The sequence below is a fragment of the Pseudomonas sp. R2-7-07 genome (assembly GCF_003852355.1).
Classification (GTDB): domain Bacteria; phylum Pseudomonadota; class Gammaproteobacteria; order Pseudomonadales; family Pseudomonadaceae; genus Aquipseudomonas.
This window is the reverse complement of the sequence record NZ_CP027759.1, coordinates 5711973-5799132: the sequence shown is the minus strand read 5'-3', so window position 1 is coordinate 5799132 and position 87160 is coordinate 5711973. Positions and strand designations below refer to the sequence as shown.

The 87160-nt window shown below is 60.5% G+C and carries 79 protein-coding genes and 1 pseudogene (1 of these 80 running past the window's edge); 47 read left to right on the top strand and 33 right to left on the bottom strand.

The annotated features are described in order from the left end of the window. Positions 1 to 582: 582 nt before the first annotated feature. From rpmH to mnmE, 5 genes are all read left to right on the top strand, one after another. The gene (gene rpmH / locus C4J86_RS26775) at positions 583 to 717 is read left to right on the top strand and encodes a 50S ribosomal protein L34 (RefSeq protein WP_003213577.1); all 135 of its coding nucleotides are present in this window, start codon (positions 583 to 585) and stop codon (positions 715 to 717) included. 13 nt (positions 718 to 730) lie between these two features. After that, positions 731 to 1138: a ribonuclease P protein component gene (rnpA, locus tag C4J86_RS26770; RefSeq protein WP_372238030.1), complete on the top strand. Its 408-nt coding sequence runs from the start codon at positions 731 to 733 to the stop codon at positions 1136 to 1138. Further along, positions 1131 to 1376 (top strand): membrane protein insertion efficiency factor YidD, encoded by a 246-nt coding sequence (yidD, locus tag C4J86_RS26765; protein WP_010207715.1) that lies wholly within the window; start codon positions 1131 to 1133, stop codon positions 1374 to 1376. Before rnpA ends, yidD begins: the two co-directional genes overlap by 8 nt. Positions 1377 to 1378: 2 nt before the next feature. Beyond that, complete coding sequence (gene yidC, locus C4J86_RS26760) at positions 1379 to 3061, top strand: membrane protein insertase YidC (RefSeq protein WP_124365081.1); 1683 nt, start codon at positions 1379 to 1381, stop codon at positions 3059 to 3061. A gap of 79 nt (positions 3062 to 3140) precedes the next feature. Continuing rightward, complete coding sequence (gene mnmE / locus C4J86_RS26755; protein WP_124372361.1) at positions 3141 to 4511, top strand: tRNA uridine-5-carboxymethylaminomethyl(34) synthesis GTPase MnmE; 1371 nt, start codon at positions 3141 to 3143, stop codon at positions 4509 to 4511. An 8-nt stretch (positions 4512 to 4519) separates the two neighbouring features. Here mnmE and C4J86_RS26750 read toward each other — a convergent pair whose 3' ends face one another. The 3 genes from C4J86_RS26750 to C4J86_RS26740 form a co-directional block, all read right to left on the bottom strand. Further along, positions 4520 to 6952, bottom strand: coding sequence for a TonB-dependent siderophore receptor (locus tag C4J86_RS26750; protein WP_124372360.1), 2433 nt, complete (start codon positions 6950 to 6952; stop codon positions 4520 to 4522). Positions 6953 to 7043: 91 nt separating this feature from the next. Further along, the gene (locus tag C4J86_RS26745; protein ID WP_124372359.1) at positions 7044 to 7988 is read right to left on the bottom strand and encodes a FecR domain-containing protein; all 945 of its coding nucleotides are present in this window, start codon (positions 7986 to 7988) and stop codon (positions 7044 to 7046) included. After that, entirely contained in the window at positions 7988 to 8494 is a 507-nt protein-coding gene (locus tag C4J86_RS26740) for a sigma-70 family RNA polymerase sigma factor (RefSeq protein WP_124365077.1), read from the bottom strand. The genes C4J86_RS26745 and C4J86_RS26740 overlap by 1 nt, the downstream gene beginning before the upstream one ends. Positions 8495 to 9013: 519 nt before the next feature. Here C4J86_RS26740 and mnmG point away from each other — a divergent pair. The 17 genes from mnmG to C4J86_RS26650 all read left to right on the top strand — a co-directional run bounded on the left by mnmG (position 9014) and on the right by C4J86_RS26650 (position 25277). After that, a complete protein-coding gene (gene mnmG / locus C4J86_RS26735; RefSeq protein WP_124372358.1) occupies positions 9014 to 10906 on the top strand; it encodes a tRNA uridine-5-carboxymethylaminomethyl(34) synthesis enzyme MnmG in 1893 nt (630 codons plus the stop codon). Then, positions 10903 to 11547, top strand: coding sequence for a 16S rRNA (guanine(527)-N(7))-methyltransferase RsmG (gene rsmG, locus C4J86_RS26730; protein WP_124372357.1), 645 nt, complete (start codon positions 10903 to 10905; stop codon positions 11545 to 11547). Before mnmG ends, rsmG begins: the two co-directional genes overlap by 4 nt. 18 nt (positions 11548 to 11565) lie before the next feature. Then, entirely contained in the window at positions 11566 to 12363 is a 798-nt protein-coding gene (locus C4J86_RS26725) for a ParA family protein (protein ID WP_057725767.1), read from the top strand. Positions 12364 to 12372: 9 nt separating this feature from the next. Then, on the top strand, positions 12373 to 13245 hold the full coding sequence (locus C4J86_RS26720) for a ParB/RepB/Spo0J family partition protein (protein ID WP_124365074.1): 873 nt from the start codon (positions 12373 to 12375) through the stop codon (positions 13243 to 13245). 160 nt (positions 13246 to 13405) lie between these two features. Further along, on the top strand, positions 13406 to 13813 hold the full coding sequence (locus tag C4J86_RS26715) for a F0F1 ATP synthase subunit I (RefSeq protein ID WP_043048220.1): 408 nt from the start codon (positions 13406 to 13408) through the stop codon (positions 13811 to 13813). A 16-nt stretch (positions 13814 to 13829) separates the two neighbouring features. Continuing rightward, positions 13830 to 14699, top strand: coding sequence for a F0F1 ATP synthase subunit A (gene atpB / locus C4J86_RS26710; protein ID WP_057725770.1), 870 nt, complete (start codon positions 13830 to 13832; stop codon positions 14697 to 14699). A gap of 133 nt (positions 14700 to 14832) precedes the next feature. Further along, on the top strand, positions 14833 to 15090 hold the full coding sequence (atpE, locus tag C4J86_RS26705) for a F0F1 ATP synthase subunit C (protein WP_002555987.1): 258 nt from the start codon (positions 14833 to 14835) through the stop codon (positions 15088 to 15090). A 56-nt stretch (positions 15091 to 15146) separates the two neighbouring features. Continuing rightward, positions 15147 to 15617 carry a F0F1 ATP synthase subunit B gene (locus tag C4J86_RS26700; RefSeq protein ID WP_010565867.1) on the top strand — a complete coding sequence of 157 codons (471 nt, stop codon included), beginning with the start codon at positions 15147 to 15149 and terminating at the stop codon, positions 15615 to 15617. Positions 15618 to 15629: 12 nt separating this feature from the next. Continuing rightward, positions 15630 to 16166 (top strand): F0F1 ATP synthase subunit delta, encoded by a 537-nt coding sequence (locus C4J86_RS26695; protein WP_015886646.1) that lies wholly within the window; start codon positions 15630 to 15632, stop codon positions 16164 to 16166. Between the two features lie 21 nt (positions 16167 to 16187). Continuing rightward, positions 16188 to 17732, top strand: coding sequence for a F0F1 ATP synthase subunit alpha (gene atpA / locus C4J86_RS26690; RefSeq protein ID WP_003177064.1), 1545 nt, complete (start codon positions 16188 to 16190; stop codon positions 17730 to 17732). Between the two features lie 50 nt (positions 17733 to 17782). Beyond that, a complete protein-coding gene (gene atpG, locus C4J86_RS26685) occupies positions 17783 to 18643 on the top strand; it encodes a F0F1 ATP synthase subunit gamma (protein WP_034139931.1) in 861 nt (286 codons plus the stop codon). Positions 18644 to 18670: 27 nt separating this feature from the next. Further along, positions 18671 to 20047 carry a F0F1 ATP synthase subunit beta gene (gene atpD / locus C4J86_RS26680; RefSeq protein WP_017135118.1) on the top strand — a complete coding sequence of 459 codons (1377 nt, stop codon included), beginning with the start codon at positions 18671 to 18673 and terminating at the stop codon, positions 20045 to 20047. Positions 20048 to 20091: 44 nt separating this feature from the next. Next, on the top strand, positions 20092 to 20508 hold the full coding sequence (locus C4J86_RS26675; RefSeq protein ID WP_015886644.1) for a F0F1 ATP synthase subunit epsilon: 417 nt from the start codon (positions 20092 to 20094) through the stop codon (positions 20506 to 20508). 123 nt (positions 20509 to 20631) lie between these two features. Further along, complete coding sequence (gene glmU / locus C4J86_RS26665) at positions 20632 to 21999, top strand: bifunctional UDP-N-acetylglucosamine diphosphorylase/glucosamine-1-phosphate N-acetyltransferase GlmU (RefSeq protein ID WP_124372355.1); 1368 nt, start codon at positions 20632 to 20634, stop codon at positions 21997 to 21999. Between the two features lie 227 nt (positions 22000 to 22226). After that, entirely contained in the window at positions 22227 to 22994 is a 768-nt protein-coding gene (locus C4J86_RS26660) for a DeoR/GlpR family DNA-binding transcription regulator (RefSeq protein ID WP_124368911.1), read from the top strand. Between the two features lie 10 nt (positions 22995 to 23004). Then, the gene (gene glmS, locus C4J86_RS26655; RefSeq protein ID WP_124372354.1) at positions 23005 to 24837 is read left to right on the top strand and encodes a glutamine--fructose-6-phosphate transaminase (isomerizing); all 1833 of its coding nucleotides are present in this window, start codon (positions 23005 to 23007) and stop codon (positions 24835 to 24837) included. An 80-nt stretch (positions 24838 to 24917) separates the two neighbouring features. After that, positions 24918 to 25277, top strand: a complete 360-nt coding sequence (locus tag C4J86_RS26650; RefSeq protein WP_124372353.1) for a hypothetical protein — start codon at positions 24918 to 24920, stop codon at positions 25275 to 25277. Between the two features lie 105 nt (positions 25278 to 25382). Here the strand turns inward: C4J86_RS26650 and C4J86_RS26645 are convergent, their stop codons facing one another. Next, on the bottom strand, positions 25383 to 26819 hold the full coding sequence (locus tag C4J86_RS26645) for an amidase (protein WP_124372352.1): 1437 nt from the start codon (positions 26817 to 26819) through the stop codon (positions 25383 to 25385). Between the two features lie 101 nt (positions 26820 to 26920). On the opposite strand from C4J86_RS26645, the gene C4J86_RS26640 reads away from it, so the two are divergent. Next, positions 26921 to 27493: a TetR/AcrR family transcriptional regulator gene (locus C4J86_RS26640; protein ID WP_124372351.1), complete on the top strand. Its 573-nt coding sequence runs from the start codon at positions 26921 to 26923 to the stop codon at positions 27491 to 27493. Here the strand turns inward: C4J86_RS26640 and C4J86_RS27200 are convergent. From C4J86_RS27200 to C4J86_RS26605, 7 genes and pseudogenes are all read right to left on the bottom strand, one after another. Beyond that, positions 27492 to 27608: pseudogene (locus C4J86_RS27200) on the bottom strand (alpha/beta hydrolase); the annotation flags it as partial. The gene C4J86_RS26640 and the pseudogene C4J86_RS27200 sit on opposite strands and share 2 nt — an antisense overlap. Positions 27609 to 27879: 271 nt before the next feature. Continuing rightward, positions 27880 to 28812, bottom strand: a complete 933-nt coding sequence (locus tag C4J86_RS26630) for a phosphatidate cytidylyltransferase (protein ID WP_124368904.1) — start codon at positions 28810 to 28812, stop codon at positions 27880 to 27882. Position 28813: 1 nt separating this feature from the next. Then, on the bottom strand, positions 28814 to 29434 hold the full coding sequence (locus tag C4J86_RS26625) for a 1-acyl-sn-glycerol-3-phosphate acyltransferase (protein WP_124365064.1): 621 nt from the start codon (positions 29432 to 29434) through the stop codon (positions 28814 to 28816). 9 nt (positions 29435 to 29443) lie between these two features. Beyond that, positions 29444 to 29887, bottom strand: coding sequence for a hypothetical protein (locus tag C4J86_RS26620; RefSeq protein WP_124372350.1), 444 nt, complete (start codon positions 29885 to 29887; stop codon positions 29444 to 29446). Then, entirely contained in the window at positions 29877 to 31175 is a 1299-nt protein-coding gene (locus C4J86_RS26615; protein ID WP_124372349.1) for a phosphatase PAP2/dual specificity phosphatase family protein, read from the bottom strand. The genes C4J86_RS26620 and C4J86_RS26615 overlap by 11 nt, the downstream gene beginning before the upstream one ends. Positions 31176 to 31177: 2 nt before the next feature. After that, entirely contained in the window at positions 31178 to 32926 is a 1749-nt protein-coding gene (locus C4J86_RS26610; RefSeq protein WP_124372348.1) for a bifunctional alpha/beta hydrolase/class I SAM-dependent methyltransferase, read from the bottom strand. A gap of 11 nt (positions 32927 to 32937) precedes the next feature. Further along, positions 32938 to 33561: a CDP-alcohol phosphatidyltransferase family protein gene (locus C4J86_RS26605; protein ID WP_124365060.1), complete on the bottom strand. Its 624-nt coding sequence runs from the start codon at positions 33559 to 33561 to the stop codon at positions 32938 to 32940. A 311-nt stretch (positions 33562 to 33872) separates the two neighbouring features. Between C4J86_RS26605 and hflK (C4J86_RS26600) the strand changes: the two genes are divergently transcribed. From hflK (C4J86_RS26600) to cfaB, 8 genes are all read left to right on the top strand, one after another. Continuing rightward, complete coding sequence (gene hflK, locus C4J86_RS26600; RefSeq protein WP_124372347.1) at positions 33873 to 35777, top strand: protease modulator HflK; 1905 nt, start codon at positions 33873 to 33875, stop codon at positions 35775 to 35777. Positions 35778 to 35786: 9 nt separating this feature from the next. Beyond that, positions 35787 to 36779 carry a protease modulator HflC gene (gene hflC, locus C4J86_RS26595; protein ID WP_164487808.1) on the top strand — a complete coding sequence of 331 codons (993 nt, stop codon included), beginning with the start codon at positions 35787 to 35789 and terminating at the stop codon, positions 36777 to 36779. Beyond that, complete coding sequence (gene hflK, locus C4J86_RS26590) at positions 36776 to 37810, top strand: protease modulator HflK (RefSeq protein ID WP_124372345.1); 1035 nt, start codon at positions 36776 to 36778, stop codon at positions 37808 to 37810. Before hflC ends, hflK (C4J86_RS26590) begins: the two co-directional genes overlap by 4 nt. After that, on the top strand, positions 37807 to 39693 hold the full coding sequence (locus C4J86_RS26585) for a cation-translocating P-type ATPase (protein WP_124372344.1): 1887 nt from the start codon (positions 37807 to 37809) through the stop codon (positions 39691 to 39693). Before hflK (C4J86_RS26590) ends, C4J86_RS26585 begins: the two co-directional genes overlap by 4 nt. A gap of 116 nt (positions 39694 to 39809) precedes the next feature. Then, positions 39810 to 40061 carry a hypothetical protein gene (locus C4J86_RS26580; RefSeq protein ID WP_124368894.1) on the top strand — a complete coding sequence of 84 codons (252 nt, stop codon included), beginning with the start codon at positions 39810 to 39812 and terminating at the stop codon, positions 40059 to 40061. Positions 40062 to 40124: 63 nt separating this feature from the next. After that, on the top strand, positions 40125 to 40970 hold the full coding sequence (locus C4J86_RS26575) for a DUF692 domain-containing protein (protein ID WP_124372343.1): 846 nt from the start codon (positions 40125 to 40127) through the stop codon (positions 40968 to 40970). Next, on the top strand, positions 40961 to 41746 hold the full coding sequence (locus C4J86_RS26570) for a DNA-binding domain-containing protein (RefSeq protein ID WP_124372342.1): 786 nt from the start codon (positions 40961 to 40963) through the stop codon (positions 41744 to 41746). Before C4J86_RS26575 ends, C4J86_RS26570 begins: the two co-directional genes overlap by 10 nt. Before the next feature lie 89 nt (positions 41747 to 41835). Continuing rightward, the gene (cfaB, locus tag C4J86_RS26565) at positions 41836 to 43020 is read left to right on the top strand and encodes a C17 cyclopropane fatty acid synthase CfaB (protein WP_124365052.1); all 1185 of its coding nucleotides are present in this window, start codon (positions 41836 to 41838) and stop codon (positions 43018 to 43020) included. Between the two features lie 137 nt (positions 43021 to 43157). Here the strand turns inward: cfaB and cls are convergent, their stop codons facing one another. After that, entirely contained in the window at positions 43158 to 44597 is a 1440-nt protein-coding gene (gene cls, locus C4J86_RS26560) for a cardiolipin synthase (RefSeq protein ID WP_124372341.1), read from the bottom strand. Between the two features lie 130 nt (positions 44598 to 44727). Between cls and C4J86_RS26555 the strand changes: the two genes are divergently transcribed. Then, entirely contained in the window at positions 44728 to 45249 is a 522-nt protein-coding gene (locus tag C4J86_RS26555; protein WP_065933659.1) for a DUF3617 domain-containing protein, read from the top strand. A gap of 24 nt (positions 45250 to 45273) precedes the next feature. Here C4J86_RS26555 and C4J86_RS26550 read toward each other — a convergent pair whose 3' ends face one another. The 4 genes from C4J86_RS26550 to folE2 are packed head-to-tail and all read right to left on the bottom strand — an operon-like array spanning position 45274 to position 48585. Then, complete coding sequence (locus C4J86_RS26550; protein WP_124372340.1) at positions 45274 to 46152, bottom strand: metal ABC transporter substrate-binding protein; 879 nt, start codon at positions 46150 to 46152, stop codon at positions 45274 to 45276. An 11-nt stretch (positions 46153 to 46163) separates the two neighbouring features. Beyond that, positions 46164 to 47030 carry a metal ABC transporter permease gene (locus C4J86_RS26545; protein WP_124365049.1) on the bottom strand — a complete coding sequence of 289 codons (867 nt, stop codon included), beginning with the start codon at positions 47028 to 47030 and terminating at the stop codon, positions 46164 to 46166. Next, positions 47030 to 47698 (bottom strand): metal ABC transporter ATP-binding protein, encoded by a 669-nt coding sequence (locus tag C4J86_RS26540; protein ID WP_124372339.1) that lies wholly within the window; start codon positions 47696 to 47698, stop codon positions 47030 to 47032. Before C4J86_RS26540 ends, C4J86_RS26545 begins: the two co-directional genes overlap by 1 nt. After that, a complete protein-coding gene (gene folE2, locus C4J86_RS26535; RefSeq protein WP_124372338.1) occupies positions 47695 to 48585 on the bottom strand; it encodes a GTP cyclohydrolase FolE2 in 891 nt (296 codons plus the stop codon). Before folE2 ends, C4J86_RS26540 begins: the two co-directional genes overlap by 4 nt. A 128-nt stretch (positions 48586 to 48713) precedes the next feature. Between folE2 and C4J86_RS26530 the strand changes: the two genes are divergently transcribed. After that, positions 48714 to 49925, top strand: coding sequence for an N-acetylmuramoyl-L-alanine amidase (locus C4J86_RS26530; RefSeq protein WP_124372337.1), 1212 nt, complete (start codon positions 48714 to 48716; stop codon positions 49923 to 49925). Here the strand turns inward: C4J86_RS26530 and C4J86_RS26525 are convergent. Then, complete coding sequence (locus C4J86_RS26525; RefSeq protein ID WP_124372336.1) at positions 49922 to 50311, bottom strand: glutamine synthetase; 390 nt, start codon at positions 50309 to 50311, stop codon at positions 49922 to 49924. The two genes, C4J86_RS26530 and C4J86_RS26525, sit on opposite strands and share 4 nt — an antisense overlap. A 62-nt stretch (positions 50312 to 50373) precedes the next feature. Between C4J86_RS26525 and zigA the strand changes: the two genes are divergently transcribed. The 3 genes from zigA to C4J86_RS26510 are packed head-to-tail and all read left to right on the top strand — an operon-like array spanning position 50374 to position 53234. Continuing rightward, positions 50374 to 51582 (top strand): zinc metallochaperone GTPase ZigA, encoded by a 1209-nt coding sequence (gene zigA, locus C4J86_RS26520; RefSeq protein WP_124372335.1) that lies wholly within the window; start codon positions 50374 to 50376, stop codon positions 51580 to 51582. After that, positions 51582 to 52226: a DUF1826 domain-containing protein gene (locus C4J86_RS26515; protein ID WP_124372334.1), complete on the top strand. Its 645-nt coding sequence runs from the start codon at positions 51582 to 51584 to the stop codon at positions 52224 to 52226. The genes zigA and C4J86_RS26515 overlap by 1 nt, the downstream gene beginning before the upstream one ends. A gap of 45 nt (positions 52227 to 52271) precedes the next feature. Further along, on the top strand, positions 52272 to 53234 hold the full coding sequence (locus C4J86_RS26510; protein WP_124372333.1) for a GTP-binding protein: 963 nt from the start codon (positions 52272 to 52274) through the stop codon (positions 53232 to 53234). Here the strand turns inward: C4J86_RS26510 and C4J86_RS26505 are convergent. Further along, positions 53228 to 53623, bottom strand: coding sequence for a DUF3301 domain-containing protein (locus tag C4J86_RS26505; RefSeq protein WP_124365041.1), 396 nt, complete (start codon positions 53621 to 53623; stop codon positions 53228 to 53230). The two genes, C4J86_RS26510 and C4J86_RS26505, sit on opposite strands and share 7 nt — an antisense overlap. Before the next feature lie 117 nt (positions 53624 to 53740). Here C4J86_RS26505 and pdxY point away from each other — a divergent pair, with 117 nt between their 5' ends. Next, on the top strand, positions 53741 to 54613 hold the full coding sequence (gene pdxY / locus C4J86_RS26500) for a pyridoxal kinase PdxY (protein WP_124372332.1): 873 nt from the start codon (positions 53741 to 53743) through the stop codon (positions 54611 to 54613). Positions 54614 to 54736: 123 nt separating this feature from the next. Here the strand turns inward: pdxY and C4J86_RS26495 are convergent, their stop codons facing one another. Further along, the gene (locus C4J86_RS26495) at positions 54737 to 55669 is read right to left on the bottom strand and encodes a transposase (protein ID WP_124369104.1); all 933 of its coding nucleotides are present in this window, start codon (positions 55667 to 55669) and stop codon (positions 54737 to 54739) included. A gap of 317 nt (positions 55670 to 55986) precedes the next feature. Then, positions 55987 to 56472, bottom strand: a complete 486-nt coding sequence (locus tag C4J86_RS26490; protein WP_034110411.1) for an acyl-CoA thioesterase — start codon at positions 56470 to 56472, stop codon at positions 55987 to 55989. Positions 56473 to 56750: 278 nt separating this feature from the next. On the opposite strand from C4J86_RS26490, the gene C4J86_RS26485 reads away from it, so the two are divergent. Next, the gene (locus tag C4J86_RS26485; RefSeq protein ID WP_124372331.1) at positions 56751 to 58514 is read left to right on the top strand and encodes a cation:proton antiporter; all 1764 of its coding nucleotides are present in this window, start codon (positions 56751 to 56753) and stop codon (positions 58512 to 58514) included. 13 nt (positions 58515 to 58527) lie between these two features. Here the strand turns inward: C4J86_RS26485 and C4J86_RS26480 are convergent, their stop codons facing one another. The 3 genes from C4J86_RS26480 to uvrD all read right to left on the bottom strand — a co-directional run bounded on the left by C4J86_RS26480 (position 58528) and on the right by uvrD (position 62432). Beyond that, on the bottom strand, positions 58528 to 58935 hold the full coding sequence (locus C4J86_RS26480; RefSeq protein ID WP_078735291.1) for an SMI1/KNR4 family protein: 408 nt from the start codon (positions 58933 to 58935) through the stop codon (positions 58528 to 58530). Positions 58936 to 59069: 134 nt separating this feature from the next. Then, a complete protein-coding gene (locus C4J86_RS26475; RefSeq protein WP_124365039.1) occupies positions 59070 to 59939 on the bottom strand; it encodes a Tim44 domain-containing protein in 870 nt (289 codons plus the stop codon). Positions 59940 to 60248: 309 nt separating this feature from the next. Continuing rightward, a complete protein-coding gene (uvrD, locus tag C4J86_RS26470) occupies positions 60249 to 62432 on the bottom strand; it encodes a DNA helicase II (RefSeq protein ID WP_124372330.1) in 2184 nt (727 codons plus the stop codon). A 267-nt stretch (positions 62433 to 62699) separates the two neighbouring features. On the opposite strand from uvrD, the gene C4J86_RS26465 reads away from it, so the two are divergent. The 3 genes from C4J86_RS26465 (at position 62700) to C4J86_RS26455 (ending at position 67081) form a co-directional block, all read left to right on the top strand. Next, positions 62700 to 65573, top strand: coding sequence for an EAL domain-containing protein (locus tag C4J86_RS26465; RefSeq protein WP_124372329.1), 2874 nt, complete (start codon positions 62700 to 62702; stop codon positions 65571 to 65573). A gap of 162 nt (positions 65574 to 65735) precedes the next feature. Next, positions 65736 to 66602, top strand: coding sequence for a transcriptional regulator HexR (hexR, locus tag C4J86_RS26460; RefSeq protein WP_003177007.1), 867 nt, complete (start codon positions 65736 to 65738; stop codon positions 66600 to 66602). 281 nt (positions 66603 to 66883) lie between these two features. Further along, positions 66884 to 67081, top strand: a complete 198-nt coding sequence (locus tag C4J86_RS26455) for a PA3496 family putative envelope integrity protein (RefSeq protein WP_124365036.1) — start codon at positions 66884 to 66886, stop codon at positions 67079 to 67081. Here C4J86_RS26455 and C4J86_RS26450 read toward each other — a convergent pair. Beyond that, entirely contained in the window at positions 67011 to 67985 is a 975-nt protein-coding gene (locus C4J86_RS26450; protein ID WP_124372328.1) for a LysR family transcriptional regulator, read from the bottom strand. The genes C4J86_RS26455 and C4J86_RS26450 overlap by 71 nt on opposite strands. Positions 67986 to 68180: 195 nt before the next feature. Between C4J86_RS26450 and C4J86_RS26445 the strand changes: the two genes are divergently transcribed. After that, positions 68181 to 69596 carry an acetyl-CoA carboxylase biotin carboxylase subunit gene (locus C4J86_RS26445; RefSeq protein WP_003195732.1) on the top strand — a complete coding sequence of 472 codons (1416 nt, stop codon included), beginning with the start codon at positions 68181 to 68183 and terminating at the stop codon, positions 69594 to 69596. 11 nt (positions 69597 to 69607) lie between these two features. After that, the gene (oadA, locus tag C4J86_RS26440) at positions 69608 to 71416 is read left to right on the top strand and encodes a sodium-extruding oxaloacetate decarboxylase subunit alpha (protein ID WP_124368874.1); all 1809 of its coding nucleotides are present in this window, start codon (positions 69608 to 69610) and stop codon (positions 71414 to 71416) included. 82 nt (positions 71417 to 71498) lie between these two features. Here the strand turns inward: oadA and C4J86_RS26435 are convergent, their stop codons facing one another. Beyond that, the gene (locus tag C4J86_RS26435) at positions 71499 to 72809 is read right to left on the bottom strand and encodes an autotransporter domain-containing protein (protein WP_124372327.1); all 1311 of its coding nucleotides are present in this window, start codon (positions 72807 to 72809) and stop codon (positions 71499 to 71501) included. Between the two features lie 301 nt (positions 72810 to 73110). Between C4J86_RS26435 and C4J86_RS26430 the strand changes: the two genes are divergently transcribed. Next, positions 73111 to 74385, top strand: a complete 1275-nt coding sequence (locus C4J86_RS26430) for a HipA domain-containing protein (protein ID WP_124372489.1) — start codon at positions 73111 to 73113, stop codon at positions 74383 to 74385. Beyond that, a complete protein-coding gene (locus tag C4J86_RS26425; RefSeq protein WP_124368872.1) occupies positions 74382 to 74660 on the top strand; it encodes a helix-turn-helix domain-containing protein in 279 nt (92 codons plus the stop codon). The genes C4J86_RS26430 and C4J86_RS26425 overlap by 4 nt, the downstream gene beginning before the upstream one ends. Positions 74661 to 74663: 3 nt before the next feature. Here C4J86_RS26425 and C4J86_RS26420 read toward each other — a convergent pair whose 3' ends face one another. Both C4J86_RS26420 and C4J86_RS26415 read right to left on the bottom strand, forming a co-directional pair. Then, positions 74664 to 75494: an amino acid ABC transporter permease gene (locus tag C4J86_RS26420; RefSeq protein ID WP_124372326.1), complete on the bottom strand. Its 831-nt coding sequence runs from the start codon at positions 75492 to 75494 to the stop codon at positions 74664 to 74666. Then, positions 75491 to 76312, bottom strand: coding sequence for an ABC transporter substrate-binding protein (locus C4J86_RS26415; RefSeq protein ID WP_124368870.1), 822 nt, complete (start codon positions 76310 to 76312; stop codon positions 75491 to 75493). Before C4J86_RS26415 ends, C4J86_RS26420 begins: the two co-directional genes overlap by 4 nt. Positions 76313 to 76424: 112 nt before the next feature. On the opposite strand from C4J86_RS26415, the gene C4J86_RS26410 reads away from it, so the two are divergent. Next, on the top strand, positions 76425 to 77333 hold the full coding sequence (locus C4J86_RS26410) for a homocysteine S-methyltransferase family protein (RefSeq protein ID WP_124372325.1): 909 nt from the start codon (positions 76425 to 76427) through the stop codon (positions 77331 to 77333). 124 nt (positions 77334 to 77457) lie between these two features. On the opposite strand, the gene C4J86_RS26405 is transcribed toward C4J86_RS26410, so the two are convergent. Genes C4J86_RS26405 through C4J86_RS26395 form a run of 3 tightly spaced genes read right to left on the bottom strand, consistent with a single transcriptional unit; the run spans position 77458 to position 79221 of the window. Beyond that, positions 77458 to 78129 (bottom strand): GNAT family N-acetyltransferase, encoded by a 672-nt coding sequence (locus C4J86_RS26405; RefSeq protein ID WP_124372324.1) that lies wholly within the window; start codon positions 78127 to 78129, stop codon positions 77458 to 77460. A gap of 10 nt (positions 78130 to 78139) precedes the next feature. Beyond that, a complete protein-coding gene (locus C4J86_RS26400) occupies positions 78140 to 78586 on the bottom strand; it encodes an N-acetyltransferase (RefSeq protein WP_124372323.1) in 447 nt (148 codons plus the stop codon). Beyond that, a complete protein-coding gene (locus C4J86_RS26395) occupies positions 78583 to 79221 on the bottom strand; it encodes an FMN-binding negative transcriptional regulator (protein ID WP_124372322.1) in 639 nt (212 codons plus the stop codon). Before C4J86_RS26395 ends, C4J86_RS26400 begins: the two co-directional genes overlap by 4 nt. A gap of 87 nt (positions 79222 to 79308) precedes the next feature. Between C4J86_RS26395 and C4J86_RS26390 the strand changes: the two genes are divergently transcribed. Further along, positions 79309 to 80850, top strand: coding sequence for a PLP-dependent aminotransferase family protein (locus tag C4J86_RS26390; RefSeq protein ID WP_124372321.1), 1542 nt, complete (start codon positions 79309 to 79311; stop codon positions 80848 to 80850). A 5-nt stretch (positions 80851 to 80855) separates the two neighbouring features. On the opposite strand, the gene C4J86_RS26385 is transcribed toward C4J86_RS26390, so the two are convergent. The 3 genes from C4J86_RS26385 to C4J86_RS26375 form a co-directional block, all read right to left on the bottom strand. Beyond that, positions 80856 to 85484: a dermonecrotic toxin domain-containing protein gene (locus tag C4J86_RS26385; RefSeq protein WP_124372320.1), complete on the bottom strand. Its 4629-nt coding sequence runs from the start codon at positions 85482 to 85484 to the stop codon at positions 80856 to 80858. Between the two features lie 114 nt (positions 85485 to 85598). Continuing rightward, complete coding sequence (locus C4J86_RS26380; protein ID WP_124372319.1) at positions 85599 to 86690, bottom strand: polyamine ABC transporter substrate-binding protein; 1092 nt, start codon at positions 86688 to 86690, stop codon at positions 85599 to 85601. Next, positions 86687 to 87160 carry the 3' end of a histone deacetylase family protein gene (locus tag C4J86_RS26375; protein ID WP_124372318.1) on the bottom strand. It continues 561 nt past the right edge of the window, so 474 of the gene's 1035 nt are visible here — the last part of the coding sequence; its start codon lies beyond the right edge, outside the window — the gene reads right to left on this strand; it ends in the stop codon at positions 86687 to 86689. The genes C4J86_RS26380 and C4J86_RS26375 overlap by 4 nt, the downstream gene beginning before the upstream one ends.

The following is an 87160-nucleotide window of genomic DNA, read 5'->3' as shown; positions in this document are numbered from 1 at the left end:
GGATATCCCCTAAGTTGAAAGCCGGTGAGGCAAAAACAACCGCCATTGTAGCGACCAGCCGCCCACTTATCCACATGAAGGTTGCGCACAGGCCATCCAAAATCAACGTCTTATCCTGGAAAAAGGCGACCGGCGGTCTGTGAATAAGCTCTGTGGATAACCGCCCTTGAGCTCGTTGCACAACTGGGGTCGAAAGTCTGTGGGTAACTGGCCTGTGGATAACAAGCCATTCCACACACAGCTTATCCGACAGCGCAGCACAGGCAGAGCACCGTTTCTCCCCCGTGTTGTCATTCTCTGTACATCAGGTGGAATAAGGCCTAAAGACAGTTATCCACAGCAGATCGCCCCCCTAGCTTTTATAAGCTTTACAGAAAAGCTTTAAATAACTTCCTTCTTTATTTTTATATCTATGCCGCTCATGGAAGAGAAGCGGACAGAAAGGCTGACGTGGCCGTCAGAGAACTAATTAAAGGAAAAGCTGGTTGGAAATTGACCTAGAGGCTTGCTTTCTCTAGAATCGCCGGTCTCTTAAAACGGGGGCCATTCCGGCCCGTTGTGGACGAACCAGGTAACAACGCCATGAAACGTACTTTCCAACCAAGCACCATCAAACGCGCCCGTACTCACGGCTTCCGTGCTCGCATGGCTACCAAGAACGGCCGTGCTGTCCTGTCGCGTCGCCGCGCCAAAGGTCGTGCGCGTCTGGCAGTTTGATAATCCGGTACTGGTGGTGAGTCAGGACTTCAGTCGGGAAAAGCGTCTGCTAACCCCCCGGCATTTCAAGGCAGTCTTTGACTCCCCCACCGGCAAGGTTCCGGGGAAAAATCTCCTGCTCCTTGCGCGTAACAACGATCTTGATCACCCCCGTCTCGGGTTGGTGATCGGCAAGAAGAGCGTAAAGCTCTCCGTTGAGCGCAATCGCCTCAAGCGTCTGATGCGCGAATCGTTTCGCCTCCACCAGGACACTCTGGTTGGTTGGGATATTGTTATCGTCGCGCGCAAAGGCTTGGGGGATGTAGAAAACCCCGAATTGATTCAGCATTTCGGCAAGCTCTGGAAACGTCTGGCGCGTACCCACAAACCAGCACCAGCAGTCAGCACCGAAACTGTAGGGGTAGACAGTACCGATGCGTAAACTGGCCCTCGTTCCGATCCAGTTTTATCGCTATGCCATTAGTCCTCTGATGGCCAGCCACTGTCGTTTCTACCCCAGTTGTTCCTGCTACGCGTTAGAGGCCATAGAAAATCATGGTCTTCTGCGCGGTGGCTGGCTGACCTTTCGTCGTTTAGGTCGCTGTCATCCGTGGAATCCCGGTGGTTATGACCCGGTTCCGCCTATCCCTACCTCCCGTTCCTCTTCGATGGCCGAGTAATCATGGATATTAAACGCACGATCCTGATCGTCGCCCTGGCAATCGTGTCCTACGTCATGGTCCTGAAATGGAACCAAGACTATGGCCAGGCTGCCCTGCCGACTCAGAATGTTGCTACCAATCAGGCTGCGCCGGCTATTCCGGACACCCCGCTGGGTAACAATGCGTCCGCGAGTGCCGATGTTCCCAGCGCGAATGGCGAGACAAGTGCCCCGTTAGAAACGCCAGTGGTCACCAACAAAGACCTCATCCACGTGAAAACGGATGTGCTCGACCTGGCTATCGACCCGCAGGGCGGTGATATCGCACAGCTGAAGCTGCCGCTTTATCCACGTCGCCAGGACCACCCGGATGTTCCGTTCCAGCTGTTCGATAACGGCGGTGAACGTACCTATCTGGCGCAAAGCGGCCTGACCGGCACCAATGGTCCGGATGCGCGTGCTACCGGTCGTCCGATTTATTCGACCGAGCAGAAAAGCTATCAACTGGCTGATGGCCAGAACCAGCTGAACGTCGACCTGAAATTCAGCCTCGACGGCGTCAATTACATCAAGCGTTTCAGCTTCACGCGTGGTTTGTACGATCTGAAGGTCACTTACCTGATCGACAACACCAGCGACAAAGCCTGGAGCGGCAACCTGTTTGCCCAGCTCAAGCGTGACGCCAGCTCCGATCCTTCCTCCAGCACCGCCACCGGCACTGCGACTTACCTAGGCGCTGCCCTGTGGACAAGTAACGAGCCGTACAAAAAAGTGTCGATGAAAGACATCGACAAGGGCGCGCTGAAGGAAACCGTTCAAGGTGGCTGGGTAGCCTGGCTGCAGCACTACTTCGTGACCGCATGGATCCCGAACAAGGGTGACGCGAACCTGGTTCAAACCCGCAAGGACAGCCAGGGCAACTACATCATTGGCTTTACTGGCCCGGCGTTGACCGTCGCACCCGGCGCCAAGGCTGAAACCAGTGCCACCCTGTACGCCGGCCCGAAAAGCCAGGCCGTGCTGAAAGAGTTGTCCCCAGGTCTGGAACTGACTGTGGATTACGGCTTCCTCTGGTTCATTGCCCAGCCGATTTTCTGGCTGCTGCAACATATCCACAGCATTGTGGGTAATTGGGGTTTCTCGATCATTTTCCTGACCATGCTGATCAAGGGGATCTTCTTCCCGCTGTCAGCCGCCAGCTACAAGTCGATGGCGCGCATGCGTGCCGTGGCGCCGAAGCTGGCTGCGCTGAAAGAGCAGCATGGTGACGACCGGCAGAAAATGTCGCAGGCCATGATGGAGCTGTACAAGAAAGAGAAGATCAACCCGTTGGGTGGTTGCTTGCCGATTCTGGTGCAGATGCCGGTATTCCTGTCGCTTTACTGGGTACTCCTGGAAAGCGTGGAAATGCGCCAGGCGCCGTTCATGTTGTGGATAACTGACCTGTCGATCAAAGACCCGTTCTTTATCCTGCCGATCATCATGGGCGCGACCATGTTTATCCAGCAGCGCCTGAACCCGACTCCGCCGGATCCGATGCAGGCCAAGGTGATGAAAATGATGCCAATCATCTTCACCTTCTTCTTCCTGTGGTTCCCGGCAGGTCTGGTGCTGTACTGGGTAGTCAACAACGTGTTGTCGATCTCCCAACAGTGGTACATCACACGTAAAATCGAAGCGGCTACCAAAAAAGCCGAGGCGTAATTTACTCTGTGGATAACCACTCAAGACGCCCCCTAGTGGGGCGTTTTGCTTTCTGCCACTTTAATTCTGGAACCTGCTGATGAGCGCTCCTCGTGAAACCATCGCTGCTGTCGCAACCGCTCAAGGTCGCGGCGGCGTCGGTATCGTTCGAATTTCCGGGCCGCTCGCAGGCGTGGCCGCCAAGGCGATCAGTGGGCGCGAGTTGAAGCCGCGGTATGCCCATTACGGCCCGTTTCTGGATGTGGACCAAAGCGTGCTGGATGAGGGCCTGGCGCTGTATTTCCCAGGACCCAACTCCTTCACCGGCGAAGATGTACTGGAACTGCAGGGACACGGTGGCCCGGTCGTATTGGATATGTTGCTGCAGCGCTGCCTGCAGTTGGGCTGCCGCCTGGCCCGTCCGGGGGAGTTCAGCGAGCGCGCGTTCCTTAACGACAAACTCGACCTGGCCCAGGCCGAAGCCATTGCTGACCTGATCGAGGCCAGTTCTGCACAGGCTGCGCGCAACGCATTGCGTTCGTTGCAGGGGGCTTTTTCGCTGCGTGTGCATAACTTGACTGAGCAGTTGATCAGCCTGCGCATCTATGTCGAAGCGGCCATTGATTTCCCTGAAGAGGAAATTGACTTCTTGGCCGATGGCCACGTCCTGTCGATGCTGGATAAAGTCCGCGAGGAGTTATCCACAGTGTTGCGCGAAGCCGGGCAGGGCGCATTGCTGCGTGACGGCATGACCGTGGTGATCGCGGGTCGTCCCAACGCCGGCAAATCCAGCCTGCTGAATGCTCTGGCGGGGCGCGAGGCGGCCATCGTCACCGAAATTGCCGGTACCACTCGGGATATCCTGCGCGAACATATCCACATAGATGGCATGCCGTTGCACGTGGTCGATACGGCCGGATTGCGCGATACCGACGACCAGGTGGAAAAAATCGGCGTAGAACGCGCGCTCAAAGCCATCGGCGAAGCAGATCGAGTTTTATTGGTGGTGGATGCGACGGCCCCCGAGGCCGTGGATCCTTTTGCATTGTGGCCGGAATTCCTCGAGCAACGGCCAGACCCGGCCAAAGTCACCTTGATCCGTAACAAGGCCGACTTGACCGGTGAGGCCATTGCGATGCAAACCAGCGACGATGGCCATGTGACTATCAGCCTCAGTGCCAAATCGGCAGGGGATGGCCTGGAGTTGCTCCGTGACCATCTCAAGGCGTGCATGGGCTATGAGCAGACCTCGGAGAGCAGCTTCAGTGCACGCCGCAGGCATCTGGAGGCGCTTCGCCATGCCAGCGCGGCGTTGGAGCACGGGCGAGCACAGCTGACCCTGGCGGGGGCAGGGGAGCTGCTGGCTGAGGATTTGCGTCAGGCGCAGCAGCTGTTGGGGGAGATTACCGGCGCGTTCAGTTCCGATGATTTGCTCGGGCGAATCTTTTCCAGCTTCTGTATCGGCAAATAGTCACGCGCTTACCAGTTGTAGGACACCGTACCCAGCAAGGTACGGCTGTCGCCCCAATAGCAGCGCCCCGCGTCGTTGCAACCGGCTACGTACTCCTTGTCGAACAGGTTCTTGGCGTTCACATCCACTGACCAGTGCGAATCGATCTGATACCCCACCGCTGCATCCACCAGCGTGACACTTCCAGCATCCAGCTTGCCGTACAGCGTAGGCGCCGTGTAGGAAAAGGTGCTGTCGAAATAACGCACGCCACCGCCCACAGACAGGCCTTTAAGGTGACCGTCGAGGAAGCGGTATTTGCTCCACACCGAAGCCTGGTTGCGCGGAACGCCGGTCATCTGATGCCCTTCTACCAAGGAAGCGGCGGAATCCTTGGTAATCCGTGCGTCAGTGTAGGTGTAGGCCGCAGTCACATTCAGGTTTGGCGTAAGGTCGCTGTTGATTTCAACTTCCACACCTTTGGCGCGGCTCTCACCTACCTGGCGATAGCTGTTGGTGGTGGCATCGAGGTAGGTGTCGTCCTGTTTGCGCAAGTCGTACACCGACAGGGTCATCGCCGTGTCCCAGCCGATCGGCTCGTACTTCACGCCCACTTCATATTGGCTGCTGGTGATCGGCTTCAACGGTGCGCCGGCGTTGGAGATCTGCTGCACTGGAACGAACGCGGTGGAATAGCTGACATACGGCGTCAGGCCGTTGTCGAACTGGTACATCACGCCACCCTGATAGGTGAACTTGCGGTCCTGGGTGCTGATGTTGCTGGCCTTGTTCACTTTGTCGCGGAAATCGCTGTCAACCCAGTCCTGCCGCCCACCGAGCAGGAACAGCCAGTGGTCGTACTTGCTCTGGATTTGTGCGTACACGCCTTTCATCTGCTGCTCGAGCAAGGTGTTCTGCACAGCGATCGGAGTGAGCGGGTCCCTCAGGTACACGGGGTTATACACATTGATAGTGCCGGCGAAACCGGCATCCCAATCCTGGTTGAACGAGGTGCGGTCGTAGCTGGCGCCGACCAACACAGTGTTTTCCAACCCGCCGACCTGGAATTTGCCTTCGAGCTGGTTATCCAGGGAATAGACCATGGATTTGTTGTAGCGGTCGTAGGCGGTCATGTTCAGTTGGGTGCCGAAGCCCCGGTTATTCAGCGCGCTCGGCCAGGTCTCATGGCGGTCGATACGTGACTGCATGTACCGCGAGTTCTGGCGGAACTGCCAATCGTCATTGAAGCTATGGCTGAACTCGTAGCCAGTGCTCCAGGCTTCACGCTCAAAGGTGTTCCAATCCGGGTCGCCAAGCATGGTGTGCTTGGACAGCTTACCGTTGGGATTAGTGAGTAAGGTGCCCGCAGCGGGTAGGCCAAGTTCCAGATTGGTGTGGTCTTTCTGGTAGTTGGCCAACAGGGTCAGGGTGTTGTAGTCATCAAAATTCAGGGTCAGGGACGGGGCGATGTAGATACGATCGTCCGGTACGTGGTCGGTCTGGGTATCGGATTTTCGGCCAAGCATCACCAGGCGACCGAGGACATTGTCACTGTCATTGAGCGGCCCGGAGATATCCACACCCACCTGACGCCGGTTGTTCGAGCCGTACCCCAATTGCACTTCGCCCTGGGGGTTGGCGGTCGGATGTTTGCTGACCAGGTTGACCAATCCGCCCGGCGCGTTTTCACCGTAGAGCAGCGAAGAAGGGCCGCGGAAAACCTCGACCCGCTCCAGGCCATAAGGCTCACTGGTTGTATCGTACCGATTGCCTTGCACACGTAGTCCATCCCTGAGCAGGCCGTAGCCGTAGTCCGTAGCGTTGAAGCCTCGAATGAAAAACAGGTCGCCCGCCAGCCCGTCGCCTGCGGCAAAAGGCGGCGCGAAGATACCGGGTACGTAACCGAGCACTTCGGTCAGTGTCTGTGATTTCTGATCCTTGATACGTTGCCCGGTCACCACCGATACCGAACGAGGCGTCTGCGACAGAGGCGTACTGGTCTTGGTGCCGATACGGCTGTTTTGCGCCTTGTAGCCGACATCCGGCGCAAGCCCCTGACCGAACCCATCCGTTTGATACGCGCTTACGGTCGTCGGTGCGAGGGTGAGCTGGCCGGTAGGTATTGCTTGCAAGCCATAGCTGCCAGGTGCCTGGGCGACGGCCTGCAACCCCGAGTTTTGCAACAGCAGCGCGAAACCTTGATCCACCGAATAATCGCCATCCAGACCGGAAGTGGTCAGACGCGAAGTCTGTTGAGGCGAGAACGACAGAATCACATTGGCCCTGGCGGCAAACTGACTCAGCGCACTGTCCAGTGGGCCGGCAGCGATGACGTAGTGTTGCGTCGCGCTGGCGGCCATGACCCCTGTGGATAACAACGTACCGCAGGAGGCGGCGAGCAGCAGGCCGTAGGTAAGGGCGCGGCAGGAAAGTCGCTGGCGTAGCGGGGTAGGAAGGCACATAAATGGGTAAGCCCTGAAGGTAGCGTCGTGATTACCTGAAGGGCCGCGCCAGATAAAAAAAAGATAACCCCCCTGTGGATTATTTTTTCAATCAACCGATTCGGTTGACTGACACCCAATAGCGCGTGAAGTACTTCACCTGAATCGGCAGGGTGGCCTGCAGGTTGGCCAGTACCGCGTCTGTCGAGTCCAGGCGGAACGCTCCGGAAACACGCAGGTCAGCGCAGACCTGGTCACACTGCATCAGGCCCGGCCGATAGCGCGCCAGTTCAGCAATGACATCGCCAAGTCTGGCGTCGAGCACGATCAATTGACCGTCGGTCCAAGCTGCTTGTGTGCGGCCATAGTGCTGGGTAGGCCTTATGGCATGTCGATCAAATTCCGCGCATTCACCCGCACCCAGCGTTCGGCTGCGGTCGGGCTGGTCGCCGGGGGACAGGTTGACCCGATCTTCCAGAACGCCCACCCGAGTGGAATCCGGGAACTGACGCACGGTAAATCGAGTGCCCAACGCCTGCACGCGACCGTGATGCGTCTCCACGTATAACGGCGGGTACCCGGCCCGCTTCCCGCTGTGGATAAGTACCTCACCCTCGCGCAGGCGGATCAAGCGTTGGCGCGCGTCGAACAGCACATCGATGGCCGTGTCGGTGTTGAGATCAACTTGAGTGCCATCGGCCAGTTCGATTCGCCGATGTTTACCCACAGGCGTTCGGTAGTCCGCCCATACGTTACCCAGGGATGTATGACGTTGAACATTCCAGCCCAGATACCCGGTACCGCCGAGTGCCAGCATCCACTTGAGCACTTGGCGGCGTTGTTGCGTGGTGGTCAAGGCGCGCCGCGTGAAGTCCTGGGGCAGGGCGCCGAGGCTGCGCTGCAACTGCTCCAGTTGGCTCCACGCCGCCTGATGGGAAGGGTCCCCGTTGAGCCATTGCTGCCAGGCTTGCCGTTCGGCGGGCGTCGGCGATTGCGCTTGAAACTGCACATACCAACTGGCTGCAGCCTCGAATGTCTTGCGATCAGGCGCGGGCATTACAGACTGGCCATGATCAGTGAACACTCGGTCAGCGCACGAATCATGTGTTTCTTCACCGTGGTCAATGACACCTGCAGATCATCGGCGATCTGTTGATAAGTCAGCCCTTCAATCTGCGACAGCATGAAGATTCGCCGTGCACGTTCCCCCAAACCGGCCAGCGCCTTGTCCACAGACACCAGGGTTTCAATGATGATTGCCTTGTCTTCTTCACTGATGGCGGTGGCTTCAGGGCGCTCGGCCAGGGTTTGTTTATATGCCTGCTCAATGGCGTGCCGGCGATAGCGATCAATCACCAGGCCTCTGGCGATGGTCGCCAGGTAATCCCGTGGTTCGAGGATCTGCACAGCGTCGCGCCCACCCAAGATACGCACGAACGTATCGTGGGCCACATCGGCCGCATCGCAGGCGTTATGCAGCTTGCCTTTGAGCCACCCATGCAACCACGAATGGTGTTGCTCGTAGATGTGCTGCACAGCTGTCGTGTGTGAAGGAGGAGACATAGGCGCGACAAGATAGGTTAATGATAATCGCTATTATTAACCGCCCTCGTGTTTTCCCACAATAGATGTCTTGAGGCCAAATCCTCGGTTGGAGCCAGCCGTTTCTGTGAGTTAAGCCCTGTGAATAACCGCCCTTGGGCCCAGTTGATAACCACGCCTGAAACCTGAGCAAAAACCCATCTGTGGATAACCATCACTTTAATCCACAGGCTTAAGTCACTTATCCAACCCCCTCATTGGCACATGACCACAACCTTTTGAAGCGCTGTACACAACGTAAATAAAGGTCTACAGAGATCTATCCACAGAAAGGGTGCTCAGTAGAAATAAACATAAAAACAAAGATTTAATATATTTCTCTCTTTTAATTTCTATTGTCCGTGCTTCATCCACAGCTGGTTAAATTTTGTGCAAAGGGTTCTTTAGGCAGGGCTAAGTCCCTATACTTGCCGCCAAAGCTCTAAAACTCTTTCAACAAACAATTCCTGATTACCTACATAAGCAGGCACGAGGTGCGTGGTGGATTTCCCTTCCCGTTTTGAAGTGATCGTCATCGGCGGCGGTCATGCCGGTACCGAGGCAGCACTGGCGTCAGCGCGCATGGGCGTAAAAACCCTGTTGCTGACGCATAACGTGGAAACCCTCGGCGCCATGAGTTGCAACCCTGCCATCGGTGGCATCGGCAAAAGCCATCTGGTCAAGGAAATCGATGCCCTTGGCGGCGTGATGGCGACGGCTACCGACAAAGGTGGTATTCAATTTCGCGTGCTGAACAGCCGCAAAGGCCCGGCCGTACGTGCTACCCGGGCACAAGCCGACCGCATTCTGTACAAGGCAGCGGTACGTGAAACCCTGGAAAACCAGCCGAACCTGTGGATATTTCAACAGGCAGCGGACGACCTGATCGTCGAGCAGGACCAGGTACGCGGCGTTGTCACCCAAATGGGCCTGCGTTTCTTCGCAGAATCCGTGGTGTTGACCACCGGTACCTTCCTCGGCGGGCTTATCCACATTGGCATGCAGAACTATTCCGGTGGGCGCGCCGGCGATCCGCCGTCGATTGCCCTGGCAAACCGTCTGCGTGAATTGCCGCTGCGTGTCGGCCGCTTGAAAACCGGGACCCCGCCGCGAATCGACGGGCGTTCTGTGGATTTTTCGGTGATGACCGAACAAGCCGGTGATACACCGATACCAGTCATGTCGTTCATGGGTTCCAAGGCACAGCATCCGAAACAAGTCAGTTGCTGGATCACCCACACCAATGCCCGTACCCACGAAATCATTGCCGCGAACCTCGACCGTTCGCCGATGTACTCCGGGGTGATCGAAGGGATCGGCCCGCGTTATTGCCCGTCGATCGAAGACAAGATCCACCGCTTTGCCGACAAGGAAAGCCACCAGGTCTTCATCGAGCCCGAAGGCTTGACCACCCACGAGCTGTACCCGAACGGGATTTCCACTTCCCTGCCGTTCGACGTACAAATCCAGATCGTGCAATCGATTCGCGGCATGGAAAACGCCCACATCGTTCGCCCTGGCTACGCCATCGAGTACGACTACTTCGATCCGCGTGACCTGAAATACAGCCTGGAAACCAAAGTGATCGGCGGTCTGTTCTTCGCCGGGCAAATCAACGGCACTACCGGTTACGAAGAAGCCGGCGCCCAGGGTTTGCTGGCCGGCACCAACGCTGCATTGCGTGCCCAGGGCAAAGACAGCTGGTGCCCGCGTCGCGATGAAGCGTACATCGGCGTATTGGTCGACGACCTGATCACCCTGGGAACCCAGGAACCGTACCGGATGTTCACGTCCAGGGCGGAATATCGCCTGATCCTGCGCGAAGACAATGCCGATCTGCGCCTGACCGAAAAAGGTCGCGAGCTGGGTTTGGTCGATGACGCACGCTGGGCGGCGTTTTGCAAAAAACGCGAGAGCATCACCCTCGAAGAGCAGCGCCTGAAAAGCACCTGGGTCCGCCCCGGCACTGAACAGGGCGATGCGATCGCCGAAAAATTCGGCACGCCGCTGACTCATGAATACAACTTGCTGAACCTGCTATCGCGTCCGGAGATAGATTACGCTGGCCTGGTCGAAGTGACCGGTGGCGGCGCAGACGATCCGCAGGTTGCAGAGCAGGTGGAAATCAAAACCAAGTATGCCGGTTACATTGACCGCCAGCAGGACGAGATCGCTCGTCTGCGCGCCAGTGAAAACACCAAGTTGCCTGTGGATATCGACTACACCGGGATTTCCGGGCTGTCGAAGGAAATTCAAAGCAAGCTGGGGATAACTCGGCCGGAGACGCTCGGCCAGGCTTCGCGCATACCTGGCGTGACGCCGGCGGCGATTTCACTGTTGATGATTCATTTGAAAAAACGCGGCGCGGGCCGCCAGTTGGAGCAAAGCGCTTGAGTTCGTTGGTCACCTCGCAACACGCCGAAGAGTTATCCACAGGTGCGCGCCAATTGGGCATAGACCTGAGCGAAGCCCAGCACGCGTTGCTGATGGGCTACCTGGCCCTGTTGATCAAATGGAACAAGGCCTACAACCTGACTGCGGTGCGTAATCCGGACGAGATGGTCTCGCGCCATTTGCTCGACAGCTTGAGCGTGATGCCGTTTATCGAAAACGGTCGCTGGTTGGACGTCGGTAGCGGCGGCGGCATGCCTGGCATTCCGCTGGCCATCCTGTTTCCGGAGTCACAGGTCACCTGCCTGGACAGCAACGGCAAGAAAACCCGCTTCCTGACCCAGGTCAAACTCGAACTCAAGCTGGACAACCTGCAGGTTATCCACAGTCGCGTCGAAGCCTTTACGCCTGAGCAGCCCTTCAACGGAATTGTTTCCCGGGCGTTCAGCAGCATGGAGAACTTCAGCAACTGGACTCGCCACCTGGGCGACCGCGACACCCGCTGGCTGGCAATGAAGGGCGTCCATCCAAGCGACGAGCTGTTAGCATTGCCGGCAGACTTCCACCTCGATAGCGAACACGCCTTGGCCGTACCCGGTTGCCAAGGCCAACGCCATCTGCTGATACTGCGCCGCACGGCATGATTGGGAACACAAGCAAGAATGGCTAAGGTATTCGCGATAGCGAACCAGAAAGGTGGCGTGGGCAAAACCACCACCTGCATCAACCTCGCAGCATCCCTGGTCGCGACCAAGCGCCGGGTGCTGTTGATCGATCTCGATCCACAGGGCAACGCCACCATGGGTAGCGGTGTGGATAAACACGGCCTGGAAAACTCGGTCTACGACTTGCTGATCGGCGAGTGCGACCTGGGCCAGGCCATGCACTATTCCGAGCATGGCGGTTATCAACTGCTGCCGGCCAACCGCGACCTGACTGCGGCGGAAGTGGTGCTGCTGGAAATGCAGATGAAGGAAAGCCGTCTGCGCAGCGCCCTGGCGCCGATCCGGGAGAACTACGACTACATCCTGATCGACTGCCCGCCGTCGCTGTCGATGCTCACGCTCAACGCCCTGGTGGCTGCGGATGGGGTGATTATCCCCATGCAATGCGAGTACTTCGCGCTCGAAGGCCTGAGCGACCTTGTGGATAACATCAAGCGTATCGCCGAATTGCTCAACCCGAACCTGAAAGTCGAAGGCCTGCTGCGGACCATGTACGACCCGCGCCTGAGCCTGATGAACGATGTGTCGGCGCAGCTCAAGGAACATTTCGGCGACCAGCTCTACGACACGGTGATTCCACGCAACATTCGCCTGGCCGAAGCGCCAAGCTACGGCATGCCGGCGCTGGCCTACGACAAATCATCCCGTGGCGCCATTGCCTACCTGGCGCTGGCCGGCGAGATGGTGCGTCGCCAACGTCGCAATTCACGCACCGCTGCAGCCCAGCCAACTTAAGGAATCCCCATGGCCGTCAAAAAACGAGGTCTCGGACGTGGACTGGATGCACTCCTGAGTGGTCCGACCGTCACTTCGCTGGAAGAGCAAGCGGTGCAGGCCGACGAACGTGAGCTGCAGCACTTGCCTCTGGACCTGATCCAGCGCGGCAAATATCAGCCGCGCCGGGACATGGACCCGCAGGCGCTGGAAGAGCTGGCCAACTCGATCAAGGCCCAGGGCGTGATGCAGCCGATCGTGGTGCGCCCCATTGGCAGTGGCCGCTTTGAAATCATCGCCGGCGAACGTCGCTGGCGCGCCAGCCAGCAGGCAGGCAAGGAAACCATCCCGGCGATGGTGCGCGACGTACCGGATGAAACGGCCATCGCCATGGCATTGATCGAAAACATCCAGCGTGAAGACCTCAACCCGATCGAGGAAGCCATCGCGTTGCAGCGTTTGCAGCACGAATTCCAGCTGACCCAGCAACAAGTGGCCGATGCGGTGGGTAAATCCCGCGTGACTGTGTCCAACCTGCTGCGTTTGATCGCGCTGCCGGAAGTCATCAAAACCATGTTGTCCCACGGCGACCTGGAAATGGGTCACGCCCGTGCTTTGCTCGGTTTGCCGGAAAATCAACAGGTTGAAGGGGCGCGTCACGTTGTCGCACGCGGGCTTACCGTTCGTCAGACCGAAGCGTTGGTTCGCCAATGGTTGAGCGGCAAACCTGCACCGGTCGAAACGGCCAAACCTGATCCGGATATCGCGCGCCTCGAGCAGCGCCTGGCCGAACGGCTAGGCTCTGCGGTGCAAATTCGCCACGGCAAGAAAGGTAAAGGGCAATTGGTTATCGGATATAACTCCCTCGACGAGCTTCAAGGTGTCCTTGCCCACATCCGTTGAAACATTCGCTGAAACAATTGCTCATGTAGCGCGTGATCGGAAATCACTACCCGGCAGTTGAATAGGGGCAGAACCGCCCCTATACTCTGCGCGCATTTTGTCGGCACAAAGTATGCCAAGTTATTGATTTCCGGCAGCCGACCATTGAGGAGCAAGAGTGATGGAAACCCGCACGCCAAACACGTTGCCGTTCCATCGCTTGGCCGTTTTTCCGGTTCTATTGGCTCAACTTGTCATTTTGCTGATCGCCGCATTGGCGCTTTGGTACTGGCATGGAGTCGTAGCCGGATATTCAGGACTCTGCGGAGGCCTGATAGCCTTGCTGCCCAATATGTATTTTGCTCACAGGGCCTTTCGGTTTTCCGGCGCCCGAGCAGCCCAGGCTATCGTCCGGTCTTTTTATGCCGGCGAGGCGGGGAAACTGATTTTGACGGCAGTGCTGTTTGCACTGACCTTTGCAGGTGTGAAGCCATTGGCGCCGCTGGCTGTATTTGGCGTCTTCGTGTTGACCCAATTGGTCAGCTGGTTCGCTCCCCTGCTAATGAAAACAAGACTTTCGAAACCTTAGGGCGTTTGAGGCAACCATGGCAGAAACAACCGCTTCGGGCTATATCCAGCACCACTTGCAGAACCTGACCTTCGGTCAGCTTCCCAACGGCGGCTGGGGCTTTGCTCACACCGCAGCAGAGGCCAAGGAAATGGGCTTCTGGGCTTTCCACCTGGATACTCTGGGCTGGTCGGTCGCATTGGGCCTGATCTTCGTCCTGATTTTCCGCATGGCGGCAAAAAAGGCGACTTCCGGTCAGCCAGGTGCTTTGCAGAACTTCGTTGAAGTATTGGTCGAATTCGTCGATGGCAGCGTGAAAGACAGCTTCCATGGCCGTAGCCCGGTGATTGCACCGTTGGCACTGACCATCTTCGTCTGGGTGTTCCTGATGAACGCCGTCGACCTGATCCCGGTGGACTGGATTCCTCAGTTGGCCATCCTGATCTCCGGCGACGCGCACATTCCATTCCGTGCCGTATCGACCACAGACCCGAACGCTACCCTGGGCATGGCCCTGTCGGTATTCGCGTTGATTATTTTCTACAGCATCAAGGTCAAGGGCATCGGCGGTTTCATCGGCGAGCTGACCCTGCACCCGTTCGGCAGCAAGAACATCTTCGTTCAAGCCCTGCTGATCCCGGTGAACTTCCTGCTGGAATTCGTGACCCTGGTCGCCAAGCCGATTTCCCTGGCCTTGCGACTGTTCGGCAACATGTATGCCGGCGAGCTGGTGTTCATTCTGATCGCTGTGATGTTCGGCAGCGGTCTGCTCTGGCTTAGCGGCCTGGGCATCGTTCTGCAGTGGGCGTGGGCTGTGTTCCACATCCTGATCATCACCCTGCAGGCCTTCATCTTCATGATGCTGACCATCGTCTACCTGTCGATGGCGCACGAAGAGAACCATTAAGGCCAGTCTCGACTAGTCTGATGTCCTTCCCGGTGAAACGGGAAGGTGGCCCTCCAGGGCTATGAAACGATTTGTTTTACCGCTTTAAAATCTAAAAAACCTAAACCATACGACGTAAAAGTCGGGAGGAAAGATGGAAACTGTAGTTGGTCTAACCGCTATCGCTGTTGCACTGTTGATCGGCCTGGGCGCCCTGGGTACTGCCATTGGTTTCGGCCTGCTGGGCGGCAAATTCCTGGAAGGCGCAGCGCGTCAGCCAGAAATGGTTCCAATGCTGCAAGTTAAAATGTTCATCGTTGCCGGCCTGCTCGACGCCGTAACCATGATCGGCGTTGGTATCGCCCTGTTCTTCACCTTCGCGAACCCCTTCGTTGGTCAACTCGCTGGCTAATCACTCGACGTTTCGAGTGATTAGGGTGATGGACAACGAATGAGCGAGGTGTTGGCGTGAACATTAATGCAACCCTGATTGGCCAATCCGTTGCGTTCTTCATTTTTGTAGTGTTTTGCATGAAGTTCGTGTGGCCTCCGGTCATCGCGGCTTTGCACGAACGTCAGAAGAAGATCGCGGATGGTTTGGACGCTGCCAGCCGTGCAGCTCGCGACCTGGAGTTGGCCCAAGAGAAAGTGGGTCTTCAACTGCGCGAAGCTAAAGCACAGGCAGCCGAGATCATTGAGCAAGCCAAGAAGCGCGGTAACCAGATCGTCGAAGAGGCTGTTGAAAAAGCCCGCGTCGAAGCTGACCGTGTCAAGGCTTCGGCTCATGCCGAGATCGAACAGGAACTGAACGGCGTCAAAGACGCGCTGCGTGCCCAACTGGGTGCTCTGGCGGTCGGCGGTGCCGAGAAGATCCTCGGTGCCACAATCGATCAAAACGCGCACGCGGAGCTGGTTAACAAACTGGCTGCTGAAATTTAAGCGAGGGCGATCATGGCAGAACTGACCACGTTGGCCCGACCTTACGCTAAGGCAGCCTTCGAGCACGCCCAGGCCCACCAGCAGCTGGCCTCTTGGTCAGCCATGCTCGGCCTGGCTGCAGCAGTGTCGCAAGACGACACCATGCAGCGCGTGCTCAAGGCCCCGCGCCTGACGAGCGCAGACAAGGCCGCCACTTTTATTGAAGTGTGCGGCGACAAGTTTGATGTGAAGGTGCAGAACTTCATCCACGTCGTTGCCGAAAACGACCGTCTCCCGCTATTGCCGGAGATCGCCGCTCTGTTCGACCTGTACAAGGCCGAAGCAGAGAAGTCGGTAGACGTTGAAGTGACCAGTGCTTTTGCATTGAACCAAGAACAGCAAGACAAACTCGCCAAGGTTCTCAGTGCACGACTCAATCGGGAAGTGCGCCTGCAAGCTTCGGAGGACGCATCCCTGATTGGTGGTGTCGTTATCCGTGCCGGCGACCTGGTTATCGATGGCTCGATTCGCGGCAAAATCGCGAAACTTGCCGAAGCATTGAAATCTTGAGTTTGAAGGGGCAGCAGAGCAATGCAGCAACTCAATCCTTCCGAAATAAGTGAAATTATCAAGGGCCGCATCGACAAGCTCGATGTGACCTCCCAAGCCCGTAACGAAGGCACTGTCGTCAGCGTATCTGACGGCATCGTGCGGATTCACGGTCTGGCCGACGTTATGTACGGCGAGATGATCGAGTTTCCGGGCGGCGTCTACGGTATGGCCCTCAACCTGGAGCAAGACTCCGTAGGTGCCGTTGTATTGGGCGCGTACACCAGTCTGGCCGAAGGCATGAGCGCCAAGTGCACAGGCCGCATCCTGGAAGTTCCGGTAGGTAAGGAACTGCTGGGCCGCGTCGTCGACGCACTGGGTAACCCTGTTGACGGTAAAGGTCCACTGGGCAACACCGAGACCGACGCGGTCGAGAAAGTTGCTCCAGGCGTGATCTGGCGTAAGTCGGTAGACCAGCCTGTACAGACTGGCTACAAGGCTGTCGATGCCATGATTCCGGTCGGCCGTGGCCAGCGTGAGCTGATCATCGGTGACCGTCAGATCGGTAAAACCGCTCTGGCGATCGACGCGATCATCAACCAGAAGAACAGCGGCATTTTCTGCGTCTACGTAGCGATCGGTCAGAAGCAATCGACCATCGCCAACGTGGTTCGCAAGCTGGAAGAAAACGGCGCCCTGGCCAACACGATCATCGTGGCTGCCAGTGCTTCGGAATCTCCTGCGCTGCAATTCCTGGCACCGTACTCCGGTTGCACCATGGGTGAATTCTTCCGCGACCGCGGTGAAGACGCACTGATCGTTTATGACGATCTGTCCAAGCAAGCAGTGGCTTACCGCCAGATTTCCCTGCTGCTGCGCCGTCCACCAGGCCGTGAAGCCTACCCAGGCGACGTGTTCTATCTCCACTCCCGTCTGCTGGAGCGCGCATCCCGCGTTTCCGAAGAGTACGTAGAGAAGTTCACCAACGGCGCAGTGACCGGCAAAACCGGTTCCCTGACCGCACTGCCGATCATCGAAACCCAGGCTGGCGACGTTTCCGCGTTCGTTCCGACCAACGTGATTTCCATCACCGACGGTCAGATCTTCCTGGAATCGGCCATGTTCAACTCAGGCATCCGTCCTGCAGTGAACGCCGGTGTTTCGGTATCCCGTGTGGGTGGTGCCGCTCAGACCAAGATCATCAAGAAGCTCTCCGGTGGTATCCGTACCGCTCTGGCTCAGTACCGTGAACTGGCGGCATTCGCCCAGTTCGCGTCTGACCTGGACGAAGCGACCCGTAAGCAACTTGAGCATGGTCAGCGCGTTACCGAGCTGATGAAGCAGAAGCAATACGCCCCGATGTCGATCGCTGACATGGCGTTGTCGCTGTATGCCGCTGAGCGTGGGTTCCTGACCGACGTTGAAATCGCCAAGGTCGGCAGCTTTGAACAAGCGCTGATTGCTTACTTCAACCGCGATCACGCCGAATTGATGGCGAAGATCAACGTGAAGGGTGACTTCAATGACGATATCGACGCTGGCATGAAAGCCGGTATCGAGAAGTTCAAGGCCACCCAAACCTGGTAAGCCGCAGCGGGAGCCGCAAGGCTCCCGCTTGCTAACCTGATAGGTGTTACATGGCAGGCGCAAAAGAGATTCGCAGTAAGATTGCGAGCATCAAAAGCACGCAAAAGATTACCAGCGCCATGGAAAAAGTGGCGGTCAGCAAAATGCGCAAGGCACAAATGCGCATGGCAGCCAGCCGTCCTTATGCGGAACGTATCCGCCAGGTAATTGGGCATCTGGCCAACGCCAACCCGGAATACCGCCACCCGTTCATGATCGAGCGCGAAGTCAAGCGCGTCGGTTATGTGGTAGTGAGCAGTGACCGTGGTCTGTGCGGTGGCCTGAATACCAACCTGTTCAAGGCCCTGGTCAAGGACATGGCGGTAAACCGCGAAAAAGGCGTCGAGATCGATCTGTGTGTTGTTGGTAGCAAGGGTGCGGCCTTTTTCCGCAACTTCGGCGGTAACGTCGTTGCAGCTATCAGCCACCTGGGTGAAGAGCCGTCGATCAATGACTTGATCGGCAGTGTGAAGGTGATGCTGGATGCGTACCTGGAAGGCCGGATTGACCGCCTGTCCGTGGTATCCAACAAGTTCATCAACACCATGACCCAGCAGCCAACCGTGGAGCAATTGATTCCACTGGTGGCGACTCCGGATCAGGAACTCAAGCACCACTGGGACTACCTCTACGAACCAGACGCCAAAGAGCTGCTTGACGGCTTGATGGTGCGCTACGTGGAGTCGCAGGTGTACCAGGCGGTGGTCGAGAACAACGCAGCTGAACAAGCGGCGCGGATGATCGCGATGAAAAACGCTACCGATAACGCCGGTGATCTGATCAGCGATTTGCAGCTGATCTACAACAAGGCGCGTCAGGCTGCGATCACCCAAGAGATCTCGGAAATCGTCGGCGGCGCTGCCGCGGTTTAACGGTTCAAATATTCAGAGGATCCAGCTATGAGTAGCGGACGTATCGTTCAAATCATCGGCGCCGTTATCGACGTGGAATTCCCACGCGACAGCGTACCGAGCATCTACAACGCGCTGAAAGTACAAGGCGCGGAAACTACTCTGGAAGTTCAGCAGCAGCTGGGCGACGGCGTAGTTCGTACCATTGCGATGGGTTCCACCGAAGGCTTGAAGCGCGGTCTGGACGTTGTCGACACTGGCGCAGCCATCTCCGTACCGGTCGGTAAAGCGACCCTGGGCCGGATCATGGACGTACTGGGCAACCCGATCGACGAAGCTGGCCCGATCGACACCGAAGAGCGCTGGGGCATTCACCGTCCAGCACCTTCGTTCGCCGAGCAAGCGGGCGGCAACGACCTGCTGGAAACCGGCATCAAGGTTATCGACCTGGTTTGCCCGTTCGCCAAGGGCGGTAAAGTCGGTCTGTTCGGTGGTGCCGGTGTAGGCAAGACCGTAAACATGATGGAACTGATCCGTAACATCGCCATCGAGCACAGCGGTTACTCCGTGTTCGCCGGTGTGGGTGAGCGTACCCGTGAGGGCAACGACTTCTACCACGAGATGAAGGACTCCAACGTTCTGGACAAAGTGGCACTGGTTTACGGTCAGATGAACGAGCCGCCGGGCAACCGTCTGCGCGTAGCCCTGACCGGCCTGACCATGGCCGAGAAGTTCCGTGACGAAGGTAACGACGTTCTATTGTTCGTCGACAACATCTATCGTTACACCCTGGCCGGTACTGAAGTATCCGCACTGCTCGGCCGTATGCCGTCGGCAGTAGGTTACCAGCCGACCCTGGCTGAAGAGATGGGCGTTCTGCAAGAACGTATCACTTCGACCAAGGAAGGTTCGATCACCTCGATCCAAGCGGTATACGTACCTGCGGATGACTTGACCGACCCGTCGCCAGCCACCACCTTCGCCCACTTGGACGCCACCGTCGTTCTGTCCCGTGACATCGCTTCCCTGGGTATCTACCCAGCGGTCGATCCACTCGACTCGACTTCGCGCCAGCTGGACCCGAACGTGATCGGCCAGGAGCACTACGACACCGCTCGCGGCGTTCAGTACGTGCTGCAGCGCTACAAAGAACTGAAGGACATCATTGCGATCCTGGGTATGGACGAGCTGTCGGAAGCCGACAAGCAGTTGGTAAACCGTGCTCGTAAGATCCAGCGTTTCTTGTCGCAGCCGTTCTTCGTGGCTGAAGTCTTCACCGGTGCCTCGGGTAAATACGTTTCCCTGAAAGACACCATTGCTGGCTTCAAAGGCATCCTCAACGGTGACTACGACCACCTGCCAGAACAAGCGTTCTACATGGTCGGCGGCATCGAAGAAGCGATCGAGAAAGCCAAGAAACTGTAATCCTGGCGCCCGGAAACGGGCGCTCATCAGGTTGAGGCAATCAGATGGCTATGACAGTCCATTGCGATATCGTCAGCGCGGAAGGGGAAATCTTCTCCGGTCTGGTAGAAATGGTGATTGCACACGGCGACCTGGGTGACCTGGGTATTGCCATGGGCCACGCGCCGTTGATCACCAGCTTGAAGCCAGGTCCGATCACTCTGACCAAGCAAGGCGGGGAAAAGGAGGTGTTCTACATCTCCGGCGGTTTCCTCGAGGTTCAGCCGAACATGGTCAAGGTACTTGCCGATACCGTGCAACGTGCTGGCGACTTGGATGAAGCCTCTGCTCAGGAAGCCGTAAAGGCTGCCGAGAAGGCGCTGAACGAAAAAGGCGCAGACTTCGACTACAGCGCAGCTGCAGTCCGTCTGGCCGAGGCCGCAGCCCAGCTGCGGACGCTCCAGCAGATCCGCAAGAAGTAAGCGGCGTTGCCGTTACGCTTCACGCGTGATTGATTAAAAAGGGTAGCCTCGGCTACCCTTTTTCTTTTTTTGCAAAACACTTCTTTGGTCTGAAGCCGGACCGCCCAGGATTGGTAGCCATTCATGTCTCTTGAAATCGTAATTCTCGCCGCTGGCCAGGGCACCCGCATGCGCTCGGCCCTGCCCAAGGTGCTGCACCCGGTCGCAGGCAATTCCATGCTTGGCCATGTTATCCACAGTGCCCGGCAGTTGGACCCGCAGCGCATTCATGTAGTCATCGGGCACGGTGCAGATGTTGTACGTGAGCGTCTGGCCGCAGACGACTTGAATTTCGTCTTGCAGGACAAGCAACTGGGCACCGGCCATGCCACCGCGCAAGCGGTGCCGTTCATTACCGCTGACACCGTGCTGATCCTGTACGGTGATGTGCCGCTGATCGAAGTGGAAACCCTGCAACGCCTGCTCAAGCATGTGGTGCCTGGCCAGATGGGCCTGCTCACCGTCGAGCTGGACGACCCCACCGGCTACGGGCGCATCGTGCGTGACGCCGAGGGCAAGGTCGCGGCTATCGTCGAGCACAAGGACGCCAGTGAAGCCCAGCGCGCCATCACCGAAGGCAACACTGGGATTCTCGCGGTGCCGGCCAATCGCCTCGCCGACTGGATGAGCCGCTTGTCCAACAACAACGCCCAAGGCGAGTACTACCTCACCGACGTCATCGAGATGGCAGTCAGTGACGGCCTGGTGGTCGCCACCGAACAGCCCCACGACCCGATGGAAGTGCAGGGCGCCAACGACCGTAAGCAACTGGCCGAGTTGGAGCGCCACTATCAGCTGCGTGAAGGGCGCCGCCTGATGGCCCAGGGCGTAACCCTGCGTGACCCGGCGCGTTTCGACGTTCGCGGTGAAGTGACGGTCGGCCGCGACGTGCTGATCGACATCAACGTGATCCTCGAGGGCCGTGTGATCATCGAAGACGGCGTGGTGATCGGCCCGAACTGCGTGATCAAGGACAGCACGCTGCGCAAAGGTGTCGTGGTCAAGGCCAACAGTCATATCGACGGCGCGGTAATGGGCGAGGGCAGCGATGCCGGTCCGTTTGCGCGTTTGCGTCCTGGCAGCGTGCTGGAAGCCAAGGCCCATGTGGGTAACTTTGTCGAACTGAAAAATGCTCACCTTGGCGAAGGCGCCAAGGTTGGGCATCTCACCTACCTGGGCGATGCGGTGATCGGTGCGCGCACCAACGTTGGCGCTGGCACGATCACCTGTAACTACGACGGCGCCAATAAGCACCAGACCACCATTGGCGAGGACGTGTTCATCGGCTCCAACAACTCGCTGGTTGCACCCGTCACTATCGATGATGGTTCCAACACCGCTGCGGGCTCAACCATCAACCAGGATGTGGATAAGTCCCAACTGGCAGTCGCCCGCGCCCGCCAGCGCAACATCGACGGCTGGAAGCGCCCGGTCAAAATCAATAAGACCTGAGTTATCCACAGCTCCAGCAGCAATGATATCCAAATGTGGGAGGGGGCTTGCCCCCGATAGCGGACTTTCAGTCGATGATTTTTCAGGCTGAACCACCGCCATCGGGAGCAAGCCCCCTCCCACATTTGCCCGTGTCGTCTGAAGAATCTGTTCCAAACGCTTGACGATGAGTTCCGAATAGGTTTTGATTGCCTTCGTTATCTTTCGAACCGAAACTTACCATCGCCATGTCGAAACGAAATACCCCCCAACGTCGCCACAATATCCTGACCTTGCTCAATGAACAGGGCGAAGTCAGCGTGGACGAACTGGCCAAGCGTTTCGAAACTTCGGAGGTGACCATCCGCAAGGACCTGGCCGCCCTCGAAAGCAATGGCCTGCTCCTGCGCCGCTACGGTGGCGCGATTACCATGCCTCAGGAATTGGTGGGCGACGCGGCTCAACCGGTCTCGGCCTACAAGCGCGCCATCGCCCGTGCGGCCGTGGCGCGGTTGCGTGAGCACGCGCGCATCATCATCGACAGCGGCAGCACCACCGCCGCGATGATCCCTGAACTGGGCCATCAACCCGGCCTGGTGGTCATGACCAATTCCCTGAACGTGGCCCGCGCCTTGAGCGAGCTGGAGCATGAACCGGTGCTGCTGATGACCGGCGGCACCTGGGACCCGCATTCGGATTCGTTCCAGGGCCAGGTCGCCGAGCAGGTGCTGCGCTCCTACGATTTCGATCAACTGTTCATCGGCGCCGACGGCATCGATCTGCAGCGCGGTACCACCACGTTCAACGAGTTATTGGGCCTGAGCCGCGTCATGGCTGAGGTCGCTCGCGAAGTGGTGGTGATGGTCGAATCCGACAAGATAGGCCGCAAGATTCCCAACCTGGAACTGCCCTGGAGCAGCGTCCATACCCTTATCACCGATGATCGCCTGCCGCTTGAGGCCCGCGACCAGATCCAAGCCCGCGGCATTACGCTGATATGCGCGGCAGTCATCTAGGAGAAATACCATGTGTGGAATTGTTGGCGCAGTCGCCGAACGTAACGTAACTGCCATCCTGCTCGAAGGCCTCAAGCGCCTGGAATACCGCGGCTATGACAGCGCCGGTGTGGCCGTCTTCACCAACGCCGGCAAGCTCGAACGTATGCGCCGTCCGGGCAAAGTCAGCGAGTTGGACCAGGCCCTGGCCGGCGAGCCGCTGGTTGGGCGCCTGGGTATCGCCCACACCCGTTGGGCCACCCACGGTGCGCCGTGCGAGCGTAACGCTCACCCACACTTCTCGGGTGACCTGGCGGTGGTGCACAACGGCATCATCGAAAACCACGAAGCACTGCGCGACCAACTCAAGGGCCTGGGCTATGTGTTCACTTCGGACACCGACACCGAAGTCATCGCCCACCTGCTCAACCACAAGCTCAAGGACCACAGCGACCTGACCACCGCCCTCAAGGCCACGGTCAAGGAACTGCACGGCGCCTACGGCCTGGCCGTGATCAGCGCCAGCCAGCCTGACCGCCTGGTTGCCGCACGCAGCGGCAGCCCATTGGTGATCGGCCTGGGCCTGGGGGAAAACTTCCTGGCCTCCGACCAACTCGCCTTGCGCCAGGTCACCGACCGCTTCATGTACCTGGAAGAAGGCGACATCGCCGATATCCGCCGTGAAAGCGTGCAGATCTGGGACGTGAACGGTCAGTCCGTCGAGCGCGAAGCCGTGCAATACCGCGACGGTGCCGAAGCCGCCGACAAGGGCGAGTTCCGCCACTTCATGCTCAAGGAAATCCACGAGCAGCCGTCTGTGGTGCAGCGCACCCTGGAAGGTCGCCTGAGCCAGAACCAAGTATTGGTCAACGCCTTCGGCCCACAAGCCGCCGAGCTGTTCGCCAAAGTGCGCAACGTGCAGATCGTCGCCTGCGGCACCAGCTACCACGCCGGCATGGTTGCGCGTTACTGGCTGGAAGAACTGGCCGGCATCCCGTGCCAGGTCGAAGTCGCCAGCGAATTCCGCTACCGCAAGGTGGTGGTGCAGCCAGACACCCTGTTCGTGACCATCTCCCAGTCCGGCGAAACCGCCGACACCCTGGCCGCCCTGCGCAATGCCAAAGAGCTTGGCTTCCTCGCCAGCCTGGCAATCTGCAACGTCAGCATCAGTTCCCTGGTGCGTGAATCCGATCTGACCCTGCTGACCCAGGCCGGTCGCGAAATCGGCGTAGCGTCGACCAAAGCCTTCACCACCCAGCTGGTCGGCCTGTTGCTGCTGACCTTGTCCCTCGGCCAAGTGCGCGGCACCCTGGCCGAAGGCATTGAAGCCACCCTGGTGGAAGAACTGCGCCGCCTGCCGACCCGCCTGGGTGAAGCCCTGGCCATGGACAGCACCGTGGAAAAGGTCGCCGAGCTGTTTGCCGACAAAAACCACACCCTGTTCCTCGGCCGTGGCGCGCAGTACCCAGTGGCGATGGAAGGTTCGCTCAAGCTCAAGGAAATCTCGTACATCCACGCCGAAGCCTATCCAGCCGGCGAGCTGAAACACGGCCCGTTGGCCTTGGTGGATGACGATATGCCGGTGGTCACCGTGGCGCCGAACAATGAGCTGCTGGAAAAGCTCAAGTCCAATCTGCAGGAAGTGCGCGCCCGTGGCGGCCAACTGATCGTGTTTGCCGACGAAAAGGCCGGGATGACCAACGGTGAAGGCACTCACGTCATCAACATGCCGCACATTCACGACACCCTGTCGCCGATCCTCTACACCATCCCGCTGCAGTTGCTGTCGTACTACGTTGCCGTGCTTAAAGGCACTGACGTTGATCAGCCGCGCAACCTGGCGAAGTCGGTGACGGTGGAGTAAACCTGACTGGCGTACCGAAAGGGGCTGTTTCGACAGCCCCTTTTTACGTTCTGGATTCGCTCAATCAAGGAGGCTGACTGATGCAAAATTCCACTGTCTACGCACGTCTGCATAATCGCCGGTTTGTAGTCGCCGACAACGCTCAGGGACTGTCCGGCACCGGCACCGTATTTCATTACCAAGTCGAAGATGACGCGATTTCGAGCACTTACCAGGGGGGCCGGATTCGCCTGGGTACTCAAGTCGGACGGGTGACCGGTCCAGATACCATTGAGCTGCTGTATCAGTGCCTGACCCTGGAAGGGGAACTGCTTGCCGGGTGGTCACGTGGCACGGTAGGCGTGGATCACGCCGGGCACACGACGCTGAGTTTTGTTTGGGGCTGGCTATCGGGTGCGACAGGAGGCGGAGAGTCTAGCTATGTCGAGATCACTGCTTAAAGAGCCCGTAGTTCAGGACAAGGTTGCACCGCATTTACTGTAGGAGCGAGCTTGCTCGCGAAAAACCTGAGAACGCCACCTATACCGCGCCCGTTCAAGCGTCTATCAGAGCTTACCCGCCCACACGCCCGGCCGCCGATCGGCCCACGCAAACTCACGTTCAAGCTGCCCAGCCAACCCCAGCAACACGCCCTCAGCGCCGAACTTGCCCATGAACTGCATGCCAATAGGCAAACCGGTTTTAGGGTCTTGTGACAGCGGAACCGACATGGCCGGCGCGCCGGTGACATTCGCCAGCGCGGTGAACGGTGACTGGTTGAACACATGGTTCATCCAGCCTCGTCCGTCCAGGTGCGCTTGCTGTGCATTGTATTGGCCGATCATCGGTGCCAAGCCTGGCAAGGTGGGTGACAGCAGCAGATCGTAATCCTCGAAAAAACCGCCGAGCGTTCGGGCGACAATATTGCGTTCGTGCAACGCACCCAACAGTTCGGTGGCACTTAGCGTCTTGCCGTATCGGTACAGCGCCAAGGTAGCGGGCTCAAGGTGTTCAGCATTGATACTACGTCCGGTTGCGGCTGCAATGGCGTCGATCCAGGCGGCGGTATTGGACGACCAGAAGCGCCCATTCAGCTCGACAAAGGCCTCCCAGCTCACGCCAATATCCGGCTCGACGTCCTCAACCTGGTGCCCAAGCGCCTCAAGATGGCGCATCGTCTGCTCCAATGCAGTTTTCACCGCTGGGTGCAGCGCTTGGCCATTGAGCGGGCGGGTGTGCACACCGATACGCAATGAGTGGGGCTCACGCCGGGATTGTTCCAGAAAGCTGGTCAGCGGCGACGGAATGTGGAACGGGTCACCGACTGCGCTGCCATGCACAGCGTCCAGCAAGGCCGCACTGTCACGCACCGAGCGCGTCAGCACGCCGTGTACCGCAAGGCCGCTCCAGACTTCATCCACATCCGGCCCCATGGGCACTCGCCCGCGGCTGGGTTTCAAGCCGAACAGGCCACACAGCGACGCGGGTACCCGGATGGAGCCGCCGCCATCGGTTGCGTGAGCGATGGGTACCATGCCGGCCGCGACGGCGGCTGCCGCACCGCCACTTGAGCCCCCGGCGCTTCGTGTCACATCCCAGGGATTACGGGTGGGCCCATGAAGTCGGCTTTCGGTGGTGGTGCTTGCGGCGAACTCCGGTGTGGTGGTCCTGCCAAGCGGCAGAAGTCCGGCGAAACGCAAACGACTCATGAGCTGTGAATCGCCTTCGGCCGTGCAGCCGAGTGCCAACGCACTGCCCAGTTCGTTGCGACGCCCCTTGGCGGTAATGCCCAGGTCCTTGATCAGCACGGGCACGCCTGAAAACACTCCCGCGTGGGGGGCTGGCTCATCGTTCCAGGTTTCAACCAGTGCATTAATTTGCGGATTGAAGGCCTCGATGGCTTGGAAGGCCGCCGCACGCACCTCGCTTGGGCTGACCTGTTTGGCCTGGATCAGTTGACTCAGACCCGTAGCATCGTGAACAGCGTAGTCGGACAGGTGCATGGCAGTCTCCCATTGAGTATGATCGATACTGGATGGTATCTGACGATACCTACCAGTATCATGCGATACTTGCCGGTATCGCTGTCAAGCGGAGTTTATTCATGCGCCCACAACGGACACCCCAACTGCCGCCCAGGGAACGCATCATCGATGCTGCCAAGGTGCTGTTCCGGGAGCAGGGCATCACACGCGTCAGCATGGACGCCATCGCCGAGCTGGCTGCCTCGACGAAAATGACCGTCTACCGGCATTTCGAGAACAAGGATGCGCTGGTGCTGGAATGGCTTGAGCAGTTGACCGAAAGCTATGGCGATGTCTTCGACCGACTGGCATCGGAGCACCCGGATTCACCGCGCAAGCAACTGCTGGGCTTTCTTGAGTTCATCGTGACTGACCTGCAATGCTCGGATTATCGGGGCTGCCCGTTCACCAATACCTTGGCCGAGTTGCCAGAGGCTGAGCACCCCGCCCGGTTGCTGATCCAGGCGCACAAGCAACGGCAATTCGCGCGGCTGCTTGCGCTCTGCACCGCCATGGCATTGAGCGAGCCGGAGCAGGTGGCCGAGGAACTGACCTTACTCATGGAAGGTGCCCAGGTGGTGGCGCAAAACAGAGGGATTGAGCGCGTCGGCGAGCGCTTGACCGAGATGGTGAACCGTCGCCTGGGATCGTGACGGAGGCGTTAGGGGAAGGGTGCAACAGCAACAGCGCGGGGCCGGATCCACCGATGCGATAGCTGATGTTCAGGCCATTGACCTGGCGCTGTTGTTTCTGGAAACCAGCAAACATGATTCGACTCCATGAGGGTGCTGGCTGAATCCTGGGATCAACCGAACCCAGCCGTAATAGGCCAAGCGTGGAAGCGCGGTTTATGAACTGTGTTTCAAGTGACCAGGATCCGACTTTGCCTAAACCCGGAAAGCACCACAAAACCAAGGTGGGAGGGGGCTTGCCCTCGATTGCGGTGTATCAGCCAACCTATTCGGTGACTGTCACACCGCCATCGGGGGCAAGCCCCCTCCCACAGTTTGATCTTCATTGGTTTTGAGAAAGGGGTAGGTCAGGTCCACCAGTAACGCACCAGGTGGAAGAAGATCGGCGCCGCAAAGCACACCGAATCCAGCCGATCCAGCATGCCGCCGTGCCCTTCGATCATGTGCCCCCAATCCTTCACGCCGCGATCGCGCTTGATCGCCGACATCACGATCCCGCCGGCAAAGCCCAGCAGGTTGATCAACAGCGCGATCAAAAACGACTGCCAGGGATTGAACGGCGTGGTCCACCACAGCGCGGCACCGATCAGGGAGGACAGCAGGATCCCGCCGACAAAACCTTCCACGGTTTTGGACGGCGAGAGGTTGGGCGCGATCTTGTGTTTGCCGAACAGCTTGCCGCACACGTACTGCAACACGTCCGACAGTTGCACCACGATCACCAGGTAGGCGATCAGCAGCAGGTTACGGCCTTCATAACCCGGGATGTCCAAGGTCAGCAACGCCGGCACGAACGACACGCAGAACACCGCGATCATCAGGCCCCATTGCACCTTGGATGCGCGCTCCAGGAAGTGGGTGCTGTCGCCACCCAGGGAGGCGAGTATCGGCAGCAGCAGGAACACGTAGACCGGGATGAAGATCGAGAACAGTCCGTACCAGTCGGCATAGATCAGCACGTACTGCAGCGGGAGGGCGAGGTAGAACGCCGCGACCAGGGCCGGGTAGTCGCTGCGCCGGGTCGGCGTGAGGGTGAGAAATTCGCGCAAGGCATAGAAGGACACCGCATAGAACAGCAGGATCACTGCGCCGGTGCCGAGCCAGAAGGCGACACCGATCACCACCACCATCACCCACCAGGCGTTGATGCGGGCATTGAGGTTGTCGATCACCGCATTGGGGGTGCCACGGGTGCGCAGCTTCAGGATCAGGCCGATCAGCGAGGCGGTGACCAGAATCGCGCCGATCCCGCCGAATAACATCAAGGTCTGGCTATCCATCTCAGGAATGCTCCGGGGCAAGGGCGAGCAGGGCGTCACGGGTGCGGGCAAGGAACGCGGCTTTGTCTTCGCCTTCTTCCAATTGCAGCGGAGCGCCGAAGCTGGTTGTGCATAACAATGGCAATGGCAAGACACGGCCCTTGGGCATGACGCGGTTAAGGTTGGCTATCCACACCGGAATTAGCTCAGCCTGTGGGTAACTGTTTGCCAAGTGGTAGAGACCGCTCTTGAACGGCAGCAAGCCGTCCTCCAGATTGCGCGTGCCTTCAGGAAAGATGATCAGCGAGTCGCCGCCTTCCAACGCAGCGAGCATTGGCTGCAGCGGGTTATCCACAGGCTCTTTGCGCTCGCGATCAATCAGCACGCCGTTGAACACGCGGTTGATGATGTAGCGGCGCAGCGCGCTTTTATTCCAGTAATCGCTGCCGGCCACAGGGCGGGTGAATTTGCGCAGGTTCTGCGGCAGCGACGCCCACACCAACACGAAGTCGCCGTGGCTGCTGTGATTGGCGAAATAGATGCGTTGCACCGGCACGGGCGCGCAACCCAGCCACAGGCTGCGGGCGCCGGTGACAGTGCGGGCCATGGAAGTAATCAGCGTGGCGACCACGGGTTCGAACATGGGAATTCCTTATTCGGCGAAAGGTAGCCAAGGGCTGGCAAGCAGCACGCACAGGGTCAGCAGCGCTTGCGCGCCGAGCAACCAGGCCTGTTTGCGCAGCAATTTGAGGGCGCCACGACGGCGTTCGGCCCAAGGCCGGCCGGCGCGTTTGGCCGATTGCAAGCCCAGGGTCTGCAGGGCTTGGTCAAGGTCTGCGGTGCGCTCGACGTCGCGGGCGAGCAGGGCAAACAGATCGGCGTCGAACGCAACGCGCAGGGCCCAGTATTTTTGCGCAAGGCCCAGGATGATCATCCACAAGGCCAGCAGCAGGCAGACCGTTGAAACACTCGCCATCAACAGTTGGGCCACACCGAACAACACGCCGGCCACTGTAAGGCCTGTGGATAACTGATCCAGCGAACGGCCACGGCGCAGCAGGCTGGCGACGACTTGCAGTTCCATATCAGCAGGCATGGGGCAAACCCTCCAAGGCGAGACGATGTGCGGGATGCAGGACCACACGGGCCCGCGCTGTACGAATAATAGCCAGCGCTTGATCCACCGTCGTCGCGCGTCCGCTGTGCAACAGCCAGGCGGCAATGGCCGTGGCGCTGCGCGAGTAGCCCAGGGCGCAGCACACCAGCAACGGGCCGTCCAAGCGCAGGCGTTCGATGGCCTTGGCGGCTTGCAGGCATTCGGCGGAGGTGGGCGCGATCAAGTCCACAACAGGAATGCAGTGATAGCTACGACCCTGTGGATTAATCGGCAATTCGGCGCAGAGATCGACGATGGCCTTGAAAGACTGCTGCTCGCTCGATGTAGGAATTCGCCCCAGCCAGACGTTATCCACAATCAGCTCAGGCTGTGGATGCCGGCGTGTCCACAGCCGCGAATTGATCCAGGCGGCGACCAGATAAGGCGCATACAGCCAACGCGCAGCAGGCGTCAGCTGGCCATTGTTGCGTTTCTGAAAGCCCTCGGCACCCAGCAGCCAGTAATTTGCTGCGACCAGCGCGAGGGACACCGCCGGCCACAGCAACCATAACCCCCAACCGCCCAAAGCCAGCGCGAGCAGCATCAGCGCCAGCGCGCCAAGGGCGTAGCGCGCACCCAGCCAACGGCGTTTAGAGTCGCGCGTAAGTCGGGCATTGAGCAGCGGGCTGGCGTGTTCCAGCGGCCATAACCACACGCACAACCACCCCGCGAGGGCGCCTGTGGGTAAGTCGACAAAGTGATGTTGATAAGTGGTCAGTACGGAAATACCGATCAGCGCAAACCAGCCGTGCACCACCCAGCGCCAAAAACCTTGGGTATGCCGCTGGTACATGACCCACAGGATCACGAGCAGCGCGATATGCAGTGAGGGCGCCTGGTTGAAGGGCTTGTCGAAGCCGGCCAGCACGGCAAACAACCAGCCGAACACGCCATCCAGTTCCGGCCGTTCGAAGGTGAAGCGCAGCGGCCAGATCAGGAAGCAACTGACGGCTATCACCTGGGCCGTCAGCAGGCGCAGGGCATGCTGCTTGAGTTCGTGGCGGGTGCTCGGCAGCAACAGCGAGAACCCGTAGAGCAGGTCGATGGACCAATAGGGCACGATGGTCCAGGCCCAGAACGGCATATGGGTTTCCCAGCCGAACACCAGCGTGCCCACATCGCTGCGCTGGTTGGTGACCCAAGTAGCGAGGCCGTAGGTGCTGAAAAACAGCGGCGCCAACAGCAGCAGCCACAGCAGCGCCGGTTTGAACAAGCCGGGTTCGCGCATGCTCAGATCTTCTGTGCCAGGGACACGGTGAAAATGCCCCACTCATCCACACGCTGGGTGATCTTGCGAAAGCCCGCCGCCTCCACCAGTTGGTCCATTTCCGCCTGACTGCGCCGACGCATCACCCAGGCCTGGCCCTGGCGGTGGCTGGTCAAGGCGCGGGCGATCAGTTCCAGCTGCGGGTGCCACGGTTGGCCGGTGTAGACCAGATAACCGCCGGGCTCAACCGCTTCGGCGAGGCCCGCCAGCGAACCGCCGACCATGGCGTTATCGACAAACAATTCATACAGCCCGGACACCACCGCCAGCGTCGGCTTCGGCTCCAGTGCGGCAAGGTTCGCCCGATCAAATGCATCGGCTTTGATGAACTGGGCGATATCGTCCAGGCCCTTTTCACGGATCAAGGCGCCACCGTCGCGCACGTTGATGTCGCTGTAGTCGCGCAGCAGGATCGATTCCGGCAGCGGCGACACACCCTGCAAAGCTTCCAGAATGTAACGACCGTGGCCAGCAGCGATATCGACGATGCGCACTTCGCGCTCGTCCGCACGCAATCTGGCCATGGCCAGGCGTAGCAGTTCTTCGACGTTCAGCTTGCGCTGGCGAATGCCGCGCCAGCCAATGGAGTTGAGGTAGTTGGTGTCGATCATCCGCCCCAGCGCGCCTTTGCCAGTGGGCGTGTTGCGGTACACGTAATCCAGGGTGCTGCCGGAATCGAAGCCGGTGTCGAAGCCCAGTTTCACCCCCTCCGACAGGTTCTTGCCCAGGCCCATGCTGGCGCGGGTCATGCGCCAGTACAGATCGCGCAGAGAATTGCGCGGCAGTGGTGCGGCGAGGGCTTCGGATTCGGCGCAGGTGGCGCCCAGTTTGTCGGCGTCCAGCAGCGAGGCGCGGTCCAGCGGCTGCGCGAAATTTTGCAGGATAAAGCGCCTGGCGCTGTTGATGGCCAGGGCGCGGTCACGCTCGCCGAGGGTGTCGTGAAAGAAACCGGGGAGGACATGCAGCTCTTTTTTCAGGCTGCCGAGGCGGTCGAAGAACTGCTGCTGGGGTTTACGGTGCACCACGAAGTCGGAGCCGGAGATCAGCAACTGGGTCGGCACCTGGATGGCCTGGGCATCGGCGACTACCCGGTCGGCCGCTTCGTACAAGCCCAGCAGCACATTCACCGAGATGGCCTTGGTGATCAGCGGATCGCTGTCGTAGGACGCCACGCGCTCCGGATCATGGCTGAGGAACTTGGCCTTGACGTAGCTGTTGACGAAAAAGTTGCCGCGAAACCTGCGCATCAGGGCCAGGCCCGGGCGGGCGAAGGGCACGTACAGCTTGACCTTGAAGGCAGGGGAGGCGAGCACCAGGGCGCGGATCTTCGGTGCGTAGTCATGCACCCAGGTGGCCGCGATCACCGCGCCGACGCTTTGGGCGATCACTGCGAAGTTTTCCTCTTCGATGCCGTAGGTGGCGCCGATGTGGTCGCAGAAGGTCTGCACATCGCGGGCGCTGGTGGCGAAGCTGGGGCTGTCACCGCGCTCGCCGGGGGATTGGCCGTGGCCACGGGCGTCCCAGGCGAAGAAGTCAAAATCAGGCAGGCCCAGTTCGTCCACCAGGTGCGCGATACGCCCTGAATGCTCATGACCGCGGTGGAACAACACAATGGCCTTGCGCGGCCCGGCGCCTGCCGTGGCCGGCCAGTGCCGGTAAAACAGCTCGACGCCGTCATGGGTGCTGAAGGTGTGTTGTTGCTGTTCGCGCATCGCAAGCATCCTTATGCAATCGGTGAGGTGTCTGAGTGTTCCTTGAGGCCCTGACGCACCCGGTTGACCAGGGTGTAGGCCAGCAGCGCGGCGACCAGCCACATCACCGTGTCGACCCAGCCGGCGCCGAACCAGCCCAACGCCACGCCAGTGGCCAGCACCCCGAGCACGAATGCCCGGTCACTTTTGCCCATCGGCCCGTCATAGCGGCGCGATGCGCCCACCATCGGCCCCAGCACACCGGCGTATTCGCTGAACACCGCGAGCAGCGTCACCAACAGCACGGGCGCCAGGCTCACGTCGGGGATCAGCGCAAACGGCAGGATCAGCGCGCTGTCGGCGATCACATCGCACAGTTCGTTGAGGTAGGCACCCAGGCGCGATTGCTGGCCGAACTCGCGCGCGAGCATGCCGTCGACGGCATTCAGGGCCATGCGCACAATCATCCACAGCGGGATCAGCGCGAACAGCCACAAGTGCTGGGCGAAGCTGGCAATCAGCAGGCCCACCAACACGGAAATCACGCCGGCCAGCACGGTGATCTGGTTGGCGGTGGTGCCGTTGTCATAAAGGCGCTGCACGAGGGGCCGCAACAGGTTTTGGAACCGCGGTTTGAGCTGATAGATGGAGATCATGAAGGAGGGCGCTTCCCTGTCCGTGGAGCCGCGAAAAAACTGTTCTGGAGTGTGCCGATTAATTTTGGCGCGCACCAGTGATGCCGCGTGTTTATGGGGGTTTAGTCACGATCTTTGGAACAACAAAGATCAAATGTGGGAGGGGGCTTGCTCCCGATGGCTTCGGGTCAGTTGATACAGGTACTGACTGACCCACCGTTCTCGGGAGCAAGCCCCCTCCCACAGGGATCGGCGCTGTAGCCAAAAGCGAACAAAAATTTCACGCTCCGTGTTATATCGTAACGAATTATGTACAAGCGGGCGTTGAGTGGATGCAAGTGGATCTAGAAGCTGACGGTGCTTCGGTTGAGGGCCTGCCGCGTTTTCAGCAGGGGCTGTTCCATGCCCGTCGATTGAGACAAGCCGGCATCAGCCTGACGGCCTTGGCCGTCACCGGTTGGGTGCTGGCGTTATTTGTGGCGCTGTTTGCACCTGAATCGATCTGGCCGGTGGCCTTGGTCAACTGCTCGTCGGCCTTGTTCGTGCTGGTCGCCGGGTTGCAGTCGGCCTGGTGGGTAGCCGATTGGCGTGCCCAGGCATTGGAAGAACCTGCAGTTGAAGCGGCGGTGGCCGATACGGGCCGCTACGGTCGTCTGGTGGAGCGCATTGGCAAGCAGATCGGCGCGCCGGTGTTGTGGCTGTGCGGTTGGTCGTTGCTGGCGCTGGTCAGCGTCATCGAATTCTGGAACCTGGCGCTGCCTGCTGCAGCCGTCGGTCAATCCGCCAGCATCGGCGCGGCGCTGGGCTTGGCGCTGGCGTTCGGTTTGCTGGTGTTCGAGCGGCGCATGGCCCAGGAAACCGCCGCGCAATGGCCGGAAGCCGCGCAACTGGCGCAATTGAGCCGGGTGGCGATTACCTGCCTGGTGATCAGTGCGCTGTGCCTGTTGTTTGCCGGTGCGCAATCGGTGTGGCCGCTGCGGCTGGCGACGCTGATCGGCCTGTTGCCCGCGCTGGTGGCGCTGGAGTTTGTGCTGCGCGGCGTGCTGTCACTGTTCAGCCCACGCCAGCCGCGTCTGGAACCGCGCCTGATGGCGCAGAGTGTGGTCGCCGGCCTGCTGCGCTGGCCGCCGCAGCCGCTGCAAGCTTTGCAGCATGAACTGCATAACCGCTTCGGCATCGACCTGCGCCAGATCTGGGCGTTTACCTACATGCGTCGCGCGTTCCTGCCGGTGCTGCTGGTGGTGCTGGCGGTAGGCTGGGCGCTGACCGGCGTGCATGAAGTCCCTCTACAGGGCCGTGGGATTTATGAGCGTTTCGGCAAACCGGTCGAAGTGTTCGGCCCGGGCCTGCACGTCGGGTTGCCCTGGCCTCTGGGCCGCGTGTTGAACGTGGAGAACGGCGTGGTGCACGAGCTGGCGACCAGCGTCAGCGAAAGCGCCGCGCCCGAGTTGGCCGCCGCCGAAGGCCCGGCGCCGCTGATCGCCAATCGCTTGTGGGACGCCAGCCATGTGAATGACAAGTCCCAAGTCATCGCCAGCAGCAGTGGCGACAAACAGAGCTTCCAGATCGTCAACATGGACGTGCGGTTCGTCTACCGCATCGGCCTGACGGACCAGGCCGCGCTGGCTGCCACCTACAACAGCGCCGATGTCCCGACCCTGATCCGCAGCACCGCCAGCCGCATCCTGGTGCACGACTTTGCCTCACGCACCCTCGATGAATTGCTCGGCGAACAACGCACCCGCCTCGCCGACGAGATCGGCCGCAGCGTACAAGCAGACCTGCAAAAGCTCGACAGCGGTGTGGAAATCCTCGCCACGGTCGTCGAAGCGATCCACCCACCGGCCGGCGCCGCCAACGCCTACCACGGCGTGCAAGCCGCGCAGATCGGCGCCCAGGCATTGATCGCCCGCGAGCGTGGCGCGGCCAGCGAGCAGACCAACCAAGCCTTGCTGCAAGCCAGCACCGCCCGCGACCAGGCCCAGGCCACCGCGCGCGAAGTGAATGCCGGTGCCCAGGCGGCCAACCTGCGCTTCGTTGCCGAACAAAAAGCCTACGCCGCAGCGGGCCGGGCTTTCGTGCTGGAACAGTACCTGGGCCAGCTCAGCCAGGGCCTGGCCCACGCCAAACTGCTTATTCTGGATCATCGCCTGGGCGCCGACAGTGCGCCGACGATCGATCTGCGATCTTTTACCTTGCCGGCCGATCCCTCGGTGCCGCGTAAAGCCGTTCAATAAGGAGTCTGTCTGTTGAGCGCTCATTCTCACGATCACGGTCATCACCATCATCACGGCCACCATCACCATCATGGCGATGAACAGGCAGACAGCCCTTTCCCCTGGCGGCGTATGGCCTGGGCGGTAATGCTTGTGCTGTTTGCCATCGCGGCAGCGAGCCTGGTGCAGGTGCGCTCCGGCGAGGCCACGGTGATTACCCGTTTCGGCAACCCGGTGCGGGTGCTGCTGGAACCGGGCCTGGGCTGGCGCTGGCCGGCGCCGTTTGAAGCGGCGATTCCGGTTGACCTGCGCCTGCGCACCACCTCCAGCGGGTTGCAGGATGTGGGCACCCGCGATGGCCTGCGGATCATCGTGCAGGCCTACGTGGCGTGGCAGGTGCAGGGCGATACCGACAATGTGCAGCGCTTCATGCGCGCGGTGCAGAACCAGCCGGATGAAGCGGCGCGGCAGATTCGTACCTTCGTCGGTTCGGCGCTGGAAACCACGGCGGCCAGTTTTGACCTGTCCAGCCTGATCAATACCGACGCCAACCAGGTGCGCATCGCCGATTTCGAAGCCCAACTGCGCCAGCAGATCGATCAGCAATTGCTGGCCACCTATGGCGTACGCGTGGCCCAGGTCGGTATCGAACGGCTGACATTGCCGTCGGTGACCCTCACCGCCACGGTCGACCGCATGCGCGCCGAGCGTGAAACCATCGCCACCGAGCGCACCGCCGTGGGCAAGCGTGAGGCGGCGCAGATCCGCTCGGCGGCCGAACGTGATGCGCGCATCATGCAAGCCGACGCCACGGTGAAAGCCGCCGATATCGAAGCGCAATCGCGGGTCGAAGCGGCGCAGATTTATGGACGCGCCTACGCGGGTAATCCGCAGCTGTACAACCTGCTGCGCTCGTTGGATACCTTGGGCACCGTGGTGACGCCGGGCACCAAAATCATCCTGCGCACCGATGCCGCGCCGTTCCGCGCGCTGGTGGATGGGCCCAAGGATGTGCAGCCATGAGTGAGCGTGACAGCCCGGACAGCCCCTGGATCCAGGCCGGGCGCCTGACGTTCCTGGCGCTGTACGCGGTCACCGTGTTGGCGGCGCTGGCCTGGGCGTTTTCCAATGTGCGCCAGATCGATCCGCAGAACCGCGCCATGGTGCTGCACTTCGGCGCCCTCGACCGCATTCAGAACGCCGGGCTGCTGCTGGCCTGGCCGCAACCGTTCGAACAGGTGGTGCTGTTGCCGGCGGCAGACCGGGTGATCGAGCGTCGGGTGGAGAACCTGTTGCGTTCAGAGGCGGCCGTGCAGGCTGACCGCGTGGCCAGTTTCGCCACACCCCTGAGCGATACGCTGGCCGGTTCCGGCTATTTGCTGACCGGCGATGCCGGGATCGTGCAGCTGGATGTGCGGGTGTTCTACAAGGTCACCGAGCCCTACGCCTTTGTGTTGCAGGGCGAGCATGTGCTGCCGGCGTTGGACCGCCTGGTGACCCGCAGCGCAGTGGCCCTGACGGCGGCGCGGGACCTGGACACCATCCTGGTCGCGCGCCCCGAGCTGATCGGCGCCGACAACGGCGCCGCCGAGCGCCGCGAAAAACTGCGCGGTGATCTGGTGCAAGGCATCAATAAGCGCTTGGCGCAGTTGACTGCCAGCGGGTTGGGCCTGGGCATCGAAGTGACACGGGTCGATGTGCAATCGAGCCTGCCGGGCCCGGCGGTGAACGCGTTCAATGCGGTACTCACCGCCAGCCAGCAAGCCGACAAAGCGGTGGCCAACGCGCGTACCGATGCGGAAAAACTCACCCAAACCGCCAACCAGGAGGCTGACCGCCAGGTGCAAGTCGCCCATGCCCAAGCCAGTGAACGCCTGGCCAATGCCCAGGCGCAGACCGCTGCCGTCACCAGCCTGGCGCAAGTCCGAGACCCGGGCCTGTTGCTGCGCCTGTACCGCGAGCGCCTGCCGAAGATTCTGGGCCAGGCCGGCTCCGTCACCACGGTCGATCCTAAAGACGACTCCCGTTTGATCATTCAGGGAGCCGAACAATGAGCGCACCCATGCTGACCTCCGCCGAGCAGCGCAGCGCCGCCCGGCAATTGACCCTGGCCATGCTGGCCCTGGGTTTACTCGTATTGGGCCTGGTATGGCGCTGGCTGGCGGCGGACCAGGGCGGGGTCAGCCAACTGCTGCTCGGTGTGGCCTCGCTGCTGGTGGCCGTGCCGGTGATGCGTTCGGCCTGGTACAGCCTGCGCTATCCCAGCCTGCATGGCATCACTGACCAATTGATCGCGCTGGCGATGATCGGCGCCTGGGCCACTGGCGATCTGCTGACCGCGGCGCTGCTGCCGATCATCATGATTTTCGGGCATGTGCTCGAAGAGCGCAGCGTGATCGGTTCCCAGGAAGCGATCCACGCGCTGGGTAAACTCACGCGCAGCCATGCGCGCCGGGTGCAGGCTGACGGCAGCATTGTCGAAGTGGATAACGGCACGCTGAACACCGGCGATGTGGTCGAAGTGCGCGCCGGCGACCGCGTGCCGGCCGATGGCGTGGTGCTGTCGGGCCAGGCCAGCCTGGACACGGCGCCGATCACCGGTGAATCGGTACCGTTGGAAGCCAGCGTGGGCGTGCAGGTGTTTGGCGGGGCGATCAACCTGGACGGCCTGCTGCGCCTTGAAGTGACGCGCACGGGCAATGAGTCGACCCTGGGCAAGGTGATTGCGTTGATGCAGAACGCTGAACGTTCCAAGCCGCCGATCACCCGGTTGCTGGAGCGTTATGCCGGTAGCTACATGGTGTTGGTGCTGTTGTTGGCGGCGGTCACCTGGTTCGTCACCAACGACGCCCAGGCGATGCTGGCCGTGCTGGTGGCGGCGTGCCCGTGTGCGTTGGTGTTATCGGCGCCGGCTACCGCAATTGCCGGGATCGCGGTCGCTGCACGGCACGGCATTCTGATTCGCAGCTCGGCGTTTCTGGAAGAGCTGGCGGACCTCACTTCACTGGTTATCGACAAGACCGGTACCTTGACCTTCGGCACCTTGCGCCTGCAGTCCATCGAAACCGCGTCTGCCGATCGCCAGGCCTTGCTCAACCTGGCGGCCAGCCTCGGTGCGGCCAGCAGCCATCCGGTCAGCCGTGCATTGGCGGGGTTGGCGACACAGCAACAGCGCGTGGTGCTGACCGATATTCGCGAGCGCCAGGGACTCGGTGTCGTTGCGCACACTGAACAGGGCGAAGCGGCGCTGGGCCGTCCCGAACTGTTCGAGCAGCTGGCTATTGCCACGACCTCGGTGCCCAACCACGACGGCCCGATTGCCGGGCTCGCGCTGAACGGACAGTTCCTGGCCTGGCTGCTGCTGGCCGATAGCGTCAAACCCGAGGCGCGCCAGGCCCTGCAGGAACTGCGCGAGCTGGGCCTGGGTCGCCAGTTGCTGCTCACCGGCGACCGCCAGAGCGTGGCCGACAGCCTGGCCGTGAATGTGGGCATCGCTGAGGTCCAGGCCCAAGCGCTGCCGGAAGACAAACTCAACCGTGTGCTGGGGGAGATCGGCAGCGGTTTCCGGCCGATGGTGGTGGGGGATGGCATCAACGACTCCCTTGCCCTCAAAGCCGGTGTGGTCGGCGTTGCGATGGGCGCGGGCGGTGCCGATATCGCGCTGGCCTCGGCAGACGTGGTGTTGATCGGCAGCGACCTGCGCCGCCTGGGCACCTGCGTGCGCTTGAGCCGCCAGTGCCGGCACACCTTGCAAGTCAATGTGATCATTGGCCTGGGCTGGACGCTGGCCATCGTGGTGTTCGCCGCCTTCGGCTGGCTGGGCGCCGCCGGGGCCATGATCGCAGCGGTGTTGCATAACCTCAGCACCTTGCTGGTACTGGGCAACGCCGGGCGGCTGCTGCGTTTTCAGGAGCCGCTGTTGAAGCTTGACGAATAATTTCAGAAAACTTCGTACCGGGCTGTAACGCTAAAAGGGCGCCTCACTCTAGTGGTGTGTCGAGACTGGGCAATCCGCTCAGACCGGCATCACCACTGACCGATGAGGACTACACAATGAATATCAAACACGCCGTTTCCGGTGCTGCCCTGGCTATCGCTGCGGCCTCCATGTTTGCCGGCGTCGCCACCCAGGTACAGGCCGCCGACGCTCCGGTTCATTGCTACGGTGTCACCTCCTGCAAAGGCATGAACGATTGCAAAACCGCTGAAAACGCCTGCAAAGGCCAGGCGGTGTGCAAAGGCCACGGCTTCAAGGCCATGACCAAGGCCGAGTGCGACAAGGCCGGTGGCAAAGTCGGCGAGTAACCGACACGCGAGTGCAACCGCAGCGGACCTCGCGCCGCTGCGGACACTTTCCAGGAGCGCATGATGACCCGTTCTCTCCCCTCCCTGGGTTACGGCCTGGGTTTGCGTCACGAATACTATGAACAGATCCTTGCCCAATCCCCTGCGGTGGATTGGTTCGAAGTGATCTCCGAGAATTATCTGGTGCAGGGCGGCAAGGCCTTGTATTACCTGGACGCCATAGCCGAACGCTATCCCTTGGTGATGCACGGCGTGTCGTTATCGATCGGCGGGCCCCATGCCATCGACACCGCTTATCTCAAGCAGGTAAAGGCCCTGGCCGAGCGCATCCAGCCAGCCTGGATTTCCGATCACCTGTGCTGGAGCCGTGGCAGCGCACACCAGTTGCATGACCTGCTGCCCCTGCCGTACACCGAAGAAAGCCTGTACCACGTGGCCAGTCGCGTGCGTCAGGTGCAAGACGTGTTGCAACGCCCGCTGGTGCTGGAAAACGTCTCCAGCTATGTGCGCTCCAAGGCCGATGAATTCACCGAGTGGCAATTTCTCAATGCCCTGGCGCACCTGACGGGATGTCAGTTGCTGCTGGACGTGAACAATGTGTACGTCAGCTCGCGTAATCACGGGTTCGATGCCTGGACGTTCATTCGCAACCTGCCGCCTGAAAGCATTCGCCAGCTGCATCTGGCGGGGCATAGGGACTACGGCGACTACGTGGTCGATACCCACGATCAGCCGGTGTGCGATCCGGTGTGGGCGCTGTATCAGCGCACGCTGGAACACCTGGGGCCGGTCTCGACGCTGTTGGAGCGCGACGATCATTTCCCGCCGTTCGAAGTGCTGCTGGCTGAATTGAACAAGGCCCGGGAACTGGGTGCCACTGCGTTGGCCAGGCGGTCGCTATGCGCTTGATCGATTGGCAACGGGCGTTCGAGGCACATCTGTTGTCTGAAACCTGCACCGCCGACAGTGGCTTTGCCGCCACCTTGCTTGGCGGGCCGACGCTGGATGTGGACACGGGCCTGGCGATTTATCACAACGCCTACCTGTCCCGATTGCAGGACGTATTACGTCACGACTTTGCCGCCATCCGGTATTGGCTGGGCGATGATGAATTTGCCGCGCTGAGCCAAGCGTATATTCGTCGTTATCCCTCGGCCCATTACAGCCTGCGCTGGCTGGGTGAACGTTTTGCAGGGTTTATCCTTGAACACCTGACGGCCGAACAAAGTGCCCCGCTGGCGGAACTGGCGCGGCTGGAGTGGGCATTCACCCTGTCATTCGACGCGCCTGCGGGCGAGGCGCTGACCCTCGACCATATGGCGCAACTGGCGCCTGAAGACTGGCCGGCATTGCGCGTATCGCTGGTGCCTTCAGTGCAGCAGCTAACGTGCCGTTTCAACACGCTGAGCATCTGGCGGGCCAATAAGGATGAATCGGACTTTCCCGGCAGCCAGGCGCTGGACCCGGCGCAGGCCTGCCTGGTGTGGCGCCATCAGAACCTGTGTCGTTACCGCAGTCTCGAGCCCGGCGAAGCCCACGCCCTGATGGGCATGACCGCCACCGGCTGGAACTTTTCAGAACTGTGCGTCGAGTTGGCAGTCACTTATGAAGAGGGTGCGCCACTGCAAGCGGCCACATGGCTGAAACAGTGGATCCAGGACGGGTTGCTCGAGCGTCGGGCTTAATGGCAGGCAGTTATTTAATCGATAGCTTCCTACTTTATTTTGGATGGTCTACCCTCACAGCAGACGTCTGAAACAAGGGGGGACTACTCATGCTCGCGCAACTTCCACCGGCCTTACAGAATCTTCAGCTACCGCTACGTCTTCGACTCTGGGACGGCCATGAATTCAACCTGGGCCCCGAGCCCAGTGTGACCATCGTGGTGAAGGACCCTACGGTCGTCTCACAACTGACCCATCCCACGCTCGACGCCCTGGGCGAAGCCTTCGTCGAGGGCAAACTGGAGCTGGAAGGCTCCATCGCCGAGGTGATCAGGGTATGTGACGAGTTGAGTCACGCCTTGATCGAAGACGACGACGGCCCTCGGCCGGTGCGCTCGATCCACGACAAGGCGACCGACGCGGCGGCCATTTCCTACCATTACGACCTGTCCAACGAGTTCTACCAGCTATGGCTGGACCAGGACATGGTGTATTCCTGCGGTTATTTCGAAACCGGCAGCGAGTCCATCGACCAGGCACAACAAGACAAATTCCGCCATCTGTGCCGCAAATTGCGACTGCAGCCGGGTGAGTATCTGCTTGATGTGGGATGTGGCTGGGGCGGGCTGGCGCGGTTTGCGGCGCGGGAATTCGGGGTCAAGGTGTTTGGGATTACCTTGAGCAAGGAACAACTGGCCCTGGCCCAGGAGCGGGTGAAGGCCGAAGGCCTGGAGGACCAGGTCGACCTGCAGCTGCTCGACTACCGCGACCTGCCTCAAGACGGACGTTTTGACAAAGTGGTGAGCGTGGGCATGTTCGAACATGTCGGCCACGCCAACCTGGCGCAGTACTGTCAGATTCTGCACGGCGCCGTGCGTGAGGGCGGCCTGGTGATGAACCATGGCATTACCGCCAAACACACCGACGGCCGCCCCGTGGGCCGTGGCGCCGGGGACTTTATCGAGCGCTATGTGTTTCCCAACGGCGAGCTGCCGCACCTGGCGATGATGACGGCCGAAATCAGCGAAGTCGGGCTGGAAGTGGTCGATGTCGAAAGCCTGCGCCTGCACTACGCGCGCACCCTGGACCATTGGAGCGAGCGCCTGGAGGACAACCTCGAAGCAGCGGCGAAGATGGTGCCGGAGCACGCCTTGCGTATCTGGCGCCTGTACCTGGCGGGTTGCGCCTATGCCTTTGCGCGGGGCTGGATCAACCTGCATCAGATCCTGGCGGTGAAACCCCATGCCGATGGCAGCCATGAACTGCCGTGGACGCGGGAGGATATCTACCGCTGAGCCGTTTCTTCAGAACACTGAAGGGCCAAATGTGGGAGGGGGCTTGCCCCCGATGACGGTGTATCAGCTACCCATTAGCTGGCTGACACGCCGCCATCGGGAGCAAGCCCCCTCCCACATTTTTACAGTGGTGTTTGTCAGAGAATCGGCGAGATCAAGCGCGCCACGCGCATGCCCAGCTGTTGCAGGCGCCGGGTTTCGCGGCTTTCCTCCTGGCTGACTTCATGGGCCAGGGCGAAGTCGTCCAGCAGCATCCGCTCCACCTCTTTGGCGAAGGCTTCGTCGACCGTCAGCAACATCACTTCGAAATTCAGCCGGAACGAACGGTTGTCCATGTTCGCGCTGCCGATGGCGCTGATTTCGCTGTCCACCAACACCACCTTCTGATGCAGAAAGCCCGGCGTATAGCGGAACACCCGCACGCCAGCGCGTACCGCTTCGATCGCGTAAAGGCTGGAGGCGGCGTAGACGATGCGGTGATCAGGGCGCGATGGCAGTAACAGGCGTACGTCGACACCACGCAAGACCGCCAGGCGCAGGGCGGCGAATACGGCTTCGTCAGGGATGAAATACGGGCTGGTGATCCACACGCGTTCGGTCGCGGCGTGAATGGCCTCGACGAAAAACAGCGAGCAGGTTTCATACGAGTCGGCCGGGCCGCTGGCGAGCAATTGACAGAGCACGCCATTTTCGGGGTAAGCGTCCGGCAGAATCAGGGGTGGCAGTTGGCGTGCGGCCCAGAACCAGTCTTCGGCAAACGACTCTTGCAAGCACGCCACCACCGGGCCGGTGACCTGCACATGGGTATCGCGCCACGGCGACAAGGGCGGCTTTTTGCCGAGGTATTCATCGCCCACATTGTGCCCGCCGACGAACCCGGTGATGCCGTCCACCACCACGATCTTGCGGTGGTTGCGAAAGTTGACCTGGAAACGGTTCAGCCAGCCGCTGCGGGTGGCGAAGGCTTTGACGTTGACCCCGGCGTCGCGCAGCGACTGCACATAGCGATGGGGCAGGGCGTGGCTGCCGATGCGGTCGTAGAGCACGTAAATATTCACGCCTTCGGCCGCTTTTGCCGTGAGCAACCTGTGCAGTTGGCGACCGAGTTCATCGTCATGAATGATGAAGAACTGGAACAGCACAGCGGTTTTCGCGCTGCGGATGGCCTCGAAGATTGCGCTGAAAGTGGCGTCGCCGTTAATCAGCAACTGCACTTGGTTATTGGCCAGGCACGGCATGCGGCCCAATTTGGGCATGGCGCGCAAAGAGGCGTAGGCGCTGGAATTGCGCGCGGCCAGCGCTTCCTCGACCCAGGGGCGCCAGTTCAACTCGGCGATGGCCGTGTGCATTTCCTGGTTGGCCTGGCGACGCGCCTGGATGTAGGCGTCGAAGGTGCTGCGGCCGAAAATCAGATAGGGAATCAGCGTGAGGTAAGGCATGAACATCAGCGACAACGCCCAGGCAATCGAGCCTTGGGCGGTCCTGACGGTCAGTACCGCATGGATCGCGGCGAGGCTCCCGAAAAAATGCAGCGTGGCAATGAAGTAGGCGAGCAGGTGCGGGCCAAAAAAATCCATGAACGACATTACTCCGGGCAGTCCAATGCGTAACAGACCATGTTCCACAGTGAATGTCGCTATTTTATTTGCCGTGCAACACTGGCACCTTTGCGGCGTCTAACGCCCACAATTGCCCAGGAGTTACCCGATGAATGCTCGTCTGCTCTGTTTATCCATGGTTGTTGGTTTGTCGCTGCCGGTGGCAGCACAGGCACAGATGTTGGCGCCGGGCTTGTGGGAATTGACCACCAGCAATATGAAAGTCGATAACCAGGACCTGCCGGACCTGTCGCTGATCCTCGGTCAGCTCAAGCAACAGATGACCCCTGAACAGCGCGCCATGTTGGAAAAACAGGGCATCACCATGGCCGGTAAAGGCGTGCAGGTGTGCCTGACGCCGGCGCAGGTCGCATCCGACTCCATCCCCCTGACGGACCCGCAATCAGGTTGCAAACAGCAAGTGACCGACAAGACCGGCAACCAATGGAAATTCCGCTTCAGTTGCCCGAAAGCCCAAGGCGTAGGCGTGGCGACTTTCCAGAGCCAGAAAGAATTCACCACCACCGTCAACGGCACCTTCAATGCCACCGGCATCCAGCAAAAGGGCAGCCTGGACACTCACGCGCAATGGCTGGGCAACGATTGCGGTACCGTCAAACCTCGCGCTTGACGCAGAACCATCAGGCATTGCGAATCATGGTGTGCTCAGCGCCGCGCACAAGGTATTGAGGTTGTATTCGAACAGCCCGATAAACGTGCTCGCGGGGCCTTCGGTGGCGAGGGCGTCGGAGTACAGCGTGCCGCCGATCTGCGCACCGCTTTCATCGGCAATTTGCTTGAGCAGGCGTGAGTCCTTGATGTTCTCCATGAACACGGCCTTGACCTTGTCCTGGCGAATCTGGGTGATCAGCGCGGCCACTTCGGCGGCTGACGGTTCGCGCTCGGTGGACAAACCTTGTGGCGCGAGGAACTGGATGCCATAGACCTGGCCCAGGTAACCGAAGGCGTCATGGGAGGTCACGATACGGCGGTTACCCGACGGCAGTGCGCCGAACTTGGCCTTGGCTTCGGCCAACACGCGGTGGATTTCTTTCAGGTAGGCCTGGCTGTTGCGCAGGTAGTCTGCCTGGTTGGCCGGGTCTGCGGTTACCAGCGCTTTAGTGATGTTGTTGACGTAAATCTCGGCGTTGGCCAGGTTGTGCCAGGCGTGTGGATCCGGGATGGTCTCGCCGTCCTCGTCCATGGTGTGGGAGATCACACCTTTGCTGGCGGTGACCACCGTGGCCTTGGTCTCGGTGCTGCGCACCAGTCGGTCCAACCAGGGCTCGAAGCCGAGGCCGTTCTTGATGATGAGTTTCGCCTTGAGCAACGCCTTGGCGTCGTCCGGCGTGGGTTCGTAGGTATGGGCGTCGGCGTCCGGGCCGACCATGTTGCTGATCTGGATATGATCGCCACCGATCTGTTGGGTGATGTCATCGAGAATACTGAAGCTGGTGACCACTTGGAGTTTATCGGCGGCCTGGGCCATCGAGAGGGGCAGCAGCAGACTGAACAGCACGAGTAGAGCGCGCATCGGAAAACACCTCATTGGGATGTAAGCAAGGGCGGGCGGCGCAGCAAGCCGTGCACCGGACCGAAAACCACGGACAACGCATACCCGGCTCCAGCCACCAGCACGATGGCCGGGCCGCTGGGCAGTGAGTAGTAGAACGACAGCAACAAACCCAGCCACACCGACAGGCATCCCAGCACCGCCGATACTGCGATCAGCACCGGCAGGCGCCGGCTCCAGAAGCGCGAAGCGATGGCCGGCAACATCATCAACCCCACCACCATCAAGGCGCCGATGGCCTGGAAACCGATGACCAGGTTCAGCACCACCAGGGTCAGGAATAGCCCATGAGCCAGCGGGCCGAGGCGGCTGACGGTTTGCAGAAACAGCGGGTCGAGGGTATCGAGCAGCAGCGGTTTGTAGATCAGCGCCATGGCGATCAGGCTCAAGCCGCAGACCCAGAGCATGCCGGTGAGGGTGGTTTCGTCCACGGCCAGGGCCGAGCCGAACAACAGGTGCAGCAGGTCCAGGCGCTTGCCGGCGATGCCCAGGATCAGCACGCCGGCAGCGAGGGAGATGGGGTAGATGGCGGCAAGGCTGGCGTCTTCACGCAGGCCGGTGCGGCGGGTGATCCAGGCGGATAGTCCGGCCATGCTCAGGCCCGCACCGAGGCCACCGATAGTCAGTGCCGGCAGGCTCAACCCGGCGAACCAGAAGCCCAGGGCGGCACCGGGCAGGATGCCGTGGGCCACGGCGTCACCGATCAGGCTCATGCGCCGCAGGATCAGAAACACGCCCAGCGGCGCCGTGCTGCAGGCGAGTACCAGGCCGCCGATCAGCGCGCGGCGCATGAAGACGAAGTCGACAAAGGGCATCCACAAGTGAGCAGCAAAGTGCATCAGGCCACCTGCAATTGCGGTTGTGGGCGGATCAGCTCTTTGCTTGGGCCCAGCGCGCAGCCGGTGCTTTTGATGTGCAGCACGTGCGGGGTGTGGTGGCGCACCGAGGCCAGGTCATGGCAGACGACCATCAACGTGCGGCCCGCTTCGTGCCAGGCGTGAATGTGTTTCCAGCACAGCGCCTGGCCTTCTTCGTCGAGGGCCGCGTGAGGTTCGTCGAGCAGCAGGACTGGTGCGTCGGCCAGGCTCATGCGGGCGAGCAGGGCGCGTTGCAGCTGGCCGCCAGACAGGGCCATCAATGGGCGTTGCTCCAGGCCGCTGAGGCACCAGTCTTCCAGCACGGTTTGCAGGCGCTCGCTGCGTTGCGGTGGTGTGAGCCGGGTGCCCCAGAATCCGGCGGCGACCAATTCTTGCAGGCTGATGGGGAACTGTCGGTCCAAGTGTTGCTGCTGAGGCAGGAACGCCAGGCCGCCACGGCGTGGAACAGCCACGCTGACGGTCCCCGCCAGCGGCTTTTGCAGGCCGGCGATGACTTTGAGCAGGCTGCTTTTGCCACAGCCATTGGGGCCGATGACGCCAGTGAGACTGCCCTTTGCCAGGGTGAAATCCACGGCGGGGGTCAGCGGTTGGCCCGGGGCGCCCCAGCGCAAAGCGTTGCAGGTGATCATGGGAAGGGTCTCGTCCAGCGGCTTTCAGCCACGGCATCGTGCGCGTGCAGGCTTTCAGCATGGATCACTTTGAGGTGGAAGGCTTTGACCGCATCCGAGCGTTTCAAGGCGAGGTTCAGGCGGCGGGCGGCGTCTTCGCAGAACATCAGGTTCTGCCCGTTGGCCAGCGCGAAGGCCTGTTCGTCGGCACGCTTCACTGCGGTTTGCACAGCGGTGCCGAGCGCGGCTTCGGCAGCGTTGATCAAATCGACGATGGCCAATTGGTCGCCTTGCAGATGCACCTGTAACTGGGCGCTGCTGCGCTGGCTGTGGGGCGTGGCGACGATGCCATTGGTGCTGCCGAGCCAGGTCAACACGTCTGCATGCCGCAATGGCGTGTTGGCGAAATCTTCGAGAAATTGCTGCTGAATCAATTGCCTGGCAAGGGCAGCGGAGCAAGGGCAGGTCGAGGAATAAGCAACGTCAATTTTTAGTTCCACGTGGAACATCTGGTTTTCCAGACGTGCCTCGATGCTTACCGGGTAGCGCTTCCAACCGTCCAGTGGGCTGACCAGGGCGGGGCGTTTCAACAGTAAGTGGGTGTGGATCCGCAGGTAGGCGTTGTTAGATAAATCTTCATGTGTGTCGAGAAAGCGCTGCAGTACATTACGCAGAAGTGCAGGCGTAAGCGGTTGCTGGTCGAACGCCTGCAGCGCCAGGTACAGGCGTGACATATGAATACCACGGGCCAAGCCATCGTCCAGGCTCACCCCTGCATCGGCGGTGGCGGGCAGACGTTGGCCCTCAAGCAGAACCGGCAAGGCGATGCCGCACATGCCGACCCAGTCGAGTGGTAAGGCTTGGCGTGAAGCCTGCGCAGCGATATCCGGCAGAGTCAGCGCATTCATGAGCAGGTCCATCGTTGGAAATAATTCGACATGTTATAGTATAACAATCGCTTCGACGATGAAATTTCTGCCCCAGCCTTTCTTCAGTCACGTCGAGCAGGGACGCTCCTTTATTTGCGGTATTGGTCATGCACAGACGTCAGCTCCTCAACCTGCTGCTGGTCAGCCCCTTATTCGCCTTGCCGCTGGGGGCCTGCGCCACGCAAATCCGCAATGCGCGTCTGTGGCGTTCGGAGGATAAGCTGCGGCTGGTGTTCGACCTCAGCGGCCCGGTGCAATACAAGACGTTTTTCCTGGCCGCGCCGGATCGCGTGATCATTGACCTGAGCGGCGCCGGGCTCAGTGGTGACTTTTCCCAGTTGATGCTGAAGAACAGCGGAATTACTTCGATTCGCTCCGGGCATTTCGGCAAGGACGACACCCGCATCGTGCTGGACCTGGCCGCACCGATGCAGCTCAACAGTTTCCTGTTGCCGCCTCAGGAGGGTCAGGGCCATCGCCTGGTGCTCGACCTGACGCGCGCTACCTCGGCGCCTCGTCAAATCGCGGCCGCGCCTGCGCCATTGATCGCGCCGGTGGATAAAGCTCATCCCCGGCGCGACATCATTGTGGTGGTCGACCCTGGCCATGGCGGCAAAGACCCCGGCGCCATCGGCTCCAAAGGCCAGCGGGAAAAAGACGTGGTGTTGTCGATTGCCCAGTTGCTGGCTAAACGCTTGAAACGCGAAAAGGGTTTCGATGTGAAGCTGGTGCGCAACGACGACTTCTTCGTGCCTTTACGCAAGCGTGTGGACATAGCCCGCCAGCACAAAGCCGATATGTTCATCTCGGTGCATGCCGACGCGGCACCCAGGCTCACCGCATCGGGGGCCTCGGTGTATGCGTTGTCCGAGGGCGGTGCTACCTCGGCAACTGCACGTTTCATGGCGCAGCGCGAAAACGGCGCGGACCTGCTGGGCGCCACGACGTTACTCAACCTGAAGGACAAGGACCCAATGCTCGCGGGCGTGATTCTCGACATGTCGATGAACGCCACCATCGCCTCCAGCCTGCAGCTGGGCAGCGCGGTGTTGGGCAGCCTGCAAAACATCACCAGCCTGCATCAGAAACGCGTGGAGCAGGCCGGGTTCGCGGTGCTCAAATCACCGGACGTGCCGTCGATCCTGGTCGAGACCGGGTTTATCTCCAACACCCAGGACGCCCAGCGGCTGGTGACTGCGCGCCATCAGCAGGCGGTGGCAGACGGTCTGTTCGACGGGCTGAAGAAATACTTCGAAAAGAACCCGCCGATGAACAGCTATATGGCATGGGTGCAGGAACAGAAGAAGGGCCAGGTCTAACAGCCGGTCATTCGGCTGCAGGTGAACCTGGCGCTGGCGCCGCCCGAACTGGAGAACCGGTTAAGGGTGGTCCAGCCCACGCGCCGCGTGTAGCCAACCCACGCCTCACCGTCCGATGCCAATCCGGTAAAGAACGTCAGCTGCCCATAGCGGCTATTGGTTTGTGCCCAGTAGCGTTTGCCGATCACTTCGAACCCGCGCAGATACGTGGTGCTGCCAACGGTCGCCACACTGTAGGCATTGCCCAGCGGGTCGACACAGGCCAGCAGGTTGGCGCTGCGCGTGCAGTGAGCCACCGGGTTTGGGGGTTGGGCACAGGCAGGTCCTGCCACTGCTGATAACAGGGCGCAAATCGCGAAGAGTAAGGAGGGTTGGCTTATTTGCATTGTTATACTATAACATAAAAACAAAGCCTGGCTCGACCGGGCAGCCTGATGAGAGCGATCCGATGCCCAACCGTCTACCCGTCACCGTGTTGTCCGGCTTTCTCGGCGCCGGCAAAAGCACCCTGCTCAACTATGTACTGCGCAACCGCGAAAACCTGCGGGTGGCGGTGATCGTCAACGACATGAGCGAAATCAACATCGACGGCAGTGAGGTGCAGCGCGACGTTACGCTCAATCGCGCCGAAGAAAAACTGGTGGAGATGAGCAACGGCTGCATCTGCTGCACCCTGCGCGAGGACTTGCTCGAAGAAGTCGGCAAGCTCGCCAGGGAAGGTCGGTTCGATTACTTGCTGATCGAATCCACCGGCATCTCCGAACCCATGCCTGTGGCCGAAACCTTCACGTTTCGCGATGAAAACCAGCAGAGCCTGGCGGATGTCGCACGCCTGGACACCATGGTCACGGTGGTCGACGGGGTGAATTTCCTGCTCGACTACCAGGCCGCAGAAAGTCTGGCCTCACGTGGGGAAACCTTGGGCGAGGAGGACGAGCGCTCGATCACCGACCTGCTGATCGAACAGATCGAATTCGCCGACGTGATACTGGTCAGCAAGATCGACCTGATCAGCAGCCGCGAGCGCGAAGAACTGATGGCCATTCTTGAGCGCCTCAATGCCCAGGCGCAGATCATTGCGATGGTCATGGGGCAAGTGCCGTTGAACAAGATCCTCAACACCGGCCGCTTTGATTTCGAACGGGCTGCCCTGGCACCGGGCTGGTTACAGGAATTGCGCGGTGAACACGTGCCGGAAACCGACGAGTACGGCATTGCGTCCACCGCTTACCGTGCGCGCCGCCCGTTTCATCCACAGCGGTTTTTCGACTTTATCGACCGGCCTTGGGAGAACGGCAAACTGTTGCGTTCCAAAGGCTTCTTCTGGCTGGCCAGCAAACACCAGGACGCCGGCAGTTGGTCCCAGGCCGGTGGTTTGATGCGCCATGGCTTTGCCGGGCGCTGGTGGCGTTTTGTGCCGAAAAGCCAGTGGCCGCAAGACGCAGAAAGTGTCGCGGCGATCATGGACAACTGGCAACCGGGCACTGGTGATTGCCGTCAGGAGCTGGTGTTTATCGGCCAGCACATCGACTTTGCGCAGATGCGCGCCGAGCTGGACCAATGCTTGCTCACGGATGAAGAAATGGCCCTGGGCGTCGAAGCTTGGCGCCAGTTGGCCGATCCCTTTGGCCCTTGGTATGAAGAGGCCGCCGCCTGATGTTGGCCCCGCTTACTCCCCTGCGCCCGGTGGTTCGCCAAACCCGCGGGCAAACCCCGCTGGCGCTGTCTGACATCCTGGAAGACGGCGTGAACCTGGCGCTGTGGCAGCGCCAATTACCCTTGCACATCGCCGAATTCGCCGCCTTGGTCGTGGCGCTCGATGAGCCGCTGGCCGAGGCATTGGTTATCGAGTTGGACCGCGAAGACAGCGCGCCGAACCTGCAGGGGCTGGCGCCCCATTGCCGCGATCTTGAAGGCTATGATGGTTTTATCGCCGATGTGTCCTGGCTGGTCAGTGCATTCGCCTGCCTGCTGGGCGCCAGGCGCATCGGCGTGCGTCTGCGCCTGCTGGACAGGGCCATGTGCCCGCGTTTTCACGTCGACCATGTGCCTGTGCGGCTGATCACCACCTACGCTGGCGTCGGCAGCCAATGGCTGCGCGAAGGCGTCATGGACCGCCGGCGATTAAGCCAGCCCGACGCAGAGCCCACCGAGCGCATCGAGCAAATCCTCTGTGGCGAGGTGGCTCTGCTCAAGGGCACCAAATGGCATGGCAACGAAGACCATGGCCTCATTCACCGCTCACCTGCACTGAAAGCCAATGAGCGTCGCTTGATCCTCACGCTGGATTGGCTTGCATAAACGCGTAGGATCAAACGCTCTACACGGTCTGAATGATGCCAACCCATGCTGCAGAACATTCCCACCCATGTGATTGCCGGGCCCTTGGGTGCCGGCAAGACGAGCCTGATCAAACACCTGCTTGCCCAACGCCCGGCCAACGAGCGCTGGGCGGTGCTGATCAACGAGTTCGGGCAGATCGGCCTGGACGCGGCCTTGCTCACTCAAGCTGACGATGGCATTGCCTTGGGCGAAGTGGCGGGTGGCTGCCTGTGTTGTGTGAATGGCGCGCCGTTCCAGGTAGGCCTGGGGCGGTTATTGCGTAAGGCCAAGCCGGATCGGTTGTTTATCGAGCCGTCGGGCCTGGGCCATCCGGCGCAGTTGCTCAAACAGTTAGGCGAAGCGCCATGGCAAGGCGTGCTGGCGGTTCAGCCCTGGGTGCTGGTGCTGGACGCCCAGGCCCTGGCAGCGGGCAAACCCTTGCCGCAAGCGCAGCAGGAGGCGCTGGCCGGTGCCGGCTTGCTGGTGTTGAACAAGGATGAGGCGCTGGACGCTGAGCAACGCCAGGCTATTGAGCAGCGGTTACCTGGCAACGCGCTCTATTGGACGCGCCAGGCTCAGTTGCCTCTGGAACAATTGCCTGGCTTGAAAGCCAAGGCTGGCGAGGTTGTGGATAACTTCGCGGTGCCCCAAGGCTTGGCGCAAATGCCGGCGATCTGGAGTGACCCCACGTTGCCAATCTGCTTGAGCCAAGCCGAGGAAGGTGGCTGGAGCATTGGCTGGCGCTGGCATCCGAGCCAGGGATTTGACCTGGAACGAGTGAGCCAATGGCTGACGGGTCTGCAATGGCGTCGCGCCAAACTGGTTATCCACAGCCGTGACGCGTGGATGTCCGCCAACGCTGTGGATAACAGTTCACTCGCCTGGCAACCCAGCGAATGGCGCCGCGATTCACGTATCGAATTGATCTTCAACGCACCACAGAACGTGGCGGCATTGCAGGCCGCTCTGGCTGCCTGCCGTTACTGACGGTTCTTGGTTGCGTGGTCCTGGCGCCACTGGCTCAGCTCGATGACGTTGGCGCTGGGCAGCGGCTCCTTGGCTTCGAACGGGTAGGGCGCCAATTCAATCTGCGCGCTGTGGGCGCCAAATTGGGTAATGGTGCCGCTGTGGCGAGCCTCGCCTGTCACGGTGAACTCGAAATTGTAGACCCGTGCCAACCGGCGCCGACCCTTGGCATCCTTCACGAAACCGATGCGTTTGAGTGCCACCGCGCCGTCGAGCAGTTCGATATCGAGCTTGGCGCAGTGCTGCTTGACCCGCTCCAACGCGCGCTCGCGCAGGCCATGGTTGTGCCAGACCCAAGCGGCGCCGGTCGCCAGCAGCATCAACACGAACATGTTTCCCAGGGTCAGCATTCCATGAACTCCAGCAAAGTGAGCGCAGCTTAACTGTGTCGCCGGTCTGTCGTACAGGCTGCGTTTAGTCGCATACTGCGCGGCCAGAATTTCAACGGCTTTATGGACATCTCCTGCATGAAACGCACACCCCATCTGCTTGCGATCCAGTCTCATGTGGTTTTCGGCCACGCCGGAAACAGCGCCGCCGTGTTCCCCATGCAGCGGGTCGGGGTGAACGTATGGCCGCTCAACACGGTGCAGTTCTCCAACCACACACAGTATGGCCACTGGACGGGCGAAGTGCTGGCGCCGCAGCAGATTCCGGCACTGGTGGAAGGTATCGCAGCGATCGGCGAGCTGGGTAACTGCGATGCAGTGCTGTCCGGCTACCTCGGCAGTGCGGATCAGGGGCGTGCGATTCTTACCGGCGTGGCGCGCATCAAGGCGCTCAACCCCAAGGCAATGTACCTGTGCGACCCGGTGATGGGCCACCCTGAAAAAGGCTGCATCGTGCCGCAGGAAGTCAGTGATTTCCTGCTGAACGAGGCGGCGGCCATGGCGGATTTCCTATGCCCCAACCAACTGGAGCTGGACAGCTTTGCCGGGCGCAAACCGCAATCGCTGTTCGATTGCCTGGCGATGGCCAAAGCCCTGCTGGCGCGCGGGCCGAAGGCGGTGCTGGTCAAGCATCTGGATTACCCCGGCAAGCTGCCGGACGGCTTCGAGATGCTGCTGGTGACGGCTGATGGCAGTTGGCACTTGCGTCGGCCACTGCTGGCATTCCCGCGCCAGCCGGTGGGTGTGGGCGACCTGACGTCAGGGTTGTTCCTGGCGCGGGTGCTGCTGGGCGATAGCCTGTTGGCGGCCTTCGAATTCACCGCCGCGGCGGTGCACGAGGTGCTGCTGGAGACCCAGGCCTGCGCCAGTTATGAACTGGAACTGGTGCGGGCGCAGGATCGCATTGCCCATCCGCGCGTACGGTTTGAGGCCACGCCGATCAGCCTGTAAGCACACAGAACCAATGTGGGAGCAACTGTCTTAATGGATTCAATTCAGAAGTCATTTCTCATAGGCAGCAAAGCTCCCACAGCCTTAGGCCGTGCGATGTTGAACGAAGTAGCTGCTACCGCGCTAAGCGGTGCGCTCTATCCATTCAGTACGGTCGCGCAGCATCGCGTTCAGGCGTACCAACAAAACGCGCATACAGGCGATCAACGCGACTTTGGCGCATTTCCCTTTATCACGTAGCGCCTTATATCGAGTCCCGAATTCTGGCTGGTCCCGGATGACCACCCAACAGGCCATGTAAAGTGAGCGACGAGCTGAAAACCTTCCGCCACTGATATGACGTGCACCTTTATGCCTTCCGCTGTCGTTGTTGTACGGAGCGAGTCCCGCTAATGCTGCGATAGGGCGTCCGCCAATTTCTCCCAGCTCGGGCAGGTAAGCCATAAGACTGGTGGCAGTAACCAACCCGATGCCTTTGACTGAACACAGTCGAGCCACCTTTTCGCTATCTAGCTCGTTCGCACTTTGACGAATTAGTTGATCTATCGCCTCCACTGCCGTGTTCAAATAGTCGATATGGCTCTGCAATGCAGGCTTTACCGCATCGCAGGAAGCAGTTTTCAGGCGTCGTCTGTCGTCATCTCTTTGCTGAACAAAATGTTCCCGCTGCTGGACCAACGCGCGCAGCTTGTCGTGTTCCGGGCTTGTGATTCGGGCACTTGGCGAGTCTAGAATGGCTGCATAGTGCGCCAGAGACTTTGCGTCTATCGGGTCGGTTTTGGCTTTTTGACCCATCGCTCTGGAAAACTCTTTGGCGCGACGGGGGTTAACGCACATAACCTCAAGGCCGGCAGCCTGGGCCGCTTTGACGACTTTGCGCTCGTAGCCGCCCGTGGCTTCCACCAACACGCGATTAACCTGGTAAAGCATTAGCCAACCGATCAACGCCGGTAACTCTCTTTCAGTGTTGGAACAGCTTACCCCAGCTTCAAGTGAATGAATCCGAACCTCAAGACTGTCTTTGGAAACATCAATGCCTGCGGAACAGGAAAACATGGCCAAATCCTCTTACACTTAGAGTGAGAGCGCTCTGGCTTGGCCCACGCTTGTAACTGTTCGAGGTGGGCTCGTTCAACTGTTCGGGCTCATGTCCAGAGCGGAGAGGTGAGTAGCAGCGTGGGCTCCCACACGTGCTTTAAGCACTCGGGGCATTCAGCTTGCTACTCACCGCTCTCACCCTCAGTCTAATCCTGACTCAAGACACAAGGGGGCTTGCTCCCGATGGCGGTGTGTCAGTCAGCATGTTCGAGACTGATCCACCGCTATCGGGAGCAAGCCCCCTCCCACATTTGATTCGGTTCGCAGCTTGGAATTTAAGGCGCGTCGGCCTTGATTTCCTGATAGCGCTTTTCCAATTCCTGGCGAATCTGCCGACGCTGCTGGGCCTGCACGAAGCGGCGCTTGTCTTCGCTGTTGTGCGGCTGCAAGGGCGGCACGGCGGCCGGTTTGCGCTGGTCGTCCACCGCTACCATGGTGAAAAAGCAACTGTTGGTATGACGCACCGAGCGTTCACGAATGTTTTCGGTCACCACCTTGATGCCCACTTCCATCGAGGTGTTGCCGGTGTAGTTGACCGACGCGAGAAAGGTCACCAGCTCGCCGACATGGATCGGCTCGCGGAAAATCACCTGATCCACCGACAGCGTGACCACGTAACGGCCGGCATAACGGCTGGCGCACGCGTACGCCACTTCGTCGAGGTACTTGAGCAGGGTGCCACCGTGGACATTGCCTGAGAAATTGGCCATGTCTGGGGTCATCAATACCGTCATCGACAGCTGGGCGTTTCCGGGTTCCATAGCACACTCACGGGTTGTAGGCATTGGTTGGGTAGGGCACCTCTGCGGGTGCTGGGGTCTTTGCAGCGCCATCCCTAACGGGACGCCAGTGGACGGCTTGCCGTCACGCGCGGGTCGATCTGTTTCCATATATTGCACCGGCTTTCCGGCGGAAGTCGCGGTGTTAACCTTCAAAAGCCCATCTCCGGGCATTTCTTACGATCACGGCAGACTTTTCTTTCAGCGGTAGCACACGCGGAAAGTGAGAAAGCGCCAGCCATTTCAAGGAGCCCTTCGCCATGCACGCCATCAGTTTTATCCAGGATTTGGCCGTGATCATGTTGGTGGCAGGGGTTGTCACCATTCTGTTTCATCGCCTCAAGCAGCCGGTGGTGCTGGGTTACATCGTTGCCGGCTTCATCATTGGCCCCTACACGCCGCCGTTCGGCCTGATTCACGATGAAGATACGATCAAGACCCTGGCAGAACTGGGGGTGATCTTCCTGATGTTCTGCCTGGGCCTGGAGTTCAGCCTGCGCAAGCTGTTCAAGGTAGGCGCCACGGCGTTTATCGCGGCGTTCCTGGAAATCATCCTGATGATCTGGATCGGCTACGAAATCGGCCAATGGTTCGACTGGAACACCATGGACTCGTTGTTTCTCGGCGCGATCCTGGCGATTTCCTCGACCACCATCATCGTCAAGGCGCTCAATGACCTGAAGATGAAGAATCAGCGGTTCGCCCAGCTGATATTCGGCGTGCTGATCGTCGAGGACATCCTGGGCATCGGCATCATTGCTTTGCTGTCGAGCATCGCCGTCAGTGGCACGGTCAGCTCCGGCGAGGTGTTTTCCACCGTGGGCAAGCTGTCGTTGTTCATGATTGTTGCGCTGGTGATTGGCATTCTGCTGGTGCCCCGCCTGCTGGCTTACGTCGCCAAATTCGAAAGCAACGAGATGCTGCTGATCACCGTGTTGGGCCTGTGTTTCGGCTTCTGCCTGCTGGTGGTCAAGCTCGAATACAGCATGGTGCTGGGGGCCTTCCTGATCGGTGCGATTATGGCCGAGTCACGCCAACTGATTAAAATCGAGCGCCTGATCGAGCCGGTGCGCGACATGTTCAGTGCGATTTTCTTCGTGGCCATTGGGTTGATGATCGACCCGCAGATCTTGCTGCAGTACGCCTGGCCGATTGCGGTGATCACTGTGGCGGTGGTGTTGGGCAAGATGCTGTCGTGCGGGCTGGGCGCGTTTATCGCTGGCAACGATGGTCGCACCTCGCTGCGGGTGGGCATGGGGCTGTCACAGATCGGCGAGTTCTCTTTCATCATCGCGGCGCTGGGGATGACCCTGCAAGTGACCAGCGACTTTCTCTACCCGGTGGCGGTGGCGGTTTCGGCGATCACCACCTTGCTCACGCCTTACCTGATCCGCGGTGCCGACCCGCTGTCGTTGAAAATTGCCGCCGTGATGCCCCAGCGCATGAGCCGGGTATTCGGGATGTATGGCGAATGGCTGCGCAGTATTCAGCCTCAAGGCGAAGGCGCCATGCTGGCGTCGATGATTCGTAAGATCGTGCTGCAAGTAGGGGTGAACCTGGCGCTGGTGATCGCGATCTTCTTCGCCGGAAGCTTTTTTGCGGCGCGCATCGGTGGGTATCTGGAAGGCTGGATCAGCGATCAAAGCTGGCAGAAGGCATTGATCTGGGGCGGGGCGTTGTTCTTGTCGCTGCCGTTCCTGATTGCGGCGTATCGCAAGCTCAAGGCGTTGTCGATGTTGCTGGCCGAGATGAGCGTGAAGCCGGAAATGGCGGGCCGGCATACCCAGCGGGTGCGGCGGGTGATTGCAGAGTTGATCCCCATCCTGTCACTGCTGGTGATCTTCCTGCTGTTGGCAGCCTTGTCGGCCAGTATTCTGCCGACCAACAAGTTGCTGGTGCTGATCGCGGTAGTCACGGCGGCGGTGGCGGCGGTGCTCTGGCGCTGGTTCATCCGCGTGCATACGCGGATGCAGGTGGCCTTGCTGGAGACGCTGGATAACCACAAGGATACGCCGGAGCACTAGCGGGGTTTGGGAATCAGCTTTCCAGCCAGACGTCCCGTGCCCAGTGCCACACCGACTCCCAGGTCTCTTCCTGGACCAGTTCTTCCTCGGCGGACCACAGCACCACGGTGCCGTCTTCCTCGACGCAGTAGTAATCGTCGCCATCCTGGCAGATCGGGATCATGCTGCGATCAACCCCGGCATCCCAGGCGTTGGCGGCAACATCCGGCAGATAAGTGTGGGATTGCGGGTCGGTGACGGTCACCGGCTCAAGGCTGCCGTAGACCACGTCGCTGACGGTCAGCAGGAATTCGCGGAACACAAACGGGATGTCGATGAACAGTTGTTCCTCGATTTCCACCAGTTGGTCTTCGTCAGGCAGCTCCAAAGGAACCGGGACCGGTTCGTTGGCTTCACGCAGTTGTTCGATGATTTCTTCCACGGCCGGGATCCTCTTGCTAGTAGGCGCGGTTTATAGGGGCGTTTTATACAGTAGCTCGCTATAAGTGCAACCGTGAAATAGAAAACCCCGGACATGTCCGGGGTTTTGTTACCGCGTGCTCAAACGAGCAGGTATCAGCCGTTCTGGCGGATACCGGCGACCAGCCATGGCTGGTTGTCGCCTTGGGCGCGTTCCATGTTCCAGCTTTCGCTGAACACTTCGCCCTGGTCGAAACGCGAGGTCTTCGACACACCGCTGAAGGTCAGGGTGGCGATGGTCTTGTCGGCGCGATCATCCACGCCTTCCAGTTGTACGCGCAGGTCGTCGATATAGGTCGACTGGAAGGCGTCACCCAAGTCGGCGCGTTCGCGCTTGAGGAACTCGAGCAGTTGCGGGGTCACGAACTCGGAGATCTTGTCCATTTCGTTGGCGTCCCAGTGCTGCTGCAGGGACTGGAAGTGGCTGCGGGCCGCTTCGACGAAACGCTCCTCGTTGAACCAGGCCGGTGCGTTGATCACCGGACGGGCGGCGGCAGGCGCTGCCGAACCACCGAAGATCGAACCCATGGCCGGTTTTTGCTCGAACACTTCACGCTGCATCGGCGCGCCGGCCGGAGCCAGGTGCTCCTGCTGCTTGCGGCGACGGGCGGCGATAAAGCGGAAGATCACAAAGGCAATAACGGCCAGGATCAGGATGTCGAAGATCTGCATGCCCTGGAAGCCGCCGCCCATGAACATGGAGGCGAGCAGGCCACCGGCGGCGATGCCGGCCAATGGGCCCAACCAGCGCGAAGCACCGCCGGCCTTGGCAGCAGCGCCCGCAGCACCGGCCGCGCCTGCGGTAGCCGCAGCACCGCCGGCACCGGCGGATGGAGCCATCTGGCTGGTCTGGTGGGTCGGTGCCGAGCCCATGCTTTTGCCGCCACCGAAGCGTTTGGCGTTGGCGTCGAGGCTCATCGTCAAGCCGATGCACAACGCCATGGCGATGCTAAGAAAACGTTTCATAAAGGGAATTCCCATTTGTGGATTGCACGCGCGCCATGTTGCACAGGTGTCGTGACAGTGGCTAGCGACATAATGTTTCGGGCTTTTACGTAGGACCGATTCAGAATGGTCTGTAGGACTTATTACAGATATTGGCTCCATACTCGTCTAAAACAAGGGCGAGCCATGAGTCTTCATGTTACGCAGTGTTTCATAGGCGGGCTTATTGTGGCGAGGGAGCTTGCTCCCGCTGGGCTGCGCAGCAGCCCCAAAAACGGGCGCGCTGCGCACGCCAGCGGGAGCAAGCTCCCTCGCCACAAACGATCGGCTTCAGACGGCTTCGAGTTTCGCGTAGCCCATCATCAGCCACTTGCTGCCCTCGGCGAAGTTGACCTGCACCCGCGCCTGGGCGCCGGCGCCTTCGAAATTGAGGATCACGCCCTCGCCGAAGATCGCATGTCGGACCTGCTGGCCCAGGCTGAACGGGGTTTCCGGGATCTCGGAGCCGGCAAACATAGTGCTGGAGTTCTGCTGCTGGCCGCCGCCGAACGGGCGACTGACGCTGTTGGACAGACGCACTTCCTGGATCAGCCCCTTCGGCACTTCACGTACGAAGCGCGACACCTTGTTGTAGGTCTCGCTACCGTACAGGCGTCGGGTCTCGGCATAGGTCATCACCAGGTTCTGCATGGCCCGGGTAATGCCCACGTAAGCCAGGCGGCGTTCTTCCTCAAGGCGGCCGGGCTCTTCCAGGCTCATCTTGTGGGGGAACAGGCCTTCTTCCATGCCCACCAGGAACACATACGGGAATTCCAGGCCCTTGGCACTGTGCAAGGTCATCAGCTGAATGCTGTCTTCATGCTCGTCGGCCTGGGTATCGCCAGCCTCCAGCGATGCGTGACCAAGGAAAGCGGCGAGCGGGGTCTGCTCTTCATCGTCCTCGATGTTTTCGAAGGCGCGGGCGGCGCTGACCAGTTCCTCGAGGTTTTCTACCCGGGCCTGGCCTTTCTCGCCTTTCTCCGCCTCGTGGTAGGCGATCAGCCCGGACTGCTCGATCACGGTCTGGGTCATCAAGTGCAGGGGCATTTCCGCGCATTTGGCCGCGAGGTTCTCGATCAGCTCGACAAACACGCCCAGTGCGCCGGCGGCGCGACCTGTCAGGCCTTTATTGGCGATGAGCAGGCGCATGGCCTCCCACATCGACACATCGGCATGGCGGGCGTGTTCGCGAATGGCCTCGACGGTTTTTTCACCGATGCCACGGGCCGGAATATTGATCACCCGCTCCAGCGCCGCATCGTTGCCGCGACCTTCCAGCAAGCGCAGGTAGGCCATGGCGTTCTTGATTTCCGCCCGCTCGAAGAAGCGCTGGCCGCCATAGATGCGATACGGGATGCGCTCGCGCAACAAGGCTTCTTCCAACACCCGCGATTGGGCGTTGGAGCGGTAGAGAATGGCGATGTCGCTGCGCGCCAGGCCGGTTTTCAACGCGCTTTCGATGGTTTCCACCACATAGCGCGCTTCATCGTGCTCATTGAACGCGGCGTACAGGTTGATCGCTTCGCCTTCGCCGCCGTCGGTCCACAGCTCTTTGCCCAGGCGCCCGGTGTTGTTGGCGATCAAGGCGTTGGCGGCCTTCAGGATCCCGGCGGTGGAGCGGTAGTTCTGCTCGAGGCGGATAGTCACCGCGTCCGGGAAGTCTTCGGAATACTGGTAGATGTTCTCGATTTTCGCGCCGCGCCAGCCGTAGATCGACTGGTCATCATCGCCCACCACCATCAGGCTGTCGCCACCCTTGGCCAGCAGGCGCAACCAGGCGTATTGCACGGCGTTGGTGTCTTGGAACTCGTCCACCAGAACGTGCCGGAAGCGCTTCTGGTAATGGGCCAGCAAGCCGGGGTTGTCGCGCCACAGGTCGAGGGCACGCAACAGCAGTTCGGAGAAGTCGATCACGCCGGCGCGTACGCAGGCCGCCTCGTAGGCTTCATAGATGCTGCGCATGGTCGCCAGGAACAAGTCACCGCTGGCCTGGATATGTTGCGGGCGCAGCCCTTCGTCTTTCTGGCCGTTGATAAACCACTGGGCCTGGCGGGCCGGCCAACGCTGTTCATCGAGGCCCAGCTCGCGGATTACCCGCTTGACCAGGCGTTGCTGGTCGTCACTGTCGAGGATCTGGAACGTCTGGCTCAGCCCCGCTTCCTGCCAATGCGCCCGCAACAGGCGGTGCGCCAGGCCGTGGAAGGTGCCCACCCACATGCCGGCCGGGCTGATGCCCATCAACTGCTCGATGCGATGGCGCATCTCGGCAGCCGCCTTGTTGGTGAACGTCACCGACAGGATGGAATGGGGAGAAGCGTTCTCGACCTGGATCAACCAGGCGATACGGTGCACCAGCACTCGGGTTTTACCGGAGCCAGCACCGGCCAGGACCAACTGACGGCCAACGGGGGCCGCTACGGCCTGGCGTTGGGCATCGTTGAGGGAGTTCAGCAAAAGGGAGAGATCATCGCGCATCGGCGCATTCTAGGGTGCCGGGGGGAGACGGGCAAATCCCAATGCCCGGTGGTCGACACAAAACTACCTGCGCGCAAACATTCTGCGGACGCGGATGACCGGTTAGTCATGCGCCACAGCCCGCATTCCGTCTCGTTCAAGCTGTCTGGGACAACGTTTTGCGCTCAACCGACGAGGGGTTTTTATGACCTGGAGCGGTTTGGTCCGAGCGCTTGCTTGTGTATGCTCCGACGACGTTTCGGGCTCACCATTATAAGAATACTGCCTATGACCTTTGACACTGACCTGTTCGGCCCCTCGGCGGCGCCTGCGCAGGTTATCCGCAAACACTACGCCACCGAGATCGCGGTCGAGCGTACACGCCTGCTGTATCAGGGCTCGCTGCTGCCGACCCTGTTGATGCTGGTTAACGGTTTGGTCTGCGCCTGGCTTTTGTGGGACCCCAAGCACTACCTGCTCGACAGCATCTGGCTGGTCTGGTTGCTGGCCCTGGTGGCGATGCGCGTCATCCAGGTGGCGGCCTTTGATTCGGCGATGCCCAGCCGGCAGGCCCAGCCCGTCTGGCGCCGCATGTTCATGCTGGGTTCAGCGGTCAGCGGCCTGACCCTCTCGATCGCCGCCATCGCCCTGGTGCCGACCGACAGCTTCATGCAACAGGCCTGGGTGTTCGGCCTGATCGGCGCGGCGACGTTGTCGGCCAGCGTGGCCTATGCCGTCAGCCTTTGGGCCTTTCTGTCCTTTGCCTTGCCGTGCCTGTTGCCGGTCATCGCCTATCTGTTCTGGAACGGCACATCGCGGCAACAGGGTTGGGGCGTGCTCGGTCTGATCCTGTTGGCGTCATTAAGTGTGGTGGCGTGGCAGGTCAACCGCCTGATCCAGCGCGGGCTGCTGCGACGCTTCCAGAACCAGGCCCTGATCGAGCATTTGCAGCAGGCGCAGCAGCGCAGCGAGCAGTTGAATCAGGAACTGCTGCGCGAAGTCGAGCAGCGCCGCGAGGTCGAACAGGAGCTGCGTGAAGCCCAGGTGGGCCTGCAAGACCGTGTGGCGCTGCGCAGCCAGGAACTGGACGCCGCCAGCCTCGCCCTGAATCAAAGCGAGGCGCGCCTGGCCATGGCGCTGCAGGCCAGTGAACTGGGCCTGTGGGACTGGAACCTGCAAACCGATGAGGTGCACCACACCCAGCTCAAGGAACTGTTCGGCCTGGAACCCGAGTTTGTCACCGCGATGCTCAGCCATCTCAAGCCGCGCCTGCACCCAGACGACCTGCCGCTGCTCAAGCACGCATTGGTGGAGCATCTCAAGGGCCGCAGCGAGGACTATCAGGTGGAATACCGGATCCGTCACGGCGACGGGCACTGGGTGTGGATCGAGGACCGTGGGCGCGCGGTAGAGCGTTCGCCCAGTGGCCGGGTGATCCGCATGCTCGGCACACGCCGCGACATCAGTGCCAGCAAGGCCGTGGAAGAACAGCAACGGCTCGCCTCGACGGTGTTCGAGGCCGCCAGCGAAGGCATCGTGATTCTCGACCCGAACTATGTGCTGCTCGCCGTCAACCAGGCGTTCAGCCGTGTCACCGGTTTTGACATCGACGACATGCTCGGTCGCAATGTCGTGGAGCTGCCCAGCAGTCGCGATGCCCGGCGCCACTTCCCGGTGATCCGCCAGGCGCTGCTCAGCCACGGCACCTGGCAGGGCGAGTTGGTGGAAACACGCAAGAACGGCGAGCTGTACCCGCAGTGGCTGCAGCTGAGCGTGGTGCGCGATGTTCGCGGCAATGTCAGTCATATAGTGGGTTTTTTCGCCGATCTGTCCGCGCGGCGCGAGTCCGAGGAGCGCATGCGCTACCTCACCCATTACGACGAGTTGACCGGCCTGGCCAACCGTTCGCTGTTTCGCGAACGGCTGCGCGAAGCGCATCAACGCGTACGTCAGGGTGGGCGCAGCCTGGCGCTGCTGCACATCAACCTCGACCGTTTCAAGCTGCTCAATGACAGCCTTGGCCATGAAGTGGCCGACCAACTGTTGCAGAAAATGGCGCGGCGCTTGATCAACGCACTGCCGGAAGCAGACACCATTGCACGCCTGTCCGGTGATGAATTCGCTGTGCTGTTCGACGCCTATGGCAACCTGTCGAGCCTGGCGCGGGTGGCGACTCGGCTGCTGGCCAAGCTGCGCGTGCCGGTGACGGTGGAGGGGCATGAGCTGGTGGTCAGCGCCTCCATGGGCGTCAGCCTGCTGCCGGATAACGCGCGGGAAATTTCTGCGCTGGTCAGCCAATCGAATATGGCGATGCAGCATGCCAAGCACCTGGGCGGGAACAATTTCCAGTTCTACACCGACAGCCTGCAAGCCAGCACCCTGGAGCGCTTGCAACTGGAAAACCATCTGCGCAAGGCCATCGACGAGGGCCAGCTCACGGTGTTCTACCAACCCAAACTGTGCCTGGCCACCGGCACGCTCAATGCGGCCGAGGCCCTGGTGCGCTGGGAACATCCGCAGTGGGGCCTGGTGCCGCCGGGAGACTTTATCGGCCTGGCCGAAGAAACCGGCCTGATCGTGCCGTTGGGTGAGCTGGTGTTGCGCCAGGCGTGCTGGCAGGCCTGTGAGTGGCAACGACAGGGGCTGGCGCCGATTCGGGTGTCGGTGAACCTGTCGGTGCATCAGTTGCGCCAGGGCAAGCTGGTCAGTCTGGTGCGCCAGGTGCTGGAGGAGACCGGGCTGGACCCGCAATACCTCGAATTGGAATTGACCGAAAGCCAGTTGCTCGACAGTGTCGAGCACATCATCACCACCTTCCGGCAGCTGCGTGACCTGGGCGTGAAGCTGGCCATCGACGATTTCGGCACCGGCTATTCATCCCTCAGCTACCTCAAGCGCATTCCGGTGGACTACGTGAAGATCGACCAGACCTTTATCCGGGGTCTTGGCCAGGGCCGCGAGGATGCGGCCATTACCCGGGCGATCATTGCCATGGCCCATGGGTTGTCGCTCAAAGTGGTGGCCGAAGGCGTGGAGGACCAGCAGCAACTGGATTTCCTGCGAAGCGAGCAGTGCGACGAGGTGCAGGGTTATCTGATCAGCCGGCCGATGGACGCTGAGGGGCTGGCAGATTTGTTACGAAAAAATCCAGATTTTTCTTAACGACTCAAGTGGCGTCCCTGTGGCTACAAAGCCTCTGCCCTTAGTTTCAGAGGGGAGCGGGGCGATTTAGTGCTGCATCAGGCGGGCAAAACGGCAATTCTTGTAGTATAACTACAAGCTTGCTACATCCCTGGCGTCTGCCAATAACAAGAGTCCTGCCCTTTGAACCTGTTGCAACATATCGCCCAGTCGCGCCACCTGTTACGCAAATCGGAACTCAAGGTTGCCGATCACGTGCTGCTTGACCCTGCGGCTGTGATGCACAGTTCCATGGCCGACCTGGCCCACAGCGTGGGCATCAGTGAGCCGACCATCGTGCGCTTCTGCCGCGCCATCGGTTGCTCCGGGTTCCAGGACTTGAAACTCAAGCTGGCGCAAAGCCTGGCCGCCGGTGCGAGCTTTGGCCAGTTTGCGATCCATGAAGACGACTCGGTCGCCGATTACAGCCTGAAAATCTTCGACACCACCTTGCACACCCTGATGGAAGTGCGCGAGAAGCTCGACCCGGTGGAGCTGCAAAAGGCCGTGACCGCGATGTCCCAGGCCCAGCGCGTGGAGTTCTATGGCTTTGGAGCTTCCGGCGCGGTGGCGGCCGACGCCCAGCACAAATTTTTCCGTCTGCTGCTCACGGCGGCGGCCTACAGCGACCCGCACATGCAGGCGATGTCGGCGGTGACCTTGAAGCCCACCGACGTGGCCATCTGTATTTCCCAGTCCGGTCGCTCCAAAGACCTGCTCATCACCGCCAATCTGGTGCGTGAAAGCGGCGCTTCGCTGATCACCCTGTGCCCGAGCCAGACGCCATTGGCGGAATTGTCCACGGTGAACCTGGCGATCGACGTACACGAAGACACCGAGATCTACACGCCGCTGACCTCGCGCATTGCCCACCTGGTGGTGATCGACGTGTTGGCCATGGGCGTGGCCATGGCCCGAGGGCCGAGCCTGGTCAACCACCTCAAGAGTGTGAAGCGCAGTTTGCGCAGCCTGCGGTTGTCGCCAAAATCCGTCAAAGCCCTCGACGACTGATCAACTGTACACAGAACAAAATGTGGGAGGGGGCAAGCCCTAATGCCAGTCTGTAGGAGCGAGCTTGCTCGCGAAAAACGTCAACGATAACGCGTGCTTTCTGAATGAACGCGGTGCCTGTGAGTTTTTCGCGAGCAAGCTCGCTCCTACAGAGGGCTCTAGGGCAAGCCCCCTCCCACATTTCGAATCTCCGCATCCTCAGAATCTTCATCAGGCTGTCATAGCCCCGTCATCCCCGGCGACCATCCTGTACTCCCCGTACTTGCATTGGGAGACTCCAAATGGCCCGGCCCTACGAAGACAGCAACAGCACCGTCAAGACCCGTCGTCAGCAGGAAGACCAGCGCCGCATGGCGTTCCGTCGCGCAATCGAAGACCGCTGCGACCAGCGCCAACTGCTCCAGAGCATCAGTGACTACCCGGAACTCCATTGGCAGGCACCCTTGGCTGCCCAGCGAAACGCTCAGCCAGCGCGCTGATCTGCACCCGTTCGCTGCGGATAAAGCCCAGGAACGCGTGGGCCACCGGTGACAGCCGCTTGGCTTTGGCTTGCACCAGGCACCAACTGCGGTACAGCGGCAGTTCTTCCACCGGCAGCTCCTTGAGCCCGCCGGTGGCCAGCTCCAGGTTCAGGGCGTGGCGCGTCAGCAGGGCCACGCCCAACCCTGCAGCTACGCACTCGCGTTGCGCCTCGGCCGAGGCCACTTCCACCGTCTGCGTGAAGTGCACGCGTTTTTCCTTGAAGTACTCTTCGCAGGCCAGCCGCGTGCCGGAACCCGGTTCGCGGGTGAGCAGGGTGTAGGGCTCCAGATCCTGCAAGCGTAGCGGCCCTTGCAGGCTCAAGGGGTGATCCGGCAGCGCCACGGCGACAATCGGGTTATTCAGGAACGGCAGGAATTCCAGGCCCATGTCCTGAGGCACCATGGACATGATCACCAAGTCGTCACGGTTGTCCGAAAGCCGGCGAATCACCTGGGCGCGATTGACCACCGTCAGGTGCAGCTGCACCTCCGGGTGCTGGCGCTTGAAAGCGGCAAACAGGTGCGGCACGAAGTATTTCGCGCTGGATTCGATCGCCAATTTGAGCTGGCCCTGCAACGAGCCCTGCATGTCCGACAGCTGCATATCGAGATTTTCCAGGCGCCCGAAGATATCCCGGCTGGCCCGCTGCAAAGCTTCAGCGGCCTCGGTCATGTAGAGCTTTTTGCCGACATAATCGAACAGCGGCTGGCCAAGCAGCTCTTCGAGCTGGCGAATTTGCAGGCTGACGGCGGGTTGGGTGAGGGACATTTCCTCGGCTGCACGGCTGTAGGAACGCAGATCACACACTTCATTGAAAATCTGCAATTGACGCAATGTCATACGCATCAATGACTTACGCATTAAGTAACTCCTCAAGCCCCGGTCGTCCGGCCAACTATAAGTCTTTACTTATACACAGCCCAACAATTATTGATTTTTGTTAATCCTCAAGTGCGCATAGTGTGTGTCTCGCGACTGTCATGAAACATTTGGTCACGCGTCGACCCGCCTTTAACGGGTCGAAGAACGCAGCAATCGGCTCAAGGGAATTTCCAAGTGATAAAAAAGATCCTGATCGCCAACCGTGGTGAAATTGCCGTACGAATCGTGCGTGCCTGCGCCGAGATGGGCATTCGCTCGGTTGCGGTTTATTCGGACGCCGACCGCCACGCGTTACACGTCAAGCGTGCCGACGAAGCCCACAGCATCGGTGCCGAGCCCTTGGCCGGCTACCTGAACCCGCGCAAACTGGTGAACCTGGCCGTAGAGACCGGTTGCGATGCGCTGCATCCCGGCTACGGCTTTCTGTCGGAAAACGCCGAATTGGCGGACATCTGCGCCGAACGCGGCATCAAGTTCATCGGCCCCTCGGCGGAAGTGATTCGCCGCATGGGCGACAAGACCGAAGCGCGCCGCAGCATGATCAAGGCTGGCGTGCCGGTCACGCCGGGCACCGAAGGCAACGTCGCCGATATCCATGAAGCGCTCACTGAAGGCGACCGTATCGGTTACCCGGTGATGCTCAAGGCCACGTCCGGTGGTGGCGGGCGCGGTATCCGTCGTTGCAACAGCCGCGAAGAACTTGAACAAGCCTTCCCCCGAGTGATTTCCGAAGCCACCAAGGCCTTCGGGTCGGCGGAAGTGTTCCTGGAAAAATGCATCGTCAATCCCAAGCACATCGAAGCGCAGATCCTCGGTGACAGCTTTGGCAACGTCGTGCACCTGTTCGAGCGCGACTGCTCGATCCAGCGTCGCAACCAGAAACTCATCGAAATCGCTCCCAGCCCCCAGCTCACCCCTGAACAGCGCGCCTATATCGGCGATCTGTCGGTGCGTGCGGCCAAGGCCGTGGGCTACGAGAACGCCGGCACCGTGGAGTTCTTGCTCGCCGAGGGCGAGGTGTACTTCATGGAGATGAACACCCGGGTACAGGTGGAACACACCATCACCGAAGAAATCACCGGGATCGACATCGTCCGCGAGCAGATCCGCATCGCTTCGGGCCTGCCGCTGTCGGTCAAGCAGGAAGACATCCAGCACCGTGGCTTCGCGTTGCAGTTCCGTATCAACGCCGAAGACCCGAAGAACAACTTCCTGCCAAGCTTCGGCAAGATCACCCGTTACTACGCCCCCGGCGGCCCCGGCGTGCGTACCGACACGGCGATCTACACCGGCTACACCATCCCGCCGTTCTACGACTCCATGTGCCTGAAACTGGTGGTGTGGGCGTTGACCTGGGAAGAAGCCATGGACCGCGGCCTGCGTGCCCTGGATGACATGCGCCTGCAAGGCGTGAAGACCACCGCCGCCTACTACCAGGAAATCCTGCGTAACCCGGAATTCCGCAGCGGTCAGTTCAATACCAGCTTTGTGGAAAGCCATCCTGAGCTGACCAACTACTCGATCAAGCGCAAACCCGAAGAGCTGGCCCTGGCCATCGCCGCCGCCATCGCCGCCCACGCAGGCCTGTGAGGAACATTCCAATGTCTAAGAAAATCTTCGTAACCGACACCATCCTGCGCGACGCCCACCAATCGTTGCTGGCGACCCGCATGCGCACTGACGACATGCTGCCGATCTGCGACAAGCTCGACAAAGTCGGCTACTGGTCCCTGGAAGTCTGGGGCGGTGCGACCTTCGACGCCTGCGTGCGCTTCCTCAAAGAAGACCCGTGGGAGCGCCTGCGCCAACTGCGCGCCGCATTGCCCAACACGCGCCTGCAAATGCTGTTGCGCGGCCAGAACCTGCTGGGCTACCGCCACTACAGCGATGACGTGGTCCGCGCGTTCGTTGCCAAAGCCGCCGTTAATGGCATCGACGTGTTCCGCATCTTCGATGCCATGAACGACGTGCGTAACCTGCGAGTGGCCATCGAAGCGGTCAAAGCCGCCGGCAAGCACGCCCAGGGCACCATCGCCTACACCACCAGCCCGGTGCACACCGTCGAGGCGTTCGTGGCGCAGGCCAAGCAGCTCGAATCCATGGGCTGCGACTCCATCGCGATTAAGGACATGGCCGGCCTGCTGACGCCCTACGCCACTGGCGAGCTGGTCAAGGCGCTGAAAGCCGAGCAGAACCTGCCGATCTTTATCCACTCCCACGACACTGCGGGCCTGGCGGCGATGTGCCAACTCAAGGCCATCGAAAACGGTGCCGACCACATCGACACCGCCATCTCCAGCTTCGCCTGGGGCACCAGCCACCCGGGCACCGAGTCAATGGTCGCCGCCCTCAAGGGCAGTGAATTCGACACCGGCCTGGACCTGGAACTGCTGCAGGAAATCGGCCTGTACTTCTATGCCGTGCGCAAGAAATACCACCAGTTCGAAAGCGAGTTCACCGCTGTCGACACCCGCGTGCAAGTCAATCAGGTGCCCGGTGGGATGATTTCCAACCTGGCCAACCAGTTGAAAGAGCAGGGCGCGCTGAACCGCATGAGCGAGGTGCTCGCCGAAATCCCCCGCGTGCGTGAAGACCTTGGCTTCCCGCCGCTGGTCACCCCAACCTCACAGATCGTCGGCACCCAGGCGTTCTTCAACGTGCTGGCCGGCGAGCGTTACAAGACCATCACCAACGAAGTGAAGCTCTACCTGCAAGGCGGCTACGGCAAGGCGCCGGGCACTGTGAACGAGAAGCTGCGCCGCCAGGCCATCGGCAGCGAGGAGGTGATCGACGTACGCCCGGCTGATTTGCTCAAGCCGGAAATGACCAAGCTGCGCGGCGAAATCGGCGCGCTGGCCAAGTCCGAAGAAGACGTGCTGACCTACGCCATGTTCCCGGACATCGGCCGCAAGTTCCTCGAAGAGCGCGACGCCGGCACCCTGGCGCCGGAAGTGCTGCTGCCGATCCCTGAAGCCGGCGGCGTGGCCCGTGCCGGTGGCGAAGGCGTACCGACCGAGTTCGTCATCGATGTGCACGGTGAAAGCTACCGCGTGGACATCACCGGTGTCGGGGTGAAAGCCGAAGGCAAGCGCCACTTCTACCTGTCCATCGACGGCATGCCCGAAGAAGTGGTGTTCGAACCGCTCAACGAGTTCGTCAGCAGCGGCGGCAGCAAGCGCAAGCATGCCACCGAGCCTGGCCATGTCAGCACCGCGATGCCAGGCAATATCGTCGACGTGCTGGTCAAGGAAGGCGACATGGTCAAGGCCGGCCAGGCGGTGCTGATCACCGAGGCGATGAAGATGGAAACCGAAGTGCAGGCCTCCATCGCCGGTAAAGTCACCGCCGTGCATGTGGCCAAGGGCGACCGCGTGAACCCTGGCGAAATCCTGATTGAAATCGAAGGCTGATACCGAGCCTTCGACACTACCGCTTAAACCTCGGGGGGGCATGTGCCCCCTTTTTTTTGCCTGCTGATCAGGCATTGGCGCCTTAGAACGCCATCGCCCACTGCCCCATCAATCCCTGGTTGCGACTCGTGCTGCCGAGCTCGGCGGTGTAGGCCAGGCCCACGGTGTGTTCAGCCGACAGTGCCATGTCCATGCCGGTACGCAGCGCCAGGCTGTTGCGGTCCAGAGCAGTGCCGCCGATGGTGAACTCGCTGTTGAAGTCCTCTCGTTTATTCCAGGCAAATGACTGGCGAACGCGACTGTTAACGTCGCCATACAGGTGTTTCCATTGGGTGCTCAGGTGCGGTTTGAGGGTCATCTGGTTGCCCATTGCAACGTCGTGGCTCAAGCGAAGACCGAAGGTGCTACTGAAGTTTTGCTGGGTTTGTGCACCCACGTCCAAAGCGCTATAGCCGCCTTTTTCCTGGAAGCGGTCGCGCTGATAACGTTGAAAACCCGCGCTGGCAAAGGGCTCGGCGTGCAAGCCGCCGATATCCAGTTGATAGCCCGCCTCTGCGAATACGTTTTGGCTCTGGGCGTTGTACTTGCCGGTGAGGTTCTGGCGAAGGTCAATGAGGTCGAAATCGACCGTACGTTTGTTTTTTCCGGTATGGCTGCTGTAAAGCGCGCCCAGGCGCAACGCCAGTGGTCCGTCTTGACGCACGGCGTAAGCGCCCAGGTGCCAGCTGTCCAGATCACCCTTGAAACGCGTGGCGTTCAGTTCACTGCCGGACTTGCCGCCGACTACGCCCACCCGCCATGCGTGGTCGATTGACCAGTCAGCACCCAGCAGCAGGCCTTGGCTGCGTTGTTTCAGACCGGCACTGCCGTGTTGGGCATCGAGGCTGCCGCTATTGCCCAAGCCTTGGAACCACACGCGTCCCGTCTCGCTTGCGTGGTTGTCCGGCAGACGTATTGCCGACAACAGGCTGGCGTTCAATTGTTTCATGCTGTTTTGGGTGGCGGTGCCCAAGTTGGCGTTCTGGCTGCCTGCCAATTGCTCAAGCACGGCACCTAGCCTGCCTGGCTCCAAAGTGCTCAGGTGCTGGCCGTATTGCTCAAGTTGGTCTTTTTCCCATTCGTGCAGTTCGTCCGACGCCAGCAGTGTGTCCACTGCGGAGTCCAGCACATGGGCGACGCTCAAGCCGTTGCGGCTGGTAGCCGTGTTGGCGAAGTAGAAGTCTTCAGGCGCCGGGAGGGCCGGTTCGAAATATTGTTTTCCACCGTTCACCGGAGCCGGCTCAAGCCATTCACTGTCTGGCTCAATGTCGCCGCGTGCCTGCGCCTGTTGAGTGCTGATCGCTGCGAACGCCAGGGTGATAGCCAGTGCGAGTTGTTTGTGTATGAGCGGCATGTAAACCCACCTCTTAATGTATGAGGCTGGGAATTTAGCGGGGTGCCGGGGAGATAAATGTCAGGCCGGGGGCTGCGGATTTGCGGGAGTTGTCTTTAGTCCGTTGCGATTAAGCACTAGGGCTGCGATTGACTGTGCTGGTATGTATTTAAATGCGTATTTCACGCATCGACTGGCAGTTTTATGCACTATATTGCAAATGTGACGACGAATCTAAGTAGGCAGGTGCATTAAATTGCAAATTGAATCGACATTAAAGCTCACGGTACAGGTCTTCGCCAACGACCGATGGCAGGACGCTATGGATCTGGAGTTTCTTGAGCCATCCAGCGGTTTTATGGGGCCATGCCGGTTCGGCTATGCCTCGCCTTACTTAGTCGAGCATCTTGATCATATCCCTACCGTCTTTGCCCCTGCCGTCAGCGTCGGGGTACCGCCCAGCTGGAATCAAAATACTTTCAAGCAAGCGCCCGGATTTGTGTATGACATTGCGCCAGCAGGTGCGGCCAAGCGCTTTCTACTGAGCCATATGGACACGGTAAAGCCCGAGGGTATGAGCGCTGACTTGTTTCTGCTGGCATTTAATACGCCAGCCCCGATTGGGCATATGCGCATCAAAGAATCAGTGAGAGGTTGTCTGAATCGTCCAAAAATCGGATTTTCACGCCAGGATGTAGTGGCGCGCGACAATCGATTTCTGGAGTACGCCTATGAACAAGGGGCGGCTATTGGTGGTGCCACAGGCGCGGGTGGCGAGGCCCCGAAGCTACTGTTGACCGAAAGTCGGGAGGGGCTGTTGTATCCAGATGCCGCGCTGGATGATGCCCAAGTGAGCCAGCATTGGTTCATCAAGTTCGCTCGCAATCAGGCATCGCAAAGAGACCAGGATATTCTCAGGAGCGAATATCACTACTACAAGGCCTTGCATTCCTTGGGTATCGAGACGGTTGCCAGCGAGGGCTTAGCGTTGGAGCAGGCGAGCAGGCCCAGCCTGTGGATGCACCGCTTTGATCGCGCGGTCTGTGGTCAACGTGTCGAGCGTTTCGCGGTCGAATCGCTTTACTCGGCTGCTGGCATCACTGTTCCCGGCAGTCGGATGGATCATGTAAGCGTGCTTCAGATGCTGGTGAGTTTGTGGAAGGCAGCGGGCCAGGAGGCGCAAGTAGCTGATCTGGTGGCGGACTATTTGCGTCGCGATCTGCTGAACAAAATCCTGGGTAATTCAGATAACCATGGGCGCAACACCTCCATTATCCGAGGTCCGGGAAGTCTGCGCATGGCGCCGGTTTATGATTTGGCGCCCATGGTCATGGATGATGAGGGCATAACCCGCACCACTAAATGGCCCGGCCGGCTGGAAATTGCTGGCGATGTAGATTGGCGTGGCGCCTGCGGTGCCTTGGCGACTTTAGTCGATGCCGAAAGCGCCTTCGAACGTCTACGCCAGGATGCCGAGCGTCTGCGGGCGCTGCCGGATCTTCTGCTGGACAGCGGACTGCCTGAGACTACGTGGAGCCATCCCCGTATCGCCCTGCGCAGCTTGGATCAGCACCTGATTAAGTGGGGTTTGAGATGAGTCTGTCCATGGAGCAAAGGGCGCAACTGATTGCGGCTATCGAAGAAGGCTTGGCCGAGGGTTCGCTCGAACTGGGGGACGCGGTGCGACGTTTGCGTGTCGAGGTGACGGGATTGCACCAGAGTCAGTTTGCGCGCATGTGCAAAATTTCTGTGCGCACGCTGGTGCATATCGAACAGGGTGAGGGTAACCAGACGCTGAAGACGCTGGACGCGGTACTGCGGCCTTTTGGTTTGCAGATGGGCGTGATCCGAGTTCGACGCCCGCTCTACTAACCTTCACCTACGGCCCGCATAGCCCTTGCCATAGTGCCGCTCCATGCGCGCCTGGATCAGCTCCAGTCCGAGAGACATCACCCAATAGATGATTGCCGCCGTGGTGAGCATCTCGATATAGCGATAGCTTGAGCGCCCATAGGATTGTGCAAGGAACATCACTTCCCACACGCCCATCACCGAGATCAGCGACGAGTCCTTGAGCATCGAGATGAACTGGTTGGTGGCCGGCGGGACGATGGTGCGCATGGCCTGGGGCAGCGTAACGTGCCAGAAGATCGCGCTGTCGCGCATGCCCAGGGCCAGTGCCGCTTCCCGTTGGCCGTGGGGCACGCCGAGGATACCGGCGCGGAAGATTTCGCTCAGGTAGGCGCCGTAGTTCAGCGACAGCGCGATGATCCCGGCGACGATCGCACCCGGAACCAGGCCCAGTTGCGGCAGGCCGAGGTAGATCAGCAGGATCTGGATCAGCAGCGGCGTACCGCGAAAAAACGAGGCATAGAACGTGGCGATGCCGAAGGCCAGGGCGCTTTTCGACACGCGTCCCAGCGCAGTGACGAAACCCAGCACCGACGAAGCCACGATCGAACACAGGCACAGAAACAGCGTCAGCGCCGCGCCTTGCAGGAAGCCGTTGGGCGCCAGGTGCACGCCAACCAGGTTGGGCAGCTTGTCGAGGATGATCGAGAACTTCAGGTCAAAGCTCAGGAAGAAGCTGGCAAACAGGCAAAGCAGTGCGGCCCAGGTCAGGAACAGCCGCGTGCGAAAGCCGAACAGCCGCCGCAGCCGCGACGTGGTTACCGGGGGTTGGGGCGGGGTCGGGAATGCGGTCATTGGCTGATGTCGGCGCCGATCCATTTTTGCGACAGCTTGCTCAAGGTGCCGTCCTGCTTGAGCTGCGCGAAGACCTCACGCACTTTGCTGTCCCACTGCGGGTCGCCTTTTTCGATGGCGACCGAGTTGGGCTCCGAGTAGAGCGGCTCGCCGGCCAGCTTGAAGCGCTTGTCGGCGGTCAAGCGTGGTTGGGCGGTCACCAGGTTGGTGAGGATTGCGTCCAGGCGCACGCCGGCGCCCAGGCCGAGGTCCTGGAAGGCCACGTTGTCGGTGTCGTACGGCGCGATCTGCACGTCCTCGAACGGATACTGCAGTTGCGTGTCTTCGGCGCCTTCGATCACCAGATTCTTGTTCAGATAGCTCTCGTAGCTCGATGCGCTGGTCAGGCCGACTTTCTTGCCGCTCAGGTCCTTGGCGCCGTGGATGCGGTCATCCTTGGCATTGACCACGATCACCGCAGGCGAGGCGTAGTACTCCACCGGGAAATCGAACACTTCGGCGCGCGCCTTGCTCGGGGTCATGGAGCAGATGCAGATGTCGTAGCGCCCGCTCCAGCGGCCGGCGGCGATCACGTCCCAGGACGGGGTTTCCAGGCGAAGCTTCACGCCCAGTTTTTGTGCCACGGCCTTGGCCACGTCGACGTCGAAGCCGTCGAGTTGGTTCTGCTCATTGAGAAACGAAAACGGCGGATAGCTCTCCATCAGCACGCCCACCAGTTCTTTCTTTTGCTCGATCCGATCCAGGGTGGTACCGCCGAAGGCCTGAGTGGAGGCAGCGAGCATGGTCAGGCCCAGGGCCAATAGCGGTTTAAGTTTCAAAGCAGACACCTGAAGAAAAAAGAGTTGTGATGAGCCGACTGGTGCGTATTAAATAGTTATAAGAACGACTCTCATAGTGAGTTATTTTCATAAGCATATGAGTAAAAGCTATATGGGCGCACAACCTACAGTAATTCTCGATGGCGGTATGGGCCGTGAGCTGCAACGCCGTGGCGCGCCGTTCAGGCAGCCTGAGTGGTCGGCGCTGGCGTTGAGTGAAGCGCCTCAGGCGGTTGAGGCGGTGCACGCGGCGTATATCCAGAGCGGCGCCAACGTGATCACCAGCAACAGCTACGCCGTTGTGCCCTTTCATATTGGTGAGGCGCGGTTCGCCGCCGAAGGCCAGGCGCTGGCGGCCCTCGCTGGTGAATTGGCCCGCCGTGCGGTGCAGGCTTCAGGCCAGGCGGTGCGGGTGGCGGGTTCATTGCCGCCGCTGTTCGGTTCTTATCGGCCGGATTTGTTCGAGCCTGGGCGGGTGAGCGAGCTGCTGACGCCTCTGGTGAACGGCCTGGCGCCCCACGTCGACCTGTGGCTGGCGGAAACCCAGAGCTCCATCGCCGAGGCGCGGGCGATCCAGGCCGGGCTGCCGAAAGACGGTAAACCGCTCTGGCTGTCGTTTACCTTGAAGGACGAAGACACGGACGAGGTGCCACGCCTGCGCTCAGGCGAACCGGTGGCGGATGCCGCCGAAGCGGCAGCGCAGCTGGGCGTGGAGGTGCTGCTGTTCAACTGCAGCCAGCCGGAAGTGATCGGCGCGGCGATTGACGCTGCCCGCCAGACCTTCGAGCGCCTTGGCGTGGCGATCCAGATCGGCGCTTACGCCAACGCGTTCCCGCCGCAACCCAAGGAGGCCACGGCCAACGATGGCCTCGACCCGCTGCGCGATGACCTTGACCCGCCCGGCTATCTGCACTGGGCGGCCGATTGGCAGGCGCGCGGGGCCAGCCATCTGGGCGGCTGCTGCGGCATCGGGCCGGAGCATATTGCGGTGCTGGCCAAGCACCTGACCCCAATCGGTTAAGGCTTTGTGTAGGAGCGCTCGCGAAGAACTAGGGGCTTCACGTTTATCCAGTATGAGCGTGTTGCCTGGGCGTTTTTCGCGAGCAAGCTCGCTCCTACAGGGGCATTGGGGCGAACCCCTCGTTTCAATTTCTGCACTCGGCCAATGTTTTCAGCTGCCCGGCGCTGGTCTGGTTAGCCTCCGAGAGCCACTGTTCGAACCCCGCGTCAATCGCCGGCCATTCCGAATCCAGCATCGAAAACCATGCCGTATCGCGGTTCTGGCCCTTGACCACCATGTGCTGGCGGAATACCCCTTCGAACCTGAAACCCAGGCGCTCGGCTGCGTATCGGGAGCGGGCGTTGCCGTTGTTGCATTTCCATTCCAGGCGGCGGTAGCCCTGCTCGAACGCATACTTGGCCAGCAGATACACCGCCTCGGTGCTTTTCGGCGAGCGCTGCATCGGGGCGCCGAAGGTGACATGGCCGATTTCGATACGGCCCTGGGCCGGGACGATGGACATCAAACTCAGGATGCCCTGCACCTCATCGTTGGCGCGGTCGACCACACTGAAGAAATACGGGTCGGTGCTGGCCGCGTGGTTGTTCAACCACACATCGAACGCGGCGCGCTCGGCAAACGGGCCGTAAGGCAGATAGTCCCACAACTTCGGGTCTGCGCCGGGGCCTTCGAGGGCTTGCCAGAGCTGATCGGCGTGGCGCGCGGGGTCGAGTTTGACCAGGCGGATAAAACGTCCTTCGAGCAGTTGAGCCGTGGGCGCCGGAACGCCTTTCCAGTCAGCGAGGGAGATCGACATGCTGCGCTCCTTAAAGGGCTTTGCGAAATTGAATTAAACCTGGGCGTTCAGCGATGCGCTCATAGAGCTGGATCGCCGTGGCGTTGGTCTCGTGGGTCAGCCAATGCACTTTGCCGCAGCCATCGGCCTTGGCCGTGGCATAGACGAACTCGATCAGTTTGCGACCGACGCCGGTGCCGCGTTGGGCCGAGTCCACCAGCAGGTCCTGCAGGTAGCAGGAGTTCTCGATACTCCAGTTGGAGCGATGGTAGATGAAGTTGACCATGCCCACCGCCTTGCCACCCTGCCAGGCCAGGGCCGAATGGGTCGGCTCGTCGGCATCGATCAGGCGTTGCCAGGTGCTCTGGCTGACCGCGTCCGGCAATTGGGTGTTGTAGAACGTCAAATACGCCTGCCACAGCGGCAACCAGGCGGTGTGGTCGGCGGCGCTGACCTGGCGAATCTCGAGCGGGCTCATTCTGGAACTCCTTGGGGCATAAAGCGGGCGAGGGTCTGGTCGCGTACGTCGACACTGGCGGCCAGGCCGTTGCGCACCCCGGCGATGTCGGCCGGGCTGCGGTTCTGGCTGAGCTTGCGTTTGCCGATCAGGCGCTCGATCGGCAGGCTGAAGCCGACGATGGCCTTGAGCATGCCATCAATGTAGTCGGCCGGGGCGTCGCTGACTTTCCAGGGCTGGGCGCGATTGCCCTCGTGGCGGTCGGTAAGGGCGCTGACCACGTCGAGCAAACGTTCGGCGTCGGTGAACACGTCGGCCTTGCCGTAGGCGTGCACTGCCAGGTAATTCCAGGTGGGCACCACTTTGCCGTGCTCGGCCTTGGCCGGGTAAAACGCCGGGCTGACGTAAGCATCGGCGCCGGCAAAGATCACCAGAGCTTCGCTGCCGTTTTGCAGGTCTTTCCACTGCGGATTGGCCCTGGCCAGGTGCCCGTACAACGTGCCATTGGGGCCTTCATCGGGATTCAGTAGCAGTGGCAAATGGCTGGCCTGCAGGCCTTGCTCGCCAAAGGTCACCAACTGCGCCAGGCGTGTGTGCTGGATCAGTTGGTGTAATTCGGGCAGGTCTTCGAGGACAAAGGCGCGTGGTGTGTACATGAATATTTTCCTTGGCGAATGCCTGCATCCTAGGCAGGCTAATGGTCCGTTGTAAGAGCCATCCAAGGTCAATTTCGTAGGTCCAATATGTCACCACTCTCGCCGCCTCTTTCATTTAACCCGGCCGGTATCGAGCTGGACCGGCGCCAGGGCCTCACGCGCCAACTCTATGAGGCCCTGCGCCTGCGCGTGCTGGACGGGCGCCTGGTCAGCGGCACGCGTTTGCCCGCCAGCCGTGATCTGGCTGCGGCCCTGTCGATTTCCCGCAACAGCGTGGTGCGCGCCTACGATCAGTTGTACGCCGAGGGGTTTATCGAAGGCCGGGTGGGAGATGGCACTTATGTCGCCCAACTGCCTACCCCTAAAAATTTATCCACAAAACTATCCACAGGCTTACCAACAGGCTTATCCCCACCCTTATCCACAAAATGCACGAATTTGCCGGTGGATCTGGGTGCCGAAGTTATCCACAGTCCGGCCCTGGACCGTCTGCAACACAACCATTTAGCCCAACCGCCGACCGGGCCGCCCAAGGCGTTTCGCGTGGGGGTGCCCGCCTTCGATCTGTTCCCTTTTGAGGTCTGGGCCAAGCTGAACGGGGCTTTCTGGCGCAAGCCGGACCTGGAACAGTTGTGCTACGGCGACCCCGCAGGCGACGCACGCCTGCGTGGGCTGATCGCGGCTTACCTGCGCAGCTCGCGAGGCATGCAGTGCACCGCTGAACAAATAGTGATCACCAGTGGTGCACAGCAGGCAATCAGCCTTTGTGCACAGTTGCTGGTGGAGCCCGGCGACGGGGTCGCGGTGGAAAACCCAGGCTATCGTGCAGCCGGCCACGCATTCGCCTTGGCTGGTGCGAACCTGCGGGGTGTGCCGGTGGACAGCGAAGGTATCGACTGCCAGACCCTCAATGGCCTGGAAGACTGCCGCCTGGCCTATGTCACACCCTCCCATCAATACCCGCTGGGCGTGGTGATGAGCCTGGCGCGGCGCCTGGAACTGCTGGCCTGGGCCGAGCGCACCGGTGGCTGGATCATCGAAGACGACTACGATGGCGAATACCGCTACAGCGGTGCGCCGCTGGCGCCCCTGGCCGCGTTGGACCGCAGCGGGCGCGTGCTCTACGTCGGTACCTTCGGCAAAGTGGCATTCCCGGCCCTGCGTCTGGGCTATCTGGTATTGCCGCCGGGTCTGGTGGATGCGTTCTCCCGGCGCCGCGCCGTCGACATGCGCCACTCGGAAGTCAGCACTCAGGCGGTGATGGCCGAATTCATGGCGGCCGGGCATTTCCAGCGCCATATCCGCCGCATGCGTCGCGCCGCCCTGAGTCGGCGCAATGCCTTGCTGGCCGGCTGGCCCAGCGGGCTGCCCGGTGTGGACAACCTGCCCGCTGTTGCAGCGGGCCTGCACCTTACGGTTCGGGTAGACAGCCTGGCCCGTGAGCAGCAGTTGCTGGCACAAGCCCGCGGCGTGGGCGTAGAAATCAATGGCCTGAGTAGCTATTGGCTGCCCGGTTCAAGCCCAGCACCAGATCAACGCGCCGGCCTGGTGCTGGGGTTTGCCGCCGTGCCTGAGGCAGCCATTACCCAGGCCCTTTCGCGTCTGGGCAAAGCCTGGCTCAGCGGCTGACCCACTCAGCTCTGGAAGAACAACGAGCGCGCCAGCTGCGGGCTGATTTCACTGCGGTACACCGCAATCTGGTCCCGGTCGCTCAGGCCTGCGCGCTCTATGGCTCCGCCAAGTTTGCGCTGCTCGCGGGTTTTCAGATGACCGGCAAAGAAATTTTCAGTCGCGGCTTGCACGGAATCGTAGTGAAAGTGCGCATACCACAACGCGGCACGGCTCTGGTGATCGCGCACTTCGTATTCGTCCAGATAGTTCTTGCCGGGGCCCTTGAGACGCTTGCGGGTAACGACCTTTTCAATCTTCACCAATCCCTGTTCGTGCAGCCATTCCACCCGCGCTGCGGTGGGCGGTTGTTCTTTGGTCATGCTGATGCGGGTGTCGGTGCCCAGTTTGTAGAGCCGCTGAGCGGCGTCGTTGAGGTTCCTGCTGAGGGTGGCGGCTGAGGGGCGATCGCTTTCGGTCAGGTTGAGTCGCGTCAGCCCTTCCTCAATGGTGCTGACCGAGCGCTCCAGGCGTGCGGCGTACTGGTGCAGCATCTCTTCGATTTCCACAGGGATGCGCCCGGCTTTTTTGGAGTGCGCAAGGATACGCTGGGTGACGGCCTGCTCTTCATCCAGCAAGCCTTGCCCGGCCCTCATGCCCGCATTCAGGTCAACGGTGTGTGGCTCTGTACGACTTGGGGACGGGCTTTCCCGTTCAACCCAGACCCCCGGTGTTTTCTCGTGGAACGTGGCGATGAGCCTGCCCGTCATTGGCGCCTTGACGTCCACCAGATGGCTTTGCGATGCGCGAGGTTCACCCACCACCACGCCATTGAAGCGGGTCTTGATGACTTTGCGCTTGGGCGTAGGCGGCGGCTTTGACGTACCCGGCTTGGGTTCCAGGGTCTTTTTTTCGCGCAGCAGCAGCGCAAGCTCCACCACCGCCTGCTGATTGAAACCATCGATTTCCTTGCGAAGGTCCTCCAGGGTTTCCCGGTTTACCTGCTCCGGGTGTTCGGCGTGCAGGTCCAGCAGGCGTTGGTCGACGATGGCGAATTGGTCGGCCACGCTGTTGAGCACCTCGATGCGCTCATCCAGGCCGCTGACGTTGGCTTCGATCAGGGTTTCAACCCAGTTTTGAATGTTGAGGTCGGCAATCTCGACAATTTCGCCGATCTGAGTGCGGGCATCGATAAACGCCTCGCCGTCGCCTTCGCGGATACACAGGTAACGCGTCAGGGTGACTTGCAGCGCCTTGAGATCGTGCAGCCGCATGCCGGGCAACGCGCGCATGGTGGTCTGTGCGACCTTCGCGCCTTCCATGCCAAGTCCTTCCAGTTCACGGTAGCGCGACTCGGCATATTCCAGGCGGCTGATCATTGCCTTGTTCAAATTCGCCATGACCTGGGCAGCTTCGGCCTGCTTCTTGGGTTCAAGGGCGGACAGGGTCTCGATGTGCTCGAGGGTCCAGAGCAGTTTTTCCCGAAACTCGGGGAGGCTTTCAGCCACGGCGGATCGGGTCAGCAGCAACTGCTTGTTCAAGTAGTCGGTCATGCTGCTCTGGTAATTGGGCACCGAGTCGATGATGTTCAGTGCGCGCAACTGGCGGATGGGTGTCTCGTACTGTTCCAGGCGAGCGTCGACCTTCTCGATGAATGCCTGGTGCGTCGTATCCCTGGACGGCCCGGGCTCGCGAACGATGGCGTCAAATACGGCGGCGACTTCCGCCTGCCCGCGTCTTTCATCGGCATCGAACGCAGTGAGGCTTTCACGCAATTCCTTGATGCGCGAAGGTGCCTTGCCCCTGGCCGCCCTGCGGCGATTCCTGAAGCCGGCGCCGCGCAGGCGCAGGCGTGTGTCGACAAACCATTTGCCGGCCAGGTTGCCCATCAATGCCGGGCCGGTTTGCGAAGGCTGGCGGGGATCGACGACCACCACGTTGTCGTTGTCGTCGACGGTGACCTCGAACCAGCGTTCACCGACCTGCGCGTACCATTTGCCGGCCAGGCCATGAAGATGCAGGTGCGGGCCAGGCTCCTTGTTCGATTCGCCCAACCCTTCCGGTTTAGAGATTTTGAAGCGATCCAGCGTCGCCGCCAGGCTTGAAGGTGTGCGGCTCAGCGCCCCTTGGATGTGCAATGGACCCTGATGTTCAGCGGGTAGCTCGGCTTCGGACAGGTCCGGTTGCTTGGTCACGATGGGTTTCCTGGGCACAGGCGCTGCCTTTTCTGGCTCTTCGACCAGCTTCGGTTCGGGCTCGAGCGCAAAACCTTCGGCGCTCTTTTTCGGTGATGAGTGGCGCAGGGTGACGTGCATCACCAGCGCCATGCCCAGATTGAGGAGCAGGTCGATCTGCGCCGTCCATGAGGTTGTCCCGTCAGGTCCAGGCTCTTGCTCGGTGGTTTCTTGCAGGTCATCCATGATTTGCCAGATCCAGGCCGCGATCCCGGCTGTGCGCCCGAGGAAGGGCAGGGCCGCGCCGAAAATCTGCCAGGCGGCCTGTCGATAGCTTGCCCAGCGCTTCTGGGTGTTGGATACCGATTGCTGCTTGGCCAGATCAATCATGGCATTGGCGTTGGCCTCGAACAGCGTCCCCAGGACGTCACCGGTCAGCACTTCATCGCTCAGGCCGATAGGCCCGCTCATTTGCAGGACCACTTCGGGCTCCACCAGCACCCGCGCCACGGTCCACGGCGAAGGCAGTTTGTCGGGGAACACGTATTGCTCGTAGTTGAAGCGCGAACTTTCCGGCAGCCAGGCCAGGACCGACTCGCGCAGCAGGTGACTGTGCTTGATGGCATACAGCAGGTTCTGCCGGGTGGGGAATTGGAACAGCACCGGCTCGAGCAGCGGGCGATAGAGCACGCAGGGGCCCTGGGTGTGATCGCGAGGGCCGATCACGAACATATTGGCGACCACATCCTGCTCATGACCGGGTCGCAGCGTGGGGATGAAAGCCAGGCGGCGGATAACGATCTCCTGCCCCTCGACCTGGCGGTCGTGCTGCTGGGCCTGGACAACGGCAGCGACATAGCGATAGCCGAGGGAGTTGAGCCCGTTCTCACCCTTGATCTTCCACTGCAGGGCTTGCAGCGGCAATTGCACTCGCAGGTGTGAAACGTAGAGCAGTTGGCGGGCCTTGGACTCGAACGGGTCCGTGAGCAGGGTGCGCTTGATCAGTGCCGGATAGTGCTTGCCGATGTCGATGGCTTCGATCAGTTGCTTCAAGTAGTCGTAGGTCAGCCAGTCCGGGGCGTCGCCACCGTTGTAGCGCACGCTCGGTGTACCCGTCGGCAAACCGGTGAGGTTTGCCAGGGCCAGGTCGACCAGGCTGTGGCGCGTGATGTCACTGCTACCCGGCACCACAAACGTACCCCAGAGCACCGGGCTCTCGATGCTGACTTCAACCTTGTCCAGGTTCAGGCCGGCGCCATTGGGATGGGCCTGGATTTTACTGCGCAGTTGCGCCCGGGCGTAGTCGCGGATCGATGCGATACCGTCATCAAATTGCAGGCCTTGGTTGTGCGTGTGCAACTGGGCCAGATCAATGACGCCTCGGCCGTAAGTGGATATGTCGAGGTCCGAGGCGTCCGCCAACCATTCGGGCAGTTGCTGATGAATCTGGCGGATGTTCGACAGCGACTGATCGCTCAGGTCGTCGATCACCGGCACGACGCTGATCACGGCCTGGTCGCTGATGCCTTTACTGGTGAAAGATTTGTGGCTGCGCAAGCCAAAGGCGCCGATGACCGCTAGTTGCAGGGCGATCATGGCGAAGGCCTGGCTGTCGAAGAAATTCCCAGGGGGTTGATACAGCCGCCATTGCACGTCCAGCTCGGGGTGATACGGGTTCAACCTGACCGGCAGGACTTCGCCCAGTTGCTGCATCGAGTCGAACTTCTCGTAACCCTCGACCAGCGAGTACGTCAGGATCCGCTGCTTCTGCTCATGGACGCCGATCAGTACCGCTATGTCCGCCAGGCCCGCATGCACGGTCTTGTTGTTTTGGCGTACGTCCATGTCGATCAGGTAGACATTGATCGGGTACGGATCGCCTTCTTGACGGCCAGTCGGATCCGGCAATCGGAACAGCGTTCGAGCCATGGCGCAGTCGTGTTCATCCCAGCCTTCCAGCTTGTTGAGGTTCCACACCTTGCGCAGGGACTGGGAAAGTATCTGCCAGCGCGGGCCGGCGGTGCCATTGGACGCGTTCCAGTGGTCCAGTTGCTGCTCCTGGAAGGCGACGAAAATCAGCGCCGACAGCTCGTTGAGCAACCGCGCAATGGCGTCGATTTTCACCGGCAGGTGGACTGCGGGTACTGCGTGGGGGTGTTGGGTGAGGAAATGCTCGCCGTCGATGTAGATCACCGGCGCGGGCGCCAACGCTTGCCGAGCGAGGACCGTGGTCAGCGAGTCGACATACGGCTCCGCCGGTTGGAGAACATCGTCAATGATGCTCCAGCGCGGCGTAATCACCATGGCCAGGTCAGGCTCGATATCCAACGTCGGAAACTCTTCCCGCAGCGCCGTACGCAACAGGGTTGAGGCGACCTCGCGCATCGAAGGGCCGGTGGTCAGTTGTGTCAGCAGATCGTAGGTGCTGGGGGGAAGGTTGCGGGCGACGGGGTCGTCGTTTCGGGATGAGTCATTGGGCATCTGCAGCTCCTTGCGAGCAGTCGAACGAGAGAGTCGCAAGGTAGTGTCCAAAGATGCCCAGGGGACGGTAGATAGTTAAAACAGCCAGGGCGCGTGGGCCCTGGCCGACGCTTATCAGGTGCCGGACTTGATCTTGCTCCAGGCGCGGGTCCTGGCGCGTTCGGCGTCGCGACCCAGGGGTTTCAAGGTGTAGAGCGTGGCCATTGCCGCCTCGGTGGGGTACAGGTTGGGGTTGTTGCGGATCGCCGGGTCGACCTGCAAGGTGGCGTCCTTGTTGGGGTTGGGGTAGCCGACGAAATCGCTGATCGGCGCAATCACCTGGGGTTGCAGCAGGTAATTGATGAAGGTGTAGGCGTCCTGCGGGTTTTTCGCGCCCTTGGGAATGGCCAGCATATCGAACCAGATCGGCGCGCCCTCCCTGGGCAGGCGCATATCGACGGTCACGCCGTTCTTGGCCTCCTTGGCCCGGTTGGCCGCCTGGGAGAAGCTGCCGGAGTAGCCGACGGCGACGCAGATGTCGCCGTTGGCGATATCGGCCATGTATTTGGAGGAATGGAAGTAGGTGATGTACGGCCGAATCTTCATCAACAGCGCTTCGGCTTTTTCATAGTCCTTGGGGTTGCTGCTGTTAGGGTCCAGGCCCAGGTGCTGCAAGGCCAGGGGCAGGATCTCCGAGGGTGAATCCAGCAGCGCGACGCCGCATTGCTTGAGTTTGCTGATGTTCTCTTGCTTGAAGATCAGGTCCCAGCTATCCACCGGTGCATCGGCACCCAGCGCGGCCTTGACCTTGTCCGGGTTGAAGCCGATCAGGATCGTGCCGTACATGTAGGGCACGGCGAATTTATTGCCCGGATCGTTAGCCTCGATCAGCTTCATCAGCTTGGGGTCCAGGTGGTTCCAGTTCGGCAATTGGCTGCGGTCCAGGGGTTGGAACACACCGGCCTCGATCTGCTTGGCCAGGAACACATTGGATGGCACCACCACGTCGTAGCCGGCGTTGCCGGTGAGCAACTTGGCTTCCAGGGCTTCGTTGGTGTCGAAGATGTCGTAGACCAGCTTGATTGCCGGGTGCCCGGCCTTGAAGTCGTCCAGGGCCTTGGGCGTGATGTAGTCGAACCAGTTGTAGACCCGCAGGGTTTTTTCTTCGGCGTGGACGGCGCTGCTCAACACGGCGGCGCAGAGCACAAGCGACTTGAGCGTGTTCATTCGATTGACCCCTCAAAACCTTCGAGAACGTTGACGGCATTGATGCCGATTTCTTCCACGGCGTAACCGCCTTCCATCACAAACAACGTCGGCTTGCCCAGGCGCGCGATACGCGCACCCATGACAAGGTAGTCCGGGCTGTCGAGCTTGAACTGCGAGATGGGGTCGTCCTTGAAGGTGTCCACTCCCAAGGAGACCACGATAACGTCGGCGCCATACCGCTCGATTTCCACGCACGCCTGTTCCAGGGCGGCGCTCCAGGTGCCCCAGCCGGAACCGGCCGGCAGCGGGTAGTTGAAATTGAAGCCTTTGCCGGCGCCTTCTCCCAGCTCGTCGGCATAACCGAGGAAAAACGGAAACTCTGCCTCCGGATGCCCGTGGATCGAGGCGAAGAGCACGTCACTGCGTTCATAGAAAATCGATTGAGTGCCATTGCCGTGGTGGTAATCGACGTCGAGTATTGCGACCTT

Excerpts from the sequence above, each read along its gene's own strand:
- pdxY (WP_124372332.1), top strand. The coding sequence starts at position 53,741 with ATGAAACGCACACCCCATCTGCTTGCGATCCAGTCTCATGTGGTTTTC.
- C4J86_RS26390 (WP_124372321.1), top strand. The coding sequence starts at position 79,309 with ATGTCACCACTCTCGCCGCCTCTTTCATTTAACCCGGCCGGTATCGAG.
- C4J86_RS26425 (WP_124368872.1), top strand. The coding sequence starts at position 74,382 with ATGAGTCTGTCCATGGAGCAAAGGGCGCAACTGATTGCGGCTATCGAA.
- yidD (WP_010207715.1), top strand. The coding sequence starts at position 1,131 with ATGCGTAAACTGGCCCTCGTTCCGATCCAGTTTTATCGCTATGCCATT.
- C4J86_RS26420 (WP_124372326.1), bottom strand. The coding sequence starts at position 75,494 with ATGACCGCATTCCCGACCCCGCCCCAACCCCCGGTAACCACGTCGCGG.
- C4J86_RS26515 (WP_124372334.1), top strand. The coding sequence starts at position 51,582 with ATGTTGGCCCCGCTTACTCCCCTGCGCCCGGTGGTTCGCCAAACCCGC.
- C4J86_RS26750 (WP_124372360.1), bottom strand. The coding sequence starts at position 6,952 with ATGTGCCTTCCTACCCCGCTACGCCAGCGACTTTCCTGCCGCGCCCTT.
- C4J86_RS26505 (WP_124365041.1), bottom strand. The coding sequence starts at position 53,623 with ATGCTGACCCTGGGAAACATGTTCGTGTTGATGCTGCTGGCGACCGGC.
- folE2 (WP_124372338.1), bottom strand. The coding sequence starts at position 48,585 with ATGAATGCGCTGACTCTGCCGGATATCGCTGCGCAGGCTTCACGCCAA.
- glmS (WP_124372354.1), top strand. The coding sequence starts at position 23,005 with ATGTGTGGAATTGTTGGCGCAGTCGCCGAACGTAACGTAACTGCCATC.
- glmU (WP_124372355.1), top strand. The coding sequence starts at position 20,632 with ATGTCTCTTGAAATCGTAATTCTCGCCGCTGGCCAGGGCACCCGCATG.
- C4J86_RS26725 (WP_057725767.1), top strand. The coding sequence starts at position 11,566 with ATGGCTAAGGTATTCGCGATAGCGAACCAGAAAGGTGGCGTGGGCAAA.
- C4J86_RS26540 (WP_124372339.1), bottom strand. The coding sequence starts at position 47,698 with ATGATCACCTGCAACGCTTTGCGCTGGGGCGCCCCGGGCCAACCGCTG.
- atpB (WP_057725770.1), top strand. The coding sequence starts at position 13,830 with ATGGCAGAAACAACCGCTTCGGGCTATATCCAGCACCACTTGCAGAAC.
- rpmH (WP_003213577.1), top strand. The coding sequence starts at position 583 with ATGAAACGTACTTTCCAACCAAGCACCATCAAACGCGCCCGTACTCAC.
- C4J86_RS26615 (WP_124372349.1), bottom strand. The coding sequence starts at position 31,175 with ATGCGCGAACCCGGCTTGTTCAAACCGGCGCTGCTGTGGCTGCTGCTG.
- C4J86_RS26640 (WP_124372351.1), top strand. The coding sequence starts at position 26,921 with ATGCGCCCACAACGGACACCCCAACTGCCGCCCAGGGAACGCATCATC.
- C4J86_RS26745 (WP_124372359.1), bottom strand. The coding sequence starts at position 7,988 with ATGCCCGCGCCTGATCGCAAGACATTCGAGGCTGCAGCCAGTTGGTAT.
- uvrD (WP_124372330.1), bottom strand. The coding sequence starts at position 62,432 with ATGCGCGATGATCTCTCCCTTTTGCTGAACTCCCTCAACGATGCCCAA.
- C4J86_RS26385 (WP_124372320.1), bottom strand. The coding sequence starts at position 85,484 with ATGCCCAATGACTCATCCCGAAACGACGACCCCGTCGCCCGCAACCTT.
- C4J86_RS26485 (WP_124372331.1), top strand. The coding sequence starts at position 56,751 with ATGCACGCCATCAGTTTTATCCAGGATTTGGCCGTGATCATGTTGGTG.
- C4J86_RS26660 (WP_124368911.1), top strand. The coding sequence starts at position 22,227 with ATGTCGAAACGAAATACCCCCCAACGTCGCCACAATATCCTGACCTTG.
- zigA (WP_124372335.1), top strand. The coding sequence starts at position 50,374 with ATGCCCAACCGTCTACCCGTCACCGTGTTGTCCGGCTTTCTCGGCGCC.
- C4J86_RS26455 (WP_124365036.1), top strand. The coding sequence starts at position 66,884 with ATGGCCCGGCCCTACGAAGACAGCAACAGCACCGTCAAGACCCGTCGT.
- C4J86_RS26625 (WP_124365064.1), bottom strand. The coding sequence starts at position 29,434 with ATGTTCGAACCCGTGGTCGCCACGCTGATTACTTCCATGGCCCGCACT.
- C4J86_RS26570 (WP_124372342.1), top strand. The coding sequence starts at position 40,961 with ATGCGCTTGATCGATTGGCAACGGGCGTTCGAGGCACATCTGTTGTCT.
- C4J86_RS26545 (WP_124365049.1), bottom strand. The coding sequence starts at position 47,030 with ATGCACTTTGCTGCTCACTTGTGGATGCCCTTTGTCGACTTCGTCTTC.
- C4J86_RS26525 (WP_124372336.1), bottom strand. The coding sequence starts at position 50,311 with ATGCAAATAAGCCAACCCTCCTTACTCTTCGCGATTTGCGCCCTGTTA.
- hflK (WP_124372347.1), top strand. The coding sequence starts at position 33,873 with ATGCAAGTGGATCTAGAAGCTGACGGTGCTTCGGTTGAGGGCCTGCCG.
- C4J86_RS26465 (WP_124372329.1), top strand. The coding sequence starts at position 62,700 with ATGACCTTTGACACTGACCTGTTCGGCCCCTCGGCGGCGCCTGCGCAG.
- C4J86_RS26740 (WP_124365077.1), bottom strand. The coding sequence starts at position 8,494 with ATGTCTCCTCCTTCACACACGACAGCTGTGCAGCACATCTACGAGCAA.
- oadA (WP_124368874.1), top strand. The coding sequence starts at position 69,608 with ATGTCTAAGAAAATCTTCGTAACCGACACCATCCTGCGCGACGCCCAC.
- C4J86_RS26510 (WP_124372333.1), top strand. The coding sequence starts at position 52,272 with ATGCTGCAGAACATTCCCACCCATGTGATTGCCGGGCCCTTGGGTGCC.
- atpA (WP_003177064.1), top strand. The coding sequence starts at position 16,188 with ATGCAGCAACTCAATCCTTCCGAAATAAGTGAAATTATCAAGGGCCGC.
- C4J86_RS26450 (WP_124372328.1), bottom strand. The coding sequence starts at position 67,985 with ATGCGTAAGTCATTGATGCGTATGACATTGCGTCAATTGCAGATTTTC.
- cfaB (WP_124365052.1), top strand. The coding sequence starts at position 41,836 with ATGCTCGCGCAACTTCCACCGGCCTTACAGAATCTTCAGCTACCGCTA.
- C4J86_RS26490 (WP_034110411.1), bottom strand. The coding sequence starts at position 56,472 with ATGGAACCCGGAAACGCCCAGCTGTCGATGACGGTATTGATGACCCCA.
- C4J86_RS26580 (WP_124368894.1), top strand. The coding sequence starts at position 39,810 with ATGAATATCAAACACGCCGTTTCCGGTGCTGCCCTGGCTATCGCTGCG.
- C4J86_RS26405 (WP_124372324.1), bottom strand. The coding sequence starts at position 78,129 with ATGTCGATCTCCCTCGCTGACTGGAAAGGCGTTCCGGCGCCCACGGCT.
- C4J86_RS26645 (WP_124372352.1), bottom strand. The coding sequence starts at position 26,819 with ATGCACCTGTCCGACTACGCTGTTCACGATGCTACGGGTCTGAGTCAA.
- atpE (WP_002555987.1), top strand. The coding sequence starts at position 14,833 with ATGGAAACTGTAGTTGGTCTAACCGCTATCGCTGTTGCACTGTTGATC.
- C4J86_RS26695 (WP_015886646.1), top strand. The coding sequence starts at position 15,630 with ATGGCAGAACTGACCACGTTGGCCCGACCTTACGCTAAGGCAGCCTTC.
- atpG (WP_034139931.1), top strand. The coding sequence starts at position 17,783 with ATGGCAGGCGCAAAAGAGATTCGCAGTAAGATTGCGAGCATCAAAAGC.
- C4J86_RS26715 (WP_043048220.1), top strand. The coding sequence starts at position 13,406 with ATGGAAACCCGCACGCCAAACACGTTGCCGTTCCATCGCTTGGCCGTT.
- C4J86_RS26720 (WP_124365074.1), top strand. The coding sequence starts at position 12,373 with ATGGCCGTCAAAAAACGAGGTCTCGGACGTGGACTGGATGCACTCCTG.
- C4J86_RS26475 (WP_124365039.1), bottom strand. The coding sequence starts at position 59,939 with ATGAAACGTTTTCTTAGCATCGCCATGGCGTTGTGCATCGGCTTGACG.
- C4J86_RS26630 (WP_124368904.1), bottom strand. The coding sequence starts at position 28,812 with ATGGATAGCCAGACCTTGATGTTATTCGGCGGGATCGGCGCGATTCTG.
- C4J86_RS26395 (WP_124372322.1), bottom strand. The coding sequence starts at position 79,221 with ATGTACACACCACGCGCCTTTGTCCTCGAAGACCTGCCCGAATTACAC.
- cls (WP_124372341.1), bottom strand. The coding sequence starts at position 44,597 with ATGGATTTTTTTGGCCCGCACCTGCTCGCCTACTTCATTGCCACGCTG.
- C4J86_RS26605 (WP_124365060.1), bottom strand. The coding sequence starts at position 33,561 with ATGATCTCCATCTATCAGCTCAAACCGCGGTTCCAAAACCTGTTGCGG.
- C4J86_RS26495 (WP_124369104.1), bottom strand. The coding sequence starts at position 55,669 with ATGTTTTCCTGTTCCGCAGGCATTGATGTTTCCAAAGACAGTCTTGAG.
- C4J86_RS26410 (WP_124372325.1), top strand. The coding sequence starts at position 76,425 with ATGGGCGCACAACCTACAGTAATTCTCGATGGCGGTATGGGCCGTGAG.
- C4J86_RS26550 (WP_124372340.1), bottom strand. The coding sequence starts at position 46,152 with ATGCGCGCTCTACTCGTGCTGTTCAGTCTGCTGCTGCCCCTCTCGATG.
- C4J86_RS26575 (WP_124372343.1), top strand. The coding sequence starts at position 40,125 with ATGACCCGTTCTCTCCCCTCCCTGGGTTACGGCCTGGGTTTGCGTCAC.
- mnmE (WP_124372361.1), top strand. The coding sequence starts at position 3,141 with ATGAGCGCTCCTCGTGAAACCATCGCTGCTGTCGCAACCGCTCAAGGT.
- C4J86_RS26555 (WP_065933659.1), top strand. The coding sequence starts at position 44,728 with ATGAATGCTCGTCTGCTCTGTTTATCCATGGTTGTTGGTTTGTCGCTG.
- C4J86_RS26610 (WP_124372348.1), bottom strand. The coding sequence starts at position 32,926 with ATGCGCGAACAGCAACAACACACCTTCAGCACCCATGACGGCGTCGAG.
- C4J86_RS26650 (WP_124372353.1), top strand. The coding sequence starts at position 24,918 with ATGCAAAATTCCACTGTCTACGCACGTCTGCATAATCGCCGGTTTGTA.
- C4J86_RS26620 (WP_124372350.1), bottom strand. The coding sequence starts at position 29,887 with ATGCCTGCTGATATGGAACTGCAAGTCGTCGCCAGCCTGCTGCGCCGT.
- C4J86_RS26530 (WP_124372337.1), top strand. The coding sequence starts at position 48,714 with ATGCACAGACGTCAGCTCCTCAACCTGCTGCTGGTCAGCCCCTTATTC.
- C4J86_RS26585 (WP_124372344.1), top strand. The coding sequence starts at position 37,807 with ATGAGCGCACCCATGCTGACCTCCGCCGAGCAGCGCAGCGCCGCCCGG.
- C4J86_RS26430 (WP_124372489.1), top strand. The coding sequence starts at position 73,111 with ATGGATCTGGAGTTTCTTGAGCCATCCAGCGGTTTTATGGGGCCATGC.
- atpD (WP_017135118.1), top strand. The coding sequence starts at position 18,671 with ATGAGTAGCGGACGTATCGTTCAAATCATCGGCGCCGTTATCGACGTG.
- yidC (WP_124365081.1), top strand. The coding sequence starts at position 1,379 with ATGGATATTAAACGCACGATCCTGATCGTCGCCCTGGCAATCGTGTCC.
- C4J86_RS26400 (WP_124372323.1), bottom strand. The coding sequence starts at position 78,586 with ATGAGCCCGCTCGAGATTCGCCAGGTCAGCGCCGCCGACCACACCGCC.
- C4J86_RS26675 (WP_015886644.1), top strand. The coding sequence starts at position 20,092 with ATGGCTATGACAGTCCATTGCGATATCGTCAGCGCGGAAGGGGAAATC.
- hflK (WP_124372345.1), top strand. The coding sequence starts at position 36,776 with ATGAGTGAGCGTGACAGCCCGGACAGCCCCTGGATCCAGGCCGGGCGC.
- C4J86_RS26435 (WP_124372327.1), bottom strand. The coding sequence starts at position 72,809 with ATGCCGCTCATACACAAACAACTCGCACTGGCTATCACCCTGGCGTTC.
- C4J86_RS26380 (WP_124372319.1), bottom strand. The coding sequence starts at position 86,690 with ATGAACACGCTCAAGTCGCTTGTGCTCTGCGCCGCCGTGTTGAGCAGC.